At 63.6% G+C, this 112598-nt stretch carries 108 protein-coding genes and 1 tRNA gene (2 of these 109 cut by a window edge); 61 read left to right on the top strand and 48 right to left on the bottom strand.

The features are described 5' to 3' along the window. The 7 genes from AC2TC0_RS01110 to pufM all read left to right on the top strand — a co-directional run. Positions 1-653, top strand: partial view of a chlorophyllide a reductase iron protein subunit X gene (locus AC2TC0_RS01110; protein WP_484715650.1) — the 3' portion only. The gene continues 331 nt to the left of window position 1, outside the view; 653 of the gene's 984 nt are visible here — the last part of the coding sequence; its start codon lies beyond the left edge, outside the window; its stop codon occupies positions 651-653. 3 nt (positions 654-656) lie between these two features. Continuing rightward, positions 657-2183 (top strand): chlorophyllide a reductase subunit Y, encoded by a 1527-nt coding sequence (gene bchY / locus AC2TC0_RS01105; RefSeq protein ID WP_484715649.1) that lies wholly within the window; start codon positions 657-659, stop codon positions 2181-2183. Next, positions 2180-3625: a chlorophyllide a reductase subunit Z gene (bchZ, locus tag AC2TC0_RS01100; protein WP_484715648.1), complete on the top strand. Its 1446-nt coding sequence runs from the start codon at positions 2180-2182 to the stop codon at positions 3623-3625. The genes bchY and bchZ overlap by 4 nt, the downstream gene beginning before the upstream one ends. 136 nt (positions 3626-3761) lie before the next feature. Further along, positions 3762-3989: a light-harvesting antenna LH1, beta subunit gene (gene pufB / locus AC2TC0_RS01095; protein WP_484715647.1), complete on the top strand. Its 228-nt coding sequence runs from the start codon at positions 3762-3764 to the stop codon at positions 3987-3989. Between the two features lie 12 nt (positions 3990-4001). After that, positions 4002-4220: a light-harvesting antenna LH1, alpha subunit gene (pufA, locus tag AC2TC0_RS01090; protein WP_484715646.1), complete on the top strand. Its 219-nt coding sequence runs from the start codon at positions 4002-4004 to the stop codon at positions 4218-4220. Positions 4221-4339: 119 nt separating this feature from the next. Next, positions 4340-5161, top strand: a complete 822-nt coding sequence (gene pufL, locus AC2TC0_RS01085; protein ID WP_484715645.1) for a photosynthetic reaction center subunit L — start codon at positions 4340-4342, stop codon at positions 5159-5161. Between the two features lie 14 nt (positions 5162-5175). Beyond that, positions 5176-6102 (top strand): photosynthetic reaction center subunit M, encoded by a 927-nt coding sequence (pufM, locus tag AC2TC0_RS01080; RefSeq protein ID WP_484715644.1) that lies wholly within the window; start codon positions 5176-5178, stop codon positions 6100-6102. A 57-nt stretch (positions 6103-6159) separates the two neighbouring features. On the opposite strand, the gene AC2TC0_RS01075 is transcribed toward pufM, so the two are convergent. The 7 genes from AC2TC0_RS01075 to AC2TC0_RS01045 form a co-directional block, all read right to left on the bottom strand. Beyond that, a complete protein-coding gene (locus AC2TC0_RS01075) occupies positions 6160-6426 on the bottom strand; it encodes a hypothetical protein (protein WP_484715643.1) in 267 nt (88 codons plus the stop codon). Then, on the bottom strand, positions 6427-6909 hold the full coding sequence (locus tag AC2TC0_RS01070) for a TspO/MBR family protein (protein ID WP_484715642.1): 483 nt from the start codon (positions 6907-6909) through the stop codon (positions 6427-6429). Between the two features lie 9 nt (positions 6910-6918). Beyond that, entirely contained in the window at positions 6919-8112 is a 1194-nt protein-coding gene (locus tag AC2TC0_RS01065; protein ID WP_484715641.1) for a geranylgeranyl diphosphate reductase, read from the bottom strand. Then, complete coding sequence (locus AC2TC0_RS01060) at positions 8109-9422, bottom strand: BCD family MFS transporter (RefSeq protein WP_484715640.1); 1314 nt, start codon at positions 9420-9422, stop codon at positions 8109-8111. The genes AC2TC0_RS01065 and AC2TC0_RS01060 overlap by 4 nt, the downstream gene beginning before the upstream one ends. Continuing rightward, positions 9419-10321 (bottom strand): chlorophyll synthase ChlG, encoded by a 903-nt coding sequence (gene chlG / locus AC2TC0_RS01055; RefSeq protein WP_484715639.1) that lies wholly within the window; start codon positions 10319-10321, stop codon positions 9419-9421. The genes AC2TC0_RS01060 and chlG overlap by 4 nt, the downstream gene beginning before the upstream one ends. Before the next feature lie 73 nt (positions 10322-10394). Beyond that, a complete protein-coding gene (ppsR, locus tag AC2TC0_RS01050; RefSeq protein WP_484715638.1) occupies positions 10395-11810 on the bottom strand; it encodes a transcriptional regulator PpsR in 1416 nt (471 codons plus the stop codon). 16 nt (positions 11811-11826) lie between these two features. Then, positions 11827-12780 (bottom strand): cobalamin B12-binding domain-containing protein, encoded by a 954-nt coding sequence (locus AC2TC0_RS01045; protein WP_484715637.1) that lies wholly within the window; start codon positions 12778-12780, stop codon positions 11827-11829. A 209-nt stretch (positions 12781-12989) separates the two neighbouring features. Between AC2TC0_RS01045 and bchF the strand changes: the two genes are divergently transcribed. The 14 genes from bchF to hemA are packed head-to-tail and all read left to right on the top strand — an operon-like array spanning position 12990 to position 28220. Beyond that, the gene (bchF, locus tag AC2TC0_RS01040) at positions 12990-13529 is read left to right on the top strand and encodes a 2-vinyl bacteriochlorophyllide hydratase (protein ID WP_484715636.1); all 540 of its coding nucleotides are present in this window, start codon (positions 12990-12992) and stop codon (positions 13527-13529) included. After that, entirely contained in the window at positions 13526-14809 is a 1284-nt protein-coding gene (locus AC2TC0_RS01035) for a ferredoxin:protochlorophyllide reductase (ATP-dependent) subunit N (protein WP_484715635.1), read from the top strand. Before bchF ends, AC2TC0_RS01035 begins: the two co-directional genes overlap by 4 nt. Before the next feature lie 4 nt (positions 14810-14813). Then, positions 14814-16352: a ferredoxin:protochlorophyllide reductase (ATP-dependent) subunit B gene (gene bchB / locus AC2TC0_RS01030; protein ID WP_484715634.1), complete on the top strand. Its 1539-nt coding sequence runs from the start codon at positions 14814-14816 to the stop codon at positions 16350-16352. After that, positions 16342-19926, top strand: a complete 3585-nt coding sequence (locus AC2TC0_RS01025) for a magnesium chelatase subunit H (protein WP_484715633.1) — start codon at positions 16342-16344, stop codon at positions 19924-19926. Before bchB ends, AC2TC0_RS01025 begins: the two co-directional genes overlap by 11 nt. A gap of 13 nt (positions 19927-19939) precedes the next feature. Continuing rightward, positions 19940-20830 carry a ferredoxin:protochlorophyllide reductase (ATP-dependent) iron-sulfur ATP-binding protein gene (bchL, locus tag AC2TC0_RS01020; RefSeq protein WP_484715632.1) on the top strand — a complete coding sequence of 297 codons (891 nt, stop codon included), beginning with the start codon at positions 19940-19942 and terminating at the stop codon, positions 20828-20830. Then, positions 20827-21525: a magnesium protoporphyrin IX methyltransferase gene (gene bchM, locus AC2TC0_RS01015; protein WP_484715631.1), complete on the top strand. Its 699-nt coding sequence runs from the start codon at positions 20827-20829 to the stop codon at positions 21523-21525. The genes bchL and bchM overlap by 4 nt, the downstream gene beginning before the upstream one ends. Then, complete coding sequence (locus tag AC2TC0_RS01010) at positions 21522-22946, top strand: BCD family MFS transporter (RefSeq protein WP_484715630.1); 1425 nt, start codon at positions 21522-21524, stop codon at positions 22944-22946. Before bchM ends, AC2TC0_RS01010 begins: the two co-directional genes overlap by 4 nt. Positions 22947-22980: 34 nt before the next feature. Next, the gene (gene puhA / locus AC2TC0_RS01005; RefSeq protein ID WP_484715629.1) at positions 22981-23751 is read left to right on the top strand and encodes a photosynthetic reaction center subunit H; all 771 of its coding nucleotides are present in this window, start codon (positions 22981-22983) and stop codon (positions 23749-23751) included. Then, the gene (gene puhB / locus AC2TC0_RS01000; RefSeq protein WP_484715628.1) at positions 23748-24365 is read left to right on the top strand and encodes a photosynthetic complex putative assembly protein PuhB; all 618 of its coding nucleotides are present in this window, start codon (positions 23748-23750) and stop codon (positions 24363-24365) included. The genes puhA and puhB overlap by 4 nt, the downstream gene beginning before the upstream one ends. Then, positions 24362-24835 carry a photosynthetic complex assembly protein PuhC gene (gene puhC, locus AC2TC0_RS00995; protein ID WP_484715627.1) on the top strand — a complete coding sequence of 158 codons (474 nt, stop codon included), beginning with the start codon at positions 24362-24364 and terminating at the stop codon, positions 24833-24835. Before puhB ends, puhC begins: the two co-directional genes overlap by 4 nt. Continuing rightward, entirely contained in the window at positions 24832-25131 is a 300-nt protein-coding gene (locus AC2TC0_RS00990; protein ID WP_484715626.1) for a hypothetical protein, read from the top strand. The genes puhC and AC2TC0_RS00990 overlap by 4 nt, the downstream gene beginning before the upstream one ends. Next, positions 25128-26201, top strand: coding sequence for a magnesium-protoporphyrin IX monomethyl ester (oxidative) cyclase (acsF, locus tag AC2TC0_RS00985; RefSeq protein ID WP_484715625.1), 1074 nt, complete (start codon positions 25128-25130; stop codon positions 26199-26201). The genes AC2TC0_RS00990 and acsF overlap by 4 nt, the downstream gene beginning before the upstream one ends. Continuing rightward, complete coding sequence (gene puhE, locus AC2TC0_RS00980) at positions 26195-26995, top strand: putative photosynthetic complex assembly protein PuhE (RefSeq protein ID WP_484715624.1); 801 nt, start codon at positions 26195-26197, stop codon at positions 26993-26995. The genes acsF and puhE overlap by 7 nt, the downstream gene beginning before the upstream one ends. A gap of 4 nt (positions 26996-26999) precedes the next feature. Further along, complete coding sequence (gene hemA, locus AC2TC0_RS00975) at positions 27000-28220, top strand: 5-aminolevulinate synthase (RefSeq protein ID WP_484715623.1); 1221 nt, start codon at positions 27000-27002, stop codon at positions 28218-28220. 92 nt (positions 28221-28312) lie between these two features. On the opposite strand, the gene AC2TC0_RS00970 is transcribed toward hemA, so the two are convergent. The 5 genes from AC2TC0_RS00970 to AC2TC0_RS00950 form a co-directional block, all read right to left on the bottom strand. Next, a complete protein-coding gene (locus AC2TC0_RS00970) occupies positions 28313-28840 on the bottom strand; it encodes a c-type cytochrome (protein WP_484715622.1) in 528 nt (175 codons plus the stop codon). 110 nt (positions 28841-28950) lie between these two features. Then, positions 28951-30207: a DUF3422 family protein gene (locus AC2TC0_RS00965; protein WP_484715621.1), complete on the bottom strand. Its 1257-nt coding sequence runs from the start codon at positions 30205-30207 to the stop codon at positions 28951-28953. A 41-nt stretch (positions 30208-30248) separates the two neighbouring features. Beyond that, the gene (locus AC2TC0_RS00960) at positions 30249-31226 is read right to left on the bottom strand and encodes an NAD(P)H-binding protein (RefSeq protein ID WP_484715620.1); all 978 of its coding nucleotides are present in this window, start codon (positions 31224-31226) and stop codon (positions 30249-30251) included. After that, positions 31213-33105: an ABC-F family ATP-binding cassette domain-containing protein gene (locus tag AC2TC0_RS00955; protein ID WP_484715619.1), complete on the bottom strand. Its 1893-nt coding sequence runs from the start codon at positions 33103-33105 to the stop codon at positions 31213-31215. The genes AC2TC0_RS00960 and AC2TC0_RS00955 overlap by 14 nt, the downstream gene beginning before the upstream one ends. Before the next feature lie 52 nt (positions 33106-33157). Then, complete coding sequence (locus AC2TC0_RS00950; RefSeq protein ID WP_484715618.1) at positions 33158-33961, bottom strand: alpha/beta hydrolase; 804 nt, start codon at positions 33959-33961, stop codon at positions 33158-33160. A gap of 54 nt (positions 33962-34015) precedes the next feature. Here AC2TC0_RS00950 and kynU point away from each other — a divergent pair, with 54 nt between their 5' ends. From kynU to AC2TC0_RS00930, 4 genes are all read left to right on the top strand, one after another. Beyond that, positions 34016-35206, top strand: coding sequence for a kynureninase (gene kynU, locus AC2TC0_RS00945; RefSeq protein WP_484715617.1), 1191 nt, complete (start codon positions 34016-34018; stop codon positions 35204-35206). Between the two features lie 184 nt (positions 35207-35390). Beyond that, complete coding sequence (locus AC2TC0_RS00940) at positions 35391-35636, top strand: hypothetical protein (protein WP_484715616.1); 246 nt, start codon at positions 35391-35393, stop codon at positions 35634-35636. Next, a complete protein-coding gene (locus AC2TC0_RS00935; protein ID WP_484715615.1) occupies positions 35636-36064 on the top strand; it encodes a PIN domain-containing protein in 429 nt (142 codons plus the stop codon). Before AC2TC0_RS00940 ends, AC2TC0_RS00935 begins: the two co-directional genes overlap by 1 nt. A 49-nt stretch (positions 36065-36113) precedes the next feature. Further along, positions 36114-36572 carry a hypothetical protein gene (locus AC2TC0_RS00930; RefSeq protein ID WP_484715614.1) on the top strand — a complete coding sequence of 153 codons (459 nt, stop codon included), beginning with the start codon at positions 36114-36116 and terminating at the stop codon, positions 36570-36572. Between the two features lie 30 nt (positions 36573-36602). On the opposite strand, the gene fsa is transcribed toward AC2TC0_RS00930, so the two are convergent. Then, positions 36603-37256 (bottom strand): fructose-6-phosphate aldolase, encoded by a 654-nt coding sequence (fsa, locus tag AC2TC0_RS00925; RefSeq protein ID WP_484715613.1) that lies wholly within the window; start codon positions 37254-37256, stop codon positions 36603-36605. Positions 37257-37446: 190 nt separating this feature from the next. Between fsa and AC2TC0_RS00920 the strand changes: the two genes are divergently transcribed. Further along, positions 37447-38100, top strand: coding sequence for a DUF2490 domain-containing protein (locus tag AC2TC0_RS00920; RefSeq protein WP_484715612.1), 654 nt, complete (start codon positions 37447-37449; stop codon positions 38098-38100). On the opposite strand, the gene AC2TC0_RS00915 is transcribed toward AC2TC0_RS00920, so the two are convergent. After that, complete coding sequence (locus AC2TC0_RS00915; protein ID WP_484715611.1) at positions 38097-40814, bottom strand: EAL domain-containing protein; 2718 nt, start codon at positions 40812-40814, stop codon at positions 38097-38099. The two genes, AC2TC0_RS00920 and AC2TC0_RS00915, sit on opposite strands and share 4 nt — an antisense overlap. A gap of 163 nt (positions 40815-40977) precedes the next feature. Between AC2TC0_RS00915 and radA the strand changes: the two genes are divergently transcribed. The 4 genes from radA to AC2TC0_RS00895 are packed head-to-tail and all read left to right on the top strand — an operon-like array spanning position 40978 to position 45118. Then, positions 40978-42342 (top strand): DNA repair protein RadA, encoded by a 1365-nt coding sequence (radA, locus tag AC2TC0_RS00910; RefSeq protein WP_484715610.1) that lies wholly within the window; start codon positions 40978-40980, stop codon positions 42340-42342. A 9-nt stretch (positions 42343-42351) separates the two neighbouring features. Next, positions 42352-42873, top strand: a complete 522-nt coding sequence (locus AC2TC0_RS00905) for a CvpA family protein (RefSeq protein WP_484715609.1) — start codon at positions 42352-42354, stop codon at positions 42871-42873. Further along, the gene (locus AC2TC0_RS00900; RefSeq protein ID WP_484715608.1) at positions 42870-43298 is read left to right on the top strand and encodes an iron-sulfur cluster assembly scaffold protein; all 429 of its coding nucleotides are present in this window, start codon (positions 42870-42872) and stop codon (positions 43296-43298) included. Before AC2TC0_RS00905 ends, AC2TC0_RS00900 begins: the two co-directional genes overlap by 4 nt. After that, complete coding sequence (locus AC2TC0_RS00895) at positions 43295-45118, top strand: cation:proton antiporter domain-containing protein (protein ID WP_484715607.1); 1824 nt, start codon at positions 43295-43297, stop codon at positions 45116-45118. The genes AC2TC0_RS00900 and AC2TC0_RS00895 overlap by 4 nt, the downstream gene beginning before the upstream one ends. Here the strand turns inward: AC2TC0_RS00895 and aroB are convergent. Further along, positions 45107-46213: a 3-dehydroquinate synthase gene (aroB, locus tag AC2TC0_RS00890; protein WP_484715606.1), complete on the bottom strand. Its 1107-nt coding sequence runs from the start codon at positions 46211-46213 to the stop codon at positions 45107-45109. The genes AC2TC0_RS00895 and aroB overlap by 12 nt on opposite strands. After that, complete coding sequence (locus AC2TC0_RS00885; RefSeq protein ID WP_484715605.1) at positions 46201-46764, bottom strand: shikimate kinase; 564 nt, start codon at positions 46762-46764, stop codon at positions 46201-46203. Before AC2TC0_RS00885 ends, aroB begins: the two co-directional genes overlap by 13 nt. Before the next feature lie 54 nt (positions 46765-46818). On the opposite strand from AC2TC0_RS00885, the gene AC2TC0_RS00880 reads away from it, so the two are divergent. From AC2TC0_RS00880 to AC2TC0_RS00865, 4 genes are all read left to right on the top strand, one after another. Further along, positions 46819-48609, top strand: a complete 1791-nt coding sequence (locus AC2TC0_RS00880; protein ID WP_484715604.1) for a hypothetical protein — start codon at positions 46819-46821, stop codon at positions 48607-48609. Positions 48610-48665: 56 nt separating this feature from the next. Then, complete coding sequence (locus AC2TC0_RS00875; RefSeq protein WP_484716448.1) at positions 48666-49553, top strand: tyrosine-type recombinase/integrase; 888 nt, start codon at positions 48666-48668, stop codon at positions 49551-49553. A gap of 13 nt (positions 49554-49566) precedes the next feature. Beyond that, positions 49567-50514 carry an acetyl-CoA carboxylase carboxyltransferase subunit alpha gene (locus AC2TC0_RS00870; protein ID WP_484715603.1) on the top strand — a complete coding sequence of 316 codons (948 nt, stop codon included), beginning with the start codon at positions 49567-49569 and terminating at the stop codon, positions 50512-50514. 187 nt (positions 50515-50701) lie between these two features. Then, positions 50702-52234, top strand: a complete 1533-nt coding sequence (locus AC2TC0_RS00865; RefSeq protein WP_484715602.1) for a M48 family metalloprotease — start codon at positions 50702-50704, stop codon at positions 52232-52234. A 94-nt stretch (positions 52235-52328) separates the two neighbouring features. Here the strand turns inward: AC2TC0_RS00865 and AC2TC0_RS00860 are convergent, their stop codons facing one another. The 3 genes from AC2TC0_RS00860 to AC2TC0_RS00850 all read right to left on the bottom strand — a co-directional run bounded on the left by AC2TC0_RS00860 (position 52329) and on the right by AC2TC0_RS00850 (position 53085). After that, the gene (locus tag AC2TC0_RS00860) at positions 52329-52487 is read right to left on the bottom strand and encodes a Flp family type IVb pilin (RefSeq protein ID WP_484715601.1); all 159 of its coding nucleotides are present in this window, start codon (positions 52485-52487) and stop codon (positions 52329-52331) included. A 135-nt stretch (positions 52488-52622) separates the two neighbouring features. Further along, positions 52623-52781 carry a Flp family type IVb pilin gene (locus AC2TC0_RS00855; protein WP_484715600.1) on the bottom strand — a complete coding sequence of 53 codons (159 nt, stop codon included), beginning with the start codon at positions 52779-52781 and terminating at the stop codon, positions 52623-52625. Positions 52782-52914: 133 nt separating this feature from the next. Then, positions 52915-53085, bottom strand: coding sequence for a Flp family type IVb pilin (locus AC2TC0_RS00850; protein WP_484715599.1), 171 nt, complete (start codon positions 53083-53085; stop codon positions 52915-52917). Positions 53086-53169: 84 nt separating this feature from the next. On the opposite strand from AC2TC0_RS00850, the gene AC2TC0_RS00845 reads away from it, so the two are divergent. The 13 genes from AC2TC0_RS00845 to AC2TC0_RS00785 all read left to right on the top strand — a co-directional run bounded on the left by AC2TC0_RS00845 (position 53170) and on the right by AC2TC0_RS00785 (position 69029). Continuing rightward, positions 53170-53580 carry a (deoxy)nucleoside triphosphate pyrophosphohydrolase gene (locus AC2TC0_RS00845; RefSeq protein ID WP_484715598.1) on the top strand — a complete coding sequence of 137 codons (411 nt, stop codon included), beginning with the start codon at positions 53170-53172 and terminating at the stop codon, positions 53578-53580. A 120-nt stretch (positions 53581-53700) separates the two neighbouring features. Next, positions 53701-55164 (top strand): glucose-6-phosphate dehydrogenase, encoded by a 1464-nt coding sequence (gene zwf / locus AC2TC0_RS00840; RefSeq protein WP_484715597.1) that lies wholly within the window; start codon positions 53701-53703, stop codon positions 55162-55164. Further along, positions 55157-56983, top strand: coding sequence for a phosphogluconate dehydratase (gene edd, locus AC2TC0_RS00835; protein ID WP_484715596.1), 1827 nt, complete (start codon positions 55157-55159; stop codon positions 56981-56983). The genes zwf and edd overlap by 8 nt, the downstream gene beginning before the upstream one ends. 97 nt (positions 56984-57080) lie before the next feature. After that, positions 57081-57692: a bifunctional 4-hydroxy-2-oxoglutarate aldolase/2-dehydro-3-deoxy-phosphogluconate aldolase gene (eda, locus tag AC2TC0_RS00830; RefSeq protein ID WP_484715595.1), complete on the top strand. Its 612-nt coding sequence runs from the start codon at positions 57081-57083 to the stop codon at positions 57690-57692. 65 nt (positions 57693-57757) lie between these two features. After that, entirely contained in the window at positions 57758-58456 is a 699-nt protein-coding gene (locus AC2TC0_RS00825; RefSeq protein WP_484715594.1) for a hypothetical protein, read from the top strand. 137 nt (positions 58457-58593) lie between these two features. Next, positions 58594-60222 carry an HAD-IB family hydrolase gene (locus AC2TC0_RS00820; protein ID WP_484715593.1) on the top strand — a complete coding sequence of 543 codons (1629 nt, stop codon included), beginning with the start codon at positions 58594-58596 and terminating at the stop codon, positions 60220-60222. 2 nt (positions 60223-60224) lie between these two features. Next, positions 60225-62597 (top strand): glycerol-3-phosphate 1-O-acyltransferase, encoded by a 2373-nt coding sequence (locus AC2TC0_RS00815; RefSeq protein ID WP_484715592.1) that lies wholly within the window; start codon positions 60225-60227, stop codon positions 62595-62597. A gap of 2 nt (positions 62598-62599) precedes the next feature. After that, the gene (locus tag AC2TC0_RS00810; RefSeq protein WP_484715591.1) at positions 62600-64228 is read left to right on the top strand and encodes a WS/DGAT/MGAT family O-acyltransferase; all 1629 of its coding nucleotides are present in this window, start codon (positions 62600-62602) and stop codon (positions 64226-64228) included. Between the two features lie 36 nt (positions 64229-64264). After that, positions 64265-65725, top strand: a complete 1461-nt coding sequence (locus AC2TC0_RS00805; protein WP_484715590.1) for a DUF3336 domain-containing protein — start codon at positions 64265-64267, stop codon at positions 65723-65725. Beyond that, a complete protein-coding gene (locus AC2TC0_RS00800; RefSeq protein ID WP_484715589.1) occupies positions 65722-66573 on the top strand; it encodes a lysophospholipase in 852 nt (283 codons plus the stop codon). The genes AC2TC0_RS00805 and AC2TC0_RS00800 overlap by 4 nt, the downstream gene beginning before the upstream one ends. Before the next feature lie 6 nt (positions 66574-66579). After that, on the top strand, positions 66580-67515 hold the full coding sequence (locus tag AC2TC0_RS00795; protein WP_484715588.1) for an alpha/beta fold hydrolase: 936 nt from the start codon (positions 66580-66582) through the stop codon (positions 67513-67515). A gap of 45 nt (positions 67516-67560) precedes the next feature. Next, on the top strand, positions 67561-67863 hold the full coding sequence (locus AC2TC0_RS00790; RefSeq protein WP_484715587.1) for a GIY-YIG nuclease family protein: 303 nt from the start codon (positions 67561-67563) through the stop codon (positions 67861-67863). 164 nt (positions 67864-68027) lie between these two features. After that, positions 68028-69029: an NAD(P)H-dependent glycerol-3-phosphate dehydrogenase gene (locus tag AC2TC0_RS00785; RefSeq protein ID WP_484715586.1), complete on the top strand. Its 1002-nt coding sequence runs from the start codon at positions 68028-68030 to the stop codon at positions 69027-69029. Here the strand turns inward: AC2TC0_RS00785 and AC2TC0_RS00780 are convergent. From AC2TC0_RS00780 to AC2TC0_RS00770, 3 genes are all read right to left on the bottom strand, one after another. Further along, a complete protein-coding gene (locus AC2TC0_RS00780; protein ID WP_484715585.1) occupies positions 69026-70237 on the bottom strand; it encodes an acetyl-CoA C-acetyltransferase in 1212 nt (403 codons plus the stop codon). The two genes, AC2TC0_RS00785 and AC2TC0_RS00780, sit on opposite strands and share 4 nt — an antisense overlap. Before the next feature lie 102 nt (positions 70238-70339). Continuing rightward, entirely contained in the window at positions 70340-71548 is a 1209-nt protein-coding gene (locus AC2TC0_RS00775) for a CoA transferase (RefSeq protein ID WP_484715584.1), read from the bottom strand. 129 nt (positions 71549-71677) lie between these two features. Beyond that, positions 71678-72238: a TlpA family protein disulfide reductase gene (locus AC2TC0_RS00770; protein ID WP_484715583.1), complete on the bottom strand. Its 561-nt coding sequence runs from the start codon at positions 72236-72238 to the stop codon at positions 71678-71680. A 16-nt stretch (positions 72239-72254) separates the two neighbouring features. Between AC2TC0_RS00770 and argH the strand changes: the two genes are divergently transcribed. From argH to AC2TC0_RS00750, 4 genes are all read left to right on the top strand, one after another. Beyond that, a complete protein-coding gene (argH, locus tag AC2TC0_RS00765; RefSeq protein ID WP_484716447.1) occupies positions 72255-73637 on the top strand; it encodes an argininosuccinate lyase in 1383 nt (460 codons plus the stop codon). Further along, the gene (locus tag AC2TC0_RS00760; protein ID WP_484715582.1) at positions 73634-73876 is read left to right on the top strand and encodes a hypothetical protein; all 243 of its coding nucleotides are present in this window, start codon (positions 73634-73636) and stop codon (positions 73874-73876) included. The genes argH and AC2TC0_RS00760 overlap by 4 nt, the downstream gene beginning before the upstream one ends. Positions 73877-73898: 22 nt before the next feature. Then, positions 73899-75158 (top strand): diaminopimelate decarboxylase, encoded by a 1260-nt coding sequence (lysA, locus tag AC2TC0_RS00755; RefSeq protein WP_484715581.1) that lies wholly within the window; start codon positions 73899-73901, stop codon positions 75156-75158. Positions 75159-75248: 90 nt separating this feature from the next. Then, positions 75249-76025, top strand: coding sequence for a precorrin-2 dehydrogenase/sirohydrochlorin ferrochelatase family protein (locus tag AC2TC0_RS00750; protein ID WP_484715580.1), 777 nt, complete (start codon positions 75249-75251; stop codon positions 76023-76025). Positions 76026-76058: 33 nt separating this feature from the next. Here AC2TC0_RS00750 and AC2TC0_RS00745 read toward each other — a convergent pair whose 3' ends face one another. The 4 genes from AC2TC0_RS00745 to AC2TC0_RS00730 form a co-directional block, all read right to left on the bottom strand. Continuing rightward, complete coding sequence (locus AC2TC0_RS00745; RefSeq protein ID WP_484715579.1) at positions 76059-77309, bottom strand: ABC transporter permease; 1251 nt, start codon at positions 77307-77309, stop codon at positions 76059-76061. Then, positions 77306-78019 (bottom strand): ABC transporter ATP-binding protein, encoded by a 714-nt coding sequence (locus AC2TC0_RS00740; RefSeq protein WP_484715578.1) that lies wholly within the window; start codon positions 78017-78019, stop codon positions 77306-77308. The genes AC2TC0_RS00745 and AC2TC0_RS00740 overlap by 4 nt, the downstream gene beginning before the upstream one ends. Then, on the bottom strand, positions 78000-79280 hold the full coding sequence (locus AC2TC0_RS00735; protein ID WP_484715577.1) for an efflux RND transporter periplasmic adaptor subunit: 1281 nt from the start codon (positions 79278-79280) through the stop codon (positions 78000-78002). The genes AC2TC0_RS00740 and AC2TC0_RS00735 overlap by 20 nt, the downstream gene beginning before the upstream one ends. A gap of 124 nt (positions 79281-79404) precedes the next feature. Next, positions 79405-81447 carry an amidohydrolase family protein gene (locus AC2TC0_RS00730; RefSeq protein WP_484715576.1) on the bottom strand — a complete coding sequence of 681 codons (2043 nt, stop codon included), beginning with the start codon at positions 81445-81447 and terminating at the stop codon, positions 79405-79407. 141 nt (positions 81448-81588) lie between these two features. On the opposite strand from AC2TC0_RS00730, the gene AC2TC0_RS00725 reads away from it, so the two are divergent. After that, positions 81589-81930: a hypothetical protein gene (locus AC2TC0_RS00725; RefSeq protein ID WP_484715575.1), complete on the top strand. Its 342-nt coding sequence runs from the start codon at positions 81589-81591 to the stop codon at positions 81928-81930. Then, positions 81911-82423: a hypothetical protein gene (locus AC2TC0_RS00720; RefSeq protein WP_484715574.1), complete on the top strand. Its 513-nt coding sequence runs from the start codon at positions 81911-81913 to the stop codon at positions 82421-82423. Before AC2TC0_RS00725 ends, AC2TC0_RS00720 begins: the two co-directional genes overlap by 20 nt. A gap of 78 nt (positions 82424-82501) precedes the next feature. On the opposite strand, the gene AC2TC0_RS00715 is transcribed toward AC2TC0_RS00720, so the two are convergent. The 9 genes from AC2TC0_RS00715 to AC2TC0_RS00675 all read right to left on the bottom strand — a co-directional run bounded on the left by AC2TC0_RS00715 (position 82502) and on the right by AC2TC0_RS00675 (position 88990). Continuing rightward, a complete protein-coding gene (locus AC2TC0_RS00715; RefSeq protein WP_484715573.1) occupies positions 82502-82684 on the bottom strand; it encodes a hypothetical protein in 183 nt (60 codons plus the stop codon). Further along, on the bottom strand, positions 82684-84504 hold the full coding sequence (lepA, locus tag AC2TC0_RS00710) for a translation elongation factor 4 (protein ID WP_484715572.1): 1821 nt from the start codon (positions 84502-84504) through the stop codon (positions 82684-82686). Before lepA ends, AC2TC0_RS00715 begins: the two co-directional genes overlap by 1 nt. 39 nt (positions 84505-84543) lie before the next feature. Then, complete coding sequence (locus AC2TC0_RS00705; RefSeq protein ID WP_484715571.1) at positions 84544-85431, bottom strand: transposase; 888 nt, start codon at positions 85429-85431, stop codon at positions 84544-84546. Next, positions 85431-86480, bottom strand: a complete 1050-nt coding sequence (locus tag AC2TC0_RS00700; RefSeq protein ID WP_484715570.1) for a HEAT repeat domain-containing protein — start codon at positions 86478-86480, stop codon at positions 85431-85433. The genes AC2TC0_RS00705 and AC2TC0_RS00700 overlap by 1 nt, the downstream gene beginning before the upstream one ends. After that, entirely contained in the window at positions 86473-86613 is a 141-nt protein-coding gene (locus AC2TC0_RS00695) for a hypothetical protein (protein ID WP_484715569.1), read from the bottom strand. Before AC2TC0_RS00695 ends, AC2TC0_RS00700 begins: the two co-directional genes overlap by 8 nt. 213 nt (positions 86614-86826) lie before the next feature. Then, positions 86827-87531 (bottom strand): cupin domain-containing protein, encoded by a 705-nt coding sequence (locus AC2TC0_RS00690; RefSeq protein ID WP_484715568.1) that lies wholly within the window; start codon positions 87529-87531, stop codon positions 86827-86829. Positions 87532-87552: 21 nt separating this feature from the next. Further along, on the bottom strand, positions 87553-87852 hold the full coding sequence (locus AC2TC0_RS00685; RefSeq protein WP_484715567.1) for a carboxymuconolactone decarboxylase family protein: 300 nt from the start codon (positions 87850-87852) through the stop codon (positions 87553-87555). Between the two features lie 13 nt (positions 87853-87865). Further along, positions 87866-88627, bottom strand: coding sequence for an SDR family NAD(P)-dependent oxidoreductase (locus AC2TC0_RS00680; protein ID WP_484715566.1), 762 nt, complete (start codon positions 88625-88627; stop codon positions 87866-87868). Positions 88628-88648: 21 nt separating this feature from the next. Further along, positions 88649-88990, bottom strand: coding sequence for a hypothetical protein (locus tag AC2TC0_RS00675; protein WP_484715565.1), 342 nt, complete (start codon positions 88988-88990; stop codon positions 88649-88651). A gap of 85 nt (positions 88991-89075) precedes the next feature. Here AC2TC0_RS00675 and AC2TC0_RS00670 point away from each other — a divergent pair, with 85 nt between their 5' ends. Beyond that, entirely contained in the window at positions 89076-89603 is a 528-nt protein-coding gene (locus AC2TC0_RS00670) for a TetR/AcrR family transcriptional regulator (protein ID WP_484715564.1), read from the top strand. 48 nt (positions 89604-89651) lie between these two features. On the opposite strand, the gene AC2TC0_RS00665 is transcribed toward AC2TC0_RS00670, so the two are convergent. The 5 genes from AC2TC0_RS00665 to AC2TC0_RS00645 form a co-directional block, all read right to left on the bottom strand. Next, positions 89652-90104: a DoxX family protein gene (locus tag AC2TC0_RS00665; protein WP_484715563.1), complete on the bottom strand. Its 453-nt coding sequence runs from the start codon at positions 90102-90104 to the stop codon at positions 89652-89654. Between the two features lie 26 nt (positions 90105-90130). After that, positions 90131-90877 (bottom strand): HvfC/BufC N-terminal domain-containing protein, encoded by a 747-nt coding sequence (locus tag AC2TC0_RS00660; protein ID WP_484715562.1) that lies wholly within the window; start codon positions 90875-90877, stop codon positions 90131-90133. Further along, entirely contained in the window at positions 90861-91766 is a 906-nt protein-coding gene (bufB, locus tag AC2TC0_RS00655) for an MNIO family bufferin maturase (protein ID WP_484715561.1), read from the bottom strand. Before bufB ends, AC2TC0_RS00660 begins: the two co-directional genes overlap by 17 nt. Positions 91767-91799: 33 nt before the next feature. Further along, positions 91800-92096: a BufA1 family periplasmic bufferin-type metallophore gene (locus AC2TC0_RS00650; protein WP_484715560.1), complete on the bottom strand. Its 297-nt coding sequence runs from the start codon at positions 92094-92096 to the stop codon at positions 91800-91802. A gap of 65 nt (positions 92097-92161) precedes the next feature. Further along, positions 92162-92659 carry a YHS domain-containing (seleno)protein gene (locus tag AC2TC0_RS00645; RefSeq protein WP_484715559.1) on the bottom strand — a complete coding sequence of 166 codons (498 nt, stop codon included), beginning with the start codon at positions 92657-92659 and terminating at the stop codon, positions 92162-92164. A 298-nt stretch (positions 92660-92957) separates the two neighbouring features. Between AC2TC0_RS00645 and AC2TC0_RS00640 the strand changes: the two genes are divergently transcribed. After that, positions 92958-95330 (top strand): TonB-dependent receptor, encoded by a 2373-nt coding sequence (locus AC2TC0_RS00640; protein WP_484715558.1) that lies wholly within the window; start codon positions 92958-92960, stop codon positions 95328-95330. Here the strand turns inward: AC2TC0_RS00640 and AC2TC0_RS00635 are convergent. The 5 genes from AC2TC0_RS00635 to AC2TC0_RS00615 all read right to left on the bottom strand — a co-directional run bounded on the left by AC2TC0_RS00635 (position 95327) and on the right by AC2TC0_RS00615 (position 103780). Beyond that, a complete protein-coding gene (locus AC2TC0_RS00635; protein ID WP_484715557.1) occupies positions 95327-95692 on the bottom strand; it encodes a winged helix-turn-helix domain-containing protein in 366 nt (121 codons plus the stop codon). The genes AC2TC0_RS00640 and AC2TC0_RS00635 overlap by 4 nt on opposite strands. A gap of 127 nt (positions 95693-95819) precedes the next feature. Beyond that, positions 95820-98858, bottom strand: a complete 3039-nt coding sequence (locus AC2TC0_RS00630; protein ID WP_484715556.1) for a TonB-dependent receptor — start codon at positions 98856-98858, stop codon at positions 95820-95822. A gap of 421 nt (positions 98859-99279) precedes the next feature. Further along, positions 99280-100140: an ROK family protein gene (locus AC2TC0_RS00625; protein ID WP_484715555.1), complete on the bottom strand. Its 861-nt coding sequence runs from the start codon at positions 100138-100140 to the stop codon at positions 99280-99282. Then, the gene (locus AC2TC0_RS00620; RefSeq protein ID WP_484715554.1) at positions 100140-101225 is read right to left on the bottom strand and encodes a glycoside hydrolase family 68 protein; all 1086 of its coding nucleotides are present in this window, start codon (positions 101223-101225) and stop codon (positions 100140-100142) included. Before AC2TC0_RS00620 ends, AC2TC0_RS00625 begins: the two co-directional genes overlap by 1 nt. A gap of 89 nt (positions 101226-101314) precedes the next feature. After that, positions 101315-103780, bottom strand: coding sequence for a TonB-dependent receptor domain-containing protein (locus AC2TC0_RS00615; RefSeq protein ID WP_484715553.1), 2466 nt, complete (start codon positions 103778-103780; stop codon positions 101315-101317). Positions 103781-103957: 177 nt separating this feature from the next. Here AC2TC0_RS00615 and AC2TC0_RS00610 point away from each other — a divergent pair, with 177 nt between their 5' ends. Both AC2TC0_RS00610 and AC2TC0_RS00605 read left to right on the top strand, forming a co-directional pair. Continuing rightward, on the top strand, positions 103958-105286 hold the full coding sequence (locus AC2TC0_RS00610; RefSeq protein WP_484715552.1) for an MFS transporter: 1329 nt from the start codon (positions 103958-103960) through the stop codon (positions 105284-105286). A 32-nt stretch (positions 105287-105318) separates the two neighbouring features. Beyond that, positions 105319-106311, top strand: coding sequence for a LacI family DNA-binding transcriptional regulator (locus AC2TC0_RS00605; protein ID WP_484715551.1), 993 nt, complete (start codon positions 105319-105321; stop codon positions 106309-106311). A 586-nt stretch (positions 106312-106897) separates the two neighbouring features. Here AC2TC0_RS00605 and AC2TC0_RS00600 read toward each other — a convergent pair. After that, positions 106898-108457, bottom strand: a complete 1560-nt coding sequence (locus AC2TC0_RS00600) for a DHA2 family efflux MFS transporter permease subunit (RefSeq protein WP_484715550.1) — start codon at positions 108455-108457, stop codon at positions 106898-106900. A 159-nt stretch (positions 108458-108616) separates the two neighbouring features. Between AC2TC0_RS00600 and AC2TC0_RS00595 the strand changes: the two genes are divergently transcribed. Both AC2TC0_RS00595 and AC2TC0_RS00590 read left to right on the top strand, forming a co-directional pair. After that, positions 108617-109669 carry a type III polyketide synthase gene (locus AC2TC0_RS00595; protein WP_484715549.1) on the top strand — a complete coding sequence of 351 codons (1053 nt, stop codon included), beginning with the start codon at positions 108617-108619 and terminating at the stop codon, positions 109667-109669. Positions 109670-109686: 17 nt separating this feature from the next. Then, positions 109687-110160 (top strand): isoprenylcysteine carboxyl methyltransferase family protein, encoded by a 474-nt coding sequence (locus tag AC2TC0_RS00590; RefSeq protein WP_484715548.1) that lies wholly within the window; start codon positions 109687-109689, stop codon positions 110158-110160. On the opposite strand, the gene AC2TC0_RS00585 is transcribed toward AC2TC0_RS00590, so the two are convergent. Together AC2TC0_RS00585 and AC2TC0_RS00580 are read right to left on the bottom strand one after the other, a co-directional pair. Next, complete coding sequence (locus AC2TC0_RS00585; protein ID WP_484715547.1) at positions 110139-110699, bottom strand: hypothetical protein; 561 nt, start codon at positions 110697-110699, stop codon at positions 110139-110141. The two genes, AC2TC0_RS00590 and AC2TC0_RS00585, sit on opposite strands and share 22 nt — an antisense overlap. 346 nt (positions 110700-111045) lie before the next feature. Then, positions 111046-111119 (bottom strand) — tRNA-Cys (locus tag AC2TC0_RS00580). Between the two features lie 284 nt (positions 111120-111403). On the opposite strand from AC2TC0_RS00580, the gene AC2TC0_RS00575 reads away from it, so the two are divergent. Both AC2TC0_RS00575 and AC2TC0_RS00570 read left to right on the top strand, forming a co-directional pair. Further along, positions 111404-112066 carry a protein-L-isoaspartate O-methyltransferase family protein gene (locus tag AC2TC0_RS00575; protein ID WP_484715546.1) on the top strand — a complete coding sequence of 221 codons (663 nt, stop codon included), beginning with the start codon at positions 111404-111406 and terminating at the stop codon, positions 112064-112066. Between the two features lie 44 nt (positions 112067-112110). Next, positions 112111-112598, top strand: the 5' end (the start) of a protein-coding gene (locus tag AC2TC0_RS00570) for a TolC family outer membrane protein (RefSeq protein WP_484715545.1). Its footprint extends 973 nt past the window's final position; only the first 488 of its 1461 coding nucleotides appear in the window; it begins with the start codon at positions 112111-112113; the stop codon falls past the right edge of the window.

Genomic DNA, 112598 nt, shown 5'->3' with positions numbered 1-112598 from the left:
TCGCAATGGAGTTGGGCGGACCCGAGGTTGGGCGCGGCTGCGGTGGGCGCGGCATTATTCACGGCTTTGAAACGCTGGAGAAGCTGGGCTTTCACGAGTGGGGCTTTGACTATGTCCTGCTCGATTTTCTGGGTGACGTGGTGTGCGGCGGCTTCGGCCTGCCGATTGCGCGCGACATGTGCCAGAAGGTGATCGTGGTCGCGTCGAACGACCTGCAATCGCTTTATGTTGCCAACAATGTCTGCAAGGCGGTCGAATATTTCCGCAAAATGGGCGGCAATGTCGGCGTTGCCGGCATGATCCTGAACAAGGATGACGGGACGGGAGAGGCCAATGCCTTTGCCGAAGCCGTCGGCATACCCATCCTGACCGCAATTCCCGCGAACGAGGATATCCGCAAGAAATCGGCGAATTACCAGATTATCGGCAAGCCGGGTGGCCAGTGGGCTTCGTTGTTCGAAGAGTTGGCGATCAATGTCGCCGCTGCGCCGCCGCTGCGCCCGGCTCCGCTCGATCAGGACGGGTTGCTTGGCCTGTTCAGCGCCGATGTGACCGGCGCCGACTTCACCCTTTATCCTGCCACCCAGGCCGACATGCGCGGCGGAACCTATGAGACCAAACCGACGCTCGAAGTGATTTATGACGAGGTATGATGCATGACTGAACCAACCGCCCCGGCTGAACTTGATCGTGCGCGCGACCGCATCGATCTGGGCGCGGGTGGCGGCTGTTCGTCGAAAGATACCATGCGTGAGGCCGCGCGGCAGGCCGGTAAGAGCGACGTCCTCGACCGCTACGCAGCCGATTATCCGGTCGGTCCGCACGACCAGCCGCAATCCATGTGCCCGGCCTTTGGATCGCTGCGCGTCGGCCTGCGGATGCGTCGGACGGCGACGGTGTTATCGGGATCGGCGTGCTGCGTTTACGGACTGACCTTCACCAGCCATTTCTATGGTGCGCGGCGCAGCGTTGGCTATGTCCCCTTCAGTTCCGAAACGCTCGTCACCGGCAAGCTGTTTGAGGATATCAAGGAAGCGGTCGAGCAATTGGCCGACCCAGAAAAATACGACACCATCGTTGTCACCAACCTGTGTGTACCCACCGCCAGCGGGGTGCCGCTGCGCCTGCTGCCCGACGCCATCAACGGCGTGCGCATTATCGGTATCGACGTGCCCGGGTTCGGTATTCCGACCCATGCCGAGGCCAAGGACGTACTCGCCGGTGCGATGCTGAACTATGCGCGGTTGGAAGCCAAACAGGGGCCGGTCGCCGCGCCGGCGTCGCGCAGCGACAAACCGTCGGTGACGCTATTGGGCGAAATGTTCCCCGCCGATCCCATGGGCATCGGCCTGATGCTGGCGCCGCTGGGGCTGGCGGCGGGGCCGACGGTGCCGACACGCGAATGGCGCGAGCTTTATGCCGCCCTCGATTGCGCGGTGGTGGCCGCCATCCACCCATTCTACACCGCCAGTGTCCGCGAATTTGAAGCGGCGGGGCGTACCGTGGTCGGCTCCGCACCGGTCGGGCGCGACGGGACGGCGGCATGGCTCGCGGCGATCGGCGCAGCGACGGGTGCCAGCGCCGACCAGATTGCTTTGGCGCAAAATGCCGTCCTGCCCGCCATCGACGCCGCGCTGAAGGCCAAACCCATTGCGGGCCGCATCACCGTGTCGGGCTATGAAGGTTCCGAACTGCTGGTTGCGCGGCTGCTGATCGAAAGCGGGGCTGACGTGCCTTATGTTGGCACCGCCTGTCCGCGCACGCCCTGGTCGGAGCCGGACCGCGAATGGCTGACGGCGCGCGGGGTGCGCGTGCAATATCGCGCGAGCCTGGAACAGGATATCGCGGCGGTCGAGGAATTTGGCCCCGACCTTGCCATCGGCACAACGCCGGTGGTGCAGCATGCCAAGGCCAAAGCCATCCCGGCGCTCTATTTCACCAACCTTATCTCCGCGCGCCCTTTGATGGGTCCGGCGGGGGCGGGCAGCTTGGCGCAGGTTGTCAATGCCGCCATCGGCAACAAGGCGCGCTTTGACCGGATGCACGCCTTTTTCGAAGGTGTCGGCAGCGGGCATACGGCGGGCATCTGGGAGGATACCCCGACCGACCGACCGAAGTTCAAGGCCAAATATGCCGCGCAAAATGCCGCGGCGGCCAAGGCAGCGGAGGCGATCGGGTCATGACGCTGATCCTCGATCACGACCGCGCGGGCGGCTATTGGGGCGCGGTTTATGCCTTTACCGCGGTCAAAGGGCTGCAGGTCATCATTGATGGTCCGGTGGGGTGCGAAAATCTGCCGGTCACCTCGGTGCTGCATTACACCGACGGGCTGCCGCCGCATGAATTGCCGATTGTCGTCACCGGCCTTGGCGAAGAAGAGCTGGGCAAGACCGGGACCGAAGGCGCCATGAAACGTGCCTGGGCCGCGCTCGACCCTGATCTGCCCGCGGTCGTCGTCACCGGATCGATTGCCGAAATGATCGGCGGCGGGGTGACGCCCGAGGGCACCAATATCAAGCGCTTCCTGCCGCGCACCATCGACGAGGACCAGTGGCAGTCCGAAGACCGGGCGCTCGCCTGGCTGTGGACCGAATTTGGGCCCAAAAAAATGCCCGCGGCGCCCGAGCGCAAGGAAGGCGTTAAGCCGCGCGTCAACATCATTGGCCCCGCATATGGCATGTTCAACATGCCGAGCGACCTGGCTGAAATCCGGCGGCTGGTTGAAGGCATGGGGTGCGAGGTTAATATGGTCTTCCCGCTGGGGAGCCATCTGGCCGACATCGCCAAGCTGGCCAACGCCTCGGTCAATATCTGCATGTACCGCGAATTTGGCCGCAAGCTGTGCGAGCTGCTCGAGCGGCCCTATCTTCAGGCACCCATCGGGCTGGAATCGACCACCTTGTTCCTGCGCCAGCTCGGCGAATTGACTGGGCTAGACCCCGAACCCTTCATCGAGCGCGAGAAGCACACAACAATCAAACCGCTGTGGGATTTGTGGCGCTCGGTCACCCAGGATTTCTTCGCCACCGCCAGCTTTGGTATCGTGGCCAACGAAACCTACGCGCGCGGCATCCGCAAATTCCTGGAAGATGACATGGGGTTGCCCTGTTCGTTCGCGTTTTCGCGGCGGGCGGGGGTCAAGCCCGACAATCAGGCGGTGCGCGACGCCATTTTCAACACGCCCGCGATGATCACCTTCGGCAGCTATAACGAGCGCATGTATATCGCTGAAAGCGGCGGGCGGGGGATGTTCCTTCCGGCGAGCTTCCCCGGCGCGGCGATCCGGCGGCATACCGGCACGCCCTACATGGGCTATGCGGGCGCGACCTGGCTGGTGCAGGAAGTGTGCAACGCGCTGTTCGATGCGCTGTTCCACATTTTGCCGCTGTCAACGCAGATGGACGCGGGCGCGGCCACCCCGGCACGGCGCGAGGCTGGCCTCAGCTGGGACGCGGCCGCCAAGGAAAAACTGGACGCCATCGTCGAAGCGCAGCCAGTGCTGGTGCGTATTTCCGCAGCCAAGCGGCTGCGCGATGCCGCCGAGCGTAGCGCACGCGCGGCGGGTGAGGATCATGTCTCCGCCGACCGGCTGGCGACCACCATGCTTCAGGGAGCGGGCGCATGAGCGCCGCTTTCGCAAATTTGCCGGGGGGCATCTGTGCCCCGGCCAACGCAACCTGTGCAGCGCCGTTTGCTGCAAGGCGAGTGCCCGGAAGAGCTGCTTCGCGCCGCTTGCATGGGGCTAAAATGGAGAAGGGACTATGAGCGATAACGAACGCTTTGGCCCGGGGGCATATCTGACCCCGGAAGAAGCCAAGGAATTTCACAAAATGTTTGTGAGCAGCTTCATCATGTTCACCATCGTCGCCATCGTGGCGCACGTGCTGGTGTGGATGTGGCGGCCGTGGTTTCCGAGCGTCAATGGCTACGCCATGATCAATGACGCGACGCAGCTCGCAAACGCGACCATCATGAACTTGCTGGCATAAGGAGGCCGTATCATGTGGAGAATTTGGCTAATTTTCGATCCACGCCGGACCTTGGTCGCGCTCGCGATCTTCCTGTTCGTGCTGGCTTTGTTGATCCATTTCATCCTGCTCAGCACTGACAGGTTCAACTGGATCGAAGGCCCGGCGGTTGTGGCCGCGGCTCCGGCGGCTCCGGCCCCGGCTCCTGCGCCTGCTCCGGCGGCAGCCGATCCGGCAGCGCCGGCTGGCTGACCATAAGACCCTAGCCCCAAAGAGGTCGTGGCGCCGCAGGCGTCACGACCCTTCCGGGCCAGGCACAGACTGTTTCAATCCATCGGGTGCGCGTCAGCAGTGGCGGCAGGGGATGTGCTATGTCGTTGTTAAGCTTTGAACGAAAATATCGTGTTCGCGGTGGCACGCTGATCGGCGGCGATTTGTTCGATTTCTGGATCGGGCCCTTTTACGTCGGCTTCTTCGGCGTGACGGCCGCGATTTGCGCGATCCTCGGGACGGCGCTCATCTTCTATGCGGCGGCTATCGGGCCGACGTGGAACCCGTGGCTGATCTCGATCAATCCACCGGCAGAAAGCGTGGGGCTGGGTCTCGCGCCGCTGAAAGAAGGCGGATTCTGGCAGATTATCACCATGTGTGCGATCGGGGCCTTTGTGTCTTGGGCGCTGCGCGAGGTGGAGATATGCCGCAAGCTGGGCATGGGATATCATGTGCCCGTCGCCTTCGGCTTTGCCATCCTGGCCTATGTCACGCTGGTGGTGTTTCGCCCGGTGCTGATGGGGGCATGGTCCTATGGCTTTCCCTACGGGATTTTCAGCCATTTGGACTGGGTGTCGAACACCGGCTATATGTATGTGAACTTCCACTATAATCCGGCGCATATGATTGCGGTGTCGTTCTTCTTTACGACCTGCTTTGCGCTGGCGCTGCACGGCGCGCTGATCCTGTCGGCGGTGAACCCCAAAAAGGGCGAAGTACGCACGCCCGAATATGAGGACACCTTCTTCCGCGACTTCATCGGCTATTCGGTCGGCACCATCGGCATCCACCGGCTGGGTCTGTTTTTGGCGCTAAACGCCGGATTCTGGAGCGCGGTGTGCATCATCATTGCGGGGCCGCTTTATGCGGGCGGCTGGCCCGAATGGTGGGAATGGTGGCGCAACATTCCGATCTGGTCTTGAGGGGAGCTTAGGTAATGGCACGCTATCAGAACATATTCACACAGGTGCAGCTGACCTATGCCCCCGAAATGGGCATGCACCTGCCCGCCGGGGATGAACGCCGCATCGAGATAACGGGGTTCAGTTACTGGATGGGCAAATTCGGCCAGGCACAGCTGGGGCCGATCTATCTCGGCTGGCTGGGGCTAGCCTCGCTGCTGTTCGGTTTCCTGGCTATCGAGATCATCGGCTTCAACATGGCCGCCTCGGTTAACTGGGATCCGGTCGAATTCGTTCGCCAGTTCTTCTGGCTGACGCTCAATCCTCCGGGACCCGAGCATGGCTTTTCGCCCTTTGTGCCGCTGAACGAAGGCGGCTGGTGGATCATGGCCGGCTTCTTCCTGACGCTGTCCATCATTCTTTGGTGGGTGCGCGGTTATCGCCGCGCGCGCGCGCTGGGGATGGGGACGCATGTGTCCTGGGCCTTTGCCGCTGCCATCTGGCTCTATCTGGTGCTGGGCTTCATCCGCCCCTTCTTCATGGGCAGGTGGTCCGAGGCAGTGCCGTTCGGCATTTTCTCGCACCTTGAATGGACCAACAATTTCTCGCTCCAGTACGGGAACCTCTTCTACAACCCGTTCCACGCGCTTTCGATTGTCTTCCTGTACGGCTCGGCGTTGCTTTTCGCGATGCACGGCGCGACCATTCTCGCGGTCGGCCGTTATGGCGGCGAGCGCGAGCTGGAACAGATTACCGACCGCGGTACCGCATCGGAGCGTGCAGCGTTGTTCTGGCGCTGGACCATGGGCTTTAACGCCACGATGGAATCGATCCACCGCTGGGCGTGGTGGTTCGCGGTGCTGTGCCCGCTGACCGGCGGTATCGGCATCCTGCTGACCGGCACGGTGGTCGACAATTGGTATCTCTGGGCCATCGAGCATCATTACGCGCCGGAATATTGACGGCGACAACGGCAAAGGCCGGGCATGCACCCTGCCTGGCCCCCAAGAAGACCCGGCCTAACCCGCCGGGTCTTTTTTGTGCATCCCCCGCCGCTGCAGGTCATAGAGATGCACGGGAAAGGCCAGCGCTAGCGGCAGCGAGACAAAGGGCCAGGCCATGCCGGTGAGCGCCGCGCGCAGGGCCAGCATCATCAGCACGGCGGGAAGTAGCGCGGGCAGGATATCGGCCCAGCGTTGGCCGCGTGCCTTCAGCCAGACGCCCTCGACCAGCAGCACCAGCAGCACAACATCCACCGCTCGGCCGCTAGCAAAAAATTGCTCCATTCAGGCGAAGGGCCCGTTGAGCTGGACCACTTGCCAGTTAAGCACACCGGCGATGGTCACCCAGATGAGATAGGGAACCAGCAACAGCGCTGCGCCGCGTGAAAAGCGGCCGCAGAACCATATCAGCGCGGCGATCGACAGCCACAGCGCGATCAGCTCGAAAAAGGCCAAATCGGGCCGATGCAGGCGAAAGAAGAGAAAGCTCCACCCGAGATTGAGAAAGCCGTTAAGCGCGAACAGCCCGATGCTGATTTCCACATCGCGCCGCGTTGGCGCGCGTTCCCAGGCGAACACGCCCGCAAGCGCGATCATGGCAAAGACCGCAGTCCAGATGATGCCGAACATATAGCCGGGCGGTGCCCAGCTCGGCTGCTGGAGCGAATAATACCAATTATCCAAAACGGTGATGGTGCCGCCAACCATTGCGGTGACAAGTGCCAGCGACCCGGCAATCAGGATCGGCCAAATTCTCGCCTTGGTCATTCCGCTCCCTCAACCCTCTACGGCGCGCAATCCGAACAGATGGCCAAGGTCCTTAAAGAAGATGCGCACATGTGCCAAGGGATCGCGCCGGGTGAGCGTTTTGTTCATATAGCTTTCCCACGTCAGCCGCTGGACGTCAGGGTCGGCGCACATTTTGACGAAGCGTTCGCGGCGTTTGTCACTGGAATACCAGAAATATTGCATCACGCCCAAAATCCAGAAGACGCGGCCATGATCCTTCATGAATGCCTTGCGCGCGCCCGCCAGCGCGCGGGCATCGGCGGTAGCGAGAAAGGCGGCGACGGCGTCCGCCCCCATGCGCCCGGCGGTCATGGCATAGTAGATGCCTTCCCCCGACGACGGCGCGACCACCCCGGCGGCGTCGCCAACCACGAGCACATTGCGGCCATTGTCCCAGCGTTTCAGGGGCTTGAGCGGAATGGGGGCGCCCTCACGGCGCAAAGTCTTCCAGTGCGCTAGGCCGACCTGTTCGCGCATTTCCGCGGTTGCCTCACGCAGGGCAAAGCCCTTGTTGGCGCTGCCGAGGCCAATGCTGGCAGTCTTGCCGTGCGGGAAGACCCAGGCGTAGAAATCGGGGGACAAATGCCCCTGATAATAAACATCGCAGCGGGCGGGCTCATAATCTTCGCTGATCTGGTCGGGCACTTCGACGACTTCGTGATAGGCGAAAACGCAAGGCACCTTGTCACCGCCCTTGATGCACTGCCGCGCGACGGCCGAGCGCGCCCCATCGGCACCGATGATCGCGCGCGCGCTGACGGTTTGCGGCGTACCATCGCGCCCCGTGCGATAGGTCAGGCGCGCGATGTCGCCGCTGGCATCAACATTTTCGCACCGCCCGGTGACGCGCGTCGCGCCGGCATCGGCAGCGCGGGTGCGCAGCCATTCGTCAAACACATCACGGTCGACCATGCCGACAAAACCCTCGCCCACCGGCATGGTCACGGTCTTGTTCGACGGCGCGATGATGCGCGCCGCCTTTACCCGCGCCACAATCAATGACAGCGGAATGTCGAAATCCTTGATCAGCCGCGGCGGGATCGCGCCGCCGCACGGTTTGGTCCGCCCAGTCCGGTCGAGCAGCATGACTCGGTGTCCGGCGCAGGCCAGATCGTGGGCGGCGGTAGCGCCCGAAGGCCCGCCGCCGACGACGATGACATCAAAGTCGGTTTTGTGCGTCATGTCGTTATCGCCCCTCCTGCTGCACGGGTGCGGGTCAGGCGGGTGCCTGCCGCAACGACTGCCGCCAGTACAAATAATCCCGCTTCCAATGCGAATACCGCTTGAAAGGCCGCGCCGTCCGCGCCAATCGCGGCGCGCAGGCCATCAACCAGCACCGCCCCCAAAAAGCCGCCCAGGCCAAAGGCGATTGCCTGCGCCGCGCCCCATACCCCCATGCGCGCGCCCTCGCCCGAACCGTGGCCGTCGCTGGCGAGGCCGAGCATCGCGCCCACCGCCGCCACCGCAAACACGCCATTGGCGACGCCCAGGCCAAAGACATTGGCAGCCAGCGGCCAGCCCGGCCCGACGCCCGCGCCGACCGACAGGCATGCGAGCATCAGCGCCGAAGCCAAACAGCCGCAGGTAATCCAGAGTTTGAGGCGCGGACCAAAACGGCGCGCAAGCATGCTGCCGCCCGCACCCGCGATAACCATGCCCAGCAAAATGCCCTGATGCTGGACGCCTGCCAGGCCCGTCGATTGCCCCGGCGTCATCGCGAAGACCAATCCCGCAAAGGGTTCGAGGATCAGATCCTGCATGCTGTAGGCCAGCATCGAAATGAAGACGAAACCGGTGAACTGGCGTGCCTGCGTGTCGGTCCAGATATCGCGCAGCGTGTCGGCAAAGGGCTGGCGCAGCGGCGGCGCGTCGCGCGGGACCGGCAGGCTGGTCGCCTCAACCCGGTGCAGCGCGGCGAGCGCCAGCAGGAAGGCGCCCAGCGCCACCAAGCTGCAGAAAATGGCAAGGCGCGCGGGGCTGAAGGGGTCGAGGAAAGCCTGTCCCGTGGCGGCGGCGATCACGATGCCCGCCACCATCATGGTCCAGCAAATGGCCGCCGCACCGGGTTTGCGTGCAGGCGCGGTGCGCGAAGCGAGCAGAGCCAGCAGCGCCGTCCCGGCCATACCAACCCCCAGCCCGATCATCGTATAGCCCAGCACCGCCAGCACCAGCGGCCACCAGCGCCCGCCGCCCATGAACAGGGTGGCATCGACGGCAACCAGCACACCCAGCGCCAGCACGCCCATGCCGGTCAGGATCCACGGGGTGCGGTGCGGCGACTGGTCCGCGCGGTAACCCCACAAGGGGCGGCTCAATTGCACGGCATAGTGCCAGCCGACGAGCGCGCCCGGAATCGCCGCGGCGAGCGCATATTCAACCACCATGACGCGGTTGAGCAGCGAGGTAACAAGCATCACCATCGCGCCGATTGCCGCCTGCACTGCGCCCAGCCGGACGATACCGAACCAGCCGAGGCCGACCGTGCCGTTCATATATGGCCGCCCAGCCCGAGCGCGGCGGCGAGCATGCCGAGCACATAGAGCGACACACCCGTGGCATTGTACCACGGGGCCAGCCGCGCCGGATCGCGCACCAACCGGACCATGCAGCCGAGCTGAACTACCAGCAGCAGCGTCACGATCGCCGCCGACAGCCACAGCGCCAGCGCCGCCAGCACGCCGATCACGGCAATCTGCGCCAGCGCCATCACGGCGCACGCGAGCTGCGCGGCATTGCGGACGCCCATCGTCACGGGCAGCGAACGCAGTCCGGTCGCGCGGTCCCCTGCCACGGCCTTGAAATCATTGAGCGTCATGATGCCGTGCGCGCCAAGGCTATAGAGCAGCAGAACGACCAATACCGGCAGCAGCGGCGCAGCGGCGAGCAATACGGCGGCCCCGGTAAACCAGGCCAGCCCTTCATAGCTGAGCGCGCAGACCAGCGGGCCGGTCCACCCACTGCGCTTGAAGCGTAGCGGCGGCGCGCTGTAGGCCCAACCGCAGAATAAGGCGGCGCAGGTGGCCCAGAAAGCCCAGCTGCCAAGCGCCGCGCCCAGTGCCAGCGACAGTGCGGCCCCGACCAGCGCTATCCCGATCGGCCAGCGCCCCGGCACGCGCCCCGACGGGATCGGGCGATCGGGTTCGTTGATGGCATCGACATGGCGGTCGCACCAATCGTTGATGACCTGGCTGGTCCCGCACACCAAGGGGCCGGTGAGCAGAGTGCCAGCAACCAGCAGCGGCCAATTTTCCGCCAGCGGCATGCCTGATGAGACCGCGCCGCACAAAAAGGCCCACATCGGCGGGAACCACGTGACCGGTTTGGTGAGCGCCAGCACATCACGCGGCGCGGGCGTGCGCGGTAGACGGGTTAAGAGCGCCGAGTCTGGCATGGGCAAAGGCTATGCCCGCCCACACGGAGTGTCAAATTAATTGGACAGAAAATGCGTCAGGCCGATTCGCGGCTTAATCATCGCCGACCAGATTGCCCAACCCGTGGCGATGCAGCTTGGAATAGAGGCTTTGGCGGCTGAGCCCCAAAATTTCGGCGGCCGAGGCGCGATTGTCCGACGTGTGCAGCAGCGCTGCCTCGATACACATGCGTTCGATGAGGTCGGTGCTTTCACGCACAATTTCTTTGAGCGTCTTGCGCCCGACCAGCTCGGTCAATTGATCGACCGAGCGCGGGAATTCGCGGCCAGTGGCGGGGAGGTCGCGCTCGCGCCGACCCACGCTGCGCAGCGAATAGCCAAAAAGCAGCTGGTCGCGTTCGAGCATCAGCGCGGAAATTTCCACCGGCTCTTCGCCGCCGCCGATATCCTGCACGATCGAGCTGAAGTTGCGGACATATTGATTGTCGCGCAATTGTTTGCGCAGCAGATTAAGATCGACGTCCGGTCGGCCGATATAGCGTCCTAGCGGCGTCCCGAGCAATTGTTCGACCGACCCCGCCTGCACCATTTCGGCAAAGGCGCGATTGGCCGCGATAATCGCATGCTTATCGTCGGCCAGCACAAAGGCATCGGGCATGCGCTCGATGAAGGCCAGGACATCATGGTCAGCGCGGCGCACTGGCACCTGGTGCGTGCCATCGTCGATATTGACCAGCAAATATTGCCGCCCGGTTTGGCGAAAAGTGGTGGCTGCCAGTTTCACTTCCTGGTTGCGCCCGGAAATTTTCACATCGACCGGTGGGACCGCGCTGTTCACGGTAACGGCCCCGAAATAGGCAATAATCGCGCTGCGCTGGTTGGCATCGAACAGCGCAAATAGCGACTTGCCCTCAAGCGTGCCCGGCGTGGCCTCAAGCAGTCGATGGGCGGCGTGATTGGCCTGCTGCACGTCATAGTCATCGGCCGCCACGATCAACACCGGATAGGCGATATTGTCGAACAACAGACGGTAGCGCGTCTCGGTCTGGCGCAAATGCAGATAGTCGCGCTCCATCGACTGCTGGGTTTTGAGCAGCCGCTGCTGCAGCGCGGACATGGCGCGCAAGTCGCGGCCGATGGCCAGGCTCCAACCGCTATCTTCGGGCTTGATGATCTTGTAGCTGACCGGGAAATCATCGCCCTCTAGCGGGTGGTTGACTTGCCGCCACAGCGCCCGTGAAGGGTGGTGTGGGTCAAGCATCTGGGCAATTTTGCCGCGGCTTTCCGACGATACCGTGTCGGCCCATTTCTGTCCGATCCACTGCACGGCAAAGCCATGGTCGCGGACGTTGGCGGCAATGTCGCGCACAACATGTTGATCGTCGATCGCCAGAATGAAGTCGCCCGCTGAATAGGCCAGCGCAATAACATCCGCCTGCCGGAAATTCGCGAAAATCGCCTCAGGGTCATTGAAGGGGATCTGATCTGCAGAGGAGGATTCAAGGTTCATTGACCTGACCAGTTCCCTAAATCGGGGTGTCGAAAATGCCCGCTTTTGCCGGAACCAGATATTCGGCCAGCGCGACCGCCGACGGCGCATCACTCGCCGTCGCATCTGCGCCGCACTCGCCGAGCAGTTCGGGGCGCTCGTTTATCGAACGTCCGCCGACCATGATCCGGATGCCGGGGTTGTTGGACACTGCACGGAGCGCGGCGCTAGAGCAATCACAACTGACGGTCAATCCAACCAGATCATGGTGGTGATGCGCGATTTTTGCCGTCAATTCGGACGTGGTGGGTTCGATCATGACTTCGCACGCCCATCCGGCGCGTTCAAAACAGTCGGATACCATTAAGGTGCCCAGGCTATGTTGCTCCCCTGGTGCGGTCGCAAACAGCGCGTTGCGCTGACCCTGGTCGGGGCGCGCCTGCGGCGGCGCGCGCAGAGCCAGTTCGCGCAATAATTCCTGAATGCGCCACAGCGCCATCGTCACTTCAACGAAATCGCGCTGATCAGCCTCCCAATATTCGCCCAATCGCCGCGCGGCCGGGGCCAGCAGTTCGATGTAGATTGTCTCAACGCTGCGGCCGCATTCCATGCACCGTTCGACAAATGCCAGCAGCGCCGCCGCATCGTCGGCAACGGCCAGATTAGCAAAAATCTCTACTTCTGCTGCGGAAATGCTGGGTTCCAGCGGCAATGTTTCGGCAATGGTGATCGCGGGTTGGACCACCTTGCGGACTGGCCCGCGCTCGGCAATCAGCCGCGGGATTACGACATTTTCAAGCAGCAGTGACAGGTCATATTGCCCGTCTGCCTCAGTTTCGCAGATGTCGGTACCGCGCGCCTTGGGGTCTGGATTGTCAAAGGCAGGGTCCGATTTTGCCGACGACGGTCGTCGCAGGGTGACACCGGTCAGCCCCGCCCGCCAACCGTAAATACGCGACTTAATTTCGGCTATCCCGAACACTGAAGCCATTGCCTGACTCTCCCGCGACATCTGGTCGGCGTGGCATAACGTCGGCCTCGCGGATGCTTTCCCATCTCGCGCGACTCGGAGCGTATAGAAGAAACTTCCGCACTGCAATCGCCAGAGTGTCAATTTTTTTGGACGTCTAAAAAACTTGACACTTGGCGTCAATTGACCTTTCCTCTCCGTCAGAAAAATATGGGAGTTGGGTCCTGTCCATGCACGGACATACTGAGCGGAGCGGGGATTTCGGAAAAGCCGCCGCTACCGCGGCTGTCGCGGGATCGGCGCGGTCTCGCTCGCTCTATACAGCCGCCGAGCGAAAGCGCCGTGACGAGTCGGTTTGGACGCTGGTGCAGGGCATATTGGCCCCGGTTCAGTTCCTGATTTTCCTGGTCAGTCTGTTTCTGGTGGTGCGGTTTTTGACAACGGGTGTTGGCGAAATCGCCGCCGATACCTCGATCATCGTCAAGACGCTGGCCCTTTATGCCATCATGATTACCGGTTCGATCTGGGAAAAGGCGGTATTCGGCGAATGGCTGTTCGCGCGGCCATTCTTTTGGGAAGATGTGTTCAGCATGGCAGTGCTGGCGCTGCATAGCGCTTATCTGGTCATGCTGTTTGGCGGCTTTGGTACCGCCGAAGAACGGATGGCCGTCGCGCTTGCGGGCTATGCGGCCTATGTCATCAACGCCGGGCAGTTTCTGTGGAAATTGCGCATTGCGCGGTTGCAATCGCCGCAGGCGGCGGCGGTATGAACGCCCCCGCACGCCTCCTTTCTGCTGATACGGTCGATTGTGCGCCGGTGCTCAAAGAGCGCGGCCAGCGCGAAGTGTTTTGCGGACTGACCGGCATCATCTGGCTGCACCGCAAGATGCAGGATGCCTTCTTCCTTGTTGTCGGTTCACGCACCTGCGCGCATCTGCTGCAATCGGCGGCGGGGGTGATGATTTTTGCCGAACCGCGCTTTGCCACCGCCATCATGGAAGAACGCGATCTGGCGGGGCTTGCCGACGCCAATGTCGAGCTGGACCGCATTGTGGACCAGCTGCTCGCGCGGCGCGGCGACATCAAGACGCTGTTCTTGGTCGGCAGCTGCCCTTCCGAGGTGATCAAGCTCGACCTCGCGAAAGCGGCGCAGCGGCTGGGCGCGAAACATGCCCCGCGCGTGCGCGTGCTCAACTATTCGGGGAGCGGTATTGAAACCACCTTTACCGAGGGCGAGGATGCATGCCTTGCATCGCTCGTTCCGGTTATGCCGGCGCTGGATGCGGCCGCGGAACGCAATTTGATCATCGTCGGGTCGTTGCCCGACGTCGTCGAGGACCAATTTCGCCGCATCTTTGCTGACCTGGGCATTGGTCCCGTCGCGAGCCTGCCGGAACGCGCAGTTGCCGACCTGCCCGGTGTTGGCCCCAACACCCGCTTCCTGCTCGCCCAGCCCTTCCTTGGCGATACCGCAGCGCGGCTGGAAGAGCGCGGCGCGCGGCGGCTGGACGCACTGTTTCCGTTCGGCATCGAGGGTACCACCAGCTGGATGCTCGCTGCCGCGCGCGAATTCGGCGTGGCCGACGCCCATTTCGATGCGGTGCTGGCCCCCTATCAGGCGCGCGCTGAAAAGGCGTTGGCGCATCACCGCGCGCGGCTCGCGGGCCGCAGCATTTTCTTCATGCCCGATTCGCAGCTGGAGGTGCCGCTCGCCCGCTTTCTCGCCAATGAACTCGGTATGGTGTTGACTGAGGTTGGCACGCCCTATCTCCACCGCCGCCATCTGGCGCAGGAGCTCGCCGCGTTGCCGGCGGGCGTGCAATTGAGCGAAGGTCAGGATGTCGATCGCCAGCTCGACCGCGTGCGCAGCATTCGCCCCGACCTCACCGTCTGCGGCCTCGGCCTCGCCAATCCGCTCGAGGCCGAGGGGCTCTCGACCAAATGGGCGATCGAACTGGTCTTTTCGCCGATCCACGGGTTCGACCAGGCCGGCGACCTTGCCGAATTGTTCGCGCGGCCGCTGCGCCGCCGTGATGTGCTGAGGGTCTAGGGCGATGCAATTATCCGTCTGGACATATGAAGGCCCCCCGCATGTCGGCGCGATGCGCGTCGCGACCGCAATGGAGGGCGTGCATTTCCTGCTGCACGCGCCGCAGGGCGATACCTATGCCGATCTTTTGTTCACCATGATCGAACGGAGAGCAAAGCGCCCGCCGGTAACCTACACGACGTTTCAGGCGCGCGATCTGGGTCATGATACGTCGCAATTGTTCCAGACCGCCGCCGCTGATGTGCTCGCCCGCCACGCGCCGGATGCGCTGCTGGTCGGGGCATCGTGCACCGCGGAATTGATTCAGGACGACCCGGCGGGCCTGATCGAGAAAATGGGCTTGCCCATTCCGGTCATCCCGCTCGAGCTGCCCAGCTATCAACGTAAGGAGCATTGGGGCGCGGCCGAAACTTTCTATCAGATCGTTCGTAAATTGGCCAACAAGGATGCCCGCCCCGCGCCGCGCGAAGGTCGCCGCCCGTGCGTCAATCTGCTGGGGCCGACCGCGCTGGGCTTCCGTCACCGCGACGATGTGCAAGAAATCACGGGCCTGCTGAACAAATTGGGTATCGACGTGAATGTCGTTGCACCGCTGGGGGCCAGCGCTGCCGACGTTGCCCGGCTCGGTGCGGCCGATTTCAACATCCTCCTCTATCCCGAAACCGGCGATCTGGCGGCGCAATATCTGGAACGGACCTTCGGACAAAAGACGGTGCGCGCCGTCCCCATTGGCCTGGGCGCGACGCAGGACTTTATCCGCGAAGTCGCCGAACTGGCGGGCGTCGATGCCGCGCCGATGCTCTGCGAAGGCCAGTCGCGCATGGGCTGGTGGAGCCGCTCGATCGACAGCAATTATCTGACCGGCAAGCGCGTCTTCATCTTTGGCGATGGTACCCACGCGGTTGCCGCCGCACGCGTGGCGCATGAGGAACTGGGCTTCAAGGTCGTTGGCCTCGGCTGTTATAACCGCGAATATGCCCGCGACGTGCGCACCGCGGCCAAACTCTATGGCGTCGAGGCGCTGATCACCGACGACCATCTGGCGGTCGAAGCCGCCATTGAGGCGCTGCAACCCGAGCTGGTGCTGGGCACACAGATGGAGCGCCACATCGCCAAACGCTTTGCCATCCCTTGTGCGGTCATCTCATCGCCGGTGCATGTGCAGGATTTCCCGGCGCGCCATTCACCACAGATGGGTTTCGAGGGCGCGAATGTGCTGTTCGACAGCTGGGTCCACCCGCTGACCATGGGATTGGAAGAGCATCTGCTTACGATGTTCCGCGACGATTTCGAGTTTCATGACGGGGCGGGGGCATCGCATCTGGGGCCCGGTCATAGCGCGGCGGCGCCGGCCGCTGCAATTGCACCGGCCGTGCTGGGCGATGCTGTTTGGAGCGACGACGCCGAACGCGAGCTTAAGAAAATCCCCTTCTTCGTGCGCGGCAAGGCGCGGCGGAACACCGAGGCCTATGCCGCTGAGCGCGGCGTCGGCACGATCGAGCTAGCGACGCTTTATGAGGCCAAAGCACATTATGCCCGGTAGCACGCACCCTCCCGTCCGCGTGGTGATCGTCACGCTCGACAACCACCTCGCCGCTGCGGTCGAGCGCGCGAATGACGCGATGGCCGCTGATCGCGTGTCGATCCGGCTCTTCGCCGCCGCCGATTGGGACCGCGACGCCGCTGTGCTCGAGCGCGCCAAGGCGGCGATTGCCGAGGCAGACATTGTCATCGCCACGATGCTGTTTCTGGAGGACCATATCCGCGCCATCCACCCCGCGCTCGCGGCGCGGCGCGAGGATTGCGACGCCATGGTCGGCCTGATGTCCGCAGGCGACATCGTCAAGCTGACCAAGCTCGGCGGCTACCGTATGGACAAGCCGGCGAAGGGCCCGCTGGCGCTCCTCAAGAAATTGCGTGGATCGAGTAAACCTGGCGCGAGCTCGGGCGCGGGGCAGATGAAAATGCTGCGCCGCCTGCCGAAAATCCTGCGCTTCGTGCCGGGCACGGCGCAGGATGTGCGGCAATATTTCTTGACGCTGCAATATTGGCTCGCTGGGTCCGACGACAATGTCGTCGACATGGTGCGCGGGCTGATCGACCGGTACGCGAGCGGCGAGCGCGCTGCGCTGAAGGGCAAATTGCCGGCGCATGCTCCGCGCGAGTATCCCGAGGTCGGTGTCTATCACCCCGCGCTGCCTGAGCGGATGGGCGAGGACGCAGGCCGCCTGCCGCGTGCCAAAGCCGCACGCGGTACCGTGGGTGTGCTGATGCTGCGCTCCTATTTGCTCGGCAAGGACGCCGGCCATTATGACGGGATGATCGCGGCGCTGGAAGCGGTGGGGCTGAACGTCGTTCCGGCCTTTGCCAGCGGGTTGGACGCGCGTCCGGCGATTGAGCGCTATTTTGTGGCGGGCGGCAAGCCAAGTGTCGATGCCATTGTCAACCTGACCGGCTTTTCGCTCGTCGGCGGCCCTGCCTATAATGATGTCGACGCAGCGGTGACGACGCTGGCCGGGCTCGATGTTGCCTATGTTGCGGCGCATCCGATCGAGTTTCAGAGCCTGGAGCAATGGGGCGCTGGCCGCATGGGCCTGCTGCCGCTCGAAACCACGATGATGGTCGCCATTCCCGAGCTCGACGGGGCCATCGTGCCGAGCGTGTTTGGTGGACGTGCCGACGGGTCGCCCGAAGGATGCACCGGCTGCGAGCGCAACTGCCATTTCTCCAGCGGCGCAATGCGCGCGATGCACAGCTGCCCCGAACGCGCCGAGGCGCTGGCGGCCAAGGTGGGTGGGCTGGTCGATCTCAGGCGCTCGGCCCGCGCCGCACGCAAGCTCGCCATTGTCTTGTTCAACTTTCCGCCCAACGCCGGGGCGATGGGCACGGCCGCCCATCTGGCGGTATTCGAATCGCTCTATGCCACGCTGCACCGTCTGGCTGCGGAGGGTTATGCCGTCGACGCGCCTGCCAGCGTTGATGACCTGCGCGACGCCATCTTGCACGGCAATTCCGCGCAATATGGCGCCGACGCCAATGTCGCCGCACGGATCGCTGCCGACGATCATGTCGCGCGTGAGCCGCACCTCGGCGCCATCGAGGCGCAGTGGGGACCAGCCCCCGGTCGCCAGCAGTCCGACGGCAAGTCGATCCATGTGCTTGGCGCGCAGTTCGGCAATGTCTTCGTCGGGGTCCAGCCCGCTTTTGGCTATGAGGGCGATCCGATGCGTCTGCTGTTCGAGGGCGATTTCGCCCCGACGCACGCCTTCTCCGCCTTCTACCGTTATCTGCGCGAGGATTTTGGGGCGGATGCGGTGCTGCATTTTGGCACGCACGGCGCGCTGGAGTTCATGCCCGGCAAGCAGGCCGGGCTGTCGGGCGATTGCTGGCCCGAACGGCTGATCGGCGATCTGCCCAACTTTTATCTCTATGCTAGCAACAACCCGTCCGAAGGGTTGGTCGCCAAGCGCCGCTCGGGTGCGACCTTGGTGAGTTATCTCACGCCGCCGCTCGCCCAAGCCGGGCTGACCAAGGATTTTGGCGATCTCAAAGCGATGGTCGAACGCTACCGCAGCGTGGCCGACGATAGCGAGGAACGCAGCGACCTGGCTGAGATGATCCGTGATGCCTGCGCCGCGGTGGATATCGCCAGCGACGATCTCGACACGCTGCCCGGCCGCCTTTACGAGATCGAGCGCGAGCTGATCCCTCACGGGCTGCATGTGCTCGGCGGGAAACTCCGCGACACGGCGCGCAGCGAACTGATCGACGCCATGGCTGCTGCCTCACCGGAAATAGCGCGCGTTGACATCGCCGCAAAGCTCGACGCCAATGACGAGTTGGGCGCGCTGATCCATGCGCTCGACGGCGGTTATGTCCGCCCGGCGCCCGGCGGTGATTTGCTCAAAAACCCAGAAGTATTGCCGACGGGGCGCAACATCCACGGCTTTGACCCGTTCCGCATCCCGAGCGCCTATGCTTGCGCGACGGGCCACGCGCATGCCGAGCAACTGCTGGCGCGGCATACTGCGGATGGCGGCACCCTGCCCGAAAGCATCGCGATGGTGCTGTGGGGCACCGACAATCTGAAGAGCGAGGGCGCGCAGATTGCGCAGGCGCTCGCATTGATCGGGGCGCGTCCGCGCTTTGACGATTATGGCCGGCTCGCGGGGGCCGAATTGATTGCGCTTGAAGAACTGGGCCGTCCGCGCATCGACGTGGTGGTAACGCTGTCGGGCATTTTCCGCGACCTGTTGCCGCTGCAAACGCGCATGCTGGCCGAGGCGAGCTGGCTCGCCAGCACCGCCGACGAAGCGCCCGAGGCAAACTTTGTGCGCAAGCACAGTTTGGCACATGCTGCGCAGCATGGATGCAGCATGGATGTCGCGAGCTTACGCGTCTTTTCCAATGCGCAAGGGGCCTATGGCGCCAATGTCAACATGATGATCGACGGTGGTGCGTGGGCCGATCCCGACGAGCTCGCCGAAATGTTCGAAACGCACAAGGGCTATGCCTATGGCCGCAGCGGCGCGCCGGTGCAGCACCGCGCGCTGCTGGAAAGCGAGCTCGCCGGGGTTGAGCTGACCTATCAGAATCTGGAAAGCGTCGAGCTGGGCGTCACCGACATCGACCATTATGTCGACGGGCTGGGCGGTATGAGCAAGGCGGTGGCCAAGGCACGTGGCAGTGCCGCGCCGGTTTATATTGTCGATGCGACGCAGGGCGACAGCAAAGTGCGCACGCTGGGCGAGCAGATTGACCTCGAGACCCGCACCCGCATGCTCAACCCCAAATGGTATGAGGCAATGCTGGAGCATGGGTTTGAAGGTGTTCGCCACCTCGAATGCCATGTCACCAACACGGTCGGCTGGTCGGCGACGACGGGCAGCGTCAACCCGTGGGTCTATCAGCAGATTAGTGAGACCTTCGTGCTCGACCCCGCGATGCGCGCGCGGCTGTCGGCGCTCAACCCCAAATCGTCCGCGCGCGTCGCCGACCGCCTGCTCGAGGCCTGCGACCGCCAGCTGTGGACCCCCGACGCCGCAACGCTGGCGGCGCTGAAAGCCGCTGCCGAAGATCTTGAGGACCGGCTGGAAGGCCTGGTCGCCGCCGAATGACTGGAGAAATGAAATGACGCTTTTGGACCTTGGCCACGCACCGCCTGATGGCGAGGGCAGCGTGCAGGTTGCGCTCGACCCCAGCGACAAAATCGGCACCGCCAAAGTGTTCGCCGTCTATGGCAAGGGCGGCATCGGCAAATCGACGACTTCGTCCAACCTGTCGGCGGCTTTTAGCAAACTGGGCCACCGCGTGTTGCAGATCGGCTGCGATCCCAAGCATGATTCGACCTTCACGCTGACCGGCAAGATGGTTCCAACCGTCATCGACGTGCTCGAAACCGTCGATTTCCACAGCGAGGAACTGCGACCCGAAGATTATATGTTCGAAGGCTATAATGGCGTGATGTGCGTCGAGGCGGGCGGGCCGCCGGCAGGCACCGGCTGCGGCGGCTATGTCGTCGGCCAGACGGTCAAACTGCTCAAACAGCATCACCTGCTCGAGGACACCGATGTCGTCATCTTCGACGTGCTGGGCGATGTTGTGTGCGGCGGCTTTGCCGCGCCGCTGCAGCATGCCGACGCCGCGATTGTTGTCGCCGCCAATGATTTCGACAGCATTTTTGCCATGAACCGCATCGTCGCCGCGATCAATGCCAAGGCCAAGAATTACAATGTCCGCCTTGCGGGGGTGGTCGCCAACCGCAGCCGCGAGACCGACGAGATCGACCGCTTTTCGGACGCCATTGGCATGCGCCGCCTGGCCCATTTTGGCGATGTTGACGCGATCCGCCGTTCGCGCCTGAAGAAATGCACGCTGTTCGAAATGCCCGATTCACCCGAGGTCGAGGCGGCGCGAGAGGAATATATGAACCTCGCCCGCAAGCTTTGGGCCGGGGTCGAGCCGATCGAGGCGACGCCGATGAAGGACCGCGAAATCTTTGATTTTCTGGGGTTCGAATGATGGAAGCGGGCCTCGCCTCGACCAGCTATCAGGAAAGCCGCTCGCGGCTGGAAACCTATTTTGACCGTACTGCGCGCAAAGCGTGGGAGGATCTGACCAGCGACGTGCCGGTCAGCGGCATCCGCGCCACGGTGCGCGCCGGGCGCGATGCGATGCGCGCGCTGCTGCTGGACCAGCTGCCCGAGGACATGCGCGGGCAACGGTTGCTCGATGCCGGGTGCGGTACGGGGGCATTGGCGATTGCAGCGGCGCAGCGCGGCGCCATGGTCGTCGCCATCGACGTGTCACAGGGCCTGATCGATGTCGCACGTGATCGCGCGCCTGCGGGCGTCCAGATTGACTGGCGGGTCGGCGACATGCGTTGCCACCATCTCGGCCGGTTCGACCATGTCGTCGCGATGGATTCGCTGATCCATTATGATGAAAGCGACATCATCGGCGTGCTGCGAGCCTGGGCCCAGCGCTGCGACCATATCGCCTTCACCTTTGCTCCCGGCACACCGTTGCTGCGCGCGATGCACGTCGCGGGAAAATTGTTCCCGCGCAGCGACCGCTCGCCCGCAATCAAGCCCGTCGGCGAAGCGCGCCTGGCGCAGGCCATCGCTGCCGGGCTGCCCGGCTGGGCCGTCACCGGGACCGAGCGGGTGTCGAGCGGATTCTATAAATCGCAGATGATGGGGGTGCGCCGGGGGTGAGCGACAAGCCAACCGCCTTGAATTTCTGGCAGGCCGTGGGAACCCGGTTCCTGCCCTTTGCCGATGCGGCGAGTGTGGATTTGCCGCTGGGGCGCTTGCTGCGGCTGGCGCTATTTCAGGTCAGTGTCGGCATCGCGGCGGTGCTGCTTAACGGCACCCTCAACCGCGTACTGATTGTCGAGATGGGAACGCCCGCGTGGATCGTCGCGCTGATGATTGCCATCCCGCTGCTCATTGCCCCGTTCCGCGCGCTGATTGGCCACCGTTCGGACCATCATAAGTCGGTGCTGGGCTGGCGGCGCGTACCCTATATTTGGTTTGGGACACTGGGCCAGTTCGGCGGGTTGGCGATTATGCCATTTGCGCTGATTCTGCTGACGCGCGGCGAGACATTTGCGTTGGGGGTCGCGGCGTCGTGCCTAGCCTTCCTGCTGACCGGTGCAGGTATGCATGTGACGCAAACCGCAGGCCTGGCGCTCGCCACCGATCTCGCCGCCGAGGACAAGCGCCCGCGCGTGGTCGCGCTGCTTTATGTCATGCTGCTTGTTGGCATGATGCTGGCGTCGTTCACGCTGGGCAATCTGTTGGACAATTTCACCGCAACGCGGCTGGTGCAGGTGATCCAGGGCGCGGCGGCGCTGACGATGTTGCTCAATATCACCGCGCTGTGGAAACAGGAGGCTCGCAACCGCTTGCCTACCAGCCGCGACCAGCCGATACCGCGCTTTGCCGAGATGTGGGCGGAATTCACCGCCGGCCCCGACGCTGCGCGGCTGTTGCTCGCCATCGGTATCGGCGCGCTTGCCTTTGCAATGCAAGATGCACTGCTCGAACCCTATGGCGGCGAAATTCTGGGGCTGGCCGTCGCGTCGACGACCGCATTGACCGGCATTTGGGCCCTGGGGGCGTTGAGCGCTTTTGCCTTTAGCGCGCAGCGGCTGGCGGGCGGTTCTGATCCCTTGCGGCTGGCCGGGCTTGGCGCAGTGATCGGGATTGTCGCCTTTTTGATGGCGCTGTTTGCTGCCCCGCTTGCCGCACCCTCGCTTTTGTTTTTGGCCGCTGCCGGGATCGGCTTTGGAACCGGACTTTTCTCGGTCGGCACCATGATTGCCGCGATGGGCCTCGCGACGCGTGGCGGCGCAGGGCTGGCGCTCGGCGCATGGGGCGCGGTGCAGGCCAGCGGCGCGGGACTGGGCATCGCGCTCGGCGGCCTGATCCGCGACGGCGTTGCCTATGCTGCGCTGCACGACGCGATGGGTGCGGCGCTGGCCGACCGGGCGACAGGCTATCTGGTGGTTTATGGCATCGAAATATTCCTGCTGCTTGCAGCGCTGGTGGTGCTGGGTCCGGTGATTGGACTGCAGCGCAAATGTAGCGGCGAACAGCAGCAGCGGTTTGGATTGAGCGAGTTCCCGACTTGATATTTTCGGGCTGGTTTTGTGGCGGAGAGAGACAATGGATGACGTAAAAATTGTTGGAAGCTTCGATGTGACAGAAATGCTGTTTCTGGCCTTCGTCCTGTTCTTCATAGCCCTGATCGTCTATCTGCAGCGAGAGAGCCGGCGCGAAGGCTACCCGCTCGAAGACGAAGTCACCGGCCGCGTCGACACCCCGGGCGGCATCCTGCACACGGCATCGCCCAAAGTGTTCCAAATGCCCTTTGGCCGCGGGACTATGACCTCGCCGCCTCCCGGCCGCGATCCGGTTGATGTGCCGGCGACGCGGGCCTTTCGTTCGCCGGGCGCGCCCTATGTACCGACCGGTAATCCGTTGACATCACGCATGGGGCCGGCGGCCTATGCGCAGCGCCAGGACCATCCCGATCTCGACGGCGAAGGGCGTAATCGCATCGTGCCAATCGGCCTGACCAGCGACATCGCCATTCATGCACGCGATGCCGACCCGCGCGGGATGGCCGCCGTGGGCGCGGACGGTGCGGTTGCGGGCACCATCACCGACGTCTGGGTTGACCGTGCCGAGCATCAGATCCGCTATTTGGAAGTCGACACCGGGTCAAACCGCGTGCTTGCTCCCATGGGCATGGCCAAGGTGGAACGGCGCAGCAACCGGGTGGTGATTGATGCCATCAATGCTGCCGATTTCGCCGCAGCGCCGGTGCCCAAAACGGCCGGGCAGATTACCTTTCTCGAGGAAGAAAAAATCTTCGGCTATTTCGGCGGCGGTTATCTTTATGCCAACGCCGCGCGGCAGGAACCGATCCTGTGAGCGAATATGACCATGAACCGGTCCGGGGCCTGCCCGAAGCCCTGCCAGCGGATGAAACCATCCTCTGGCAAGGCAGCCCCGACTGGAAGCAGCTTGCCGCGCATGCACTGCATATCCGGCTGGCGGCGCTGTACTTTGGCGGGATCGCGCTCTGGGCCATTGCGCGCGGCGACGTGAATACCGCCATCGGTGTGGGCACGCTGGGGCTCATCGTCTTTGGCATGCAATTGCTGTTCGCCTGGGGCGTGGGGCGCACGACCGTCTATACGCTGACCAGCAAGCGCATCGTCATGCGCATCGGCGTGGCGCTCAACAAGTGCATCAATTTGCCGTTGGGCGAAATTGAGACGGCCGATTTGAAAATGCTCGGCCTTGGCCATGGCAATATCGTGCTGCACCTCAAAGGCATGCCGCGCATGGGCTATATCATGCTGTGGCCGCACGTGCGTTCGCTGCGCATTGTGCGCCCGGCGCCGATGTTGCGCGCCATTCCCGAGGCGCAGATGGTTGGCCAAACGCTGTTCAAGGCCGCGCAGCAGATCCAGCCCGTCGCCGTGCGAGCGGTTGAACCGCAGCGCGCGCCCGAGCGGCCGATGCAAGGTGTAGCAGCATGAGCCACGCCCACCACGACCCGACCGTACCCAAACAGGCGCTGATTGCGACGGCCGCACTGCTGGGCGTCACTATGGCGCTGACCGGCGCGGTCAGCATGGGGTGGATTGCCAAGTCGGCAATGCCCGAAGCGGGCCGTGCGGCAAGCGGGATTGCCCCCGAAGCGTCGCGGCTGTTGACCGTTGCCGACCGCGCTGACGGGGCCGTGGTGATCAGCGACGCCGCGTCGGGTGAGGTGGTGATGGAAATTGGTTATGGGCAGGGCGGCTTTGTCCGCGCCACGCTGCGCCGGCTTGCCAAGGCACGCGCCGCCGCGGGCATCGGTTCGGAACCGCCATTTGAACTGGTGCGCTGGACCAATGGGGCGCTCAGCCTGCGCGATCCGCAGACCGGCAAGACCGCAGAGATCCATGGCTTTGGCCCCGACCATAGCCGCACCTTTGCCGAAATGCTGAAAGGGCCGGCGGTATGATGCGGCTGTTTGCCTCTGAGCGCTTCGACACGCCGTGCCGCATCGAGGTGGAGCAGAGCGCCGAGCATTTCCACGCGCATGTCGAACTTGCTGGCAACATCGCCATTCACCCCGGCGACCGGGTGCAGGTGCACGGCGCGCCGGTGATGGTCGAATTCGGCCAGCGCGTCGTGGTTGACCGCACCGCCACGGTCGAGCGCGCCAGCCTGCTGCGCCGTGCCTGGACACGTTTCACGTCAAACTTTGAGCTCGCTGAGCTTTATGAAGTCAGCTTTACCCCAGGGAGACTGTCATGAACGCCATGACCCAGATCAAGGCTGCGCCCGCTGCGCACGACACCATGGCCATTGCGCGGCGGGACACCGTCTTGTCGCCGCGCTTTTACACCACCGATTTTGCCGCGCTCGATGCGATCAACGTGTCGCCCGTCCGCGCCGAGTGGGAAGGGCTGATGGAGGAGATGGAGGCCGACGCCAACAAACGCCACTTTCGCAAGACGCCCGAATTTGACGGCGTGATCGAGGCGCTTGAACCAGCGCTGCAGGCCGAATTTATCGACTTTCTCGCCAGCTCGCTGACCAGCGAATTTTCGGGCTGTATCCTTTATGCCGAAATCGCCAAACGCACGAAAAACCCCGACGTCAAACGGCTATTCAAGCTGCTTGCGCGCGATGAAAGCCGCCATGCCGGCTTCATCAACGAAACGCTGAAGGGTGCGGGGATTGGCGTGGATCTGAGCTTCCTGACCAAGACCAAGAAATACACCTTCTTCAAACCGAAGTATATTTTCTACGCGGTCTATCTGTCGGAAAAGATCGGCTACGCGCGCTATATTACCATCTACCGCCATCTCGCGCGCAATCCGGCGAACAAGTTCCACCCGATTTTCGGCTGGTTCGAGCAGTGGTGCAATGACGAGTTCCGCCATGGCGAGGCGTTCGCGCTGCTGATGCGCAGCGACCCCAAACTGCTGACGGGCCTCAACAAGCTGTGGATCCGCTTTTTCCTGCTGTCAGTGTACGCCACCATGTATGTGCGCGATCACAACCGCCCGGTATTCCACCAGGCCCTTGGCGTGCATCCGCGCGACTATGGTTATGAAGTGTTCGACATTTGCACCGAAATCAGCCGTCAGGTCTTCCCGGTCGAGCTCGATACCGACAATCCCCGTTTCCGCGCGGCGATGGAAGAATTGCGACTGGCCTCGGTAGCCATTGAAGAAGCAAAAGCGCGCGGCGGGATCAGCGGTCGGCTTGGCCGCATCGCTGGGATTGGCAAGGCTGGCCTTGCCCTCGCACGCATGTTTTTCATGAAGCCGCGCAGCAATGCGCTGCCCGCAACCGTCCGGCTGGCCCCGGCATGGTAGATGGCGGCAGCCTTGCTTTGCCTTTTGCGGCGGTGACCCTGTTGTGGTTCGTGTCCACCGGGCTGGTGGCGATGATCAGCCACCGGCTGCGTGCTGCATTTGGGCGCGCGTTAATGATTTCGTGCGCTTGTGCCTTCGTTGGGCTCGGCTTGGTGGTGCTGACCGCCGCCAGCACCGCGGTTTGGGCGGCCTATGCCTCGTTCCTCGGCGGGCTGCTCATCTGGAGCTGGCACGAAATCAGCTTCCTGACCGGCGCAGTGGCAGGGTCGCACCGCGATCCCTGCCCGGCAGCGGCGAGCGGCTGGCAGCGCTTTTCGGCGGCGACTATGGCGCTGATCCATCACGAGGTAGCTTTGGCGATGACCGCAGGGCTGCTCTTGTCACTGGCGGCCGTCACCGCCAATCCGACCGGAGCCTATTGTTTCGCGCTGCTGCTGATTTTCCGGCTGTCCTCAAAGCTCAACATCTATTGGGGTGTGCCCAGCCTGTCGGACGAGTTGCTGCCGCCGCATATGGCCTATCTCAAAAGCTATTTCGGGCCAAAACGGTTGCGGCCGATGCTGCCCTTGTCGATTGTGGCTATCGGCGCGTTGGGCGGCTGGTTCGCATATGCTGCCATGACGGCGCCTACCAGCGCCAGTGCGGTGCAAGCCAGCTTGCTGTGCTGCCTGTGCCTGCTCGCCGCGCTCGAACATCTGTTTCTGGCCATGCCGTTTCGCGACTCCGCGCTGTGGAGCTGGGCGACGGCGACGGCCGCACCATCACGCCATAAAAATATGAGAGAGAAGGACTAGGGGCATGAATTACGAAGCCTATTTCGGCGATCAACTGGCCGCCGTGCGCGAAGAGGGCCGCTATCGGGTGTTCACCGAGATCGAGCGCCGCGCCGGGTCTTTCCCCAAGGCGACGCGTTATGTCGATGGCACTACCAGCGAAGTGACGGTGTGGTGCTCGAACGATTATCTGGGCATGGGCCAGCACCCCAAAGTGCTGGACGCGATGCACCGCGTGATCGACGAATGCGGCGCGGGTGCGGGGGGCACGCGCAATATTTCGGGCACCAACCACCACCATGTGCTGCTCGAGGCCGAGCTTGCCGATTTGCACCACAAGGAAGACGCGCTGCTCTTCACCTCGGGCTATGTATCGAACTGGGCGGCGCTGGGCACGCTGGCGGCGAAGATTCCTGACTGCATCGTGTTGTCGGATGCGCTCAACCATGCCTCGATGATTGAGGGCATTCGCCACAGCCGCGCGCCTTGCAAAGTGTTCGAACATAACTCGCCCGAGGATCTGGACCGCAAGCTGGCTGATCTTGATCCCGCGCGCGCCAAGCTGGTGGCGTTTGAAAGCGTCTATTCGATGGACGGCGACATTGCCCCAATCGCCGAAATTGTCGAGGTGTGCGAAAAGCACAATGCCATGAGCTATATCGACGAGGTTCACGCCGTCGGCCTATACGGCCCGCGCGGCGGCGGGGTGGCCGAGCGCGAAGGTTTGATGGACCGGATCACCGTCATCGAAGGCACGCTGGGCAAGGCCTTTGGCGTAATGGGCGGCTACATCGCCGCGTCGCGCGACCTGTGTGATTTTGTTCGCACCTTCGCCAGCGGGTTCATCTTTTCCACCGCGCTGCCGCCTGCGGTTGCCGCCGGGGCGTGCGCCAGCATCCGCCATTTGAAGGACAGCAATGTCGAGCGCGAAGGTCAGCGCGACCGCGTCGCCAAGGTACGCGGAGCGCTCGACCGGATGGGGATTCCGCACTTGCCCAACCCCAGCCACATCATTCCGGTGATGGTCGGTGATCCGCACAAGGCCAAGTTCATCAGCGACTGGTTGATGGAACATCACGGCATTTATGTGCAGCCTATCAATTACCCCACAGTGCCGCGCGGCACCGAACGGCTACGCATCACGCCCTCGCCGGTGCACAGCGATGGTGACATCGACAAGCTGCTGCGCGCGCTCTCTGAAATCTGGTCGCAATGCGAACTGGCGCGGGGCAAGATGGCAGCGTGAACTAGCTCCTCCCCTGAAGGGGATGGGGTGAGCAACAAAAAAGGCCGGGAGTTTCCTCCCGGCCTTTTTTGTTTGGCGTATCGCCGCCGTGCTCAGTTCGGCGCTTCGAGATAGGCGATCACGTCGGCGCGCTTCTGCGCATCGGGGATGCCAGCAAAAATCATCTTGGTGTTCGGGACCACGCGGGCCGGCTTTTCCAGATATTGGAACAGCTTTTCTTTGGTCCAGGTGATGCCGCTGTTGGCATTGGCCGGCGAATAGCTGAAGCCGGGCACGCTGCCGGCCTTGCGGCCGATGATGCCGGCGAGCGACGGGCCGATCTTGTTCACGCCTGCATCAGTGACATGGCAGGTGCGGCACTGGGCGAAAACGGTTTTGCCCGCAGCGGCATTGCCGGTGAAGCTTGCGAATTGCGTACCGTCGAGCGTGGCAACGTCGGTCGCCGCCGGCGTGCCAGCTGCCGGAGCGGGCGCAGCCGCCGGTGCGGGGGCCGGTGCCGGTGCGGGAGCAGGCGCAGCAGTCGGCGCCGCGTCAGCCGTCTTTTTCTCTTCGCCGCCCGAGCAGGCGGCCAGCAAAGCCGAGAGCGCCACAGCGCCAACGAATGCACGCATTTTGGTCATAATAGCTCCTCTTGTGCGCGACGACACGAAAGTCGGGACTTTTCCCGTCCAACCCTGATTGCGCACTATCGCAGTTGGCGGGCCTTGCAAAGCAGGAATATGCGGCCGGATCAGTGTCCGGCGTCGCCCAGCACCTTGCTGCGCAGCCGCCGGACCATGAAATAGATGAACAATATGACCGGGACGGTCAGCGCGCCGACAACCACATCGGCCCACTTGCCCTCAGGATAGGCAGCAGCGCCCTTGGCGACATAGCCGATCAGGCCCAGCAAATAATAAGCGGCGGCGAACACCGACAGCCCTTCAACCAGCGTTTGCAGCCGCAGCTGCAGCTGGGTCGACCGTTCCATCGACTGCATCAGGCTGAGGTTCTGGGCCTTGATGCGACTGTCGATGCGCGTGTCGAGCGCGTGCATCGCTCCTGCGATCCGTTCCGCGATATGGCTCAGTCGCTGGCGGAACACGGCGCAGGTGCGCGTTGCCGGGACCAGTCGCCGCTCGGTAAAGTCAGCGAGGCTCTGGAAATTCGCGACCGGGCGAATGTCGAGCGCCGCCAGCCGGTCGCCCGCGACTTCGGCGTAGGCCGCGGTCGCGCTCAGCCGAAAGCTGGTTGCCGAGCGGATGAGCTCCAGCTCGGACGAGATCGACGATAGCTCTTCCAGCAGCCGGTCATCATCCTCATCGGCCAGCGCGACGCGGCGCGAATGGTCCGACAGCCGGGCTTCGAGCGTATCCACCTCTGGCCCATATTGCTGGACGGTTGGAAAGCCGAGCAGCGCCATGTTGCGGTAGTTGCCCAGTTCCTGCATCCGCTGGATGATCCGCCCACGCTCGCCATCATCGACGTCACCGGCGGTTAGGATCAGCCGGCCATAGCCGTCGCCATGGATCCCGAAATCAGACCAGATTCGGATGCCGCCATTGATGTCGCAGCATACCATATCGGCCTGCGAAATCTGTTGGCTTGCCAGCGCATCGGGAACCGCCGCCGCGTCGGGCAGCACAAACAGGCGTGTCGCGCGCACCACTGCGCCGGGCCAGCCTTCGAGCCAGCGGATATAGGGCGCGCGCGCCGCCGCTTCGCACGCTGCCGGGAAAATGAAGGTCAGGGTGCTCGCCTCGGCATGGCGTTCCCACAGAAACTGGATGCCACCTATGGCAAGGCCGGCGCCGTGGCGCGCCGCCAGCGTCCAATCGCCAAAGTCCGGGCGTTGACTGGTCAACCAGCGATCCTCGTCGCCGCGTTCGTCGGGCGTTACCAGCCGGACCACCTGATAAATTTCGCAGTCAGGCGGTACCGGCGCGAACCGGCGCAGCCGCATCTCGTCGACCGCCCAGCGGCGCAGGGGATGTTCGGTAAAGGCCATTGCGCGCGACTATTGGACAGCCGGGCCGCGCTGTCCAGCGACTAAAACAGCGCGTGATCGCCGCGCTCGTCAGAACGTTCGCCGGCCAGTCGCGCGCGGTAGTGGTCGGCCAATGTTTCGCGGCCAGTTTCGGGGGTGGCATCGGCGTCGTATCGACCCGTCGCCGGGTCGCGGACCAGCATCGATTCGGTGGCGTAATAGTGGCCGATACGCGCCAGCTCGGCCTTGCGCGCCGCGGCGGGCAGCGCGACGCCAATCACATCCAGCAAGGCAGCGACCGCCTTGAGCATCGCGGGCGACACCGCGCGGAACCGGGCTGGTCGGCCGGTGAGCGCGAACAGCAGCTCGCCCTGCTCGCGCGGCGTAATTGCCGGGCCGGGCCCTCCGATTGGCAGGATGCGGCCCATGCGGTCCGGATTGCCCACACTGTCGGCCAGATAGGCGGCCAGATCAGCATCGCTGATCGGCTTGCACGCCGTTAGCCGCCCGTCGCCGAACAGCAGAAACGGCTTGCCTGCCCGGACGCGTTCAATCTGGCCCGACAAGGATTTGAAAAAGGCCGTAGGCCGGACAATGGTGTAGGCGATGCCCGAAGCGATAAGTTCGGCCTCGAACGCCAGCTTGGCATGTTGGAACGCCAGCCGCGGGTGCTGGACGCAAATGGCGGACAGTAGGATGAACTGGCCGATCCCAGCGGTGCGTGCGGCGGCCAAGGCCTGGCTATTGGCGCGGTGATCGATGGCCCACGCGTCTGCGGGCACCCCGGTGCGCGAAGCGAGGCAGGATAGCAGCACGTCAAACCGCTCGCCGCGCAGGCCGTCGGTGGCCAACGACCGTGCATCGGTCACATCGCCAAAGCGCAGCTCCGCGCCCTCCAGCCCGTGCGTCGCTGCCCCCGGTCGTAGGAAACAAACCACCGCATGCCCGCGCTGTACCAGCACTGCCGCGGTCGCGCGCCCGATGGTGCCCGTCGCCCCGAGCAGGAAAATGCGCCGGGCCTGCGGTTCAACCAAGGGCATGCTCGCCGGCGCGCTCCAGCGCCTCATTGGCCGTCAGCCATTCGGCCTCGGCTGCCTCTTGTGCCGCGACAATCTTTCCGCGCCGCTGCGCCAGTTCGCCCATGGTCAGCCCGGCATATTCATTGGCGGCCGCGCCTGGATCAAACATGGCGCGGTCGATGGCGGTCAGCACGACTTGCAGCCTGGCCAGGTCCGCCTCGGCATCGCTGACCGCCTTCTTCAGCTGCGCCTGTGCCTCGCGGGCCGCGGCGGCGGCCTTGCGATCGGGTTTCGTGCCGCCCTTTGCTGCATCGCCCTTTGGCTGGTTCTTGCCCAATATGAAGTCGGTGTAATCGTCGATACTGCCGGCAAATTCTTTGGCGGTGCCACCGTCGACCAGCACCAGCCGATCGGCGGTCAATTCCAGCATATGCCGGTCGTGGCTGACCAGCACCACGGTGCCGGCATAGCCGTTCAATGCCTGCACCAGCGCCTCGCGCGCGTCGACGTCGAGGTGGTTGGTGGGCTCGTCGAGGATCAGCATATGCGGCGCATCGCGCGTAATCAGCGCCAGTGCCAGTCGGGCGCGCTCGCCGCCGGATAGCTTTGCCACTTTGGTGGTCGCTTTCGGCCCTGAGAAGCCGAAGCGGCCCAGCTGCGCGCGCACTGCCGCCGGTGTGGCGCCCTTCATCTGGCGCGTCATATGGTCGAGCGGGGTGTCGTCGCCGTCGAGCTCCTCGACCTGATATTGGGTGAAATAGCCAACGCGCAGCTTGCCGCTCGCTGTCATCGCCCCATCCATCGGCGTCAGCTGCGCCGCCAGTAGCCGCGCCAGCGTGGTCTTGCCATTGCCGTTGCGGCCCAGGAGCGCGATGCGGTCGTCAGGGTCGATCCGCAGGTTGAGGCGCTGCAGCACCGGCTGCCCCGGCGCATAGCCAACGCTGGCGAGATCAAGCGTGACGAGCGGCGGCTTCAGTTCATCGGGGCTGGGAAAATCAAAGCTGAGCGACGGGTCCTCGGCCAGTGCCGCAATCGGCTGCATCCGCGCCAGCGCCTTGGCGCGGCTTTGCGCCTGTTTGGCGGTCGAGGCGCGCGCCGAATTGCGCGCGATATAGTCTTGCAATTTCGCCCGCTGCGCTTCCTGCGCGGCGCGCGCGGCGGCGAGCTGCGCCGCGCGTTCGGCGCGCTGGCGCTCGAAACTGTCGTAGCCGCCGGTGTAGAGCGTCGTCTTGCCGCCCTCGAGATGCAATATATGGTCGACGACATTGTTCAGCAGGTCGCGTTCATGGCTGATTACCACCATCATCGCCGGATAGGCTTTGAGGAAATTTTCGAGCCACAGCGTGGCTTCCAAATCGAGGTGGTTCGACGGTTCGTCGAGCAGCAACAGGTCGGGCTGCGAAAAGAGTAATGCGGCGAGCGCCACGCGCATTTTCCAGCCGCCCGAAAAGCTGTCGAGCGGTTGTTGCTGCATCGCCTCGTCAAACCCCAGTCCGATCAGGATGCGCGCGGCGCGCGCCGGCGCGGTGTAGGCGTCGATGGCGATCAGCCGGTCATAGACATGCGCCAGCCGGTCGGGGTCCGCGCCGCTTTCGCCCAAAATCTCGCTTTCATGCAGCAGTGCGGCGCGTTCGGTATCGGCGGCGAGCACGGTGTCGAACGGGGTCGCGTCGCCCGCTGGGGCTTCCTGCGCTATATAGCCGATGCGGGTACCGCGCGGCAGGTCGAGCGAGCCTTCGTCGGCTTCGAGCGCGCCGATCATTACCTTCATCAGCGTCGATTTGCCCGCGCCATTGCGCCCGATCAGCCCCACGCGCGCTTGTCCTGGCAATGCGGCAGTGGCGCGGTCCAGGATGGTGCGGCCGCCGAGCCGGACGGTGATGCCGTTGATGTTGAGCATGGTGCCGCGCGCTTAGCAGACGGCGGCGCGTGGGGAAGCGCAAAAGCGGCAATCAGCTGCCGAGAATGGCGGCAATCAGATCGGAGTGCGGGTCAACCAGCGGATCAAGCACGTCGAAATGGTGGCGCGCCGTGGCGCGGTGAACCTTCACGCCTGGCCAAACTGCGCCGAGCAAGTCATTCTGGCGCAGAAATTCGGGACGCTCGTCCGCCCCGACCCATGCTGTGATGGTGACGCCGGGCAAGGGCATCAGATAGGCGGGGCTTTCGCGCAGCGCCTCGCCCGCGTCGATTTGCAAAGTGGCATTCATCTTGGTCAGCATCAGCGGCTTAAGGTCGTGCAGCCCCGAAATTGGCGTGACCCGCCGCAGCCGGTCGTGCAGCGGCGGCGCCAACGGCGAAGATGTCGTCGCCAGTCGCGCGACCAGTTGGCCGCCCGCCGAATGACCGGCGAGCAGGATCGGTCCATCGATCATTGCCCCCGCGGCCGCCACGGCATCGGAAATGTCCTGCGCGATAGTGCCAATCCGCACCTCTGGGCACAGGCGATAGCTGGGCATGGCCACGGCACAGCCGCGCGCCACAGCACCCCCGGCGAAATGCGACCAGCTGTTCTTGTCAAACGCCAACCAATAGCCGCCATGAACAAATACGAGCAGTCCCAACGGTTTGCCCACTGGCAGAAACAAGTCGAAGCGCTGACGGGCGTGCGCGCCATAGGGCAGATCGAGTTTAGCCCGGTCAGCCGCCAGCATCGCCGCGCGATAATCGCGCGCGGGCCCGTCCCAAGCTGCGGGCCAGCGGCCGCTGTCCGGGATATAGGCGGCGTTGGAATAAGCGGCGTCCCAATCGGTCATGCCTGTTAGCATAGCCGGTTGACGCCGCTTGCCAATCCGGCACACCGTTGCCGCATGACCGATTTCACCGCCACGCGCGCGCGCTTCGATTTGCCCGATGGTCTCGTTTATCTCGATGGTAATTCGCTGGGGCCACTGCCCAAGGCCGTGCCGACGCGCGTCGCCCAAATGTTGACGGGCGAATGGGGCGCACAGCTGATTGGCGGGTGGAATGCATGCGGCTGGATGGATGCGCCGCGCCGCGTCGGCGACCGCGTTGGCCGCGTGATCGGCGCGCCGCCGGGCATGGTGGTGATGGGCGATACGCTGTCGATCAAAGTCTATCAGGCGCTCGCCGCCGCGCTCGCAATGGTGCCGGACCGGCGAGTGGTGTTGAGCGACAGCGGCAATTTCCCTTCCGACCTTTATATGGCGCAGGGGCTTCTGGCGACGCTGGGCGGGGATTATCGGCTGCGCATCGTTGCGCCCGACGCCGTAGCCGATGCGATCGATGAAAGCATCGCCGCCGTCATGCTGACCGAGGTCGATTATCGCACCGGCCGCCTGCACGACATCGCCGGGCTGACGGCGCGCGCGCATGCGGCCGGGGCACTGATGATTTGCGATCTGGCCCATTCGGCGGGCGCACTGCCGGTCGATGTGGTGGCCAGTAATGTCGATTTCGCCGTCGGCTGCACCTATAAATATCTGAACGGCGGCCCCGGCGCGCCCGCCTTCATCTATGTTGCGCCGCGCCACGCCGATGCGGCGCTGCCCGCGCTCTCGGGGTGGATGGGCCATGCGCAGCCCTTTGCCTTTGAGCCGGACTATCGCCCCGGCAGCGGGATCGAGCGGATGCGTGTCGGAACGCCGCCGATATTGGCGCTCGCTACGCTCGATGCCGCGCTCGACGTGTGGGACGGGGTCGACATGCTCGACGTCCGCCGCCGCGCGATTGCGCTCAGCACGGCATTCATCGCGGGGGTCGAGGCCGCCTGCCCGGAACTGGAACTTGCCTCACCGCGCGATCCGCACCAGCGCGGCAGCCAGGTCTCCTTCCGCCACCCGCATGCCGGGGCGGTGATGCACGCGCTGATCGCGCACGGAGTGGTCGGCGATGTGCGTGCTCCCGACATCCTGCGCTTCGGTTTCACGCCGCTCTATCTGTCCGATGCCGATATTGCCCAGGCCGTCGCCACTATAACCGATGTGATCCGGAACAAGCGCTGGGACGAAAGCTATGTCGCGTCGGGCCGGGTGACATAAGCCGCTATAGCGCAACAACTTTTCCCCCGGCGGCGCGGGGGAGAGCCTGCTGCCGCGCGGGGGAAGGGTTGTGTGTGCACGAGTAGAACATTAGCGGAACATAAGGCTGTTGTCAAGCGGCACCGGCTGTTGTGCTTGTGCATGTGCTTGCACATTGTTATAGTGCACTGCTCAAGGAGTTCTCATGTCCCAAGCCGCGCGCCGTCAACAACCCCCCATCACCATTCGTTCGGCACGCGCTGCGGCATTGCTGCGGCGCTTGACGGCGACTGGGCGGAGCCAAGCGGACATCATCGAAGAGGCACTGGAGCGCATGGCGGCGCAGCGCAAGACGCTGGCGGCGGCGCTGGCTCCGGCTGCGCCGCAGGATTTCGACTGGGAGCCGCCGCGAGCGGACATTGCGGCTCGCACGCCTGACCTTGGCAACTGATGTTCCTGCTCGACACCAACATCATTTCGGAAGGCCGCAAGCTGGGCACCGCGCGCATCGATCCGAACGCCGCGCGCTGGCTGAGCGAGGTCGATGTCGAGGCGACATTCGTGTCGGCGATGACCATGTTCGAGCTGGAGCGGGGCGTCCGCCTGATGGAGCGCCGCGACACAGGGCAGGGCGCGGCGCTGCGGCGCTGGTTCGAGGCACAGGTGCTGGCGACCTATGAACAGCGCACTTTGCCGTTGTCGCTAAACGTCGCGATGCTCTGTGCCGGCCTGCACATCCCTGACCCGAAATCCGAACGCGATGCATGGATTGCGGCCACCGCGATTGAGGCGGGACTGGTGTTGGCGACGCGGAATGTTGCGGATTTCGCGGGGATGGGGGTGGAGTTGGTCAATCCTTTCGATCAAAAGTCAGACTGACGAGTTGGCTGGGCGTTGCGGCGTCAGCGCTGACTGCTATTCCTGTTGCATGAGCCAATTCACCCTTCGTTACCGACACGACCCTAGTTTTTTTGACTCTAGTCAAGACCGCGACGACTTCGGACGACTTTTCGCTCGCGTGCAGACCGAACGCTTCTCGGGCGAAGGCGCATTTTGGGTCCAATGGCAGGACGTATTGGAATTTGGTGATAGCCTCAGCCGTTTTCCCATTGTCGAAGATCAGCCGATAATTGGCCAATGGGGTTATGATATGCAGGGAGGCGACGACGTCATTCTGCGCTTTGAATTTGTTCCGGCCGACAGTCGTGGCAACGTTTGCTTTCGGTTTGAGATCGCCGATGACAACGAGCCCTATTGCAGGGTTCGAGGTTATTTCCTGACCAATTATCCGGACATTGATGCGTTTCGGCTTGAACTCGCGGGCGTGATGAGAGGCGAGCTAGAGATTGCGACGTTGAACGGACAGACTCAGCAGTTTCCGGCCTGATTTAGCAAAGTTGAGCTCGCCACCTTCGCCTCACCCAATGCTCTGCCCGGTCTTCGCCCAGTCGGCCAGGAACCCCTCAATCCCCTTGTCCGTCAGGATGTGCTTGAACAGGCCTTTGATGACCGCCGGGGGGGCGGTCATCACGTCGGCGCCGATTTTGGCGGCTTCGAGCACATGGATGCCGTGGCGCACGCTGGCGACCAGGATTTGGGTGCTATAGCTGTAATTGTCGTAAATCAGGCGGATATCGTCGATCAGCGCCATGCCGTCGAAGCCATTGTCATCGTGCCGCCCGACGAAGGGTGAGATGAAGGTCGCGCCAGCTTTGGCTGCCAGCAGTGCCTGCGCGGCGCTGAAGCATAAGGTGACATTGACCATCGTGCCTTCGCTGGTCAGCGCCTTGCAGGTTTTCAGGCCGTCGATGGTCAGCGGCACTTTGATGCAGACATTGTCGGCAATTTTGCGCAGCACTTCGGCCTCTTTCATCATCGTCGCATGGTCGAGCGCGACGACCTCGGCCGACACGGGGCCGTCGACGATGCGACAGATCTCGGCCGTGACTTCCTTGAAATCGCGCCCCGATTTGGCGATCAGCGACGGGTTGGTGGTTACCCCGTCGAGCAGGCCGGTGGCGGCAAGGTCCTGGATGTCGGCGATTTCGGCGGTGTCGACGAAGAATTTCATGCGGCGCGATCCTTTGATGGCTGGCAGGCGCGATTCGGTGCGGCTGGTGCCGCCATAGGCCTTCCATGCGCGCAGGGGAACGGGCGACCGGCAGGCGTTTCACTGCCGACGCAACCATGCTAGAGCGCGAGACGTTGAGCAGGCTTATCCTGTTGCCATCCATATTTTCAAAAATGATGAGGACCCTGAAATGCGACGCTTTTTGACGCCGCTGGCGCTGGCATTGACGCTGGCGATGCCCACCGCCGCTGTTGCCGCCGACGACAGCTTCCAGCTGTGGCTCAACCCGTCGGTGGCGTTTGACCTTGACGATAACACAGGTGTCGAGATCGAGACGGCACAACGCTTTCGTCCCGAAAGCGCCGGACCAGACACCTATTATGGCCGCCTTTGGCTGGTCCAGAAACTGGACAGCAATTTCAGCATCAGCGGGGGCATCGAACGGCGCATAAACGATGGCGGGTCCGACGAGACACGGCTGTTGCAACAAATCAATGCGCGTAGCGGTGTATTGCGCGCGCGGGTGCGGCTTGAGCAGCGCTTTGTTGACAGTGCCGATCAGAACGGGTGGCGGCTCCGCGCACGGGCGGGCGTCAACTTGCCCCTGACCGACAACGGGCGACTAGCATTCGTTGCCGATGCCGAGTCATTTTTCACGCTCCGCTCGACCAGCAATGGTGGCGACACGGGGTTGACCGGTCTGCGCACGCACGCGGGGATTGACTACGAGGTCGCTGACAATCTGGCTCTTGGGGTTGGCTATCTGCGCAATCAGGACATTTTGGATGGTCGCCCCGACCGCGTCGGACACGCGCCTTTGCTCTCACTGGAGTATAGTTTTTAGGCGCTGCGGCGCTGCTCGGCAGCGCGTTGCAGCCAGTCGGGAACGGGCGCTTCGGCAGGTTCAATGGTTTTTGCGGGCTGCGGCGGGGCTAGCCCCATGACGAAATCGTCGAGCGCGATCGGCGCGTCAAAAGCGATGCCCAGCCGGTTGCCCCGCCGCCAGCGCACTTCACCGGTAAATGCCCAGCCATCGGCAAGTCGCAGCGTGGCGTCCAGCCCGATGGAAATATTGCCGGGTGCTTCGACCATGGCGCCGCGCGCCGAAATGTTGCGGATCCGCACGTCGTTGCTGCTGCCCAGCGACTCCAGCTGCGCGGTACGCAGCAACGCCAGTCGGGGCTCGCGCTGCCGGTTGACGGGCGCACTGCTCAGGGCGCTGGCTGACTGCGCGCGCCGCCGCGCTTCGGCTGGCAGCATCGGATAGCCGAAAATATAGCCCTGGATCTGCGAACAGCCCAAGCTGCGGATGAGCTCGATTTCGTCGAGCGTTTCTGCTCCTTCTGCTACGGTTTGCATGTCCAGGCTGTTGGCCAGGCTGACCATCGCGCGGATGATCGCTTGGTTGCGCCGCAAACTTTCGGGATCGCCGCGCACAAAGCTGCGGTCGATCTTGATTTTGGCAAAGGGCACACGTTTCAAATAAGCCAGCGAGGCATAGCCGGTACCGAAATCGTCGAGCACCAGCCGCACACCCATGCCCAATATGGTGGCGAGCACCTTGTCGATGGCGGGATCTTCGTTGTGCAATACGCTTTCGGTGACTTCCAGTTCGAGCCGGTCGGGGGCAAGCCCCGATTCCGCAAGCGCGCCAACCAACGTGCCAATCAGCGAGGGCGAAGCGAACTGCAACGGTGACAGATTAACGGCGATTTTCAGATGCTCGGGCCAGTGCGCCGCCTCGGCACAGGCGGTCCGGATCATCCAGTCGCCCAGCCGGTGGATCAGGTTGATTTCCTCGGCAATCGGAATGAACACCGCTGGCGCGATAGGTCCGCGTTCGGGGTGATCCCAGCGCATGAGCGCCTCGAAGCCGGTGATGGCTTCGCTCTGCGCGTCGACCACCGGCTGATACAACACCGACATTTCACCGCGCGCCAGCACATCGCGCAGGTCGCCTTCAATGGCGCGGCGGGCATCGGCCTCGCGGTGCATTTCGGGGGTGTAGAAGCGGTGCACGCCCTTGCCGGCGGCCTTGGCAGCATAGAGCGCAAGGTCGGCGCTGCGGGTCAATTCGTCGGGGTTGGTGCCGTCGCTGGGCGCCATGGCGATGCCGACAGTGGCGCCAATCTGAATGGTGCAATCGTCGATCACATAGGGAAGCGACAGGCGCGCAATCACCGCGTCGGCAAGGTTGGCAAGCATGCCCAGGTCCGATGCCTCTGGTACGATGACGATGAATTCGTCGCCGCCCAGCCGCCCGACCTGGCCGCGGTTTCCAACCACGCGCGCCAACCGCTGGGCGACGATTTTCAGCAGGGCATCGCCCATCGGATGGCCCAGCGTGTCGTTGACATTCTTGAACCGGTCAAGATCCAACAGGAACAGGCCGCACTGCGGGGTGCGCAGTCCGTCGTCCTGCAATAAATCCTCCAGCGTCCGGCGCACTGCGCCGCGGTTGGGCAGGCCGGTCAGCCCGTCAAAATTGGCGAGGCGATTGGCGTCGGCCTCGCTCTTCTGCTGTTCGGTGAGGTCGGTGGCAAAGCCGTTGAATCCATGGCAACGTCCATGCTCGTCATCGATCGGCACGCCCGACAAGGACCACCAGCGATCAGCGACTCCAGGGGCGCGGACAATGATGTCGCTGAACGGAACGCCCGCGCCCAGCGTAAATTCGATGGTCTGGTGGGTCTGGCTTTCGTCGAAACTGGCGGTGGTGCTGGCTGTCAGCAACTCTGCAAAGTGGGTGCCGACCAGTTGCTCGACGTCCTTGCCAAAGCGGGCCGCCGCGCCTGGCGAGATATAGGTCAGGCGGCCGCGCGCATTGGTTTGCCAGAACCAGCTGCGCCCGCTGTTCTCCATGGCGATAATCAGGTCGCGGCTGCGGCGGATGCGTTCATGTTCGGCGATGATGCCGCGTACCGCCACCTGACGCCGCGCGGTCATGATGGTGTTGGCAACCGCTACCAGCACACTGGCCAGCGTCAACGCCGCCAGTCCCGCCGTCGGCCCGTCGATCGCCAGGATGACAAGCGCCGCGATCAAGATGCGTCCGAAGCATAGGGCAGGCAGCGCCGAAGCCGCCACCAGCCCCAGCAGCAGCGGCGTTCCCGCCAATATATAGGGGAAGCCCAGATGCTGCTGCCCGACCAGTATCGCACCAAACGCCCATGCTGCCGACGAAATCGTGCCAAAGCTGACCAGCGTTGCAATGGTGCGCCGCGGGCTGTCGGCATGAGCGCGCAAATTCCGCCGCCGTGCCAGCAGCAGCAAGTCCGCCACTGTGCCGATGGCGCCGCCGCCAACGATGGCCAACGCGCCCGGCGCGCCCGCGCGCAATGCGGGTTCGAGCAAGAATATCAGCGTCAGCAGCGCGATGAATCCGCTGCAAGCCGCGATGGCCGTACCGCCGATCAGCTGGTCGATGCGCAGCCGGATCTCTGATGTGTTGGCCTCGCTGTGGCGCGGTACGCCGAGCAGCATGCGCAAATCGTCGGGCGGCCCGCTGCGCTCTGGTGCATCGTCCAATTGCAACTGATCGCGAATGCGCGTTGTCATGACCACCCTTGCCGGTTCGACCACGACCGGATTGGCGGCGAGCCTAGCCTTTCACGGTTAACAGCCAATAAAGCACTCGGTACGGACAGGCCCTGTCCGGTCGCTGGTGCGTGGTCCAAAAAGGCGCTAGCGTTCGGTCTTTGTTCGCATTATGCGGGCGGTGATGGCCAAGAACAAACGCCAATATGTGTGCCAGAGCTGCGGCGCGGTGGCGACCCGCTGGCAGGGGCAATGCGCCGACTGCAACGAATGGAACACGCTGGTCGAGGAAGCGGGCGAAACCGTCTTTTCGGCCAAACATAATCTTGGCAGCGGCGGGCGCGCCTTTGTGCTGGAATCGCTGGGTGATACGGCGGCGCTGCCGCGACGGATGCCTTCGGGGCTGGCGGAATTTGATCGCGCCCTCGGCGGCGGCTTTGTTGCGGGATCGGCAACGCTGATCGGCGGCGATCCCGGGATCGGCAAATCGACTTTGCTGTTGCAGGCGGCGGGACAACTGGCTTTGGGCGGTGCGCGCGTCGCTTATATTTCGGGCGAAGAGGCAGCGGCGCAGGTGCGGCTGCGCGCGCATCGGCTGGGGTTGGGTAGCGCGCCCGTCGGCCTTGCCAGCGCGACCAGCGTGCGTGACATTTTGGCGACGCTGAACGCCGGACCGCCACCCGATTTCATCGTCATCGATTCCATTCAGACGATGCACAGCGACCTCATCGAAAGCGCGCCGGGCACGGTCAGCCAGGTGCGGGCGAGCGCACAAGAGCTGATCCGTTTCGCCAAGGAACGCGGCAGCGCGCTGGTGCTGGTCGGCCATGTCACCAAGGACGGCAGCATCGCGGGTCCGCGCGTGCTGGAACATATGGTCGATACCGTGCTCGCGTTCGAGGGCGAGCGCAGCCACCAGTATCGCATCCTGCGCGCGGTGAAGAACCGCTTTGGCGGCACCGATGAAATCGGCGTGTTCGCGATGCAAGATGTTGGACTAACCGAAGTTGCCAATCCGTCGAGCCTCTTTCTCACTGCGCGCGACGCCGCTGTCCCGGGTGCCGTGGTGTTTCCGGCGCTCGAGGGCACCCGTCCGGTGCTGGTGGAGGTGCAGGCGCTGACGGTGCGGCTGGCCAGCGGGGCGACGCCGCGCCGCGCCGTGGTGGGCTGGGACAGCGGACGGCTGGCAATGATCTTGGCGGTGCTGGAGGCGCGCTGCGGCCTGTCGCTGGGCGCGGCCGAGGTGTATCTGAATGTCGCGGGCGGCTACCGGCTGACCGACCCCGCCGCTGATCTGGCGGTGGCCGCTGCGCTGGTGTCCGCCTTTAGCGAACAACCCGTGGCGGCCGATTGCATCGCTTTTGGCGAGCTTGCGCTGTCGGGCGAAATCCGCCCCGTCGCCCACGCCGCGCTGCGGCTGCGCGAAGCGGCAAAGCTGGGCTTTGCGCAGGGGTGGGGGCCGCAGCGGCTGGCCACAGCCGACGGGATTGATGTGCGCGGCTTCGACCGGCTGGGCGAACTCGTTGACCTGATGCTATCGCGCCGTTAGCGCGGGCCTATGGAAAATTTGACCTCGCTGGATATGGCCGTGCTGCTGATGGTGGGCGGGGGTGCCATTCTTGGCTTCATGCGCGGACTGGTGCAGGAAGTGGCCAGCCTGATTGCATGGATCGTCGCGATTGCAGCCGTCTATTTTTTGCATGCCCCGGTCAGCGGTCTGCTCGAAGGACAGGTGGGAACAGCCGGTGCGGCAGCGCTTCTGGCGTTTGTGCTGCTGTTTGGCGTCATTTTTCTGCTCGGCAAATGGGCGTCGCGTGCGATGGGGCACCGGGCGCGAGCATCGTTTGTTGGCGGCATTGACCGCGGGCTGGGTGCCGGTTTTGGGGCGGTCAAAGGGCTTATGGTTGCGACCTTGCTGTTTATGTTGGCAACGCTGATCTATGACCTTGGCTTTGGCGCCGACGCCTCGCGCCCGGCCTGGATGGCCGAAAGTCGTACCTATCCCGCGCTGGCGGCCACCGCCTCAGCATTGAGCGGCGTCATCGCCGAGCGTAAAGCCGAACGCAGGGCGAGCCAATGAGCGCGCCGCTGTACAACCGGGAAATATTGGCGTTGGCCGTCGCGCTGGCGCAGTTTCCGCGCCTCGATGCGCCAACGTGCAGCGGCGATCTGCGCGCTCCACTGTGCGGCAGCCGTGTCCACCTTGACCTTGATATGCGCGCCGATGGGCGCGTTGCGCGCACGGGTATGACGGTCGAAGCCTGCGCGCTGGGACAGGCCTCCGCCACGCTCTTCGCGCGCGGAGCCCCCGGCTGCGATGCCGCCGACCTCGCGGCAACGCACACCGCGCTGGCAGCGTGGTTGACCGGCGCCAGCGACGCCGCGCCTGACTGGCCCGGCATCGCGCTGCTCGCCGCAGCGCGTGACTATCCCGGCCGCCATGCCGCGATCCTGCTGCCCTTTGCGCTTGCTGCGCAACTCGCTGCTGAAACGGCGCCGGCATGAACGCCAGCCTCATCTACGCTTCGGGCAGCGAAGCAGGAACGGCGGCACAGGCCCTCACCGAAGGGGCCATCCTGTTGGGCGTGGCCACGCTGTTTGTGCTGATTTTCCGGCGATTGGGTCTGGGCGCCGTGCTGGGCTACATCATCGCCGGGGCGCTGGTCGGACCCTACGGGTTGGGGTTGGTCGGCGGCGGCGAATCCAAGCTTGCCATGGCCGAAATCGGCATCGCGCTGCTCTTGTTCCTCGTCGGCCTGGAACTGCATCCGCGCCGCCTGTGGCAACTCCGGCGCGATATATTCGGGCTGGGGCTGGCGCAGGTGGTCATCGCCGGGCTGATCCTGACTGCGCTGATTTTCGCGACGCTGGGGTTCACCTGGCAAGCCGCGCTGGCGCTGGGCCTGCCGCTGGCCTTGTCGTCGACCGCGCAGGTGCTCCCAGGTCTCAAAAGTTCGGGGCGCATCAACTCGCCCTATGGCGAGCGCGCCTTTTCGGTGCTGCTGTTCCAGGATCTTTCGATTGTTCCGCTGATTACCATCATTGCCGCCTTGTCGCGTGCGCCCGCTGACCCGACCGCGCCGACGGGCTTGGAGATGGCGCTTTACACCGTGGGGGCGGTGGTCGGGTTGGTGCTCGCCGGCCGTTTCATCCTCAATCCCTTGCTGCGGCTTGTCGGGCGGCTGGGCGAACGCGAATTGTTCGTGGTCGTGGGGCTGCTCACTGTGCTGGCGAGCGCTGCGCTGATGCACAGCCTGCACCTGTCGACCGCGCTTGGCGCCTTCATCGCCGGGGTGATGCTCGCTGATTCGCCCTATCGGCACGAGATTGAGGCCGATGTCGAACCCTTTCGTCTGATCCTGCTCGGACTATTCTTCCTCGCGGTTGGCATGGTGCTCGATCTCGATGCCGTGTTCGCCAACCCATGGCTGGTGCTGGGGCTGGCGTTGGGGCTGGTGGCGGTAAAGGTGGCGGTGCTTACCTTGCTCGCGCGTGCCTTTGGTGTCGGCTGGAATCAGGCGATCAGTCTTGGCCTGCTGCTCAGCCAGGGCGGCGAATTCGGCTTTGTGTTGTTCAATCAGGCGAGCGCAGCGCTGCTGATCGATCCCGCCGCCGCCAGCCTGTTCAGCGCGGTGGTGACGGTGTCGATGGTCACCACGCCCTTCCTGATGCTGTTTGCACGCGGGCTGGAACTGGCGCCCGACCCCGAGACCGATCTCGACGATCCCGAAACCGCGCCGCGCGGCAAGGCGATTGTCATCGGCTACGGCCGTTTTGGCCAGATGGTGGCGCAAATGCTGCACGCGGTCGATTGTTCGGTGACGCTGATTGACAAAAAGCCGTCACAGATCGAGCTGTCGGGACGCTTTGATGTCAAAGTCTATTACGGAGATGGTTTGCGGCTCGACCTGCTGCACCGCGCCGGGGCCGACGAAGCGCGGCTGATTATCTTTTGTATCGACGATGACCAAATGACCGCGAAAGAGCTGGAGCCAGTGGTGCAAGCCTTCCCACAAGCGCAAATTTTCGCGCGCGTGTTCGATCGCCGCCAGCTGATCGCGCTCAATGACGCGGGGCTGGCAGGCACCGTACGCGAGGTGTTTGAAAGCTCGATTGCCATGGGGTTGATGGCGCTTCAATCGCTGGAGATTCCCGCCGACGAAATCGCCGATGTTGAAGCCGCGCTGCGCCACCTCGACGACACCCGGCTGCAGGATCAGATTGTGTCGGGCGATATCCGCGCTGGCGCGGAAAAGCGCTTTATGGCGGGGCAGGGGCGACAAGCGGGCAGCGTCATGGCCGCGATCCGGCGGCTAAGCGAGTAGCTGGCCGCCTAGAAACGCCGCCACGCGGTCCAAACCATGGTCGGTGCTTACGAACGATTGACCAATCCCTTGCGCTAGAATCAGCGGTACGATGCCGCCGCGCGCCTTTTTGTCATGCCCCATATGCGCGGCCAGCGCTGCGCCATCGTCGGTTACCCCCGCCGAGGCCAGATCATGCGGCAGGCCCGTTGCAGCCAGATGCGCCGCCACGCGCGCGGCATCGGCGGGCGGGCACAGGCCGACCTCGACCGAAAAGGCAAAGGCCAGCGCCATCCCCGTCGCCACCGCTTCGCCGTGCAACAGCTTGTCCGAAAAACCCGTTGCGGCCTCCAGCGCATGGCCAAAGGTATGACCCAGGTTCAGCAGCGCGCGCACATCCTGCGTTTCGCGTTCGTCGGCGGCGACGATGCGCGCCTTGGCGGCAATGCTGTGCGTGATGGCGTATTCGCGCGCCGCAGCCTCGCCCGCCAACAGCGCTGAGCCATGCGCCTCGCACCAGGCAAAGAAATCGGCATCGTCGATCAGGCCATATTTCACAACCTCGGCATAGCCCGCCGCCAGATCGCGGCGCGGCAACGTCGCCAGCACGGCAGGATCGGCAAGGACCAGAGCAGGCTGGTGAAACGCGCCCACCAAATTCTTGCCCGCAGCAATGTTGATGGCGGTTTTGCCGCCGACGCTGCTGTCGACCTGCGCCAGCAAAGTGGTCGGGATTTGCACAAAGGCACAGCCACGTTTGACGATGCTGGCGGCAAAACCAGCAACATCGCCAATCACGCCGCCGCCAACTGCGATGACATGATCGCTGCGCTCGATACCGCGCTCGACCAGCCATTCGGTAAGCTGCGCCAGTCCCGCCCAGCTCTTGCCGCTCTCGCCTGCGTCTAGCACCAGCACATCATGCCGGATGCCTGCCGCATCCAGCGCCGCTTGCAGCACCGGCAGATGCAGCTTGGCCACATTGGTGTCGGTCACGATGGGCACCCACGGCCGTTTCAGCAGCGGGGCAATATGTGCTCCCGCTTGCCCCAGCACGCCGCTTTCGATGATGACGGAATAGCTGCGCGCGCCCAGCGCGACCTTTACGGTTGGCATGTTTCGAGCGCTTTCAAAATGGCCTCCACCGTCACATCATGCGGCGCGCTGGCCGACGGCACGCGCAGCTGCGCCTCAGCATAGAGCGGATTGCGTGCGGCGGCGAGTTCGGTGAGCACAACGCGCGGATCCTTGCCGATCAGCAGGGGGCGGGTGCTGCGCCGCGCCACCCTTGCTGCCAGCGTGTCGACATCCGCATCCAGCCAGATGGCAAGCGCCTCGGCCAATATCAGCGCGCGCGTCTCATCGTTGACGAAAGCACCTCCCCCGGTCGCCAGAACGCATGGCGGCCCGTGGATGATCCGCGCAATGACCCGGCGCTCGCCATCGCGAAAGGCTGCCTCGCCAAATTTGCCGAAAATCTCGGCGATGCTCATTCCCGCCGCGCGCTCGATTTCCTCGTCCGCATCGACAAATTCCATGCCCAGCCGCGCCGCCAGACGGCGGCCAACCGTCGATTTTCCGGCCCCCATCAGCCCGACCAGCACGATGCTCCGCTGGGGCTTACCACTAGCAGCAACCGGGCTTTGGCTTTCGGGGTTTCGCGGCATGATGCGCGCGGCTATACCGCACGGCGATAAGCGGACAAGGGCGCAGCACAGATAATGACAGCGGGAAAAAAGCGGATTTGGGGGGCGGCGACGGCGCTGGCGCTGGTTCTAGTGTTGCCGGTGGTGGCGCAGGAATCGTTGCTGCCCGAAGGTTTTGGTGACCCCGCACCGCCGCCCGCCGAGCGGCCGACGCCTGCGCCGACGCCAGCCCCCGGTCCTGCCCCTGTGCCCAGCGCACCAATAACCGGCACCCCGGCGCTCCTGCCCGACAGCACCGCCACTGCCGATGTGGATGACGAGGCTGAGGAAGGCGCGGAAAACGGCATCCTACGCTATGATCTGCCCCCCGGCGCACGCCGCTCGCTCGACCGAATTGGTCCGCTCACGCCCGAGACCGGCGGCATGGACAGCACGGCCTTTGGCGTCCGCGGCCAATATGCCGCGCGCATTATGGCGGCCACCCGCGCACCGATCGCATCCCGCTGGGCCAGCATCACGCTGCGCCGCGCGCTGGCGAGCGCGATCGACACGCCGCGCACCATCCATGGCGCTGATCTGGCGGCGGCCCGCGCCGCGCTGCTCGTGCGCATGGGCGAGGCGCAGGCAGCGCGGCTGGTGGTGCAATCGGTCGACGCAGACCGTGGCACCCCCCGGTTGGCCCAAGCCGCGCTCCAAACCATGCTCGCCAATGCCGATCCGGCGGGGCTGTGCCCGTGGGCCAATCTGGGGCTGGAGCGCACCAGCGACGTCGCCAGCTGGCGGCTCGCGAGCGGCATGTGTTCGGCGCTCAGCAGCGAGCCGGGACCGGCCGGGTCGGCGATCGAACGGGTCCGCAATTCGGGTCGCCTGACCAATTTTGATATTTTGCTCGCCGAGCGTGTGCTCGGTGCGACGCTGAGCGGCCGGCGCTCGATCACAATCCAGTGGGACGGGGTCGACCGGCTGACCAGCTGGCGCTTTGGCCTCGCGACCGCCACGGGCATTGCCATTCCGGCAGCACTGCGAACCGGTGCGCCGCCCGCGATGCAGGCCTGGGCTGCGCTGGCTCCGATGACCCCGGTCGATGAGCGGGTGGCAGCGGCGCGCACGGCTGCCCGCATCGGGGTGTTGTCGGGCGATGCCTATGTTGCGCTCGTGGCGGCAGCCGCTGGCGAGGATGCGGGCGAGGATAGCAACGCGCTGGCCGATACCGTGCGATCCGCCTTTGCGGCAGCGGACGCCGCCGACCGCTTTGCCGCGATGCGGGGGCTGTGGCAGGTGGCGGACAATCCCGATGATCGCTATGCTGCGATGGTGCTGACGTCGCGTGCCGCCGCCGCGCTGCCCCCCGGTACCGATGCAGGCGATGATCTGGGTTGGCTCCTGGGTTCGATGCTCGCGGGCGGTTATGAGGATAATGCCCGCGCCTGGTTGCCCGCAGTGAACGAGGGTAGTCATGCCTGGGGCGTAATGGCGGTGGGTTTGCCGCGCGCGATCAATGGCATCGACGCCGGCGCGGTCGGCAATTTTGCGAGCGACGACGACAGCGCCGGCAATGTCCGCGCCAAATTTTTGGTCGCCGGTCTCGCGGGCCTTGGGCGGCTGACGGGCGCCGAGCTGTCGACGGCGGCGGGCGATCTCGACATCTCCCTTGGCAAACAGACGCGCTGGACGCGCGCGATCGACGATGCGGCGGCGCGCGGTGAACCCGGCATGGTCGCGCTGCTGGTTGCGGCGGGGATGCAGTCGCGCGACTGGACCGAGCTGCCGCCCTATCATCTTTACCGCATGGTGCGCGCGCTGCGCGAGGTCGGTTTGGCGTCCGAGGCGCGGATGCTGGCCGCCGAAGCTCTGGTGCGCGTCTGAGCGGACCCGTGCCCCCGCGCGCAGCCGATACAGCCGCGCTCGATGCCTTTTTGGAAATGCTCAGCGCCGAGCGCGGCGCAGCGGCCAATACGCTTGCGGCCTATGCGCGCGATCTGGCGCAGGGCAGCGTCGGCTTGCCCGGCGGTCTGCTGACAGCCGACCTTGCTGCACTGCGCGCCCTGCTCGCCGGATGGGAAGGCCTTGCCGCCAGCAGCGTCGCGCGCAAGGTGTCGGCGCTGCGCCAATTCTATGCCTTCGCGCAGGACGAAGGCTGGCGCAGCGACAATCCCGCCGCCGCGCTGGCGCGCCCCGCGCCGCAGCGCCCCTTGCCGCGCGTGCTGACACACGCGCACGTCGAGGCGCTTTTCGCGCGGTTGGCCGAGCTGACAGCGAATGAAACGGCGCGGCCTACTGACCTACGCCTCGCACTGCTGGTCGAGCTGCTTTACGGATCGGGGCTGCGCGCCAGCGAACTTGTCGCACTGCCGCGCCGCGCATTGGCACCGGGGCGCGACTATCTGATCGTGCGCGGGAAGGGCGGTAAGGAACGATTCGTGCCCCTGTCGGCGCGTGCGCAAGCGATGGCGGCGCGCTGGCTGCTGCACGTGCCAGATGCCTCGCCTTGGTTATTTCCCTCCGGCAATTCGCACCTTAGCCGCGTTCGCCTGTTCCAACTGCTGCGCGCGCTCGCGGCCGCGGCCGGGCTCGATCCCGCAGCGATCAGTCCGCATGTGTTGCGCCACGCCTTTGCGACCCACTTGCTGGAAGGCGGGGCCGATTTGCGCGCGTTGCAACTGCTGCTGGGCCACGCCGATATCGCCACGACCGAGATTTACACCCATGTCGACAGCGCGCGGCTGGTCGCGCTGGTTAATCGCCGCCACCCGCTGGCGCATCTGCCCATTGCCCCCGCGCCGATTGACGCAGGGGCAACCAAGCCCTAACCGCCATTGCACAATGGTGGGCTTTCTCGATTTTGAAAAGCAGGTGGCGGCGCTCGACACGCAGATTGCCGAGCTGCGCGAAATGGGCGACGACAATGCGCTCGACATCACCGGCGAAATCGGACGGCTGGAGGCAAAATCGGCCAAATTGCTCGCCGACATCTATGCCCGCCTGACCCCCTGGCAAAAGGCGCAGGTCGCGCGCCACCCCGAACGGCCGCACTTCAAACATTATGTCAGCGGACTGTTCGACGACTGGATGCCACTGGCGGGCGACCGCAATTTTGGCGATGATCAGGCGATATTGGGCGGGCTCGCGCGCTTTCGCGGGCGCCGCGTGTTGGTCCTTGGTCATGAAAAGGGCGACGACACCGCCAGCCGCCTCAAGCATAACTTCGGCATGGGCAAGCCCGAGGGCTATCGCAAGGCCATTCGCCTGATGCAGCTTGCCGATCGCTTCGGTTTGCCGGTCGTGACGCTCGTCGATACCTCCGGCGCCTTTCCCGGCGTTCAAGCCGAAGAGCGCGGTCAGGCCGAAGCGATTGCCCGCTCGACCGAACAATGCCTGGCGCTGGGCGTGCCGATGGTCGCGGCCATCGTTGGCGAAGGCGGATCGGGCGGCGCGATTGCGCTCGCAGCGGCAAACCGGGTGCTGATGTTCGAACATGCCGTCTATTCGGTCATTTCGCCCGAAGGCTGCGCTTCGATCCTGTGGCGCACCGCCGACAAGGCGGCCGATGCGGCGACCGCGATGAAGGTAACCTCGGCTGATCTGCTCGATCTCAAGATCATCGACCATATCGTGCCCGAACCTGTTGGCGGTGCCCACCGTGCGCCCGAAGCTGCGATTCGCACGCTGGGCGATGCGATCGAGCGCGAACTTGCTGGTCTCGCCGGATTGAGCGCCGACGCGCTGCGCACGACGCGCGAGGAAAAATTCCTCGCCATGGGGCGGCTGTAGCCCCGTTATCGTCGTCCCGGGCTTGAACCGGGACAACACGCGGACGTTGGCTTTTTGTCCCGGATCAAGTCCGGGACGACGAATGGTTGGGTATTGGCGTGTTCATCACGCCTCATTCATCTTTTCCGTGGCTTGAAGGCCAATCGCATGGCAGCATGTTGCTACGTTCGCGGAGGGAGAGACTGCGATGACCAAAATTTTGCGTCACGGCCTGCCTGTCGCGACTGTTGCCGCTGTCCTTGCCGCCATGGCATTGACGGTGTCGCCATCGCAGCCCGCCGCGGCGCAGTCGATCAAGCTCAAGAAAATCAGGACGGCGACTTCGATTTCGCCGCAGGAACGCCAGCAAGGCGATCAATATCATCCGCAGCTGATGGCCGAATTCGGCGGTGCTTACACTGGGCCGCAAGCGGCCTATGTGACGCGGGTGGGGCAGGGAATTGCGGTGCAATCGGGCCTTTCGGGCGCGCGCACTGACTTTACGGTTACGCTGCTAAACTCGCCTATTAACAACGCCTTCGCTATCCCCGGCGGCTATGTTTATGTCACGCGCCAGCTGCTGGGACTGATGAATGACGAGGCAGAGCTGGCGGGCGTGCTGGGCCACGAAGTGGGACATGTTGCCGCGCGCCACAGTAAGCGGCGGCAGGACGCGGCGACGCGTAACACTATTTTGGGCGTTTTGGGCACCGTGCTGGGTGGGGCAATCGGCGACAGTGGCGGGCTGCTTGGCGGGCTGGGCGGCCTCCTTGAAAACAGCTCGATGCAGATTGCCCAAGCCGCGACCTTGGGCTTTTCGCGCGGGCAGGAGCTGGAGGCCGATCAGCTCGGCGCGCAATATCTGGTAAGAGCGGGCTATGATCCTGCGGCGCTTGCCTCGATGCTCGCCAGTCTCGCCAATCAGACCGCGCTCGACGCGCGCGTCGCGGGCCGCGATTCGCGGTCGTTGCCCGCCTGGGCCAGCACCCACCCTGACCCGGCCTCGCGCGTCCAGCGTGCAGCGGCGGTGGCGCGGCAGATTAACGGTACGCGCGGCGGCAACCGCAACGCCGCAGCCTTTCTGGCGGCGATCGATGGCACGCTATATGGCGACGATCCCAAACAGGGGGTGATCGAGGGCAATGAGTTTCTCCACCCCGATCTCAAACTGCGCTTTGCCGTGCCGGCCGGATTCGGGATGCAGAATGGCGCAACGGCGGTGGCTATCGCCGGTTCGAACGGGCAGGCGCAATTCACGCTCGCTCCTTATGCCGGTGACATGAATGCCTATGTCGCTGCGGCCTTTAAGAAATTGGGCGGCGAAACGCGCATCCCCTATGGTGAGGTCCGGCGGACGACAATTAACGGTTTGCCTGCGGCCTTTGCCAACGCGCGCGTCAATACGCAGTCCGGGCAAGTCGATGTCGCTGTTTTTGCCTATGAATTTGCACGCGACCGGGCCTATCATTTTGTGGCACTGGCACCTGCCGGGCAGCTGCGCGGCTTTGATCCCATGTTTGCCAGCGTCCGGCGCATGACCGATGGTGAAGCGCGCGGGGTTCGACCCCGGCGGCTCGACGTCATTACCGTCGGGCGCGGGGATAGCATGGCCAGTCTGGCGCAGCGTATGGCCTATACCACCTATCAGGCCGAACGGTTTCAGGTGCTCAACGGCCTGCCCGCCAATGCCGCCCTGACGCCGGGGCAGAAGGTCAAAATCATCGTCTACGGCGCGCGCTGAGCGCAAAGCAAAAGGGGCGCCGGAAACGTCCGCCGCCCCTCCATTGTCTTGATCGTCAGGCAGACGATGGCACGCCCGACAGCAACAAGCCTGTTTAGAGTTGGTTCTTCACGTTGTTGAACGTGTTCTGGATGCCGGTACCAACGGCGCCCATCGCGGTGATGCCGGCAACGGCGATCAGGGCAGCGATCAGGCCATATTCAATGGCGGTCGCGGCTTTGGTGTCGCGAGCAAATTTCTTGATAAACTTCATGACTAGGTCTCCTCGGCAAAAAAATGCTCGGGTATCCCGGTCTGGTCCTGTCTTTTACTCGGTAACCCTGAGTAGGGAAAACAATTCAGGTGCGACAGACCGCAAAGGCCTGTCGCACCCGAACTGGCGCTCTGATTAGAGCTTGTTCTTCACGTTGTTGAACGTGTTCTGGATGCCGGTACCAACGGCGCCCATCGCGGTGATGCCGGCAACGGCGATCAGAGCAGCGATCAGGCCATATTCAATGGCGGTGGCGGCTTTGTTGTCGCGAACGAACTTCTTGATGAACTTCATGACTGGTCTCCTGAAAATGTCACTTCACTTACCCGGTTGAAACACTGGTCCGTTTCAACTGACCTCACCCTAGGCCGCATTGGTTTTGAAATTCTTAACAGCGGCGGTCGGGATTTCTTGGCCCGCTGTCCCGTTACAGGACAGCGCCCGATTTGCTGGAAACATTGTTCCACATGTTATTTGAGCCTTCCGACACCTGGGTCAGGCTGCCCACCATAGCGAGGAAGATGAGCGCAAGGATGAGCCCATATTCGACGGCAGTTGCGGCGCGGCGACAGCCGCGAAGGTCTTGCAATTTCTTCATCGTTCCGCCCTGGTCCAAGCGCGAGTTGCGATTGCGTGTGACTCTAGGTCATAAAAGGTTAAGAAATTGTCCGCTGGAGATAGCGTGAATTTACCGGTTCAGTGGTTGACGGTCGTTGCGGCTGCATTGGTCGACGGCGATGGCCGCGTGCTGGTGCAGCAACGCCCGGCGGGGGCCGCGATGGCGGGCCTGTGGGAATTTCCCGGCGGCAAGGTGGAAAAGGGCGAAACGCCCGAGGCCGCGCTGATCCGCGAGCTTTCCGAAGAACTGGGAATCGATGTCGAGGCGGCCTGCCTCGCGCCCGCCTGTTTCGCATCCGAACCGCTCGGCGAACGCCACCTTGTCCTGTTGCTTTATGTCTGCCGCAAATGGTCGGGGACACCCGCGCCGCGCCATGCCGCGGCGCTGCAGTGGTTGCGTCCGGCGCAGATGTTTGCGCTGGACATGCCGCCCGCCGACCGCCCGCTGCTGGGATTGCTCGACACGCTGCTGTAACTTTATGGCGCGCGCACGCAGTGCCGCAGCGGAAATCGACCAGTGCAATACGTATGCGCGTTGCAATGCTGCCCGCCTTGCGCCACTGCGCTTGCGATTGCAGCCACAAAGGAGCGGGCATTGGCAGCGGCGACCGAAACCATCATCTTGTTCGGCGCGACCGGCGACCTGGCGCAGCGGATGCTGTTCCCCTCGCTCTATAATCTCCACAGCGACGGTCTGCTCGCCGACGCGCTGACCATCGTCGGCTCGGGCCGCTCGGCGATGGACAGTGATGCCTTTCGTGCTCAGGTCCGCCAGGCGCTGCACGACCATTTGCCCGCTGACCGCGTGAGCGATGATCTGCTCGCGGGATTCCTCGCGCGCGTCGAATATTGTGCGGTCGATGTTGGCGCGGGTACGGGATTTGAGGCGCTGGCCGAGCAACTCGGCGCGCGCCGCGGGCGGCCCGTTGGCGTCTATCTGTCCACGCCGCCGTCGCTGTTCGGCCCCATCGCCACCGCGCTCGGCCGCGTCGGCATCGCCTGCGACGAGTGCCGCATCGCGATGGAAAAGCCCATCGGCACCGATCTTGCCTCCTCGCGCCAGGTCAATGCCGAGGTTGCGGCGGTGTTCGCCGAGGACCGTGTGTTCCGGATCGATCATTATCTGGGCAAGGAAACGGTGCAGAATCTGCTCGCCCTGCGCTTTGCCAATGCGCTGTTCGAACCGCTGTGGAACGCCAATGCCATCGAACATGTGCAGATTACCGTGGCGGAGACGGTAGGGCTGGAAGGCCGCGTCTCCTATTATGATGGCGTCGGCGCCCTCAAGGATATGGTCCAGAACCACATGCTGCAATTGCTGGCGATCATTGCGATGGAACCGCCGTCGAGCGTATCGGCAACGGCAGTTCGTGATGAAAAGGTGAAATTGCTGCGGTCTTTGCGCAAGCTCACCGCCGCCGATGTCCAGGCGCATAGTGTGAAGGGCCAGTATGGCAGCGGCGCAGTGAATGGCGCGGCAGTGGCTGGCTATGCCGACGAACTCGGCGCGGCGTCGAAAACCGAAACCTTCGTGGCGATCAAGGCCTTCATCGACAATTGGCGGTGGAAGGGCGTGCCCTTTTACCTGCGCACCGGCAAACGCATGCCCCAGCGCCGGTCGGAGGTGCTGATCCAGTTCAAACCCGTGCCGCACAATATTTTCGCGCGCGTCGGTGCCGGGCGGCTCGACGCCAACCGCATGATCATCAATTTGCAGCCCGAGGAGAATATCCGGGTAACGGTCATGGCGAAACAGCCGGGGCTGGACCGCGACGGCGTGCGGCTGAAGGAAGTGCCGCTCAACGTCTCGCTGTCCGACAGCCTCGACAGCGGACGGCGCCGGATTGCCTATGAACGCTTGCTGCTCGACTTCATTGAGGGCGACCAGACGCTGTTCGTGCGCCGCGATGAAGTGGAAGCGCAGTGGCAATGGATCGATTCGATCCGCGATGCCTGGGCTGCGGTCGACATGACCCCGCAGAGCTATACGGCCGGCAGCTGGGGTCCATCGGCGGCAGTGGCACTGATCGAACGCGACGGAGCGAGCTGGCATGATTGAACTCCACCCCACCATAGCTGCCGTCACCGAGCGTATCGCCCAGCGCAGCGCTTCATCGCGCCAGCGCTACCTTGACCTGATGGACGAACAGCGCGAGCGCGGGACCAATCGGGGTAATCTTAGCTGCGGCAATCTTGCCCACGCCTTCGCTGCGGCGGGCGAGGACAAGCCCGTCATCCGCAGCGGCGGGGCGATGAACATCGGCATCGTTACCGCCTATAATGATATGCTGTCGGCGCATCAGCCCTACGGCCGCTATCCCGAACAGATTAAGCTGTGGGCGCGTGAAGTAGGCGCGACCGCGCAGGTCGCGGGCGGTGTCCCCGCCATGTGCGACGGCGTGACGCAGGGGCAGGCGGGGATGGACCTGTCGCTGTTCAGCCGCGACAATATCGCGCAGGGGATCGCGATTGCGCTGTCGCACGCCATGTTCGAAGGCGCGCTGCTGCTGGGCATTTGTGACAAGATTGTCCCCGGGCTGCTGATCGGCGCGCTGCGCTTTGGCCATGTGCCGACGATTTTGGTTCCCGCCGGACCGATGCCGTCGGGCCTTGCCAACAAGGAAAAGGTCGCGGTGCGCCAGCGCTATGCGCAGGGTCTCGCGACGCGCGACGAACTGCTCGAGGCCGAAGCCGCGTCATACCATGGCGCAGGCACCTGCACCTTTTACGGCACCGCCAATTCGAACCAGATGATGATGGAAATGATGGGGCTGCACATCCCCGCCAGTGCCTTCGTCAATCCCGGGCAAAAGCTGCGGCAGGAACTCACCCGTGCCGCCGTGCACCGCGTCGCCGAAATCGGGTGGGACGGCGATGATTATCGCCCGCTCGCGCGCTGCATCGATGAAAAGGCGATCGTCAATGCCACCATCGGCCTGCTCGCGACTGGCGGTTCGACCAACCACGCGATTCATATCCCCGCCATCGCGCGTGCGGCGGGCATCATCATCGACTGGGAAGATATGGACCGGCTGTCCTCTGCCGTGCCGCTGCTCGCGCGCGTCTATCCCAATGGCTCTGGCGATGTGAACCAGTTTCACGCGGCGGGCGGCATCGGCTATGTGATCCGCGAGCTGCTGGGGGCGGGGCTGCTGCACGGCGACATCATGACCGTCGGCGGCACGATGGCGGATTATGCCAGCGAACCGGTAATGAAGGGCGACGCGCTGGCATGGCAGCCCGCGCCCGCAACCACGCGCGACGACACCATGCTGCGCCCGGTCAAGGCCCCCTTCAGCCCCGATGGGGGAATGCGTCTGCTCAGCGGTAACCTCGGCCGCGCCGTCATCAAGGTCAGCGCGGTCACCGAGGATCGCTGGACCATCGAGGCGCCGTGCCGGATTTTCAGCGACCAGAATGATGCACTGGCGGCGTTTAAGGCGGGCGAGCTGGAGCGCGATGCCGTCGTCGTCATCCGCTTTCAGGGGCCACGCGCCAACGGCATGCCCGAACTGCACAAGCTGACCCCGGCCTTAGGCGTCTTGCAGGACAAGGGGTTTAAGGTTGCGATGCTAACCGACGGGCGCATGTCGGGGGCCAGCGGCAAAGTGCCCGCCGCCATCCACCTGTCGCCCGAAGCGCTGGGCGGCGGCCCGCTGGCGCGATTGCACGACGGCGATGTCGTGCGCATCTGCGCGCGCGATGGCGAAGTCACCGCGCTGGTCGACGCCGCCGTCTGGGCCGCCCGCACGCCGGTGGCAGCGCCTCCACCCGCGCTGGGCGTGGGCCGCGAATTGTTCGCACTGTTCCGCCTGCACGCTGATGAGGCGGAAAAGGGCGGGTCGGCCATGCTGGCGGCGATGGAGAGCATAACCTAACTGCGTCATTGCGAGCGCAGCGAAGCAATCCAGAGCTGCGCAGAACCGCCCCTGGATTGCTTCGCTACGCTCGCAATGACGAGGAAATGGAACCAGAATGACCGCTGCAATCGACCAAATCATGCGCACCGCGCCGGTTATCCCGGTAATCGTTATCGACCGCGCCGAGGATGCGGTGCCGATGGCCGAAGCGCTGGTCGCCGGGGGCTTGCGCGTGCTCGAAGTCACGCTGCGCACCGCCGCCGCGCTCGATGCGATCCGCGCGATGAAATCGGTTACAGGCGCGATTGTCGGTGCGGGAACCGTGCTCAACCCCGCGATGCTGGCCGATGCCGAGGCGGCAGGGGCGGAGTTTATCGTCTCGCCCGGCCTCACCGAACCGCTCGGCAAAGCTGCCATCGCCAGCGGCATCCCCTTCTTGCCAGGCACCGCTAATGCGGGCGACATCATGCGCGGCATGGACATGGGGCTGACCCGCTTCAAATTCTTCCCCGCGATGGCGGCGGGCGGCTTGCCCGCCTTGAAGGCACTCGCCGCGCCCTTCGGCGAAGCACGTTTCTGCCCGACCGGCGGGATCAGCCTGGCGACCGCCCCCGAATGGCTCGCGCACCCCTCGGTGCTGTGCGTCGGCGGCAGCTGGGTGGTGCCCGCCGGTCCGCTCGATCCGGCGGTTATCGAGAAACTGGCGCGCGAAGCGGCGGCGCTGTGAGCTTGATGTCATAGCAAGCCGAGGCTGATGCAACTCACTTCCACCTCCATGCCGATAACTCGATATTGCTGGCTTTTCTGCGCAGAGTAGAAGTGCAAGGCATTGAGACCTTTACAACATTTTCACTTTTTGGCACTGTCGGCAGGATGCAAGGAAAGGCATTCCGTCCCATGAGCAAATCGTCGCGCTTGCCGATCCGTTTCTTTTCTGCGGCGTTGGGGGTCGCCTCTATCATCTTCGGCTCCACATTAGCTTTGTCAGAATCGGGCGTGGCGCGTCTCTGCAAACCTGTTTTCCCGCAAATTACCGTCGATTTGGGTGGAGATTCCTTGCCTGATGCTGCCAAGCAGCTTCTAGTGCGATATGATGAAAAGGGCAGTTTGCCCTTCAGCCGTGAAACATTTTCGCATGATGTTCGGACCAGCTTTTGCGACGTAAATGGTGGCCGATGTGTTGCGTCTCGGGCGCGATATGAAAGCCGAGCAGAGGGTTCGCGTTATCAAAGCATCCAGCTTCGCCTAATAAAGGCTGACGGCAATCCCATAGTTGGCGGCGTGCGGTGGAGCGGCCCCTCATACCCAGACCATGTCACCATCAGCTGCAATCTAAGCATTTCAGACGTGCGCACTGCCTGTACAATTGTGGACATTGCCTACAGCCCCGAACTCACAGACTTGCATGGCGACGTCACTTTGGAGAATGTTCGTCGCCACGACCAGTGCAAGCCCGACATCTCGCCGAGCGGTCGCGCTGGTGCGGCCTAAGCGCTATTTAGCCTGGACCAACCCCGCAGCCTGATCAACTTGTGTCGAGTACTACAGCCTGCAAGCGTTCCCCCTTTCCAACCCCTGCATTTCTTGCCACTGTCGCGCAAAGATAGGGACGGGAAGGGGTTGGCCCGATGGCGGGGTCGCAAAAGCATCTGGAAGAAGTGCTGAAGTCGGAGCCCGGCGCGCACATTGCCGCGCTGTTCGATTTCGACGGCACCATCATCGCGGGCTATTCGGCCACCGCGATGCTGCGCGAAAAATTCCAGCGGCGCGAAATGTCGGTCGAGGAAATTGTCGAAACCGCGCAGGTCATCGCGCAGCATAGTCTTGGCAATATCGGCTTTTCGGGGCTGATGACCGCCGCTGCCGGCTTCATGAAAGGCGTTGACGAGGCGAGCTTCGAACAGTTCGGCGAGGAACTGTACGAAAAACATATCGCGCGCAAAATCTATCCCGAAACGCGCGCGATTATCGAGGCGCATCAGGCCAAGGGCCACACGGTTGCGATTATCTCGTCGGCGACCATCTACCAGATTGCCCCCACCGCGCGCGATCTTGGCATCCGCCACATCAAATGTTCGGCCTATGAGGTCGATGAAAGCGGCGAGTTCACCGGCGAGATTATCCGCCCCTTGTGCTTCGGCGAAGGCAAGGTGATCGCAGCGGAGGAACTGGCCGACGAGCTGGGCATCGATCTCGACAACAGCTTTTTCTACACCGACAGCGACGATGATCTTGAACTGCTCGAGCGGGTCGGCAAGCCGCGCCCGCTCAACCCCAATCTGAAGCTCAAAGCCATTGCCGAGGAAAATGGCTGGCCGGTGCAGCGCTTCGCCAGCCGGGGGACGCCGACGTGGGTCGATTACACCCGCACGCTTTACGCCACCGGCAGTCTGGTGGGTGCTTTCGCCGCCGGCCTGCCCATTTGGGCGCTCACCCGCTCGCAGCGCGAGGCGGCGAATTTTTCCATCGGCTTGTTCGGCGATTTTGCGACCGCCATCACCGGCGTCGAGCTGGAAGTGGAGGGCGAGAAGAACCTCTGGGTCTCGCGCCCCTGCGTCTTCATCTTCAACCACCAGAGCAAGGCCGATGTGATGATCATGGCCAAGCTCATCCGCCGCGACATGGGCGGGGTGGGCAAAAAGGAGATCAAGGACATCCCCATCCTCGGCAAGCTGATGGAATGGGGCGGCACCGTGTTCGTCGACCGCGCCGACGGCCAGAGCGCCATCAAGGCGATGGAGCCGTTGGTCGAGGCGATTCAGGTTGAGGGCAAATCCATCGTGATCGCGCCCGAAGGCACGCGGTCGCTGACCCCCAAAATCCTGCCGTTCAAAAAAGGCGCCTTTCACCTCGCCATGCAGGCGGGCGTGCCCATCGTCCCCATCGTCATCCACAATGCCACCGATGTCGCGCCCAAGAATGAATTTGTGATGCGCCCGGCGACGGTGAAGGTCACCGTGCTGTCCCCCGTCGACACCAGCGGCTGGACGATGACGCGGCTCGGCCAGCATATAACCGACGTCCGCAACGCCATGCTGCGCGTGCTGGGCCAGCCTGAAGAGAGCGTCGAACAATCGATCGCCAGAAAGGGCAAGGCCGAGCCGAACGCAAAGGCGTCGACCAAGCCCAAGCCCAAGGCAAAAGAGCCCGCCAAAGCACCGAAACCTGCCGCCAAGCCTGCTGCCAAGGCCCAGCCGCCCGCCAAGACAAAAGCCGGCGCCAAGGCTGCGCCCAAACGCAAAGGCAAGGCAGGCTGAACGTGCCGGTGCCCCCCGCGGCGGTCCTGCCGATGGCGGGGGACAGCATCGCGGGCGCGCGCCTGTTCATCCTCGACGCGCGCCACAGCGTTGATCGCGCGATATTGACCGACTGGATCCATGCGACCTTTGGCGAGCGGGCCGGGGGCGACGGCGCGGGCGATGCCATCCGCTGGATCAGCCTGCCGATTGCCGACAGTGATGACCAGTTGCCGCTAGGCCCGCTCGCCGCAGCTTTGGAGGGCGATCCGGCGCGGCTGGTCGTGCCCCTGCGTGTCGCCTGGCGCATTCCCCATTTCGAAACGCAAAAATCGCTTGGTCTGCGCCAGTTGTTGTTCGGTGATCCGCGCATGCCGGGGCCGCTGCGTGCGCGTCTGATCCTGGCGCGCGACCGGCGGCGAGCGCAGATTTTGATGGGCGAGGCCGCCACCGTCGCCGATCTGGCCGCGCGCTTCGGCCTGATCGCGCCCGAGGCGCGCGGAGAAGGCGACGCCGACGGTGCCTTTGCCGGTTTCGTCGCGCGGCAGGCGGGGCTGGCGCTCGACATCGCCGAGCGCGGGGTGCGCGGTAGCCGTTACAAGGTACCGCGCTTCGTTGCCGCGGGTCTGCGCACCAGTCCGCGTTTCCGCGCCGCGCTGGCCGCGCAGGCCGAAGCGAGCGCACAGGCGCTGGCGGTTCTGCAAAAAGAAGCGTCGGGCTATATGCGCGAGCTGATCGCAAGGCCGTCGGCGCTGTTCCTCGACCTGCGCGCGCGCTTCGATCGATTCATGTTCGGCTCGGGTTATGGCGACACGATGCTGGTCGATCAGGCCGAGGTGGAACGGCTGCGCGCGACACTGCGCCAATTTCCAACCTGCATCCTTTTCACCCACAAAACCTATATCGACGGCGCGACGCCCAGTCGCCTCGCCTATGAACAGGATCTGCCGATGCTGCACAGCTTTGGCGGGGCCAACCTCGATTTCTTTCCCATCGGCGGCTTTTTCCGCCGCTCGGGGATGATCTATATCCGCCGCAGTTTTCAGGATCTGCCGGTCTATAAACTGGTTCTCAGGCACTATATCGGCTGGCTGCTCGACAAACGCTTTCCGCTGTCCTGGGCGTTCGAAGGCACCCGCTCGCGGCTCGGCAAGCTGATGCCGCCGCGCTATGGCTTGATGAAATATGTGATGGACGCTGCGCACGCGACCGCAACGCGCGACGTCCATTTCATTCCCTTTGTCACCAGTTTCGACCTGATCCGCGACGTCGAGGAATATGCCGAGGAACAGACAGGCCGCGTCAAGCGCCCCGAAAATATCGGCTGGTTTATCGGATATCTGCGGTCTTTACGCGAACCCATGGGGCGCTTGCGCATCGATATCGGCCAGCCGATCGTCATCCCCGAGGTGACCGACCCCGACGACAAGCGCGCGCTGGAGCGGCTGGCTTTTGCGGTGGCGGTCGAGGCCAACCGCGTCACCCCGCTGACCGTCACCGGCGTGATGTGTCTGATCCTGCTGGGTACCGCGCCGCGCGGTGCGACTGTGCCCGAACTGTTGATCACTATCGGCTTCATCACCGATTGGGCGCGCGAGCGCGGTATCCGGCTGGCGCAGGAACTGGAAATGGGCGATGCGGGCGGGCTCAGCGATACGGTCGATACGCTGGTCGCCTCGGGCCTGTTGCTGCGTTTCGAGCAGGGCAGCGAGCGCATCTATTCGATTGATCCCGCCAAACATGCGATGGCGAGCTATTATCGCAACACGATCGTCCACCATTTTCTGGACCGCGCGATGATCGAGGTCGCACTGTTCGCGCTGCGTGATGGCGAGGATGCCGATCCTGCGGCGGCTTTCTGGGCCGAGATTGACCGGCTGCGCGACCTGTTCAAATTCGAATTCTTTTATCCGCCGCGCGAAGCCCACCGCACCGCCATTGCCGCTGAACTTGGGCGCATTGATGCCAAATGGGAATCACGCCTGGCGAGCGGTGCGCGCGGCATCCACCAACTCATCCGCCGTTGCCAGCCGCTGGTCGGCCATGCCGCGCTGCTGCAATATGCCGAGGCCTATTCGGTGGTGTTCGACCTGCTGGCCCGGCTCGACGACGGCGTTGTGCCCGACGAAAAGGTCATTTGTGAGGCCGCGTTGATGGAAGGGCGCCAGGCCTATCTCCTCCGCCGGATCAGCAGCGAGGCGGCGATTGGCAAATTGCTGTTCGCCAATGGCTTTGCGCTGGCGCGGCACATGGGTTTGACGGGCGTCACGGATCCCGCCGCGCGCACGGCCCGCAAAGCGATGCTGCGCGCGCTCCGCACGCTCGCGGCGCGGATGGAAGCGATGCGCTTGGCGACGGTCGAACTAGCCGATACGATGGCGGGCGAAAGGGAATGACGATGGTGCAGCAATTAAGCGCGCAGGATGCACAATTCCTCTATATCGAAACAGCGAACAACCTGACCCACATCATGGGCGTTTATATCTACGACCCGGCGACCGCGCCGGCGGGTAAGGTGCGCTTCAAGGACATTATCCGCCACGTCGAGAGCCGCGTGCACACCTCGCCGCTGTTCAAACGGCGCCTCTATCGCCTGCCCGGCGATATCGACCACCCCTACTGGGTCGAAGACGAGCATTTCGATATCGAAGCGCATATGAGCCATGCGCGCTTGCCTGAACCGGGCGACTGGCGCCAATTCTGCATCGCCACGGCGCGCTACTTTTCCAAACCCATGGATATGAACCGCCCGCTTTGGGACATTTACGTGATCGAGGGGTTGGACCGCATCCCCGGCGTGCCCCCGGGCAGCTTTGCCATGCTGCACCGCGTGCACCATGCCGCAGTCGACGGCGCGTCGGGCGCGCACGCCTTTATCGCGATGAGCGATATCGACCCGAATGGCACCCCGGCCATCGACGCGCCGCCGCCGGAATTTGATCTGGGCCGTCCGCCTACCCCGGCCGAGGTGCTGACGCGGGCCTGGTCGGCATCGATGCAGTCGCCGGTCAAATTCATGAACGCGCTGATGAAAATGTCGCCCGCGATTTTGCAGGCCGCGCGCAAGACGATGACCGACGGCACCATGACGGCCGGCGTGCCCGAAACGCGCTTCAACGTGCCTGTCGGCCCGCACAAGATGTTCGACGGCACCAGCGTGTCGCTCGCCGATTGTTCGCTGATCCGCAAAAAGGTTGAAGGCGCGACGGTCAACGATGTCGTGCTGGCAACCTGTGGCGGCGCGCTGCGCAAATATCTGGACCATCACGGGGAACTGCCGAAGGACAGCCTGGTCGCGGTTGCGCCGATCAACCGGCGGGGCAAGGAAGGCGGCGCAGGCAAGGCATCGACCCCGGGCAACCAGGTGTCGGCGATGAGCGTGCCGATCCGCACCGACATTGCCGACCCGCTCGAACGGCTCGCCGCCGTGCGCGATTATACGGTCGAGGCGAAGGAGGCCAAAACCGGCATCAGCGCGCGGGTGATGACCGACCTGTCGCAGCATATTCCGGGCGCGACGATGGCGGCGGTGGCGCGCATCCTGACCAACGAACGCTTCGCGGTGCGCTCGACCAATTTGTTCATCTCCAACGTGCCGGGGGCGCAGGTGCCGCTCTATATGGCGGGCGCAAAGCTTATCCAGCAATATGGCATGGCGCCGCTTGCCAACAATATGGGACTATTCATCGCCACGCCGAGCTATAACGGGCGCATCGCTTTCTCGATCATTTCCGAGCGTGAAGTGATGCCCGATATCGCCTTTTTCCGGCAGTGCATCGACGACAGTTTCGCTGAACTGCTCGCCGCCCAGCCGCGCGCGGGCGGCTATGCACCACGGTCTGTCGCCCCGCCGGCGAAAAAAACGGCGAAGCCAGCGGCCGGGACTGCTGCCAAGGCAAAAGCCAAGCCTGCCGCAGCGGCAAAGCCGGCCAAGGCCGCGGCCAGGCCGGCACCCAAGTCCAAAACCGGGAAAGCGCCGGCACCCAAAAAACTTGCCAAGCCCAAAGCGCCGCGCAAGGGCAAATGAGTTAATCCGGCATTAGCCGTGGGCAGGAATGACCGCATGATCTTTACCCCGACGCTCAGCACCGAGAGCGAACTGGCCAATGCGCCTGATTACAAGGCGTGGTCAAAGGCGGCGCAGGCGCTCGACAAACGGTCGGGGATGAAGGCTTGGCGCGACGCTGACGAAAGCCAGCATTTCGATTATCGCGCTATCCGCGCCCGGCTGGAAAAACTGACCATGCTCGCCGATGCCGGCGATGTGCGCGGGCTTCTGTTTGTGCTGAACGAAGGCATCCACGGCAATATGGACGGCATGGGTCACGAACGGCTGTATCAAAAAGCGCGGTTCGGCACCAAAAAGTTGATCGAGGATTATGTCGGCGCGGTCGTCGATGCGCTGCATCTGATCGAAAAGGCGCGCGGCATCACGCTCGACGAACGGCGCGATTTCTTTCGCCGGGCGCAGCATTGCTACGGCCGTTCGGCGCTGCTCCTCAGCGGATCGGGGGCGTTCCTCTTTTTCCATGTCGGCGTGGTGAAAGCGCTGTGGAGCGAGGGGGTTTTGCCCAGCATTTTGGCGGGCGCCAGCGGCGGATCAATTGTCGCCGCCATCGTGGCGACGCGCAAGGATGCCGAGGTTGGCACCTGGCTCGATTCAGGCGTCTTGGCGAACAATGATCCGGCAGTGGGTGCCAATGGCAAGAAGCGCCGCATGACGCAGGACGAGGTGCGCGAACGGCTGGCCTCGCTGATCCCCGACATGACCTTTCAGGAGGCCTATGAGGTCAGCGGCAAGCATCTGAACGTGTCGGTTGCACCGGCGGAAAAGCATCAGAACGGGCGACTGCTCAATGCCATCGCCGCCCCCAACGTGCTGGTGCGCGAAGCCGTGCTGGCGAGCTGCGCTGTGCCGGGCGTGTTTCCGCCGGTTATGCTGATGGCACGCGACGCCCGGGGGCGCAGCGTGCCCTACCAGCCTGACCGGCGCTGGGTCGACGGGTCGGTAACACACGACGTGCCGACCAAGCGGCTCGAGCGGCTCTACGGCGTCAACCACCATATCGTCAGCCAGGCCAATCCGCTGGCGCTGCCCTTTGCCACCGACATGCGCAAGCAAAAAGCACCGCTCGAGGCGATCCAGCACGCCTCAATGATGACGTTCAAGGCGTGGCTCAACGCCAATATGACGATATTTCAAAAGCCGCTGGCCATGGTGCCGCCGCTCAACAGCCTCGCCAACCTCACCCTGTCGCTGATCAATCAGGATTACACCGGCGACATCAACATCATCCGCCCGGCAAAATTCTGGTCGCCGTCGAAAATTCTGTCTGACCTCGAACAGGACGAGATTGACGAGCTGATGGACAGCGGCATGCGTACTGCTTGGCCGCGGGTCGAAATGGTGCGCACGCAAACGGCAATCAGCCGCGCGCTCGAAGGCATATTGATGCGCATCGACGCGCGCGGCGACGACGGCGTCGGCCACCGCAGCCGCGCGCTGAAAAAGGCGGTGCGATGAGCGCCGATGTGTTGGTGCTTCCCGCCGCCTCGCGCGGCGCAGGTGACCGGCTTGCGGTCACCCATTGGCCAGCCGAACGCCCGCGCGGCGTCGTGCTGCTCGCGCATGGGCTGTTCGAACATGCCGGACGCTATGGCCATGTCGCCGCGCGGCTGAATGGCGCAGGGCTTGCTGTGGTCGCGCTTGACCATTGGGGCCATGGGCGTTCGGACGGAACGCCGGGCTTTGTTCCGGCTTTTTCGGTGTTTCTCGACGGGATGGACGCGCTGCTGTCGCATGTTCGCGCCGAATATCCACATTTGCCGCTATTGTTGTTGGGGCACAGCATGGGCGGGCTCATCGCGGTGCATCATCTGCTGCGCCACCGGCAAATCTATGCGGCGGCGGCGGTGTCCGGGCCGGCCATACTGCCCGCCGCGCCCCCGTCGCGCGTCACCATCTGGATCAGCCGCATCCTGTCGCGCATCGCGCCGCGGCTGGGCGTCATTGCATTGGACGCGCGTGGCGTCAGCCGTGATCCCGCGGTTGTCGCTGCTTATCTGGCTGATCCCCGTGTTCATAACGGCAAGATCGGTGCGCGACTGGCCGAAGCGATGTTTGATGCCATGGCCGAGGCAGCGGCATCCGCGCCGCGCCTCGCCACGCCTTTGCTGGTTCAGCACGGCGATGCCGACGCACTAGCGGCGCCCGCAGGCGGCCAGCATCTGTACGACACGGCGGGGTCAGCGGACAAAAAATTGATCCGCTACCCGGAACTGTTCCACGAAATCTATAACGAGCCCGAACAGGCGGCGGTCCTTGACGATCTGGTCGCCTGGTTCGATGCCCATTTGCCCGCGAAAGCCTGAACTGCCATGCGTCTGATCCTGATCCTTGCGGTTCTGCTGATCCTTGTCCCCTTCCTTATCTATTGGTTCTTTCCCGGCCCGCTCTTGCGCTTTGTTCAAGGGCGGCTCCGCGCCAAGGGGCGGCTGACGCTACGGTCGGCGCATAGCGGCGGTCACGACTGGCCCTATCTGGAGGGCGGACCGCGCGGGGCCATGCCGTTGCTGCTCGTGCACGGATTTGGCGGGGACAAGGACAATTGGGCGATGCTCGCCCCGCACCTGACCGACCGCTATCACGTCATCATCCCCGATCTGGTCGGTTTCGGCGACAATGTCCGCGATCCCGGCTTGCCCTATGACATCAAGGCGCAAACCGACCGGCTGATCGGCTTCATGGATGCCATCGGGCTGCAAAAGGCGCACATCGTCGGCAACAGCATGGGCGGGTGGATCGCGCTGCAGGCGGCGCTCGACCATCCCGACCGCCTTGCCACGTTGACGCTGGTCAACAATGCCGGGGTCAAAGGGGCCGAAGAAAGCACGCTGCAGAAACTGCCGCGTACCGACAAAAGCCCGCTGGTCCCCGAAAGCGTGGGCGAACTCAAACAGCTGATGGGCTTTATCGCGCACAAACCGCGCGCCATTCCCGCCCGTTTCATGGACGTGGTGTTCGCGGAACGGTCGCAGCACAGCGCGCTGCTCGAGCAGATTTTCTGGACCATCGTTGCCGACGGTGACGAACGCCCGCTCAATGACCGGCTCGGCGAGGTGCGCGTGCCGACGCTCGTGATCTGGGGGCGCCACGACCAGCTGATCCACGTCAGCTGCGTCGCCGAACTGGAAAAGGGCATCCCCGGCAGCGAAGCGGTGATTTTCGAGGATGTTGGCCATGTGCCGATGATTGAGAAACCGGGCGCGACGGCAGCCGTGCTCCGCCGCTTCCTTGCCAAGCACGGGCATTGACCTGACATCGTCATTGCGAGCGTAGCGAAGCAACCTAGAGCGGCCATGCGCGAACGACAGCCCGCAGTCTATATCATGGCGAGCCAGCGCAACGGCACGGTGTACACGGGCGTCACATCGGCGCTGGTCGCTCGCGTGTGGCAGCACAAGAATTTGCGGCGCGGTTTTGCAGGGGAAACCAATTGTACCTTGCTCGTCTGGTATGAATTGCACAGCGACATGGCATCGGCCATTGCGCGCGAAAAGCAGATCAAAGGCGGCAGCAGGAAAAAGAAGTTGGCGCTGATCGAAGCTGAAAATCCGCAATGGCGCGATTTGTGGCCCGACATATTGGATGGCGCTGAATAACGCCCTGGATTGCTTCGCTACGCTCGCAATGACGGGATTATCTTTTGCCTCATTGCGAGGAGCGTAGCGACAACGCAATCCGGAGAGGCCTTGCACGAACGCCGTTTGCTTTGCAGTCGGCCAAATCTCGCCCTACCATCGCTCTAGGGTGAGGGAGCAAGTGCATGCAACTGAACGTCGGACTATTGGGTGGCGGCAGCTGGGGGACCACCGTGGCCGCGCTGATTTCGCGCAATGCGCCGGTGATGCTGTGGGCGCGCGACGCGGAGACGGTGCATGAAATCAACACCGACCGCCAGAACAGCCGCTATCTTGAGGGTTATACCCTTCCCGCCACCATGCGCGCGACTGCCGATATGGGTGAAGCGGTGCGCGGCGCCGATGTGCTGGTGATGGGCGTGCCCAGCCAGAATTTTCGGCAAGTGTTGATGGATGTGCGCCAGCATATCCGCCCGTGGGTCCCGGTGATCAGCCTGACCAAGGGGTTTGAACTCGACACCGGCAAGCGGATGACCGAGGTGATCATGGAAATTCTGCCCGGCCACCCCGTCGGTGTGCTGACCGGCCCCAACCTTGCCCGCGAAATTTTGCAGGGGCAGGCCGCCGCGTCGGTGCTGTCGATGGAGGACGAAATTGTTGTCAAAGCGCTCCAGCCGCTGTTCCACTCGGGCCTGTTCCGCGTTTACACCAACACCGATCTGCTGGGCTGCGAACTTGGCGGCGTGTTGAAGAACGTCATCGCCATCGCGGTCGGCATGGGCGATGGCCTCGGCGCGGGCGACAATACGCGCGCGGCGCTAATGACGCGCGGGCTGGCAGAAGTGACGCGGCTGGGCGTCGCGATGGGCGGGCGACCCGAAACTTTTGCAGGCCTTGCTGGGATGGGCGATCTCATCGCGACCTGCACCAGCACCCTGTCGCGCAACCGCTCTGTCGGGGTTGAACTCGGCAAGGGGCGGCATATCGACGAGGTGATCGCCGAAATGCATATGGTGGCAGAGGGCGTAAAGGCCGCGCCCACCGTCGTTGCGCTCGCGCGGCAATATGGCGTCGCCATGCCGATCGCGCAGGATGTGCTTGATGTAACGCAAGGGCGCAAAACCGCGCTCGAAGTGTTCAGGGGGCTGCTGCGCGCCAACGTGGGGGCAGAGACGGACGCGGGTTAGGCGCGCTCAAAGATCGCCGCCATCCCTTGGCCGCCGCCGATGCACATCGTCTCGAGGCCATAACGCCCGCCGCGTCGCACCAGTTCGCGGGTCAGATTGGCGAGGATGCGCCCGCCGGTCGCGCCGATGGGGTGGCCCAGCGAAATGCCGCTGCCGTTGACGTTCAGCATGCCCAAGCGGCTGTCATCGTCGCTCCAGCCCCAGCCCTTGAGCACCGCCAGCACCTGCGGCGCAAAGGCTTCGTTCAGCTCGACGACGTCGATATCGTCCCAGCCCAGGCCGGTGCGCGCGAACAGGCGCTCGACCGCGGGCACCGGCCCGATGCCCATGCGCGAGGGATCACATCCCGCCGCCGCCCAGCCGGTGAACCAGGCGATGGGCTCAAGCCCCAGTTCGGCAAGCTTGTCCTCGGCCACCACCAAACAGGCGGCGGCGGCATCATTCTGCTGGCTGGCATTGCCCGCCGTCACCACGCCGCCTTCGATGGGCTTCAGCTTGCCCAGCACGTCCATGCTGGCATCGGCGCGATAGCCTTCGTCATGGTCGAACATGATTGGGTCGCCCTTTTTCTGGGGCACTGCGACCGGCACCAGCTCGTCGGCGAACAGGCCTTCGGTCCACGCGCGCGCCGCATTCTGGTGGCTGCGCACGGCATAGGCATCGCACGCCTCGCGCGTGATGCCATAATCCTTCGCCAGGTTTTCGGCGGTCTCGATCATCCCCGAAATCACCCCGAAGCGCTCTTGCGGCTGCGACATCAGCCGTCCCCGGGTTAGCCGGTCGTGCAGCACCATATTGCCCGCGCGCACGCCGGTGCGGATTTGCAGCGTATAATGCTCGGCATTCGACATGCTTTCGACGCCGCCCGCGATCACGCAGTCGGCGACGCCCGTTTGCACCATCATCGCTGCGTCGACCACCGATTGCAGCCCGGACCCGCAGCGGCGATCGACCTGATAGCCCGGCACATGCAACGGCAACCCCGCCGCCATCGCCGACCAGCGCCCGATGGCGGGAGCCTCGGCATTGCCATAGCCCTGACTGAAAACGACATCGTCGATGCGTTCAGGATCCACCCGCGTGCGTTCCATCAGCGCGCGGATGATGACCGCACCCAGCTCGCCCGCGCTGATGCTGGCGAGCGCGCCCAGAAATTTGCCAACGGGCGTGCGCAAGGGGGAAACGATGGCAGCACGGCGCAGGGTCATATTCGGTCCTTCTCTTTCGTCATTGCGAGCGCAGCGAAGCAATCCAGAGCATTTTGCGCCGCCCTAGATTGCTTCGTCGCTGCGCTCCTCGCAATGACGGCATTACTTTGCTACCCCCACGACGCCAGCATCCACCAGCCGCGCAATCGCGCCCGAATCCAGCCCCAGCCGCTCGCTCAGCACTGCCTCGCTATGCTCGCCGTTGCGCGGCGCTGGGGCGGGGGACAGGCGGCTCGCCTGCGGGATCGTCGCGAACGCCCCGGCAGCGGGATAGGCAAAGCCGCTGGGGTTGGTGGTGAGGTCCGCAAAGATCGGATTGTCACCCACCAGCCGCGGATCGCGCACGGCATCGATCATCGATTGATAGCGGCCATGCACCACGCTGTGCGCGTCCAGCCGCGCCGCGACTTCGCCATGATCGAGCGCGCCAATCGCCTGTTCAATCAGCGCAAAAATGCTCGCGCGGTGGGTAAAGCGCAGGCCGTCATCGCCCGCAAACTTGACGCCGAGTGCCGCCTCGAGCGCGGCAATCCGCTCGCCCAGCGCCAGCGCCGTTACCAGCCCCTCCCACTGCCGCTCGTTGATCGCAACCAGCATGATCCGCGCGCCGTCGCGCGTCACGAAATCGCGCCCGATGGTGCCGAACACGGCATTGCCCAGCCGCTCGCGCTCCTGCCCGGTATAAAGCACTTCGGCCACGCGCCCCATATTGGCGACCGTGCCAATGGCAACATCGGTCAGCGGCAGCCGCACCTCGCCGCCAAGTCCGGTGGCTTCGCGCCGCCGGATGGCCGCCAGAATGGCAAAGGCGGCATAGGCCCCGGTCAGCAAGTCCCACGCGGGCATTACATGGTTGACCGGCGCGTCGTCGGACAGCGGGCCGGTCAGCCCCGGATAACCGACGGCGGCGTTGGCGGTATAATCCAGCGCAACCGACCCATCGGGCCAGCCCATGATGCGCACCGTCACCATGTCGGCGCGCCCGGCGGCCAGCTTTTCATGCGCCAAAAACCCTTTGGCGGGCAGGTTGGTCACCAGATTGCCGGTGCGCTGCGCCAGCGCCACTAGCAATTCGCGCCCCTCGCCCCGCGTCAGATCGAGCGCCAGCGATTGTTTGGCGCGGTTGAGATTCTCCCACGACAGCGAATCATTGTTCGCAGTGACCGGCCAGCGCCTGAAATCCTGGCCCCCGCCAATCTGGTCCACGCGGATCACCTGCGCGCCCATCTGCGCAAGATAGAGCCCGGCGGTGGGCGAGGCGACGAAGGAGGATACTTCGACGACGCTCAGATCGGGGAGCAGGTTATACATGGGTCGAGCTAGCGAATTTGATCCCCGGCGAACGCCGGGGTCCAGGGCTGCCAAGCGCGGCGTGTACCGCCCTGGACTCCGGCTTTTGCCGGAGAACAGCAAAATCGAAATTTGCGCAAAATTTCCCCCTCACTCCGCTTCCTCCAACAGCCTTTGCGCTGCTTCGCCTTGCCAGTCCAGCGCGCCGGTGATGCGCCAGACCTCGCGCCCCTGCGCGTCAAACAAAATCGTTACCGGCAACGGGCTGTTGTAATCGGCGAGCAGATCATTGGCGGGGTCGAGAAAGGGCTGGAGCTGCTGCAATCCCGCGCGCTGGAACCACGGATCCACCGCGACCGCGCCCTGCAAGTCCTGCGCCACCGCCAGCACGGTCAGCTTGCCCGCGCGGTCCGCGGCCAGCCGATCGAGCGAAGGCATTTCCTTGATGCACGGTCCGCACCAGGTCGCCCACAGGTTGAGCAGCAACGGACGCCCGCGAAACGCCGCCAGCGTCACAGGCGCATCATCGGGTGCGGTGAAGGTTGCGCTACTGGCTGGCTTGCCCGCATGGCTGCGATCGATCTTGAACCCCGCCGTCGGCGGAGCCAGCGGCACGGCGGCTTGCCCGTCCGCGCCCTTTTCCCTATCGCACCCGGCGAGTAGCAGCAGCGATGGCAGCGTTGCGAGCAGGATCAGGCGAATGGGCGACACTCCGGACCGGAACAGCATGTGGGGCGGCCGCTTTGCCGGCGGGCCCGATGCCGTCATGCGCGCGATAAATGCCTCCATCCCTATCGACAAGCGTTTGTGGCGCGAAGACATCGTCGCCAGCCGCGCCCATGCCGCGATGCTGGGCGCGCAGGGTATCATCAGCGCCGCCGACGCCGCAGCGATTGACGCGGGTCTCGCCCAGATCGCCGAAGAATATGCCGCCAGCGATGTGCCCGTCGATCTGGCGCTCGAAGATATTCACATGACCGTCGAGGCGCGGCTGGGGGAGCTGATCGGTGAACCCGCGCGCCGCCTGCACACCGCGCGCTCGCGCAACGACCAGGTCGCGACCGATTTCCGCCTGTGGGTGCGCGGTGCGGTGGGCGAAATCGACGCCAGCCTTGCCGCACTGCAACGCGCGCTGCTGGCCTGCGCGGCGGAACATGCCGATGCCATCATGCCCGGCTTCACCCATTTGCAGGTCGCGCAGCCGGTGACGCTGGGCCATCATCTGCTTGCCTATGTCGAAATGCTGGGCCGCGACCGCAGCCGCTTCGCCGATGCTCGCGCGCGGATGAACGAAAGCCCTCTGGGGGCCGCCGCGCTTGCAGGCACCAGTTTCCCGCTCGACCGCGCCGCCACTGCGACGGCACTGGGCTTCGACCGGCCCATGGCGAACAGTATTGACGCCGTATCCGACCGCGATTTCGCGCTCGACTATCTGGCCAGCGCATCCATCGCCGCGCTGCACCTGTCGCGGCTCGCCGAGGAAATCGTCAATTGGGCGAGCCAGCCCTTCGGCTTTGTCGCGCTGCCCGACGCCTGGTCGACGGGCAGCTCGATCATGCCGCAAAAGCGCAACCCCGACGCCGCCGAGCTGGTGCGCGGGCGCGCGGGCCTCTTGCTCGCGGCGTTCCAGCGGCTGGCCGTGATCGTCAAGGGGCTGCCACTCACCTATTCGAAGGATTTGCAGGACGACAAGGCGGTGGTGTTCGAGGCACATGATGCGCTTGCGCTCAGCCTCGCCGCGATGACCGGCATGATCGAAACCATCGCCTTCCGCACCGACCGGATGCGCGCGCTGGCCGCCACCGGTTTCTCGACCGCAACCGACCTTGCCGACTGGCTGGTGCGCGAGGGCGGGGCGCCGTTTCGCGATGCGCACCATATTGTTGGCGCCTGCGTCGCGCGCGCCGAGGTGCTGGGGGTCGATCTTGCCAATCTTCCGCTCGCTGATGCGCAGGCGATTGACCCGCGCGTCACGGCGGAGGCGCTCGCCGCGCTCACCATCGACGCTTCGGTTGCCAGCCGCACCAGCGCTGGCGGAACCGCGCCGGTGCGGGTAAGAGAGGCCGTCGCTGCCTGGCAGGCACGCCTCATTGCGGAGAAGGCCGAATGACGCGCAAATATGGTCTAATGCTGATTGCATGCGTCCTGCTCGCTGCGTGCGGGAACAAAGCCGATCTTCAGCGCCTCGCCAGCGCCGCGCCGCCGGTGGTTCCGGCGGGCAGCGACGCGCCTGAAAGCCCTGACCAGCAAACCAGCCCCGATGTCGAGGCCAAACCCGCGCGCAGCGACGAACTGCTGCGCCGCTCCGAAGAACGCCCGACCGACGAATTCGACCTTCCCCCGCAATAAACGCTCAGAGCCCGAACACCCCATGGACCATTTCCAGCTCAAGGACGGCGTGATGCACGCCGAGGATTTGCCGCTGCCCGCCATTGCCGAAGCGGTAGGCACCCCCGTCTATGTCTATTCGCGCGCGACGCTCGAACGCCATGCCGATGCGTTCATCGCCGGGCTCGCCGATGTGCCCAAAAAGCACATTGCCTTTGCCATCAAGGCCAACCCTAACCTCGGCGTGCTGCGCGTGCTGGCGCGTAAAGGCTTCGGCGCCGATGTCGTGTCGGGCGGCGAGTTGGAACGTGCCATCGCGGCGGGCATTGCCCCTGCAGACATCGTCTTTTCGGGGGTCGGCAAAACGCGCGCCGAACTCGCGCTGGGGCTCGATCGCCAGATCGGTCAATTCAACATCGAGCATGAACCCGAAGGCGAAGCGCTCGCCGCCATTGCCGCCGCACGCGGGGTCCGCGCCAACGCCGTGCTGCGCGTGAACCCGGACGTCGATGCGGGCACGCATGCCAAAATCTCGACCGGCAAGGCGGAGAACAAGTTCGGCATCGCGCTCCATGAAGTGCCTGCCATCTATGACCGGCTGGCGAAGCTACCCGGTCTCAATCTACGCGGGCTGGCGCTGCACATCGGCAGCCAGCTGACCAGCCTCGATCCGCTCGAGGCGGCCTTTACGCGCATCGGCGCGCTGGTCGGGGATCTGCGCAGTGCGGGCCATGCGATCACCCATGTCGATCTGGGGGGCGGCCTTGGCGTGCCCTATACCCGCGACGAACATCCCCCAACGCCCGCCGATTACGGCGCGATGGTCGCGCGCGTCACCCGCGACTGGGACGTCACGCTGATGTTCGAACCCGGGCGCGTCATCGTCGGCAATGCCGGTGTGCTCCTCACCGAAGTTTTGTGGGTCAAACCCGGCGCAACCAACCCGTGGGTCGTGGTCGACGCCGCAATGAACGACCTCGCCCGCCCCGCGCTCTACGACGCCTATCATGATTTCGTCGCGGTAAGGCCGACGGGCGCGCGCATGACCGCCAATATCGTCGGCCCGGTGTGCGAAACCGGCGACACCTTCGCGCGTGATCGCGATGTTGATGCCGTGGCCCCTGGCGACCTTGCCGTGTTCCGCACTGCCGGCGCTTATGGCGCGACGATGGCCAGCACCTACAACAGCCGCGGGCTGGTTCCCGAAGTGCTGGTCGATGGCACGCGGCACATTGTTGTCGCCGACCGGATCTTGCCCGAAACCATCATGGCGGCGGAGCGGGTTCCGGACTGGATTGACTAACCTTCGTCATTGCGAGCGGAGCGAAGCAATCCAGGGCGGCTTGTCACTGCCCTGGATTGCTTCGCTCCGCTCGCAATGACATGAGGAGCTATGCACCAGCTCCCCATCTTCCTGAACCTCAAGGATCAGCCCGTGTTGGTCGTTGGCGAAGGCGAAGCGGCGGACGCCAAGGCGCGCCTGGTCACCCGCGCGGGCGGGCGCATTGTCGCGAGCCTCGCCGATGGCCCGCGGCTTGCCTTTGTTGCGCTTGATGAGGAGGACGCCGCCGCTGCCGCCGCTGCTGAACTCCGCACCGCCGGACTGCTCGTCAATGTCGTTGATCGCCCGCATCTGTGCGATTTTACCACGCCGGCGATCATCGATCGCGCACCGATGACCATCGCTATCGGTACCGGCGGCGCATCGGCGGGGCTTGCCAAGGCGCTCCGGCAGCGGCTCGAGGCGCTACTCCCCTCCGACCTCGGTGCGCTCGCCGCCGCGCTCGCCAGCGCGCGCACCGCACTGCGCCGCCGCTATCCTGACAAAGACGCGCGCCGTCGCGCGATTGATGCCGCGCTCGAACCCGGCGCTCCGCTCGACCCGCTGGGCACGGGTGGGGGCGAGGCGGTAGCGGCCTGGCTTGCGGCCCCTGCGGGGACGGACCCCCCGCCGCGCGTCGAAACCATCACCCTCGCCAGCGCCGATCCCGATGACCTGAGCCTCAAGCAGGCCCGCTGGCTCGCCAGTGCCGACTTGGTCGTCCACAGCGCCGATGTGCCCGAAGCCATCCTGTCGCGCGCCCGCGCTGATGCCGCGCGGATTGAGGGCGATGCGGTGCCGGACGCGGTGAGCGGATTGGTGATCGTGCTGCGGACATCGGTAAGGTGATGGCGCGCCAGTCTTGCTGAAGCGCAAGCGCGGCTATTCGCTCCGCAGTGCCTCAATCGGCGACAGCCGCGATGCTCTGATCGCCGGATAGCCGCCGAACAACAAACCGATCACCGCCGAAAACACCACCGCCATGATCGCTGTATCCAGCCCTACGGGCGCCGGAAATTCGGCGATACTTTCAAAAGCGGCCGCCGCCGCCATGGCCAATGTCAGGCCGATAGCCCCGCCAATCACACATAGCACCGCGGCCTCGACCAGAAACTGGTTCCGGATATCGCTGCGTTTGGCTCCCAATGCCATGCGCAGCCCAATCTCGCGGGTTCGTTCGGTGACGCTGACCAGCATGATGTTCATGATCCCGATGCCGCCGACCAGCAGCGAAATCGACGCAATAGCCACCAATACTGCCTGAAATATCTGTGTCACTTCGCCGGTTGTTTCGGCAATTTCGGTTGTGGTGCGGACGGTGAAGGGATTGATCTTGCCTTTGGGCACGCGATACCGGTCGCGCAGCAGGCGCTTAATCTCGCTTTGCCCGGCGATCAGCGCGTCTTCATCGTCAAAACCTACGAACAGCAAGGTCACATCGTCAGGCCCCTGCGTTGGGGTGTTCAACAGGCGTTGGCGCAGCGTGGTAATCGGCACCACAATCTGGTCGTCATTGTCGTTGCCCAAATTGCTGCCCTTGCTTTCAAGCAGGCCGACCACGGTAAAGGGCACGCGGTTGATCCGGACGGTTTCGCCGACCGCATTGGTCTCAGGGAATAATTTATCGGCCACGGTCTGGCCAATTACCACAACGCGTGCGGCCGAACTGACATCTCCCTGGGTCAGAAAACGGCCCTCGGACGCCGATATGTTGGACACCACGCCATATTCGGGCGTCGCGCCGGTCGCCTGTGTCGATGCGGACCGGCCGGGTGTGATCAATTGCACGCTGCTGCGGATTTGCGGCGCAACCGCGCTGACGCCCGACACTTCGCGCATGATGGCCTGCCCGTCGCGCTCGGTCAGTCGCCCGCGGTCGTTGGGGCGCGGCGGCCCGCCGCCGCTGTCGGGTTGGGGCACGACAATCGCCATGTTCGACCCAAGCGTTGCGATTTGCTGGGACACCGATACCTGTGCGCCATTGCCCACCGCCACGGCCAATATCACCGAAAACACGCCAATCATCACGCCCAATGTCGTCAGGATTGAACGCATCAAATTGGTGCGCAGCGCCGTGAGCGCGATGGCGACATTGACGCCCCACCCCGCGATCGGATTCAGCAGCCTGTTCACGGCGCGTCTGCGCGGCGGCGCGATTTGACCGGCGCGTCTTCGATCACCCGGCCATCGCGGAAAACGACGCGGCGGGCGGCATATTCGGCAATGTCGGGTTCGTGCGTCACGACAATCAGGGTGATACCATCATCGTTCAGTTTCTGGAAAATGCCCATGATGTCGAGCGAGGTTTGCGTGTCGAGCGCGCCGGTCGGTTCGTCGGCCAACAGCATCAGCGGGTCGGTCACCAGCGCGCGGGCGATGGCCACGCGCTGTTGCTGGCCGCCCGACAGCTTGGCCGGCGTATTTTCAAGCCTGTTGCCCAGCCCCATCGCCTCCAGCTTGGCCCGGGCCTGTTGGCGGCGCTCGGTATAGCCGAGGCCAGCATAGATCAGCGGCACCGCCACATTGTCGAGCGCGCTGGTCCGAGCGAGCAGGTTAAACTGTTGAAAGACAAATCCAATTTTACGGTTACGGATTTCCGCCAGCGCATCACTGTCCAGCGTGCGGGTATCGATGCCGTCGAGCAACAAGCGACCCGATGTCGGGATGTCGAGGCAACCGATCATGTTCATGAACGTCGATTTGCCCGAACCGCTGGCCCCCATGATGGCAACAAATTCGCCGCGGGCGATGGATAGCGAAACATGGTTGACCGCGTGCACGGTTTCGCCGCCGATCACATAATCCTTCACCAAATCATGCGTTTCAAGCAGCGGTGTCGGCATCTTCGTCTGCGCTGTCGTCGGTTTCGGTTTTGGGTTTCAGCGATTTGACACGAACAAGCACTTTGTCGCCGGGTTTGAGACCCGACAATATCTCGGTGAAATCGTCGCCTTGCAGTCCGGTCGCGATGATCCGTCGTTGCGGCTGGTAGGGATCGTCGCCTGCGACATAGACGGCCGGGCGGGGCGGCGCATTTTTGGGCAACGGGGCTGGCTGCTTTTCCGCTGGCGCCTCGGGCCGGTCGGCGACGCGCGGCCGAAAACGCAGCGCATTGGTCGGCACCCGGGTGACGTTTGCCTTGACGCTGGTGATGATTTCCACATTGGCCGTCATCCCGGGCAGCAGCTTGCCGTCCAGATTCGCGACGTCGATAATCACCAGATAGCTGACAACATTCTGGGTCTCGACCGGCGCTTGCCGGACTTGACGAACCTTCGCGCGAAACACCGTGTCGGGGTAGCTGTCGACGGTGAAGTTGACTGCCTGACCTTCGCGGATTTGCCCGATATCGGCCTCATCGACCGACGCCTCGACCTGCATCTTGGTGGTGTCGGCGGCGATTTCGAACAAATTCGGCGTCTGAAAGCTGGCGGCGACGGTGGTGCCGGGCTCGACCAGCTTGTTGATGATGATGCCGCTGGCGGGTGCCACGATGACCGTGCGTTTCATGTCCAGCCGCGCCGACGACAGCTCGGCCGAACCCTGGCGGATCTGGGCATTGCCGCTTTGCGTCTGGGCCACCGCCACCTGTAACGCGTTACGCGCGCTGATCAGTCGGCTTTGCGCCAGATCGAGGCCAGCCTTTGACAGGAAACCGCGTTCGGCCAGTTCCCTTTGCCGCGCAAAATCACGTTCTTGGATTTCAAGCTCTGATCGCGCGCGCGCGACATTGGCGGCGCTTTGCTGCAAATTGGCCTGTGCCAGTGCGACCTGCGCTTCCGATTGTTGCACACGGGCGCGCACGCGGGTCGGGTCAATCTCGGCCAGCACCTGGCCCGCCCGCACCGGCGAATTGAAATCGACATAGACCTTGGTCACCTGGCCCGAAACTTCGGTTCCGACCTTGATCGTGTTGAGCGCGCGCACCTTGCCGCTGGCCGCGACTTTGCGCACCACTTCGCCGCGCGTCACCGCTTCGCTGACATATTCATACTCGCGCGGCGTGGGGCGGACGATGCGATAGACGATGAACAACAGCACCAGCGCAATGATCACCGACCAGACGCGATGCCGCTTAACCCATGTACCTATGGCCGTCAGCATATCGTCCCGCCGCATTCTGAACTCGTGTTGGGACCTATATTGAACGAGATGGGGGATAGCCAGCGCTTATGCGGGCGGCGGTCCAATCCCGCATAGCACACGCATTGGACCCACCGACGCGCCGCTATTTGGGCATGCCGCTAAAGCCGCTGGCTTTGCGCAGCGCACCGCCATCGAGCCGGTAACCGTCAAGGAACACCGTCGCGATGCGGCGCAGCGCGCCCATGTCCTGCGACGCATCGCCTTCAACCAATATCAGGCTGGCGACTTTGCCCGGCTCGACCGAACCGAAGCGGTCCGCCATGCCAAATTGCCGCGCGGGCACGATGGTGGCGCTCTGCACCGCCTCGGCATTGGTCATCCCGACCTGCTGATACAATTCCAGCTCGCGGACAATTTCCATCCCATAACCGTCGGTGCCTGCGACAATCGGCACCCCCGCCTTGTGCAGCCGCCCGATGAGACCCGCCATTTTGGCAAAGCTGGCGCGGAAATCGTCGCGCGTCAGCCCGTCGAACAGCGGATAGCCGGCGATCTTCCACCCGCGCGAAACAGCGGGCGGCGAAATGGCAGCGAACGGCGCATAGGCGGGCGAAATCGCGCTGCCGTCCGACGTCAAACTGCCTTCCCACACCACCAGGGTCGGGTCGATGATCGTCCCGCGTTTGGCCAGCTCGGCATAAAAGGCACGCATTTCTGGCGAATCGAGATCGACATCCTTGCCATATTTCGCCGGACCCTCCAGCCGCGCGGCGGTGTTTGCCTTGTCGACGACATGCTGCGGCATCGCCTGCATCATGATGAAATTAATGTGGGTAATCTCGTCATAGCCCGCGCGCACTGCCTCGATCGGGCGCATCCCGGCGGGGACATGGCCGTTGACGTGCAGCCCCAGCCTCTTTGCTTCGGCAGCGGCGGGTGCAATCCACGCGGGCGTCATCGAGGTATAGAATTTCGCCCCGTGCAGCCCCGCCTCCTTGATCTTGCGCACCGCCGCAATCGCCTCGGCTTCCGAACTGACCGTCAGCGCGCCTTGGGCGGCCAGCGGATCCTTGCGGTCGATGATCACCGCCACCTTGCCATCGGGCGCGATCAGTTCGCCTGCTGCGCGGCGCGTCAGGATGCTGACCGATTCATCGATCATCGACCCCGGGCTGCGGAAATTGGTGATACCGGTGGCGACATTCTGCAGCAGGTTCCAGTCGCTGCCGCCGACATGCAGGTGCGCATCCCACAGGCCAGGGAGCAGCGTCTTGCCGCGCCCGTCGATCGTCACCGCGCCGGCGGGCGCTTTGATTGATCCCGCTGTGCCCACCGCGGCCACCTTGCCATCCGCGATCAGCACGGCGCGCCCGGGCACATACCGGCCCGCGACCGCATCGAACAACAGCACATTGTCGACCAGCGTCGGCGTGCGGTTCTCCGCGCTCAGCATCTTGCGCGCGATATCGCGCACCATCGCCGCTTCGGTGGCGTCCTGGATTTCCTTAAGTTTGGGCCCGACCGCTTCATAACCCGCGGGCAGCACCGAAATCACCCCGGCGTTCCCGAAATAGCGGTTGTCGGCGTCCAGCCACACCGGCGACGGCGCAAAGCCCAGGCCGGTAATATAGGCGAGCTTGACCATCTGCTTGCCTTTTGGGCCATCAATCTCGGTCGCCTTGCCGATCGAAATGCTCGCCCGCCCGCCGGGCAACAGCTCGATCCCCGGCTCGCCCGCCGCGACCAGCGCCTCGACATCCAGCGCTCCGGCCAGAAAGGGGCCGCCATAAGTCGCATAGCGCTTGCCCGCAAAGGGCGCGCTGCCCTCATCCACCGCGGTTTTCCAGCGCGCGATGCCGTCCGCTCCGACACTGAAATCTTCCGTGGCGTCGCCCGAATCGGTGAAACCGCGAATGGCGATATTCGTGGGCCGCCCGTCGGGCCCCAGCAGCGTCGTCTGGTCGGTCTCGGTAATCCAGCCGCGCAGCGACATCGACATGCGGTGCGCGATTTTGCCGTCGCTGGTCTTCCACGCCCACAGATCGCCATGCTTACCCGCAGTCGAGCTGATGGTGTAATGCTGCGCCTCCGCCGGCGGCTGCAGCAATTTTTCCTTGGGTGTGGGCTCGGCCAAGACGATGGATGACGTGCCAAGCAATAGCGCAGCGAACAGTTTGAACCGCATTTATTTTCCCCCTCAGGATCCCAACGCGAATAGGCCACAGCAAGGGCGGGGATACAAGGTCTCGCGCAAATCCAAAGCAGGCTTTCCTACATATAACCAAATAGGTTATCTAGGGACTTTCTGCTCAGGAAAGGCCAGCGAATGACCCAGTCCATTCTTCCCGCTGTTCCCCCGCTTCCCGCATCGGCCGACGAAGCCGACACGGCTTGGCTGCTCGATCCCGACGCGCTGCCGCCGCCATATGCGTTCGAACCGGTACCGCGTCAGAAGGCGCGATCGAATGGCATGACGGCAGACCGCCAGCGCCGTTTCATCGCCTATCTCGCGGGGTGCGGCAGTGTGGCGATGGCGGCAAAGGCCATCGATGCCTCGCCCACCACACTCTACCAGCTGCGCAAGGCCCCGGGGCGCCGACAGCTTCGCGGCGGCATGGGAAGCGGCGGTCGACGCCGGCGCGCGGCGCGTGCTCGACACGCTGATTGACCACGCCATCCACGGCACGCCCGAACGGCTGATAAAGGATGGTGAAGTCATCCTGGAACGCCGCAAATATAACACGCGCGCGATGATGTGGGTGGTCCAGCAACGCTTCCCGCAGGAATATGGCGGCAACCTCAACCCTTCGGCTCCCAACGGCTGCCTGCCGCGCAATCTGCAGCAGTTAAAGGACAAATGGCGCGCCGAATGGGAGGCAGAGTTAAGGGCAGAGGAGGAAGCACAAGCGGCCCCCGGCGGTGCGCTCGAAAGCCTTGCCGAAAAACTCTGTCGCATCCGCGACCATTTCCGCAACGACTGTGCCCAAGACCCCGCCAAGCGCGCCGCCTATGAACTGCTCACGGGCCCCTGCGACTGGTCCCGGCCTGATCAGCCGCAACGCTATGGCAACCTGCCCGGCGCCAACGTCAACCGCCCCGACATCCAGCTAACCTTCGCCACCGAACAGTGCCGCCGGGAATTGCCGTGGATGGACCGGTGATGGGGTGATCAGTTTTGGCGCGCAAAGTCATGCTTTCGACGCAGAAAAATGCCCTTGGCCAGATTCTGCGCTTCCCCGCTACCTGAGCTTCGCCACCGTCACCCCGTCGGCCTTCGCCCGCGCCTTCACCGATTCCTCACTCCGCGTCAGCGCTTTGGCAATTTGCTGCAACCCCATGCCCTTCTTCGCCAGCGCGTGCAGCTTGTCGATTTCGGCCGCGGTCCATGGCTGTTTGTGGCGTTCGAAGACGGTTTTGCCCACTACGCCTCATCCCCCATCCGCAGCGCGGCGATGAAGGCTTCCTGCGGGATGTTCACATTGCCATATTCGCGCATGCGCTTTTTGCCTTCTTTCTGCTTTTCCAGCAATTTGCGTTTGCGCGTCGCGTCGCCGCCATAGCATTTGGCGGTCACATCCTTGCGCAGTGCGGCGATGGTTTCGCGCGCAATCACCTTGCCGCCCAGCGCCGCCTGGATGGGGATCTTGAACATGTGGCGCGGGATCAGGTCTTTGAGGCGCTCGCACATGCCGCGCCCACGGCTTTCGGCGGTGCCGCGGTGGACGATCATGCTCAGCGCATCGACGGGCTCGTTGTTCACCAGGATGCTCATCTTCACCAGGTCGCCGGCGCGGTGGCCGATCTGGTGATAGTCAAAGCTCGCATAGCCGCGGCTGATGCTTTTCAGGCGGTCATAGAAATCGAACACCACTTCGTTCAATGGCAGCTCATACTGCACCTGCGCCCGCCCGCCGACGTAAGTCAGGCCGGTCTGGATGCCGCGCCGGTCCTGACACAGCTTCAGGATCGAGCCGAGATATTCGTCGGGGACATAGATGGTCGCGTGGATCCACGGCTCTTCAATCTCCGCGATGCGGTTGGGGTCGGGCATGTCGGCGGGGTTGTGCAGCTCCATTTCGGTCGGGCCGCCGTCCTTCGATTTGCTGAGTTTCAGCTTATAGACCACCGACGGCGCGGTGGTGATCAGGTCGAGGTCATATTCGCGGCTCAGCCGCTCTTGAATAATCTCGAGGTGCAAGAGGCCAAGGAAACCGCAGCGAAAACCAAAGCCCAGCGCGGCGCTGGTTTCCATCTCGAAACTGAAGCTCGCATCGTTCAGGCGCAGCTTGCTGATGCTCTCGCGCAGCTTTTCGAAGTCGTTCGCGTCGGTGGGGAACAACCCGCAAAAGACGACCGGCTGCACTTCCTTGAACCCCGGCAGCGGGGCGGCGGCGGGGCGTTTGGCGTCGGTCACCGTGTCGCCGACGCGCGCCTGCGCCACATCCTTGATCTGTGCGGTGATGAAACCGATTTCGCCGGGGCCAAGGCTGTCGACATGCTCGATCTTGGGGCGGAAGAAACCGACGCGGTCGATCAGGTGGGTGGTGCCCGCCTGCATGAACTTGATCTGCTGCCCTTTTTTGAGGGTGCCGTCGATCACGCGAACCAGGATTACGACGCCGAGGTACGGGTCGTACCAGCTGTCGACCAGCATTGCGGTCAGCGGCGCGCTGGCATCGCCCTTGGGCGGCGGGATTTTGGCGACGATGGCTTCCAGCGTTTCGGCAATGCCGATGCCGGTCTTGGCGCTGGCCAGCACGGCGTCGTCGGCGGGCAGGCCGATGATATCCTCAATCTCGGCCTTCACCTTGTCGACGTCGGCGGCGGGCAGGTCGATCTTGTTGATCACCGGCACAATCTCGTGATCATGCTCGATCGACTGATAAACATTGGCCAGCGTCTGCGCCTCGACCCCTTGGGCGGCGTCAACCACCAGCAGCGCGCCTTCGCATGCGGCCAGCGACCGCGACACCTCATAGGCAAAGTCGACATGCCCCGGCGTGTCCATCAGGTTGAGGACATAGGCATTGCCGTCGCTGGCGGTGTAATCCAGCCGTACCGTCTGCGCCTTGATGGTGATCCCGCGCTCTTTCTCAATGTCCATATTATCAAGCACTTGCGCCGACATCTCGCGCGCGGTCAGCCCGCCGGTGTGCTGGATCAGCCGGTCGGCGAGGGTCGATTTGCCATGGTCGATATGGGCAATGATACTGAAGTTGCGGATACGCGAAAGCTCGGTCATGCGCGGCGCACTAGCAGCGCGCGGGCGGGCTGTCAGCAGCTATGCTTGCGCCATCCAGCGCGCACAATCGTCGCGCACGCGGGCATCGGCATCGCGCAGGCCGCGTTCCAACGTTGCTGCCCGCGTGTCACCCTCCGCTACCGCCGCCAGCGCGGCAATGGCATTCGCCCGCACGCGCGGCACCGGGTGGTGCGCGGCAAACTGGTCGGCAAGGTCGATCCCCTCGGCACAGAAATGCACCGCGCAGCGCAGTAGCATTTCGGTCTGGCTCAGCGTCGGGCGCTTGACGATGGTGCCGCGTTCCAGGTCGACGATATATTGGTCGCGCCAGGGGACATGCTCGCCCTCTTCCATGATGTTCAGGCTGATCGACAGGCTTTCGGGCGGCAACTGGCTGTGGATGTCGCGGTGCGCGCGGTAGAGCATGACTTTGCCTTCGCCGAGCGCGGAGCGTTCGACAAAGGTCAGGTTCAACGACTCGTCCAGCCGCCCGTCAACGCCCTCGGCGTCATATTCATAATAGTCGCTGATATAGCCCGGCCCCAGATGGCCGACCGTCAGGAAACTGAAATTATGATCGTGCGGCACTTCATAGGAAAAGGCCGCCGGGCCGCTGGTGGCATAGGCATAGTCGCGCGCGGCGGGCCACAGATTGGCGCGCAAGAAGAAGCGTCGCCCGCTACGGTGGAGCAGAAATACCTGTGCGCTGTAGCGATTGTCGTCGAGCTGACGGCCGTAACTCGCCTTAAGTTCGGCCATGACGCGGTCAGCGAGGAAGCTGCGATTGGCGGACAGGCCCGCAAGCAGTGCAACATAGGAGGGCAGTGCATCGGGGCTGGCCAGATCGACGCCGCGTTCCTCCAGCCGGGCGATTACCTCGGCAAAGTCGAGCGGGGCGACGGCGCCGGGATTGAGGATCAGCGGCATCAGGCAGGCTCGTCGACCAGCGTGCGAGCGGTCCGCTCGCGGAATATGGTCAGTGTCGCCTGCGCCGCCGCGCGGACTTCGGGGTGCGGATCGTCCGCCGCCATTGTGCTGAGGTGCGGCAATGCCGACTGGGGGTCGAGCGCGACAAGCTCGCGCATCGCTTGCCAACGCATCGCGAAATCATCGTCACCCACTGCCGTGACAAAGTGCGGCGCAGCATCGGTGCGGCCAAAGGCGCGCAGCACAGCGAGGCCCATTTGGCGGAAACTGGTGGCGCGCCCGGCGGCGGCGGCGCGGATCAGCCGTCCGGTGGCGGGGTTGTATTCGCGCATCGGCACGCGCGAGGTGGCATGGACAAACAATTGCAGCATGACGAGGTCGCTATCGCCGAGAGTCAGGTTGAAACTTTCGGTTTGCTGATCAACGCGGATTTGATCGCCGTCGGCAAGTTGGGCCTGCCCCATGTCTTCCAGCGGGGCTGCGGTGGCGCGGCGAAACTTGCCTGCCAGTTCTTCCTCGCTCAGCCTGACCCGGTAGCGTCTGATACCTGCGCCGCCGCTGCGCACAATTTGCGTCAGCCCATGCCCCGGCGAGAAGATGACCGACGGGTCGCGCGGCGCGGGATGATTGAAGGGGCGTATCATCAGCGACAGCGTGATCGGCGCTACCTCAGCGAGGATCAGTCCACTAAGTCCATTGCCGCTGAAAACACGCAGCGGCGGCCTGGCAAAGGCATCGTCGGCGCAAAGCCAAATCGCGGCACGAAGCCGCTGCTGAACCCAACAATGGTCGGTCATAAAGGGCGCGAGATGGGCAAAGATGCGGTCAGGATGGGCGCCCGAGAGATGCTCCATCGCATAAGCGATTCCTCCCGGTGCAGAATCTTCGGCGCGCCACCGCGCATCCAGCGCCGCAGCCTCGGTCTGTATCTGTCGCTGCCGGGCCACATCCGCGCGCGGATAATGATCATGCCGCGACGCGCGCGAAGCGGCGAGCGGGGTGACCGCCAGTGGTGGCCAGCTGCCACCCCGCTCAGGCTCGTCAATCATAGATGATCAGGACAAGCGTTACGATGACTTCGAAAATCGAAGGGCCGATCGGGTCGCTCGCATGCGCCAGCGAGCCATAAAGGCCGACGGCGGTTTCGAGCATCGGGATGGCATCGATATCAATCGGCGACATGAACTATCCCCTTGGCATTGTCCGCCGCGGGAATGCTGCAGACAGCACAAGGAATAGAAGCGGGGCAGGGGCGCGCCGAGTTAACTTTTTGTTATGTTGGGAGGAGTGCGGCGTGATGCGGCCCGCCGTGCAGCCTGTTGGGGGGAAGGGAAGCGGGCGCAAGGAACCGGTCAATGGTCTCGCCGGGCGCAGCGGGGGTGTAGGAAAGCGGTTTCACGCCGAGGACGCAACACGCCGCAGAGACCGCAAAGGATTTTCGGCATCGACACCGAGATGACCGGTCTTGACGAAGATCAGGCAGCCAGCGGTGCTGAACGGCGTATGTTCCGAGCCGTGCGGGCTGCGCAGCCAGCTGCCGGCAGGATAGCGACCATGCTCGTCCTCGAACATGCCCTCTAGGACAAGGATCTCCTCGCCGCCCCAGTGCCGATGCCGGTGAAAGCGCGTCCCGGGTTCCCAACGCACCAGCGCAGCATGCTCGCCCTCGAATTCGTGCAGCGGCAGGACCGAGAGCCCTTCAACCAAGCCCGGCAGGAAGCTTTGGTCGCGTGTGCGCACGACCTTTTGCTCGGTGTCGCGTGGATCGAACTGGTGGAGCTTGACGAAAATCGTGCAGCCGTCCTTGCTGTGCGGGGTGTGGCTGCTACCAATCGGATTGCGCACATAGGTGCCGGCGGAATAGTCGCCGTGCTCGTCCGAGAAGACACCCTCAAGCACGAGGAACTCCTCGCCGCCGCTGTGACTGTGCGCCGAAAAGTAGGAATTGGGGGCATAGCGGACGAGGGAGGTCGCGCGAGCAACCTCGCCGCCGATGCGGTCGAGCATCTGCCGTTCGACCCCGGCCATGGGGGACGGAACCCAATCGGTGTCGCCGGGGCGGATCACGATCCGCTGGTCGAAATCGGCATTGATGCGCACGGCTCTGATCCTTTCTCAGTCCTAAACAAAGAGGGCGGCGTGGATGATTGCGCCGCCGGACTTTGTCGCGGCGACAACGAAGGCTGCTTCGGCCAATTCGGCTTCGCTGGCGCCTTCCTTGCGCGCGGCGTTCGCGTGGATGTCTATGCAATAGGGACACTGCGTCGCCAGCGCGACGGCGACCGCGATCAATTCCTTGTGCTTCCTTGACAGGGCTCCGTCCGCCATCACTGCCTCTTCCCAGGCCTGGAAAGCTTGCCGCTGGGCGGGAGCAGCGGCACCGAGCTTGCCGAGTTCCTTAAGATTGGCATTATCGAACATGATTCACCCCCCTTTAGTTACGACCGGCCATGATTCCGCCGTCGACATCGTGGATTGCGCCGGTGGTCCAGCCCGCCTTTTCGGAAAGCAGGAAGGCAACATGGTGCGCGACATCCTCTGCCTGACCGACCCGACCAATCGGGTGGAAGGTATCGAAACCCTGTGCGAGGGTCGAGGCGATCGCAGCGGGGTCGATGAAGGCACCGTAGATCGGCGTCACCACTACCGCCGGTGCAACCGCGTTGACGCGGATCTTGTGTTCCGCAAGTTCCATGGCGAGGTGTTGTGTCAGGCTGTGCAGCCCCGCCTTGGCCATGGAATAGGCCGATGATGGCGTTGCTTTGATGGATTGTCGTGCCCACATCGAACCGATGTTGACGATTGCACCGCCGCCATGACGCACCATGTTGCGCGCGGTCGCCTGGGTGAGGAAGAAGGTGGCGCGATTGAGATCGTGGTAGACGTCAAAGTCCGCGCGCCCATGTTCCAGAAACGGCTTGGGAAAGAAGGTGCCGGCGGCATTGACCAGCTGGTCGATGTGACGTGCATCGGCATCGATGCGCGCCGTGAAGGTGTTGACGGCTTCGTCATCGAGCAGATCGACGCTGACGGTCTCGGCGTGTCCGCCGACCGCTTCGATGGCACGGGCGGCGTCCGCCAGCTTGGCTTCATCGCGCCCGGTGATGATGATCGTGCGGTCGTTGCCGGCCAGAAGCTTGGCGGTCGCGAGGCCCATGCCCGACGACCCACCGATTATGAGAGTGGCTTTGGTCATGCTTTAGTCCTTTGATTGCTCTCAGCCTGCACTGCGACAGTCGAGGCAGGGTTGATGGGCCGGAGCGGTTTCTTCCATCGCATCGCGCACGGCCCTCAGCGCGGTGCGAATCCCTTCTTCGATGGCGGGGTGATAGAAAGGACCGTCGAGCATCTGGTGGACCGTACGGCCGGCCTTGATGGCCCAGGCCAACAGATGAGCGATGTGTGCCGCCGCTGGGCCGACCATCTCGGCGTCCAGAAAAGTCCCGGTGACAGGATCAGCGTAAATATTGAGGCGGCCACTGCTGCGCCCGACAACGCGAGCGCGGCCTGCGCCGATGATCACAACATCGGCCTTTCGTGTTGACTTTGCGCTAGCCATTCTTGCCTCTATCTATCAGTTGATAGGCTGGCATCTAGTGCTTGCTAAGCCATTTGGCAATCCCTATCTATCGATAGAAAGGATAATGACCGTGCCGTCAGGCGAAACAGTCCGAGAAGCCATTCTAAACGCTGCTGAAGTCAGGGCACGCGCGGCAGGCTACAACGGCTTCAGCTTTCGCGAATTGGCCGCAGACGTTGGCATCAAGAGTGCCAGCGTGCATTATCATTTCCCGACCAAGGCTGACCTCGCATTGGCATTGATGGATCGTTACCGCGCCAAAGCGCTCGACTTTCTTGGCGAGCAGCACGATGCGCCTGCCGCGCTTGAGCGGCTGATCGCGTTGTTCCGTCTTGCGGCAATGCAAAGCGAAATGTGCTTATGCGGTGCATTGGGCGCATCCAGCCAGGATTTGCCTCCTGCGGTTCAGAGTTCGGCAGCGCAGTTCTCGGACGCGCTGGTCAATTGGCTGTATGCGGCGCCTGACGCAAAAGCCGCCCTGCCGTTGCCGCCAGAGACCATCGTCGCATTGCTGGAGGGCGCGCTGTTGCTTAGCGTGACAAAGCAAAGGGCTGATTTTTTCGAGGCTGCGGTTAGACCATTGTCCGCCTGATGAGGGGAGCGTTGTTTCGTGTCGATGGCCGAAATTTGACCACGCCCGTTACGATTTGCGCATCCGGCCGATAACATCATCGAGCGCGAAGCGGCCCGGCCCGTAGATGATGATGGCGCTGGCCAAGGCCATCCAACCCAGATGGGTGGAGAGGAAGGCATCGGGATAAACGAACAGCTGGATAATCAACGTCATGATGAAAAGCCCCAACGCGGCAAAGCGCGAGGCCAGTCCGGCAGCCAGCAGCAGCGGCAGCAAATGTTCGGCATAGGTCGTAATGTGCGCGGCAAGTTCGGGCGACAGCAGTGGCAGGCGGTATTCCTCGGCAAACAGGTAGACGGTGTTGTCCGAAACGGTGAGCAGCCCTTCGACCTTGGTTCGGGCCGAAGACCAGAAGATCCCCGCAAGGCCAAGGCGCAGCATGAGCTGGACAAGGCTCGGCAGCACATCGCGCGTACTGGGGAGATGGCGGAACGGGTTCGGCAGGGTTCGAGTGGACATGGTTTGGCCTTTCAATGTGACGATGTTCAATACGACGATGGTTCTGCGTGACGCGGAGGACTGATCACCAAGGCCCCGGCCTCGAGCAGCTGGACGACGAGGCGCAATGCGTGCGCCGCCGCCGCTGGCTCGCTGATCGACCAAAGCGCATCTCCGAGGAACGGATTGTCCCGCAGCCCGTCCAGAAATTCGAACTCGGTCGGCAAAAGCCGCCAATGGACCAGTGTGTCGGTCTGGCGGAACAGGACGAGCTGCTCGCCGTCCCATTGCGCGGGCTCACCTGGTTGATCGGTTTGATGCAGGCGCCACAATGTATCGATCGGGTGCGGCGATGCGAGCAACCGCGCCGATGCACCTAGCTTGACCCTGCGGTTAAGCAGGGCATCTCCAACCACCGTGCCCCGATCGGGCTCGTCGTCGGGGGCGCGAAACGCTTCGATCCGCGACCATTCGAGCCGCGCGACGTCGGCAAGAAAGGGATAGTCGGCAAGCGGCGGGAATTGGGCAATAAAACCGGGAAAATCGGCACCATATTCCGCGAGGATCCGAGACTTCGGCAGCGATTGGCGCGCAAACGCAAGGGCCAAGGCCGAAAAATATTCGCCGCCGAGCATCGTTTCGACAACCGGGAACGTCTTTGCCAGCGCAGCGCCCAGACTTGCGAAAACATTGTTGCGGTAGATATCGAACCGGTCACCGCGCGCGATAATGACCGGCGGAGGCGGCCGGTCGGGTTCGATCAACGCCCGCGCGAAATCATCCTGCGACGGCATGATCGACCTCCGCCGCATCGAGCGCCGCCGCTATCCTTTGCAAGTCCGGAAGGAGGTCCTCCAGCGCGGGAACGGCATTGTCGCGTTCAAGCAGAACCGGTCGCGGTCCGCCCATTGCGATCGCCTGACCCAGCAGGTTCCAGACGCTTTCGCTCACCAGGCTGCCGTGGCCGTCGATCCGCACCGTGCTGCCCACCGCCTCGGGCTGTTCATCGTGCCCGGCGATGTGAATCTCACCAACCAGATGATGCGGAAACCTGGCGATATAGTCCGCCGGTGAATAACCGTGGTTGTGGGCCGAAACAGCGACGTTGTTTACATCGAGCAGCAGCCCGCAACCGGTGCGTAACGCAATCTCTTCCAGAAAATCGACTTCGTCCCAGTCGCTGCTGGCAAAAGTGACGTAGGTCGAAGGGTTTTCGAGCAACAGCCGCATGCCCAGGATTTCCTGGGTCGTGGCGATGTGGTTCGCGACGCGGATAAGGGTCGCCGTGTCATAGACTACCGGCAACAAATCGTTGTAAAATATCCCCTTGTGGCTCGACCAGGCCAGATGCTCCGAGAAGGATACGGGGTGGAAGCGGTCTATCAGCTTCTTCAGTCGGCCAAGATGGTCACGATCAAGCGGGCCCTCTCCGCCGAGCGATAGCGCGACACCGTGCAGCGAAAGTGGATAGCGCTCGGCCACCGCGTCGAGGAACCGCAGCGCGGGTCCGCCCGCCATCATATAGTTCTCGGCGTGAATTTCGGTAAAGCCGACCCCGGGCACGCCTGCGGACCATGCTGCTGCATGTTCCGGGCGCAGCCCGAGGCCGACCGCCGACGGCAAACCCCGGAAACCGCGAGCCAGCCTTTCCGAAGGCTGCGGATTGCGACCCGAGGCACTCACAGTACCGCATTGGGATGCCGCCGAACCCATGGCTTAGCGCCGTACTTCCTTGAATGCCGAGAGCTGGCCAAAGCCCGTAGGCGAGGTAGGCGATTTGATTGTGGTGCAGGTGCCCTTGGGCACCAGCTTCCAAGCATCGCCTTCGTGGTTGACCTTCGAGGTTCCGGCGCAGGAAGTTCCGGGACCAGCCGAACAGTCATTGTGGCCAGCAAGCGAGATGCCGTAGCATTTCTCGCGGGCCGGTTTGCTCTGAGCCGAGGCTTCGCCCACGACGCCAACCAGCGCGGTGGCGACGACGCCGGCAAGGAAGGCGGAACGAGAGATATTCATTGTCTTGTCCTGTTCTAGACCGCTGCGTTGACCCACGCGGGTGGGCCAACGCGCTCGCGGATCGGTTAGAGAGATTCGGGGGTGCGGTTCTTGATGCCCGGCCAGTTCTCATTGGCCTTCTCAAGGTTGCCCGGAATGTCGCGGTTCCACGCCACCGAAACGTCCTGGTTGACGTTGAGGTAGAGCTTGCCGTCGACGATCTTCCAGACGTTCGGATCGCCATCGAGCTTCTTTTCGAGGGCAACGCCCATCGCGCAGAATCCGCCGTACTGCGGCGCAAAGGCGGCCGGGTTGGCCATGAACTTCTTCTGGTTCGCGGCGCTCGAGAAGTAATAGGTCGCGCCGCCGTATGCGGCCTTGAACTGATCGCTGCCCTTGGTCGGTTTGCCGCTGGTGAAATAGGCAACCGCGTCATAGCCATGCAGCGCGAGGCCCTGTTCGTCGGTGTTCACGGCCGACGTTGAGTTCGGCACGACGGCAAATGCGGGCGAGCCAACAATGTTGGCAGCCGCGATGGCAAGACCGGCTGCGGTGGCGAGCCCGGTGAGGAATCGATGGTTCATGATTTTCTCCATTCGGTTTGCGGGGGGGGCACCGCCGTTCGCGATGCTGATTGCTACCTAATAGCCAGCGCGATCAGGAAGAATGGTCGTTTCTTTCAATGGACTATTTCAAAATTGGCAATTTTGAGGTGGGGGAATAGTCTCTTCGCCCCTTGTCCGCCCGCCGCAGCGGAAATTCGTAAAGCGCCTCCACAACGGACGTGTGAGGCGCGACGGACCGGGGACGATATCTGGCGCAGTTGCCTATTGCCTGGTCAGCATATCTATATATCGTGAGATATAGGTATGGCAGCCGTTATTGGGAGGCTTTTTGCGCATTATTACGTCAGTGTGGCTGCTTGGGGGCGCCGCGCTCATTCCGTCGGCGCCGGTCATTGCAGAAGAGGCCGGTACCAAAAGCGGACCCGGCGTGCCCATCATCGTCACCGCGCGCCAGCGGACGGAAGATGCGCAGGATGTGCCCGCGGCGCTCTCGGTGGTGGACGCGCGCTGGCTCGAGCAGTCCTACACCTTCAACACCCGCGACCTCACCACGCTGGTGCCTGCGCTCAACTATTCTTCGGCCAATCCGCGCAACACCGCCTTCACCATCCGCGGGCTGGGGTCGAGCCTGGTCGCGGTGAGCCAGGCGAATGACGGGCTCGAGCCGGGGGTGGGCTACTATGTCGACGGGGTCTATCACGCGCGGCCCGCCACCGCCGCCTTCGACTTTTCGGACATCGAGCGGATCGAGGTGCTGCGCGGGCCGCAGGGGACCTTGTTCGGGAAAAACACCACGGCGGGCGCGATCAACATCGTCTCGGCCGCGCCCAGCTTCACGCGCAGCTACAATGCCGAGTTGAGCGGCGGCGAGCGGGCTTTCGCGCAGGGGCGCTTCTCTGCCACAGGGCCGCTCGCGGGCGAGACGCTCGCCTATCGCCTCTCGGGCACCTTCACCCGGCGTGACGGGGTGCTGCGCAACGTGCGGACCGGCGCGGACCAGAACACCCTCGGCGCGCAGGCGTTGCGCGGACAGGTGCTGTGGCAGCCCTCGCAGGACTTCCGGCTCCGGCTGATCGCCGACTTCGCCAATTTCGACAGCGAGTGCTGCACCCAGGTGTTCCTGCGGGTCGGCACCAGCCTGCGCCCTGCCGCGCGGCAATATCCGGCGCTGGCGGCAACGGCGGGCTATGCCCCGCCGAGCACCAATCCCTATGACCGCCTGACCGACATCGACGCGAGCCTCGGCGTGGACACCAGCGAGGGCGGGGTGGCGGCAACGGCGGACTGGGACATCGGCCCGGCGACGATCACCTCGATCACCGCATGGCGCTTCTGGAACTGGGATGCGGCGAACGACCGCGACTACACCGGCCTACCGATCCAGCTGATCCAGCGCATCCCCTCGCGGCAGGACCAGCTCAGCCAGGAAGTGCGGATCGCTTCCGACGGGGAAGCGGCGCTCAGCTATATCGCGGGGCTCTATTTCTTCCGGCAGGTGCTGACCGGCAGCCCAAACTCGGTGTTCGGCCCCTATGGCGCGCCGTGGCTGATCGGACCGACGACCGGCGCGAATGCCACGCCGGTGCCCGCGAACCTGCTCGACGGCTATGGCCAGACCGGCGAGACGCGTTTTGCGGTGAACAGCTATGCCGCCTTTGCCGAGGCGAACTGGAGGATCGCGCCGCGCCTGACGCTGACCGGAGGGCTGCGCTACACCTACGAGAGCAAAGAGGGCGATTACAGCACGCAGGTGTTCGGCGGCCCGGTGGTGACTTCGACTGCGCTGATCAACGCGCGGCTCGGCGTGCTGCGGCCGCAAACCTATGCCGCGCGCGACAGCGAGGGGAGCCTTTCGGGCCGCGCCAATATCGCGTGGGAGCCCGCCGACGACGTGCTGCTCTACGCCAGCTTCGCGCGCGGGTTCAAATCGGGCGGGATCAACATGTCGGGCCTGCCGCTCGATGCGAACAACCAGCCCGCACTGGCGACGGCGGTGGTGGATCCGGAGCGCAACACGACCTGGGAGGCGGGGGTCAAGTCGGCGCTGTGGGACGGGCGGCTGACCCTGAACCTCGCCGCCTATCGCACCACGGTGCGGGATTTTCAGGCGACGGTGGTGGATTCGAGCCAGACCGTGGCGCTGCGCGGATATCTGTCGAACATTCCCGCGGTGCGGGTGCAGGGGTTCGAGGCCGATGCGCGGCTCAAGATCGGGAGGCTGACGCTGGTGGGCGCGCTGGCCTATGGTGACGGGGAGTATACCGACTACCCGGCGGGCCCCTGTCCGCTGGAGCTCCAGTCCTCTGCCACCGCCGCCTGTGACCTCACCGGCCAGCGCCTCGCCGGCCTGCCGCGCTGGTCGCAGACGCTGAGCGCGGACTGGGCCGTACCGATTGGCCGGGACGCGCTGTTCGTTCACGCCGACAGCAACTGGCGCAGCGGCTATCCCGGCGATCCGAGCCTGTCGCGCTTCACCTTCATCGAGGGCTACAACCTCACCAATGCCAGCCTCGGCTACCGGCGCGAGGACGCAGGCGGCAAGGGCTGGGAGATCGCGGTCTTCGCACGCAACCTGCTGGGCGCGGACTATATCCAGAACCTCACCATCCAGGCGGGCAATTCGGGGCTGATCCTCGGCACCCCGAGCGATCCGCGCACCGTGGGCGTGACCTTCCGGCTGCGGCGCTAGCGCGGCCGCGGAGCTTGCAGCAATTGGCTTGTGATCGCGGCAATCCCGGCGCTGCTGGCCTGATCCGCTTCGGTCTGAAGTTTGCGGTAAGAGGACAGGACTTGCTCGCCCAGCGGCGTCAGATGCGCGCCCGCCTTCTGGTTTCCCGGCGTGGTCGCCACCAGCGGCCCCTGCCAGCAGCGGTTCATCGCATCAACCAGCAGCCAGCTGCGGCGGTAGCTCATCCCCAGCGCGCGCCCTGCCGCCGAGATCGAGCGGTGTGCGCCAATGGCTTCCAGCAGATCGGCCTTGCCGGGGCCCATCGCGATCACATCGCCGCACATGATCTGGATCTTGATTTTCAGAAGGGGTGGACGTGGCATTGAGGGAATGTAGTCGCTCGCGACGGTGGGTCTACTCCTAATCGGAGACGCGGTTAGCTCGCGCCATTCGGCTAACGTTACTTGAAAGGAGAGCAGGGCGTAGCCTGCCGATGAGGCAACACGAATGTCAGAACCGGTAGGTGAGCCCGAACTGGAACTGCCGCGGCGGCCCGGCATTGCGCTGCACGAAGGGCGCACCGCCGCCGAACTGGATCTGGTTCGAGGTCGTCGCCGCGTTGGCAAAGCCGCTTTGGTTGTTGGCGTTGAACAGATTGAACACATCCGCGCTGGCCTCGATCCGTCCGCCCAGCACCGGCAAGGCATAGCGCAAGCCAACATCAATTGTCGCTGACCACGGCAGGCGACCAGAATTGCGGCTCTCACCAGGGAAGCGGTCCGAATTGCCGAGGAAATTTTCCCCGAAGCTGGCTCCGTCGCCATTGAGATCCTGTGTGCCGAAGATCAACGCATCGGGCACCAAGTTGACCGGCTGGCCCGACTGGAACAGCCCCGCCAGCGTCACCGTCATCCCTTCCACCGGGTAGAGATAGCCCACCGCCGAGATCACATGCCGCCGGTCATTGGCGGAAGGGCCGAATTCGGTGCTGAAGTCATTCGCGTTGGCCGCGCGGAAATTGATGTCATCGGTGTCATTGCGCAGGCGCGAGAGGGTGTAGCTGACACGGAAGGCATAATCGTCGTTACCGCGCGCCTTGATTGCTTGCAGGATCAGCGCGAGATATTCGGCCTGGCCCGCCGTTTCGGAGACCGTGATCTGCCGCGCTCCGCCGGGTACCAAGGCAACCGGACGCGAAGCATCGGCTGCCGTTGGCGAACGCACCAGCCCGAGGCTTTGGGCAAGCACAAAGCGGCTCGCACTATCCGGTTGCGCGCGCAGCAGGGCGATATTGGCATCGGTCAGATTGGCAAGGTTTGGGGTGAAAGGCGAAGGCGCGTTCAGGTCGCGAAGCCGCGCTAGATTCTCCGAGCGGCTGTAGAGCGCATCGACCGACAGGGTCAGAGTGCTGGTCGCCTGAAACTGGTAGCCGCCGCTGATCTGCACGCTCCAGGGATTGTCATAGCCGGTCGGGCTGAGGATCCGCGCCTCGTTGATGATCGCCGTATCGCGCAGACCCTGCACAGCCTCAGGCGCCGGGCAGGCGGCGACCGTTGTGCAGGTGGGGGAGACGGTGAGGTTACCATCAAATGTTATGTCGCCAAGGTTGACGCCTGCCGGGATCGCGCCACCGCTTTGCAACTGCGCCAGCTGCGTCAGGAACCCTGCCGCGGTGGTATTGCGCTGCAACGCGTCAGAGACCACCGCGTAGGACAGCTTGCCAGTGAAAATCCCCGCCCCGAACCGGACCGAAGACCGCGCATCAGGTTGCCAATTGAGCGCCAGGCGCGGGGCAATATTATCGGTATCGCCGTCACCAGCGCCACGCTCGGTCAGCGTGTCGTAATCCCAACGCAGCCCCAGCGTCGCGGTGAAATTCGGGGCAAGCTGCCACTGATCCTCAAGGTAGAAGGCAACCAGCGTCTGACTGGTGCCAAAGCTTTGCGGGCGCAGTTCGACCGCGTAGTTGGCCACCGCCGGGTTCAATGCCAGTACGTCCTGCGCGGTGAGGGCAAGGCCCTGTCCCGACAGGCTGGAAAGTTGCGCGGCGGTGAGGTCGACGGTGTAGTTGCCATTCGGGTTGCCCCCGCCCAGCAACGCGAAGTCCGAGGCGATCACGTCGACCCCCGCGCTGAGCCGGTGCGCGCCGAGATCGCGGCCGACGCGGTGGGTGGTCTGCCAAGTCTCTTCGAGATTGTCGAACACGAAGCCCGGATTGCCAACCACCGCCGCGGTGAGCCCCGAGGGTCCACGCACCACGACCTGCGGGCCGGGCGCGCCTGTTGCCTCGCCATAGTCCCAACGGAAGCGGCTGAATTGCAGCGCGCCGTCGTAGCTCCAGTCGCTCCCCGCATAGCTCGCGGTCGCGGCGATCAGCGTGGAGAAGCGGTCCTGCTTCGATCCGGCCGAGGGGAAGGTCGCATTCCCTCCGCCCAGGGATCCGCCCGGACGGTCGATGGTGACACGCCCGATGTTGCCGCGCAGGCCAATCGTCCAGTCGTCCGTCAGCCGGTGATCGAGCCGCAGCGAGGCGAGGTGGAATTCGTTGTTGCCTGTGACGGTGTCGACGATGCCCAGTTGCGGGGCGTCCACCACCTGCGTGTTGCGATCGCGGGTGTATTCGTAGTTAGCAAAGATAAAAGTCCGGTCGCGCGCAATCGGCCCGCCAACGGCAAAGCCACCTTGGTAGCGCTCGAAACTTTCCCCCACCGGGTTGCCCGACAGGTCGCGGCGCGGGAAGGGAGAGCGGGCGTCGAGCGGACGGCCGGGGCGAATCAATCCATAGACCTCGCCGGTGAAATCATTACTGCCCGAAGGTGTGGTATAGTTCACAATGCCATTGGCGGTGCGCCCGTAGGCGGCGGAATAGGAATTCGCCAGCACGGTCACTTCGCGGGTGAAGCCCAAGGGGACGGGGAATTTGATCCCCCCCAGAAAATTCTCGTTATTGTCGAGCCCATCGATCAGGTAATTGGTGTCGAGGCCGTTCGAACCATTGATCGATATGGAGGGCGCCTCGGGGAAAAACCCGGTCGAGGGCACCACGTTGGGCAGGCGGATCAGCGCGCCCAGCACGTCGCGACCCTCGATCGGCAAGGCGACCAGTTGGTCGCGCCCGAGCGAGGCAGAGATTTCGGCATTGGCGGTATTGAGCCCGGTGATCGCCCGCGCTGCGGTGACGGTAATGGCTGCGCTTTCCGGGACGGCGAGCTGGAGGATCACGCTGCGGGAGAAATTGGCGCGTAGTTCGACCGGCTGAGCGGCGAGGCCGGAATATTGATCCGAAGCCGGCACCGAGACAAGATATTCGCCTGCGGTGCTCAGCCCATCGACTGCGATCCGTCCGCGCGCATCGGTGCGCAAGCGGCGCTCGAAACCGATGGCGCGGTTGGCGATCACTACCTCAATTTCGGCGACCGGTGTCCCGGCCTCATCCACCACGGCAATCTCGATCCCGGCCTGCTGCGCCTGCACCGGCGGGGCCATGACAACCGATATTGCGCCGAGGACGCCCGCCCCGACAGTTGCCCGAAAAATGGTCGCGATCATCAATGTCCCCCTATGTGTCAGCGCCCGGTAGGTTGCTGCAATTGTTGCAACAAAGCTTCGTCCGGAGCGCTGCAAAAGTTACGCTGGCCACATTTGCAATTTGAACGGCAGCTGTCTTCCCCCGACACCGGCATAAGGTGCGGGCTTGCTACTTTGCCTGAGCGGATCACATCAATCATTGCGGCATTTCCGGCGCCGCACTTCCGTCATCCGCCCCCTATGCGTCAATAGTGACGGCCCGGCGCGACACTGAAAGCTGTCGGCCAGATTTGGGCGCGGGTCGCCGAAAGCCTCTATGCTTTGGTTGGATGATTTGGTTGGAGAAGCGGCGAGCGACCATTGGATTGTTGGCGCCGGATATTCAACCGACGCTTCTGACCGGACCGGCGGCTGTGCATGTGGCGCTGGACTGGGTGTTGGCTCAGGTTTCGCAATCGGCGGCCAGCATCATTGCGCCGGTTATGCCTGCCTTTTCACCCCATCGGGGTTCTAAGACGCGGTGGCGAGGTGTGCCAGGGAGGTAAGCCGCTCCCAATTCTGACGCGCGTTCCGCTACCCGCCCGACCAGACCGGGCGCTTTGGCCACTCCACCGCCAAGCACCACGCGCTCGACGGCCGTGACTGCAAACAGCATATGGCAGGCTTGCGCAATATAGTCTGCGATTACGGCATGGGCAGGGTGGTCGGCCGGCAGCATGGACAGCGAGGCGCCCCACCGAGCCTCGATCGCGGGACCGCAGGCGAGACCTTCTAGGCAGTCGCCGTGGTGCGGACAGACACCGGTGAAATGCAAATCTTGCGAATGTCTTCGCGGAAAGACGTGTCCCACCTCAGGATGGGCGATACCGTGCACCGGTCGGCCGTCCAAAACCAGTCCACCGCCAATTCCTGTGCCGATTGTGATGTAGGCCAGCGATGAGCAGCCTTCGGCTTCGGCGATACGATATTCGGCCAGTGCCGCAGCGTTGACATCTGTATCAAAGCCCACGGGGACGTCAAAACGGCGCGCGAAAAAGCCGGCGATGTCGCAATCTGCCCATCCGGGCTTGGGCGTGCTGGTAATGAAGCCCCAGCGCGGGCTGGTCCGCTCCAGCTCCAGCGGACCGAAACTAGCAATACCCAGTGCATAGATCGGCCCGTGCGCGCCGAGCCATTCCGCCGCCTCGGCGAGCGTGTTAGCGGGATCGCGCGTGGGAATGGTGGTGGCCGCGGCTATATGATCTGGTCCAGTCCCGACAGCGAGCACAAATTTGGTACCGCCGGCTTCGATTGCGCCGAGCATCAGCCCGCACTTTCGCAGGTTATGCCGCATAGGGTCGCGCGGTCGCCGCATAGGTCGAGCTGCAGCAGTGGGGCAGGCACGCCGCCGAAGACTCCACCGGGCAACAGGTCGACAAAGCTGCACACCGTAAGACTAGCGTCAACGAACCAGCTATAGGTCTGGAGGGGGCGGTCTGGGGGGTTGGCAAGAACCAGGCCCGAGCCGTTGAGTGGCCGCCATACGCCATCAAGACGATCCGTCACCATGCCATACAGCCCCCCCGGCGCATCACGCAGACCGGGAGCAAAGGTCGCGGTCTGCGTCGACCAGAAGGCGTAATAATTGTTGGCGTGAAACACCAGATGCGCGCGCTCCAATTCGTTGTTCACGCCGTCAGCGTGGAGGCAGGGCGGGGCTAGGCTCCATCCTGTTGCCCCCTTGCGCGCAAGACCGAAAGCGCCGTTGAACGAACTGTTTGAACCGGCCAGCGATGCCGTAAAGGCGATGTATTCGGTGCCATCGGCGGGGTCACGGAACCAGGCTGGATCGCGGAACGCCTTGATCATGCCAGGCGTGCCCTGATGCGCATCGGCCGGCATATAGTGGGGGCCGTAGCCAGTGATCACAGGGACTGGAAAGGACCAGCTGGTGGGAAGGCCATCGTTGCCAATCCGGGCGCTTGCCTGCCACAATTGCTGCTGGTAACCGCCCGTCGTCCCTGCAGTCCCTGCTGCGGTGAAGAACAGCGTCAGCACGCCGCTGTCATAGAGGGCGGACCCAGCCCATTCGCGCTCGTAGGGGATGGCGAAATCCGGCAGCACTGGGCCGCAATCGAACCACGCCCCACCCCGCCGTTCAATCCAGTGGATCTTTGCTTCGAAATGGCGAAGCGCCGGATCGCCCCGATCGGGCGCGGTCAACGCCATCCACATGGCGCGCCCGGCGAGCCGCACCGGCTGGCCGCGCACATCCTGCACCGCCCACATATCCCAGTAGAGCCGGCGCGGATCGAGCCCCGAGCGTTCTACCGTGTAGACCGGAGGGATCATAGCAGCTGCTGGCCGCGCGATCCGGCTTACGTGCTCGGCGGTCCAGGCGGTGATCATGGCAGTGTCTGTTTCCGGTTCTAGAATTGAAAAACCAGCTGGCCGCCGGAGGAATAAGGCGGCCAGCCTTTGCTTTGCGATTTAGCCTTCTAGAAATCGAAGCGTACGGAGGCGAGCACCGTGCGACCGGCAATCGAGCGTGCACGCACGATACCATTGGCCGGGATCGAGCCTTCTTCCGCCTCGGTGTAGCCGGTCGTATCGAACAGGTTCTGTGCGTTGAGGCCGACTTCGATCCGCTCAATCGGGCGGAATGCCAGGAAGGCGTTGACCTGCGCGAAGGCGGGCAGCTTCAACCGGTTGCTATCCTGCGTGAAGCTGTCGGTTGTGCCGACGATGTTCGCCCCCACCGTGAACATGTCCGCATCATATTGCGCGGTCGCCTGATAGACGAGGTCGGCCTGGCGGCGCGGCTTGTTGCCGATGGTGGTGAGGTCAAGCGCGTCCTTGATTTCGGCATCGGTCCATGTTGCGCCTGCCGACAGCGTGATTGGCCCCGTGCGATAGGCACCCTCGAGTTCGATGCCGAAGGCTTCATATTCGGTGTCGAACAATTCCAGCGGAGCCAATTCGACATTGGTCTCGGCCGTCTTGGCGAAGAATCCGGTGGCGAATAACGACAGGCCGTTGGCTTGATATTTGAGGCCCGCTTCCAGCTGATCGACCCGAGCGATCACCCCGGCATCGCCGCCCGGCAGGCCGCCATCTGTGGTGCTGACGGCCGGCGAGAAGAGGCTGCGGTCCGCCGTGTGGCGGCCGCCTTGGCTGTACCGTAAGAACACACCGAGATCGTCAGTGACGAGGTAATTCGCGCCTAGCGAAAAGCTGAAGTAGTTAAAGTCGTAATTCACTGGACGGGCACTGCCAAGCGGCAGCACGCTGGTCTGGGCTTCGGCTGGACTGATCACGCCGTTATTGTTGAAATCGAAACTGCTTACCCCAACACCAAAGCCGCTGTCCGACCCGGTTATGGTGCCGCTGGCATCCCCATAGTCATAGCGGATGCTGGCATCGATGGTTAGGCGGTCAAGCTCGAGCGAGAGCGAGGCAAACGGCGCATAGGTGCTATAGTCGACATCATAATTGCGGCGACAGCAATTGCCAAAGAAGGTCGCTCCAAAGCCGACCGTTCCGTTCTGCGTGACCAGCTGTCCGGCCGAGTTGCGGATATCGACCAGCACCGCCTGTCCATCGCCCTCTATGGTCTGAACATGGCTGGTCCAAAGCCAGTCTGTATCGATCGTCTGACGCGAGAGATAGAAACCAGCGGTGAGATTGGCCGTGCCGCCGCCGAAGTCGAACGCTTTGTTGACGCGGAAGTCGTTGGTGACGTTATCGAGGCTATTCAGGCGCGTGTTGAACACGACGACGTTGGTGAGAAGCCCGTTGCCGCCAATATTGGCCGCATTCGCAGTCTGCCCAGCGTTGGGCCCGCTCGCAAACTCAATGGTTGAGCCGGCCCCGCCGATGCCGTTGGCGATCGCCTGCGCCGCGTCCGCGCTCGCCGGGAACGGCGACTGGAAGCTGCCCGAATTGTCGGCAAACCGGAACCTGTTGGTCAGTGTCCAGCCGCCGCCCACGTCGATCTCTGCTTCAACCCCGAATGCCTTGCTCTGCACCGACAGGCCGTCGCGGAAATCGAACCGCGCGGGATTGTTGCCGCCATCCAGCGTCACGGCCGGAGTTAGGAACGGGCTATAGAGCGAATCCGTACGCGGATTGAACCCGGGGATCGCATTATAGTCGGGGTTGCTGTTGGTCCCGCCCACGAACACCGGTTGCGGCAGGATGGTGGGGGTGCGGTCGTCAAGATATTTGGCGTGGAACCGGATGTAGCCACCATCGAATTCCTTAGTGATATTGGCCTTGATCTGGCCGCCGTCGTAGCCATTGTAGCCAATGTCACGCGGCCCCTCTCCTGTGCGATAGAAGCCGCCGACGTGGAAATAGAGGTCATCGGCGAGCGGCGCGCCGTAATCGAAATCGAGGCGATAGCTTTCGTGGTCGAGCCCGACGCTGCCTTGAATCGCACCGCCTTCCTGTTTGCCGTTCTTGGAAATGAAGTTGATCACAGCGCCCGGCGCGTTCGAAGCAAAGGTCGAAGCAGAGCCGCCGCGCACCGCTTCGACGCGGGCGACCGAGCGATCGGCGCGCAGGAAATTGTCGGCGTTACCAAAGATGATGTCGCCGAATTCGAGGATGGGCAGCCCATCTTCCTGCAGCTGAATGTAACGCGCGCCGCCCGTCGATACGGGAATGCCGCGTACCGCGATGTTGGCATTGCCTTCACCGCCCGATGCTTCCGAACGGATGCCTGGAATCTGGCGGATGAGGTCAGCCGAAGACGGTGCGGCCAGATTGGTCAGGGTATCCGCGCCGATAGTACTGACCGAGACTGAGGTTTCAATCCGGTTCTGACCACGGGCGACCGCTGTGACGATAATCTCGCTGCCTTCGGTTTCAGCCGAGTCGGTTGCAGCGCTATCCTGCGCGAAGGCCGGCGCGGCAAGGCCGCACAAGCCAGCGCTTGCCCAAAGAGCGATACGCAGTTTCATTGTATTTCTCCTCTCGAATTCGCGCTTCTTTGGCGACGACGATGCGAGAGGTAGCGCTCCTGCAAACGTTTGCAACATAAATTTTGCAAACGTTTGCAAAGGACGTGGAAACATGCCATTTTCGCGCCACAGCCCGGCATTGACCGGCGCATCGGGATAGGGTCAGGAAACGCGCATATGACGGAAAAGCCCCGGCTTTCGCTGTTGCGAATCATTGAAATGAATATCGGCTTCTTTGGCCTCCAATTCTCTTTCGGACTGCAGCAGGCCAACATGGGGCCGATATACGGTTTCCTCGGCGCGGATGAGGCAACAATGCCATTGCTATGGCTTGCCGGACCGATGACGGGGCTGTTGATCCAACCCATCGTGGGCGCGATGAGCGACCGGACCAACAGCCGTCTGGGTCGCCGTACTCCCTATTTTCTGGTGGGCGCGGTGATCTGTACCCTCTCGTTGTTTGCCATGCCCTATTCGAGCGCGCTATGGATGGCGGCAAGCCTGCTGTGGATCCTCGATGCCGGCAACAACATCACGATGGAGCCTTACCGCGCCTATGTGGCAGATCGGCTCGCGCCCGACCAACGATCGACCGGTTTCCTGACCCAAAGCGCCTTTACCGGCCTTGCGCAAACATTGTCCTACCTCGCGCCCAGCCTGTTGACCGCATTCGTGGCGCGGGATGTGCTAGATGCCAACGGCATTCCGGTAATCGTGCGGATCGCCTTCCTTATCGGTGCGATCCTGTCGATATCGACCATCATTTGGTCGGTTTGGCGGGTACCCGAACTGCCGCTTGCGCCACAGGAACGGGCGGAGCTGGCCGCAAAACCGCTTACCGCAGCAGCGACGCTGGCCGAAATCCGCGATGCGATCCGGGAAATGCCCCGGCCGATGAAGCAGTTGGCGGGCGCGATGCTGTGCCAGTGGTATGCGATGTTCGCATACTGGCAGTACATCACCTTCGCGGTCGGCCGCAGCCTCTATAACACCAGCGATCCAGCCAGCGCGGCGTTTCGCGATGCGACGCTGACGACGCAGCAGGCGGGTGCCTTGTACAATTTCGTCGCGTTCCTGGGCGCGCTGGCGTTGATCCCGGTGGTGGCGCGGTTCGGCGCGCGGCACACCCACGCAGTGTGTCTCGCCGCTTCCGGCGCGGCGATGTTGCTGATCCCTGGGGCATCGACCCCGCTCGCGCTGTTCGCACTGATGCTGGGTATCGGGATCGGCTGGGCAGGCATGATGGGCAACACTTATGTGATGCTTGCTGACTGCATTCCGCCCCACCGCAATGGCATCTATATGGGCATCTTTAACCTGTTTATCGTCGTTCCGATGTTGATCCAGACGCTCACAATGCCGCTGATTTATCATCCGCTGCTGGGTGGCGACCCGCGTCATGTGCTGATGCTGGGCGGTGCCTTGATGCTGGCGGGAGCGCTGGCTACGCTGTTGGTCGATGCTGGGCACCGCGTCCCGCGCAAACAGGGGCTGGTGGCAGGCTAGGCATGGAAGAGGAAAAGGCAGCTCGCGGATCGGTGCGGACGATAACTGATCTGGCGCGGCTGGCCGGCGTGTCGCCTGGCACGGTAAGTCGTGCCTTAGCGGGCAAGAGCCTCGTCAATGCGAGGACTCGTGAGAAAATTGAGGGTCTCGCGCGCGACTATGGTTTTCGGCCGAACAAAATGGCTAGCGCGCTCAGACGGCAGCGAACCGGCGTCATTGGGGTAGCGATTCCGCTTGGTCACGACACCCGGCAGCAGATTTCTGACACCTTCTTCATGACCCTTTTGGGATATCTCGCCGACGAACTCACTCTGGGTGGCTATGACCTTATGCTGCGCCGCGTCGTGCCTGCGGAGGATCCGGACTGGCTTGACAGCTTCATCGGCTCGGGGATGATCGATGGGGTGATTGTTATCGGCCAGTCCGACCAATTTGCGCGGATCGAAGAGATTGCAGACGGATACCGGCCGATGGTTGTGTGGGGCAATCACCAGGAAGGCCAGCGGCACTGTGTTGTGGGCACGGACAACCGGCTTGGCGGACGATTGGCGGCTGAGCGACTGATCGCCGCAGGCGCACGCAACATCGCCTTTGTCGGCGATATTGGGCCAACTGAATTTGCTGCGCGCCACGCAGGGGCACATGATATTGCCGATAGTATGGGGGCTGAGATCTGCGTGCTCCCGACGCACCTGTCGCCCGAACGTGCAAGTGAGGAAATCGCGGGCCATCTTGACGTGATAATTGGGGCATATGATAGCATTTTCGCTGCGACTGACACACTCGCGGCCATCTGCCTTGCCAAGCTTCGCGAACGCGCAATCGCGGTGCCGCGGGATATCAAGGTCGTGGGATTCGACGACCTGCCGATCGCAAGCCAGACGCTTCCGCCGCTGACGACAGTGCGCCAAGATATCGCCGGCGGCGCAAAAGGCCTCGTCCAGCTGCTACTAAGGCGCCTCGCTGGCGAAAATACAGAAAGCCTTGTGCTTCCACCCCGCTTGGTCATCCGACAATCGGCTTAGTGCATCTGACTTGAGACTGCGTCGATAGACAAGTCGCTTACAACCAGCATGCCGTTCACCCGAAATGCGCCCTCATCTCAGTTGTTCCGCATATAATCGGGCTGCGCCCGAAACCTGCCTGACGATCGGGACATTGGGCACGACCACTTACCGACTGAAATTAGACATATAGCGCGTCGAACCGCATCACACACCTCGTACCCGAGATGAGCGATATGGCTGCCTTCCGGCCATAAGCATCATTCGATCGCTTCAACTCACCTCGCTTAAAGCTACAAAAGACACCGCCGGTTTCGCTGAAACTGTATCTTTTGTCGCTTTAGTGAAGATGTGCGCGCGGAGTGAGAGTGCGGCGCGGTGCGGTACGGGCGGACGGACATGCGCCGATGCTAGGCGAAGCGGGTGCGTGTAGGAAAGGAGTTTCTCACGCGGTGACGCGGAGGACGCGAGGGGGTTTCGCGCAGAGGCGCAGAGGTCCGCAGAGGCGGCGATATGCGTCGGGGACATGTTTTTCGTGTCCCCGTTCAATAGGGCGGCCAGGGAGTTTGATGGTTAAGTAAAGTGTTACCGTAACCGCCGCAAAGTGTCACCGTAACCGGGTGCCTTCAATTTCATTCTCTGGCGCCGACCTGCGAACAAAAAAGACAAGTAGCAAGGCAAGGGCTGTCAGCACCCCGATCAATAGCCAAGCATCGTTGATGGCCTCGACCAGGGCCTGCCGCTCCACCAAGGGGCGGACCATCTCCTCGGTGAATTCGTCGGGCGGTATGCCGATCTGCTCGATGAAAGCGTCGCGGGGTATGCCGATCTTTACCGCGGTTTCGACGTCCCCTGCCTTCAATTCCTCGACGATTTTCCCCCCGTAGGTCGCGGCGCGGCTGAAAATCGTGGTGTCTATCAGGGCAAGGCCGATCGCCCCGCCGAGGTTGCGCATCAGATTGAACAACCCGCTGCCATCCGCCACCAATTCGGGCGACAAGCGCCCCAGCGCCATCCGCGTCGGCGGCAGCAAGCAGAACATGGTTGCAACGCCTCGCACGATCTGCGGGAGGAGCATTTCTGCAAAATCGGTGTCCGCGGTCTGCGTGGTGCTCATCAGCAGGCCGACCGCGAAAAGGGCGAAGCCAAACACAGTCAGCGTGCGCGCGCCAACGCGCTGCTCGAGATAAACCGCGATCGGCGCCGTGATGAGCTGGGCGATGCCCGTGACCAGCATGATCTCGCCGATGCGCAAGGCATCATGTTCGCGCACGAGACCAAGAAAGAACGGCATCAGATAGGTCGAACCGAACAGCCCCACACCAAGAATGAAGCTCAACGCGCAGCCGATGGCGAAATTGCGGTCCTTGAAACACTGCAGTTCGACCAGCGGATCGGGTGACCGGGCGGTGCGCCAGACGAACCAAGCCGAACACAGAGCAAAGGCCACCAGCAACGCGGCCACGCTTCGCGAGAGCCAACCATCGGTCGGCGCATCCTTGAGGCCGATCTGAAGCGCGGTCAGTCCGACCGCCAGCAAAGTCAGCGCCGCCGCATCGACCGAACGGTTGGATCGCATATTGCTTGCCGTACCGCGAAGGGTGAGCGCAGCCCCGACTGCCGCCAGAATGCCCGGCAGAATGTTGATCCGGAACAGCCAGTGCCAGGAATAGGTTTCGGTGATCCAGCCGCCCACGATCGGGCCCACGGTCGGTGCGAAGACGGCGGCAACACCGGCAATGGTCGTGGCAATCCCCTGCGAACGCAGCGGAAATAGCAGGAATACCGCCGAAAACACCGCTGGAATCAAAGTGCCCCCGGCAAAGCCCTGGATGATTCGCCAGGCGATCAGCGAGGCGAAGGTCTCGCTCTGCGCGCATCCGATCGATGCGACGGTGAACACCGACACAGCCGACACAAACAGCCATCGCATGCCCAGTCTTGCGGTCAAGAACCCCGTCAGCGGTATCGCCACAATCTCGGCGGTGAGATAGGCGGTCTGGATCCAGATCATCTGGTCCGCGCCGATGTCGAGCGCGCTCTGGATCGTCGGCAGCGACGTCGCAACGATCTGGATATCCAGGATCGCCATGAACATGCCGATGCACATGAATATAAAGCCAGCCCAGGTTCGCAGACCTGCCTCGGGTATTTCGCTGGCGTTCATTACATGTCAGGTAGCCGAAGGCGGGAGCCTGACCAAGGGAAACTGGCATCCGTTTTCGATCCGGCGCCGTATTTGATTGAAGGAACTATCCTTCTATGGTGCCGTTCCCTTCAGAAACAAAAACCAGACTGCCGGTCAATCGGCCACTGCGAGGCTCCCTTGAAGATTCCGGTAAGCATTCATTCACTCGCTACGGCGACGCCGCCGAATATCCTTGACCAAGCGACAGGCGCGCAGGTTGCCGAACAGCTGCTCGGCGGGGCTTTCGAGGATTTCGGAAGGCTCCGGGCGATCTACGGCAATGCAGGGATCGAGTTCCGCCAGCTGGCCCGTCCGGTCGCATGGTATATGCAGCCGCGTACCATCGTCGAACGCACCGAAGTCTATTTGGAAGTGGCGCTCGATCTATTCGTCGAAGCGGCGGAGAAGGCGCTCGCCGAATCGGGGATAGCGGCGCACGAGGTGGATGCCATCGTCACCGTCTCGTCCACCGGCATCGCTACGCCGAGCCTGGAGGCGCGCGCCATGGGGCGGATGGGCTTCCGAAGCGATGTTTCGAGAGTTCCAGTGTTCGGCCTTGGCTGTGCCGGCGGCGTCTCGGGACTGGGCCTCGCCGCTAAGCTCGCGCAGGTTGGTCGCGGCGCCACGGTCCTGTTCGTCACGGTCGAGCTGTGCAGCCTTGCTCTGAGGACCGAGAATGTCGGCAAGGCAGACGTGGTCTCGACCGCACTGTTCGGAGATGGTGCAGCGGCCTGTGTGATTCGCTCGGGCGATGAAGGTTTCACCCAGATTTCCGGCAGCGCCGAAAAGACCTGGGCCGATACTCTCGATATCATGGGCTGGCAGATGGAGTCCGCCGGTCTGGGCGTCATCCTCAACCGCGCCATTCCCGCCTTCGCCCGCAAGGAATTCCGCGGCGCGGTCGAAGAGATGCTGACTCCTCAGAATATCCACATCGACGAGGTTGATCGCTTCATCTGCCATCCCGGCGGGGCGAAAGTCGTCGATTCGATCGAGGTGGCACTCGCCTTGCCGCAGGGGAGTCTCAACGATGAACGCGAGGTTTTGTACCGGCACGGTAACATGTCCGCGCCGACCGCCCTGTTCGTGCTCGACCGCGTACGAAAGCAGGGCCTGCCGCCGCTGGCGGTGATGACGGCACTTGGCCCCGGTTTCACCGCCAGCACTGTAACCTTGCGGAGCGCGGCATGACTCTACCCTTTGCCATCATGCTGTTTATCACGCTTCAGCGGATATCCGAGCTTATCATCGCGCAGAGAAACACCAAGGCACTGCTCGCGCGCGGCGCGGTGGAGTACGGGCGATCGCATTATCCGGTGATGGTGCTGATGCACGCATCGTGGCTGGCGGTCTTATGGGGAACTGTCGGTGGCGCGCCGGTATACATGCCCTTGCTTGCGGTCTTCGCGGTTTTGCAGGCCATGCGCGTTTGGGTGCTGGCGACGCTGGGGCGGCGCTGGACGACGCGGATCATCGTTCCCAAGAATGAGGCACCGATCGTCAGCGGGCCGTTCCGCATCATGCGCCACCCGAACTACTTCGTTGTCATTTGCGAGATCGCGGTCGTGCCGTTGATGTTTGGCCTCGTCTGGGTGGCGGTGCTGTATTCCGTGCTGAATGCGGCCATGTTGTGGGTGCGTATCCGGGCGGAGAATGCCGCCTATTCCGATGTCGCGGCCTGACCGTTCGTCTGACGCCGCGCCAAGGCTTCGCGCTCGGCCTTGATCTTGAGCATCGCTGCTTTACACGTCGGCGATGTCTTCTCGATATTCCGGATCATGCACGCCTCGACCTTCTTACGGCTCAGCGATTTCATCTCCGCAGGGCACAGGATGCGGGCTTCCTTGACACAGGCTTTCTTGCCGGGATCGGGCGCTGCGAAGGCCAGTGAGCTCATTGCAATCGACGCCAAGATCGCTCCGATGCAAAGAGCGATACTGCCAATTCCATGCCGTTTCATGTTCCGAGTTTCCTCTGGAGGTCCCAAGTCGTTGTCCGCGACTGCAATGATCGGTTTGAACCATCGGTGAATATATAGGTCAAGGGGCGCAATCATGATGCCCGCCGCTTGGCGATTGCGACCACCCCTGCAGATTTCTACCCCGCGTTCAGAGCTGCAGCGCTTAGCCTGGCGCAGCGGGTTCTGCCAACCACGGCTGAGGAGCTGGTATCTGAAAGTCAGCTTTCCCGCCTTTCCGAGCTGAGAGCCGTCAGTCTTCAAGCGGCCCGATCGCAACCCTGGTCAAAACCGTCGATGCGGATTGGAGGCCAGAGACCCTGGCCAAACGAGTGCCATTATCAGGCGTGTTTGGGCCACTAGTGGCAAGCGGTCGACTCTCACCCGCGCGCTTTTGCGGCGTNGTGGCTTGGTCTTGCGGATTGCAGCGTCTGTAAGTGCCATTTGGGGGCCTCGCTCCAGATGGGGGCTTCACGAGGCCCCCAAATTAGGCCCCCATCAGCCGCAATTATAGGCAAACAGGGGCAACCACTGACAATCAGTAGATGCCTCAAAACTAGCAGAAAACTGGGAAATTTCAATCACTGACAGACATTCTCAGTCAGGATTTTGGAGGCCCGAGCCGGAATCGAACCGGCGTGCAAGGATTTGCAGTCCTCTGCGTCACCACTCCGCCATCGGGCCACCGAGGCTGCAACCGGGCTGGACCGCGTTAATGCGAACTGCCGGCCGGGGTCAGGGGCGGGCTAGTGCGGCGAACGCTGCCTGTTGTCAAGCGATACGCATCGGCCTTTCGTCGATGCACAGCGCGCTGCCCCTTGGCGGCAGCGGATGGCACGGCTATGCGCGGGGCATCGGACTGTTGCATGTCCAAACGCAATCCAAGCTGTATTACTATTGCAATACAGCTTGGATTGCGTTAGATAGCGCGACAAGCCGCTGACAATTGGAAGAGACCGGACGTTTTCATGGCCACCCAGCTTCGCGAAGCCAGTTATGCCGACATGCGCGCTGCGATGGTCGATTGCCAGCTGCGCACCAACGATGTGATTGATCCGGCGCTGATTGCGGCCATGGGCCGCGTACCGCGCGAAAAATTTGTACCCGAAGCGCTGGCGGCCGTGGCCTATATTGATCGACCGATCGCGCTGGACGGGACGCGGCGCATGAATCCGCCCTTGGTCACCGCGCGGCTCTTGGTGGCTGCCGAGATTGCGGCTGGCCACCGCGTGCTGCTGGTTGGTGCGGCCACGGGTTACGCCGCCGCCATTCTGCAGGATTTGGGCGCCGAGGTTATTGCTCTGGAGAGCGATGCCGCGCTGGCCGCCGCTGCGCGCACAGCCTTGGGCGACTTGGGCGTGACAGTGACCACCGGCCAACTGGCAGCCGGCGTCCCGGGCGATGCCCCCTTTGATCGTATTGTCCTCGACGGCGCGATTGAACAGCTTCCCGATGCGCTAGCCGCGCAGCTTGCCGAAGGCGGCGTGCTGGTCTGTGCCTTGCGCGAAGGCGCGGTGACGCGGCTAGCCCGCGGCGTGAAGGTGGCAGGCACGCTGACACTGCGCCCCTTTGCTGACATGGACGCCGCCGCGCTCCCCGGTTTTGTGCGGGAGAAGGGCTTTACCTTCTGACCGGCCTATTCTTCCTTTTTTCCTTTGCCACGGGCTCTTCCTCTATGTCGCATACAAATTCTTCTCAACCTGCCCTGCGCCTGACAGGCTGGCTTGCCGGCACGGCGCTGGCCGCGCTGGTCGTAACCCCCGCCGCGGCCGAAACGCTGCAGGGCGCGCTTACCAAAGCGTATGAGAATAATCCGACGCTGACGGCGGCGCGGGCCGGGCAACGGGCCAATGATGAGAACGTGCCGATCCAAAAGGCTGCTGGATTGCCCAGTGCGGGTGCCAGTGTCGACTTCAGTGAGAATCTGGTGATCCCCGGCAACAGCTTTTTCGTCGCCAAGCGCTCGGTGCAGGTCGGCGGCCGCGTTGCGGTGCCGATTTATCAGGGCGGCGCGGTGCGCAATGCCGTGAAGGCGGCCAAGGCACGCGTTGAAGCAGGCCAGGCGGACCTGCGCGCTACCGAGGCCAGCGTTTTTTCGCAGGTTGTCGGCGCTTATATGGACGTGATCCGCGACCAGGCGATCGTCAAGCTCAACCAGAAGAA

The organism is Sphingopyxis sp. sgz302558 (assembly GCF_057220455.1).
Note: the sequence above shows the minus strand (reverse complement) of the source record. Positions and strands in the feature narration are given on the sequence as shown.

Bases quoted from the DNA above. Each gene is read 5' to 3' on its own strand.
- bchY (WP_484715649.1), top strand. From the start codon at position 657: ATGACTGAACCAACCGCCCCGGCTGAACTTGATCGTGCGCGCGACCGC.
- bchZ (WP_484715648.1), top strand. From the start codon at position 2,180: ATGACGCTGATCCTCGATCACGACCGCGCGGGCGGCTATTGGGGCGCG.
- pufB (WP_484715647.1), top strand. From the start codon at position 3,762: ATGAGCGATAACGAACGCTTTGGCCCGGGGGCATATCTGACCCCGGAA.
- pufA (WP_484715646.1), top strand. From the start codon at position 4,002: ATGTGGAGAATTTGGCTAATTTTCGATCCACGCCGGACCTTGGTCGCG.
- pufL (WP_484715645.1), top strand. From the start codon at position 4,340: ATGTCGTTGTTAAGCTTTGAACGAAAATATCGTGTTCGCGGTGGCACG.
- pufM (WP_484715644.1), top strand. From the start codon at position 5,176: ATGGCACGCTATCAGAACATATTCACACAGGTGCAGCTGACCTATGCC.
- AC2TC0_RS01075 (WP_484715643.1), bottom strand. From the start codon at position 6,426: ATGGAGCAATTTTTTGCTAGCGGCCGAGCGGTGGATGTTGTGCTGCTG.
- AC2TC0_RS01070 (WP_484715642.1), bottom strand. From the start codon at position 6,909: ATGACCAAGGCGAGAATTTGGCCGATCCTGATTGCCGGGTCGCTGGCA.
- AC2TC0_RS01065 (WP_484715641.1), bottom strand. From the start codon at position 8,112: ATGACGCACAAAACCGACTTTGATGTCATCGTCGTCGGCGGCGGGCCT.
- AC2TC0_RS01060 (WP_484715640.1), bottom strand. From the start codon at position 9,422: ATGAACGGCACGGTCGGCCTCGGCTGGTTCGGTATCGTCCGGCTGGGC.
- chlG (WP_484715639.1), bottom strand. From the start codon at position 10,321: ATGCCAGACTCGGCGCTCTTAACCCGTCTACCGCGCACGCCCGCGCCG.
- ppsR (WP_484715638.1), bottom strand. From the start codon at position 11,810: ATGAACCTTGAATCCTCCTCTGCAGATCAGATCCCCTTCAATGACCCT.
- AC2TC0_RS01045 (WP_484715637.1), bottom strand. From the start codon at position 12,780: ATGGCTTCAGTGTTCGGGATAGCCGAAATTAAGTCGCGTATTTACGGT.
- bchF (WP_484715636.1), top strand. From the start codon at position 12,990: ATGCACGGACATACTGAGCGGAGCGGGGATTTCGGAAAAGCCGCCGCT.
- AC2TC0_RS01035 (WP_484715635.1), top strand. From the start codon at position 13,526: ATGAACGCCCCCGCACGCCTCCTTTCTGCTGATACGGTCGATTGTGCG.
- bchB (WP_484715634.1), top strand. From the start codon at position 14,814: ATGCAATTATCCGTCTGGACATATGAAGGCCCCCCGCATGTCGGCGCG.
- AC2TC0_RS01025 (WP_484715633.1), top strand. From the start codon at position 16,342: ATGCCCGGTAGCACGCACCCTCCCGTCCGCGTGGTGATCGTCACGCTC.
- bchL (WP_484715632.1), top strand. From the start codon at position 19,940: ATGACGCTTTTGGACCTTGGCCACGCACCGCCTGATGGCGAGGGCAGC.
- bchM (WP_484715631.1), top strand. From the start codon at position 20,827: ATGATGGAAGCGGGCCTCGCCTCGACCAGCTATCAGGAAAGCCGCTCG.
- puhA (WP_484715629.1), top strand. From the start codon at position 22,981: ATGGATGACGTAAAAATTGTTGGAAGCTTCGATGTGACAGAAATGCTG.
- puhC (WP_484715627.1), top strand. From the start codon at position 24,362: ATGAGCCACGCCCACCACGACCCGACCGTACCCAAACAGGCGCTGATT.
- AC2TC0_RS00990 (WP_484715626.1), top strand. From the start codon at position 24,832: ATGATGCGGCTGTTTGCCTCTGAGCGCTTCGACACGCCGTGCCGCATC.
- acsF (WP_484715625.1), top strand. From the start codon at position 25,128: ATGAACGCCATGACCCAGATCAAGGCTGCGCCCGCTGCGCACGACACC.
- puhE (WP_484715624.1), top strand. From the start codon at position 26,195: ATGGTAGATGGCGGCAGCCTTGCTTTGCCTTTTGCGGCGGTGACCCTG.
- hemA (WP_484715623.1), top strand. From the start codon at position 27,000: ATGAATTACGAAGCCTATTTCGGCGATCAACTGGCCGCCGTGCGCGAA.
- AC2TC0_RS00970 (WP_484715622.1), bottom strand. From the start codon at position 28,840: ATGACCAAAATGCGTGCATTCGTTGGCGCTGTGGCGCTCTCGGCTTTG.
- AC2TC0_RS00965 (WP_484715621.1), bottom strand. From the start codon at position 30,207: ATGGCCTTTACCGAACATCCCCTGCGCCGCTGGGCGGTCGACGAGATG.
- AC2TC0_RS00960 (WP_484715620.1), bottom strand. From the start codon at position 31,226: ATGCCCTTGGTTGAACCGCAGGCCCGGCGCATTTTCCTGCTCGGGGCG.
- AC2TC0_RS00955 (WP_484715619.1), bottom strand. From the start codon at position 33,105: ATGCTCAACATCAACGGCATCACCGTCCGGCTCGGCGGCCGCACCATC.
- AC2TC0_RS00950 (WP_484715618.1), bottom strand. From the start codon at position 33,961: ATGACCGATTGGGACGCCGCTTATTCCAACGCCGCCTATATCCCGGAC.
- kynU (WP_484715617.1), top strand. From the start codon at position 34,016: ATGACCGATTTCACCGCCACGCGCGCGCGCTTCGATTTGCCCGATGGT.
- AC2TC0_RS00940 (WP_484715616.1), top strand. From the start codon at position 35,391: ATGTCCCAAGCCGCGCGCCGTCAACAACCCCCCATCACCATTCGTTCG.
- AC2TC0_RS00935 (WP_484715615.1), top strand. From the start codon at position 35,636: ATGTTCCTGCTCGACACCAACATCATTTCGGAAGGCCGCAAGCTGGGC.
- AC2TC0_RS00930 (WP_484715614.1), top strand. From the start codon at position 36,114: ATGAGCCAATTCACCCTTCGTTACCGACACGACCCTAGTTTTTTTGAC.
- fsa (WP_484715613.1), bottom strand. From the start codon at position 37,256: ATGAAATTCTTCGTCGACACCGCCGAAATCGCCGACATCCAGGACCTT.
- AC2TC0_RS00920 (WP_484715612.1), top strand. From the start codon at position 37,447: ATGCGACGCTTTTTGACGCCGCTGGCGCTGGCATTGACGCTGGCGATG.
- AC2TC0_RS00915 (WP_484715611.1), bottom strand. From the start codon at position 40,814: ATGACAACGCGCATTCGCGATCAGTTGCAATTGGACGATGCACCAGAG.
- radA (WP_484715610.1), top strand. From the start codon at position 40,978: ATGGCCAAGAACAAACGCCAATATGTGTGCCAGAGCTGCGGCGCGGTG.
- AC2TC0_RS00905 (WP_484715609.1), top strand. From the start codon at position 42,352: ATGGAAAATTTGACCTCGCTGGATATGGCCGTGCTGCTGATGGTGGGC.
- AC2TC0_RS00900 (WP_484715608.1), top strand. From the start codon at position 42,870: ATGAGCGCGCCGCTGTACAACCGGGAAATATTGGCGTTGGCCGTCGCG.
- AC2TC0_RS00895 (WP_484715607.1), top strand. From the start codon at position 43,295: ATGAACGCCAGCCTCATCTACGCTTCGGGCAGCGAAGCAGGAACGGCG.
- aroB (WP_484715606.1), bottom strand. From the start codon at position 46,213: ATGCCAACCGTAAAGGTCGCGCTGGGCGCGCGCAGCTATTCCGTCATC.
- AC2TC0_RS00885 (WP_484715605.1), bottom strand. From the start codon at position 46,764: ATGCCGCGAAACCCCGAAAGCCAAAGCCCGGTTGCTGCTAGTGGTAAG.
- AC2TC0_RS00880 (WP_484715604.1), top strand. From the start codon at position 46,819: ATGACAGCGGGAAAAAAGCGGATTTGGGGGGCGGCGACGGCGCTGGCG.
- AC2TC0_RS00875 (WP_484716448.1), top strand. From the start codon at position 48,666: ATGCTCAGCGCCGAGCGCGGCGCAGCGGCCAATACGCTTGCGGCCTAT.
- AC2TC0_RS00870 (WP_484715603.1), top strand. From the start codon at position 49,567: ATGGTGGGCTTTCTCGATTTTGAAAAGCAGGTGGCGGCGCTCGACACG.
- AC2TC0_RS00865 (WP_484715602.1), top strand. From the start codon at position 50,702: ATGACCAAAATTTTGCGTCACGGCCTGCCTGTCGCGACTGTTGCCGCT.
- AC2TC0_RS00860 (WP_484715601.1), bottom strand. From the start codon at position 52,487: ATGAAGTTTATCAAGAAATTTGCTCGCGACACCAAAGCCGCGACCGCC.
- AC2TC0_RS00855 (WP_484715600.1), bottom strand. From the start codon at position 52,781: ATGAAGTTCATCAAGAAGTTCGTTCGCGACAACAAAGCCGCCACCGCC.
- AC2TC0_RS00850 (WP_484715599.1), bottom strand. From the start codon at position 53,085: ATGAAGAAATTGCAAGACCTTCGCGGCTGTCGCCGCGCCGCAACTGCC.
- edd (WP_484715596.1), top strand. From the start codon at position 55,157: ATGATTGAACTCCACCCCACCATAGCTGCCGTCACCGAGCGTATCGCC.
- eda (WP_484715595.1), top strand. From the start codon at position 57,081: ATGACCGCTGCAATCGACCAAATCATGCGCACCGCGCCGGTTATCCCG.
- AC2TC0_RS00820 (WP_484715593.1), top strand. From the start codon at position 58,594: ATGGCGGGGTCGCAAAAGCATCTGGAAGAAGTGCTGAAGTCGGAGCCC.
- AC2TC0_RS00810 (WP_484715591.1), top strand. From the start codon at position 62,600: ATGGTGCAGCAATTAAGCGCGCAGGATGCACAATTCCTCTATATCGAA.
- AC2TC0_RS00805 (WP_484715590.1), top strand. From the start codon at position 64,265: ATGATCTTTACCCCGACGCTCAGCACCGAGAGCGAACTGGCCAATGCG.
- AC2TC0_RS00800 (WP_484715589.1), top strand. From the start codon at position 65,722: ATGAGCGCCGATGTGTTGGTGCTTCCCGCCGCCTCGCGCGGCGCAGGT.
- AC2TC0_RS00795 (WP_484715588.1), top strand. From the start codon at position 66,580: ATGCGTCTGATCCTGATCCTTGCGGTTCTGCTGATCCTTGTCCCCTTC.
- AC2TC0_RS00790 (WP_484715587.1), top strand. From the start codon at position 67,561: ATGCGCGAACGACAGCCCGCAGTCTATATCATGGCGAGCCAGCGCAAC.
- AC2TC0_RS00785 (WP_484715586.1), top strand. From the start codon at position 68,028: ATGCAACTGAACGTCGGACTATTGGGTGGCGGCAGCTGGGGGACCACC.
- AC2TC0_RS00780 (WP_484715585.1), bottom strand. From the start codon at position 70,237: ATGACCCTGCGCCGTGCTGCCATCGTTTCCCCCTTGCGCACGCCCGTT.
- AC2TC0_RS00775 (WP_484715584.1), bottom strand. From the start codon at position 71,548: ATGTATAACCTGCTCCCCGATCTGAGCGTCGTCGAAGTATCCTCCTTC.
- argH (WP_484716447.1), top strand. From the start codon at position 72,255: ATGTGGGGCGGCCGCTTTGCCGGCGGGCCCGATGCCGTCATGCGCGCG.
- AC2TC0_RS00760 (WP_484715582.1), top strand. From the start codon at position 73,634: ATGACGCGCAAATATGGTCTAATGCTGATTGCATGCGTCCTGCTCGCT.
- lysA (WP_484715581.1), top strand. From the start codon at position 73,899: ATGGACCATTTCCAGCTCAAGGACGGCGTGATGCACGCCGAGGATTTG.
- AC2TC0_RS00750 (WP_484715580.1), top strand. From the start codon at position 75,249: ATGCACCAGCTCCCCATCTTCCTGAACCTCAAGGATCAGCCCGTGTTG.
- AC2TC0_RS00740 (WP_484715578.1), bottom strand. From the start codon at position 78,019: ATGCCGACACCGCTGCTTGAAACGCATGATTTGGTGAAGGATTATGTG.
- AC2TC0_RS00735 (WP_484715577.1), bottom strand. From the start codon at position 79,280: ATGCTGACGGCCATAGGTACATGGGTTAAGCGGCATCGCGTCTGGTCG.
- AC2TC0_RS00730 (WP_484715576.1), bottom strand. From the start codon at position 81,447: ATGCGGTTCAAACTGTTCGCTGCGCTATTGCTTGGCACGTCATCCATC.
- AC2TC0_RS00725 (WP_484715575.1), top strand. From the start codon at position 81,589: ATGACCCAGTCCATTCTTCCCGCTGTTCCCCCGCTTCCCGCATCGGCC.
- lepA (WP_484715572.1), bottom strand. From the start codon at position 84,504: ATGACCGAGCTTTCGCGTATCCGCAACTTCAGTATCATTGCCCATATC.
- AC2TC0_RS00705 (WP_484715571.1), bottom strand. From the start codon at position 85,431: ATGCCGCTGATCCTCAATCCCGGCGCCGTCGCCCCGCTCGACTTTGCC.
- AC2TC0_RS00700 (WP_484715570.1), bottom strand. From the start codon at position 86,480: ATGATTGACGAGCCTGAGCGGGGTGGCAGCTGGCCACCACTGGCGGTC.
- AC2TC0_RS00695 (WP_484715569.1), bottom strand. From the start codon at position 86,613: ATGTCGCCGATTGATATCGATGCCATCCCGATGCTCGAAACCGCCGTC.
- AC2TC0_RS00685 (WP_484715567.1), bottom strand. From the start codon at position 87,852: ATGTTCGATAATGCCAATCTTAAGGAACTCGGCAAGCTCGGTGCCGCT.
- AC2TC0_RS00680 (WP_484715566.1), bottom strand. From the start codon at position 88,627: ATGACCAAAGCCACTCTCATAATCGGTGGGTCGTCGGGCATGGGCCTC.
- AC2TC0_RS00675 (WP_484715565.1), bottom strand. From the start codon at position 88,990: ATGGCTAGCGCAAAGTCAACACGAAAGGCCGATGTTGTGATCATCGGC.
- AC2TC0_RS00670 (WP_484715564.1), top strand. From the start codon at position 89,076: ATGACCGTGCCGTCAGGCGAAACAGTCCGAGAAGCCATTCTAAACGCT.
- AC2TC0_RS00665 (WP_484715563.1), bottom strand. From the start codon at position 90,104: ATGTCCACTCGAACCCTGCCGAACCCGTTCCGCCATCTCCCCAGTACG.
- AC2TC0_RS00660 (WP_484715562.1), bottom strand. From the start codon at position 90,877: ATGCCGTCGCAGGATGATTTCGCGCGGGCGTTGATCGAACCCGACCGG.
- AC2TC0_RS00650 (WP_484715560.1), bottom strand. From the start codon at position 92,096: ATGAATATCTCTCGTTCCGCCTTCCTTGCCGGCGTCGTCGCCACCGCG.
- AC2TC0_RS00645 (WP_484715559.1), bottom strand. From the start codon at position 92,659: ATGAACCATCGATTCCTCACCGGGCTCGCCACCGCAGCCGGTCTTGCC.
- AC2TC0_RS00635 (WP_484715557.1), bottom strand. From the start codon at position 95,692: ATGCCACGTCCACCCCTTCTGAAAATCAAGATCCAGATCATGTGCGGC.
- AC2TC0_RS00630 (WP_484715556.1), bottom strand. From the start codon at position 98,858: ATGATCGCGACCATTTTTCGGGCAACTGTCGGGGCGGGCGTCCTCGGC.
- AC2TC0_RS00625 (WP_484715555.1), bottom strand. From the start codon at position 100,140: ATGCTCGGCGCAATCGAAGCCGGCGGTACCAAATTTGTGCTCGCTGTC.
- AC2TC0_RS00620 (WP_484715554.1), bottom strand. From the start codon at position 101,225: ATGATCACCGCCTGGACCGCCGAGCACGTAAGCCGGATCGCGCGGCCA.
- AC2TC0_RS00615 (WP_484715553.1), bottom strand. From the start codon at position 103,780: ATGAAACTGCGTATCGCTCTTTGGGCAAGCGCTGGCTTGTGCGGCCTT.
- AC2TC0_RS00610 (WP_484715552.1), top strand. From the start codon at position 103,958: ATGACGGAAAAGCCCCGGCTTTCGCTGTTGCGAATCATTGAAATGAAT.
- AC2TC0_RS00600 (WP_484715550.1), bottom strand. From the start codon at position 108,457: ATGAACGCCAGCGAAATACCCGAGGCAGGTCTGCGAACCTGGGCTGGC.
- AC2TC0_RS00590 (WP_484715548.1), top strand. From the start codon at position 109,687: ATGCTGTTTATCACGCTTCAGCGGATATCCGAGCTTATCATCGCGCAG.
- AC2TC0_RS00575 (WP_484715546.1), top strand. From the start codon at position 111,404: ATGGCCACCCAGCTTCGCGAAGCCAGTTATGCCGACATGCGCGCTGCG.